General features: G+C 70.1%; 44 protein-coding genes and 7 pseudogenes. 24 read left to right on the forward strand and 27 right to left on the reverse strand.

The window, feature by feature from the left end; all coding sequences use genetic code 11:
• Positions 1-194: 194 nt before the first annotated feature.
• Both ACH4NX_RS34295 and ACH4NX_RS34300 read left to right on the forward strand, forming a co-directional pair.
• Positions 195-434 (forward strand): hypothetical protein, encoded by a 240-nt coding sequence (locus tag ACH4NX_RS34295; protein ID WP_398130000.1) that lies wholly within the window; start codon positions 195-197, stop codon positions 432-434.
• Positions 434-811, forward strand: a complete 378-nt coding sequence (locus tag ACH4NX_RS34300) for a fic family toxin-antitoxin system, toxin component (RefSeq protein ID WP_398129999.1) — start codon at positions 434-436, stop codon at positions 809-811. Before ACH4NX_RS34295 ends, ACH4NX_RS34300 begins: the two co-directional genes overlap by 1 nt.
• An 83-nt stretch (positions 812-894) precedes the next feature.
• Here the strand turns inward: ACH4NX_RS34300 and ACH4NX_RS34305 are convergent, their stop codons facing one another.
• Complete coding sequence (locus ACH4NX_RS34305; RefSeq protein ID WP_398129998.1) at positions 895-1,362, reverse strand: hypothetical protein; 468 nt, start codon at positions 1,360-1,362, stop codon at positions 895-897.
• A 133-nt stretch (positions 1,363-1,495) separates the two neighbouring features.
• Complete coding sequence (locus ACH4NX_RS34310) at positions 1,496-2,977, reverse strand: tannase/feruloyl esterase family alpha/beta hydrolase (protein WP_398129997.1); 1,482 nt, start codon at positions 2,975-2,977, stop codon at positions 1,496-1,498.
• Positions 2,978-3,404: 427 nt separating this feature from the next.
• On the opposite strand from ACH4NX_RS34310, the gene ACH4NX_RS34315 reads away from it, so the two are divergent.
• Positions 3,405-4,175: an SDR family NAD(P)-dependent oxidoreductase gene (locus ACH4NX_RS34315; protein ID WP_351400429.1), complete on the forward strand. Its 771-nt coding sequence runs from the start codon at positions 3,405-3,407 to the stop codon at positions 4,173-4,175.
• 42 nt (positions 4,176-4,217) lie between these two features.
• Positions 4,218-4,817, forward strand: coding sequence for a TetR family transcriptional regulator (locus ACH4NX_RS34320; protein ID WP_351400430.1), 600 nt, complete (start codon positions 4,218-4,220; stop codon positions 4,815-4,817).
• A 132-nt stretch (positions 4,818-4,949) separates the two neighbouring features.
• Here ACH4NX_RS34320 and ACH4NX_RS34325 read toward each other — a convergent pair whose 3' ends face one another.
• Both ACH4NX_RS34325 and ACH4NX_RS34330 read right to left on the reverse strand, forming a co-directional pair.
• Positions 4,950-5,171, reverse strand: coding sequence for a transposase (locus tag ACH4NX_RS34325; RefSeq protein WP_398129996.1), 222 nt, complete (start codon positions 5,169-5,171; stop codon positions 4,950-4,952).
• 127 nt (positions 5,172-5,298) lie between these two features.
• Positions 5,299-6,768 (reverse strand): MFS transporter, encoded by a 1,470-nt coding sequence (locus ACH4NX_RS34330; RefSeq protein ID WP_398129995.1) that lies wholly within the window; start codon positions 6,766-6,768, stop codon positions 5,299-5,301.
• A gap of 146 nt (positions 6,769-6,914) precedes the next feature.
• Here ACH4NX_RS34330 and ACH4NX_RS34335 point away from each other — a divergent pair, with 146 nt between their 5' ends.
• On the forward strand, positions 6,915-7,493 hold the full coding sequence (locus ACH4NX_RS34335; RefSeq protein ID WP_383527685.1) for a TetR/AcrR family transcriptional regulator: 579 nt from the start codon (positions 6,915-6,917) through the stop codon (positions 7,491-7,493).
• 41 nt (positions 7,494-7,534) lie between these two features.
• Here the strand turns inward: ACH4NX_RS34335 and ACH4NX_RS34340 are convergent, their stop codons facing one another.
• The 6 genes from ACH4NX_RS34340 to ACH4NX_RS34365 form a co-directional block, all read right to left on the reverse strand.
• Positions 7,535-9,562, reverse strand: a complete 2,028-nt coding sequence (locus ACH4NX_RS34340) for a HelD family protein (RefSeq protein WP_398129994.1) — start codon at positions 9,560-9,562, stop codon at positions 7,535-7,537.
• Positions 9,563-9,716: 154 nt separating this feature from the next.
• Positions 9,717-21,200, reverse strand: coding sequence for an SDR family NAD(P)-dependent oxidoreductase (locus ACH4NX_RS34345; RefSeq protein ID WP_398129993.1), 11,484 nt, complete (start codon positions 21,198-21,200; stop codon positions 9,717-9,719).
• Positions 21,201-21,202: 2 nt separating this feature from the next.
• Entirely contained in the window at positions 21,203-39,781 is an 18,579-nt protein-coding gene (locus ACH4NX_RS34350; protein ID WP_398129992.1) for an SDR family NAD(P)-dependent oxidoreductase, read from the reverse strand.
• A 100-nt stretch (positions 39,782-39,881) separates the two neighbouring features.
• Complete coding sequence (locus ACH4NX_RS34355; RefSeq protein WP_398153381.1) at positions 39,882-41,426, reverse strand: long-chain fatty acid--CoA ligase; 1,545 nt, start codon at positions 41,424-41,426, stop codon at positions 39,882-39,884.
• Positions 41,427-41,431: 5 nt separating this feature from the next.
• Positions 41,432-42,718: a 5-aminolevulinate synthase gene (gene hemA, locus ACH4NX_RS34360; protein WP_398129990.1), complete on the reverse strand. Its 1,287-nt coding sequence runs from the start codon at positions 42,716-42,718 to the stop codon at positions 41,432-41,434.
• 52 nt (positions 42,719-42,770) lie between these two features.
• Positions 42,771-44,354, reverse strand: coding sequence for a class I adenylate-forming enzyme family protein (locus tag ACH4NX_RS34365; RefSeq protein WP_398129989.1), 1,584 nt, complete (start codon positions 44,352-44,354; stop codon positions 42,771-42,773).
• A 727-nt stretch (positions 44,355-45,081) separates the two neighbouring features.
• On the opposite strand from ACH4NX_RS34365, the pseudogene ACH4NX_RS34370 reads away from it, so the two are divergent.
• A pseudogene (locus ACH4NX_RS34370) lies at positions 45,082-45,506 on the forward strand (IS982 family transposase); the annotation flags it as partial.
• A gap of 18 nt (positions 45,507-45,524) precedes the next feature.
• On the opposite strand, the gene ACH4NX_RS34375 reads toward ACH4NX_RS34370, so the two are convergent.
• Positions 45,525-46,277, reverse strand: a complete 753-nt coding sequence (locus ACH4NX_RS34375; RefSeq protein WP_398129988.1) for a DUF899 family protein — start codon at positions 46,275-46,277, stop codon at positions 45,525-45,527.
• A gap of 633 nt (positions 46,278-46,910) precedes the next feature.
• Positions 46,911-47,873 carry an SDR family NAD(P)-dependent oxidoreductase gene (locus tag ACH4NX_RS34380; protein WP_398129987.1) on the reverse strand — a complete coding sequence of 321 codons (963 nt, stop codon included), beginning with the start codon at positions 47,871-47,873 and terminating at the stop codon, positions 46,911-46,913.
• Positions 47,874-48,160: 287 nt separating this feature from the next.
• On the opposite strand from ACH4NX_RS34380, the gene ACH4NX_RS34385 reads away from it, so the two are divergent.
• The gene (locus tag ACH4NX_RS34385; RefSeq protein ID WP_351400443.1) at positions 48,161-48,643 is read left to right on the forward strand and encodes a VOC family protein; all 483 of its coding nucleotides are present in this window, start codon (positions 48,161-48,163) and stop codon (positions 48,641-48,643) included.
• A 448-nt stretch (positions 48,644-49,091) separates the two neighbouring features.
• On the opposite strand, the pseudogene ACH4NX_RS34390 reads toward ACH4NX_RS34385, so the two are convergent.
• Positions 49,092-49,752, reverse strand: a pseudogene (locus ACH4NX_RS34390) (helix-turn-helix domain-containing protein).
• Positions 49,753-49,818: 66 nt separating this feature from the next.
• Between ACH4NX_RS34390 and ACH4NX_RS34395 the strand changes: the two are divergent.
• Complete coding sequence (locus ACH4NX_RS34395; protein WP_398129986.1) at positions 49,819-51,369, forward strand: MFS transporter; 1,551 nt, start codon at positions 49,819-49,821, stop codon at positions 51,367-51,369.
• Between the two features lie 351 nt (positions 51,370-51,720).
• Positions 51,721-52,017 carry a hypothetical protein gene (locus ACH4NX_RS34400; RefSeq protein ID WP_398129985.1) on the forward strand — a complete coding sequence of 99 codons (297 nt, stop codon included), beginning with the start codon at positions 51,721-51,723 and terminating at the stop codon, positions 52,015-52,017.
• Positions 52,018-52,031: 14 nt separating this feature from the next.
• Here the strand turns inward: ACH4NX_RS34400 and ACH4NX_RS34405 are convergent, their stop codons facing one another.
• Positions 52,032-53,639 carry an alpha/beta hydrolase gene (locus ACH4NX_RS34405; RefSeq protein WP_351400446.1) on the reverse strand — a complete coding sequence of 536 codons (1,608 nt, stop codon included), beginning with the start codon at positions 53,637-53,639 and terminating at the stop codon, positions 52,032-52,034.
• Positions 53,640-54,680: 1,041 nt separating this feature from the next.
• Positions 54,681-55,169, reverse strand: coding sequence for a hypothetical protein (locus ACH4NX_RS34410; RefSeq protein WP_398153382.1), 489 nt, complete (start codon positions 55,167-55,169; stop codon positions 54,681-54,683).
• Between the two features lie 188 nt (positions 55,170-55,357).
• Between ACH4NX_RS34410 and ACH4NX_RS34415 the strand changes: the two are divergent.
• The 4 genes and pseudogenes from ACH4NX_RS34415 to ACH4NX_RS34430 all read left to right on the forward strand — a co-directional run.
• A pseudogene (locus tag ACH4NX_RS34415) lies at positions 55,358-55,558 on the forward strand (transcriptional regulator); the annotation flags it as partial.
• Between the two features lie 144 nt (positions 55,559-55,702).
• Positions 55,703-56,770, forward strand: a complete 1,068-nt coding sequence (locus ACH4NX_RS34420; protein ID WP_398129983.1) for a Kelch repeat-containing protein — start codon at positions 55,703-55,705, stop codon at positions 56,768-56,770.
• 145 nt (positions 56,771-56,915) lie between these two features.
• A pseudogene (locus tag ACH4NX_RS34425) lies at positions 56,916-57,146 on the forward strand (IS5/IS1182 family transposase); the annotation flags it as partial.
• A 105-nt stretch (positions 57,147-57,251) separates the two neighbouring features.
• Positions 57,252-57,434, forward strand: coding sequence for a hypothetical protein (locus tag ACH4NX_RS34430; RefSeq protein WP_398129982.1), 183 nt, complete (start codon positions 57,252-57,254; stop codon positions 57,432-57,434).
• A 398-nt stretch (positions 57,435-57,832) separates the two neighbouring features.
• Here the strand turns inward: ACH4NX_RS34430 and ACH4NX_RS34435 are convergent, their stop codons facing one another.
• Positions 57,833-58,600, reverse strand: coding sequence for a transposase family protein (locus tag ACH4NX_RS34435; protein WP_398129981.1), 768 nt, complete (start codon positions 58,598-58,600; stop codon positions 57,833-57,835).
• Between the two features lie 109 nt (positions 58,601-58,709).
• On the opposite strand from ACH4NX_RS34435, the gene ACH4NX_RS34440 reads away from it, so the two are divergent.
• From ACH4NX_RS34440 to ACH4NX_RS34470, 7 genes and pseudogenes are all read left to right on the forward strand, one after another.
• Positions 58,710-59,327, forward strand: coding sequence for a hypothetical protein (locus tag ACH4NX_RS34440; RefSeq protein ID WP_398129980.1), 618 nt, complete (start codon positions 58,710-58,712; stop codon positions 59,325-59,327).
• Between the two features lie 279 nt (positions 59,328-59,606).
• The gene (locus tag ACH4NX_RS34445) at positions 59,607-60,350 is read left to right on the forward strand and encodes a hypothetical protein (protein WP_398129979.1); all 744 of its coding nucleotides are present in this window, start codon (positions 59,607-59,609) and stop codon (positions 60,348-60,350) included.
• 713 nt (positions 60,351-61,063) lie between these two features.
• Positions 61,064-61,558: an RHS repeat-associated core domain-containing protein gene (locus tag ACH4NX_RS34450; protein WP_398130003.1), complete on the forward strand. Its 495-nt coding sequence runs from the start codon at positions 61,064-61,066 to the stop codon at positions 61,556-61,558.
• Complete coding sequence (locus ACH4NX_RS34455; protein ID WP_351400876.1) at positions 61,559-61,735, forward strand: hypothetical protein; 177 nt, start codon at positions 61,559-61,561, stop codon at positions 61,733-61,735.
• A 1,041-nt stretch (positions 61,736-62,776) separates the two neighbouring features.
• A pseudogene (locus tag ACH4NX_RS34460) lies at positions 62,777-66,426 on the forward strand (LamG-like jellyroll fold domain-containing protein).
• Positions 66,427-66,556: 130 nt separating this feature from the next.
• A pseudogene (locus tag ACH4NX_RS34465) lies at positions 66,557-73,526 on the forward strand (polymorphic toxin-type HINT domain-containing protein).
• On the forward strand, positions 73,495-73,983 hold the full coding sequence (locus tag ACH4NX_RS34470) for a hypothetical protein (RefSeq protein ID WP_398129978.1): 489 nt from the start codon (positions 73,495-73,497) through the stop codon (positions 73,981-73,983). Before ACH4NX_RS34465 ends, ACH4NX_RS34470 begins: the two are co-directional and overlap by 32 nt.
• An 87-nt stretch (positions 73,984-74,070) precedes the next feature.
• On the opposite strand, the gene ACH4NX_RS34475 is transcribed toward ACH4NX_RS34470, so the two are convergent.
• The 8 genes from ACH4NX_RS34475 to ACH4NX_RS34510 all read right to left on the reverse strand — a co-directional run bounded on the left by ACH4NX_RS34475 (position 74,071) and on the right by ACH4NX_RS34510 (position 79,914).
• Positions 74,071-75,378 carry a tyrosine-type recombinase/integrase gene (locus ACH4NX_RS34475; protein ID WP_398129977.1) on the reverse strand — a complete coding sequence of 436 codons (1,308 nt, stop codon included), beginning with the start codon at positions 75,376-75,378 and terminating at the stop codon, positions 74,071-74,073.
• A complete protein-coding gene (locus tag ACH4NX_RS34480; protein ID WP_398129976.1) occupies positions 75,378-75,605 on the reverse strand; it encodes a helix-turn-helix domain-containing protein in 228 nt (75 codons plus the stop codon). The genes ACH4NX_RS34475 and ACH4NX_RS34480 overlap by 1 nt, the downstream gene beginning before the upstream one ends.
• Positions 75,605-77,035 carry a replication initiator gene (locus ACH4NX_RS34485; protein ID WP_398129975.1) on the reverse strand — a complete coding sequence of 477 codons (1,431 nt, stop codon included), beginning with the start codon at positions 77,033-77,035 and terminating at the stop codon, positions 75,605-75,607. Before ACH4NX_RS34485 ends, ACH4NX_RS34480 begins: the two co-directional genes overlap by 1 nt.
• A gap of 150 nt (positions 77,036-77,185) precedes the next feature.
• A complete protein-coding gene (locus ACH4NX_RS34490; protein ID WP_398129974.1) occupies positions 77,186-77,917 on the reverse strand; it encodes a DUF2637 domain-containing protein in 732 nt (243 codons plus the stop codon).
• A 39-nt stretch (positions 77,918-77,956) separates the two neighbouring features.
• Complete coding sequence (locus tag ACH4NX_RS34495; RefSeq protein WP_398129973.1) at positions 77,957-78,853, reverse strand: FtsK/SpoIIIE domain-containing protein; 897 nt, start codon at positions 78,851-78,853, stop codon at positions 77,957-77,959.
• A complete protein-coding gene (locus ACH4NX_RS34500; RefSeq protein ID WP_398129972.1) occupies positions 78,799-79,371 on the reverse strand; it encodes a hypothetical protein in 573 nt (190 codons plus the stop codon). The genes ACH4NX_RS34495 and ACH4NX_RS34500 overlap by 55 nt, the downstream gene beginning before the upstream one ends.
• Position 79,372: 1 nt before the next feature.
• The gene (locus ACH4NX_RS34505) at positions 79,373-79,564 is read right to left on the reverse strand and encodes a hypothetical protein (RefSeq protein ID WP_398129971.1); all 192 of its coding nucleotides are present in this window, start codon (positions 79,562-79,564) and stop codon (positions 79,373-79,375) included.
• Positions 79,561-79,914, reverse strand: a complete 354-nt coding sequence (locus tag ACH4NX_RS34510; RefSeq protein ID WP_398129970.1) for a hypothetical protein — start codon at positions 79,912-79,914, stop codon at positions 79,561-79,563. Before ACH4NX_RS34510 ends, ACH4NX_RS34505 begins: the two co-directional genes overlap by 4 nt.
• Positions 79,915-80,103: 189 nt before the next feature.
• Between ACH4NX_RS34510 and ACH4NX_RS34515 the strand changes: the two genes are divergently transcribed.
• Complete coding sequence (locus tag ACH4NX_RS34515; protein ID WP_398129969.1) at positions 80,104-80,973, forward strand: GntR family transcriptional regulator; 870 nt, start codon at positions 80,104-80,106, stop codon at positions 80,971-80,973.
• A 585-nt stretch (positions 80,974-81,558) separates the two neighbouring features.
• On the opposite strand, the gene ACH4NX_RS34520 is transcribed toward ACH4NX_RS34515, so the two are convergent.
• Entirely contained in the window at positions 81,559-81,804 is a 246-nt protein-coding gene (locus tag ACH4NX_RS34520; RefSeq protein ID WP_004000830.1) for a hypothetical protein, read from the reverse strand.
• Entirely contained in the window at positions 81,792-82,043 is a 252-nt protein-coding gene (locus ACH4NX_RS34525) for a hypothetical protein (RefSeq protein WP_398130002.1), read from the reverse strand. Before ACH4NX_RS34525 ends, ACH4NX_RS34520 begins: the two co-directional genes overlap by 13 nt.
• A 273-nt stretch (positions 82,044-82,316) precedes the next feature.
• On the opposite strand from ACH4NX_RS34525, the gene ACH4NX_RS34530 reads away from it, so the two are divergent.
• From ACH4NX_RS34530 to ACH4NX_RS34540, 3 genes are all read left to right on the forward strand, one after another.
• A complete protein-coding gene (locus ACH4NX_RS34530; protein WP_398130001.1) occupies positions 82,317-83,036 on the forward strand; it encodes an XRE family transcriptional regulator in 720 nt (239 codons plus the stop codon).
• 2 nt (positions 83,037-83,038) lie between these two features.
• Positions 83,039-83,509, forward strand: a complete 471-nt coding sequence (locus ACH4NX_RS34535; protein WP_398129968.1) for an NUDIX domain-containing protein — start codon at positions 83,039-83,041, stop codon at positions 83,507-83,509.
• 522 nt (positions 83,510-84,031) lie between these two features.
• Positions 84,032-84,427 carry a DUF5958 family protein gene (locus tag ACH4NX_RS34540; RefSeq protein ID WP_398129967.1) on the forward strand — a complete coding sequence of 132 codons (396 nt, stop codon included), beginning with the start codon at positions 84,032-84,034 and terminating at the stop codon, positions 84,425-84,427.
• A gap of 136 nt (positions 84,428-84,563) precedes the next feature.
• Here the strand turns inward: ACH4NX_RS34540 and ACH4NX_RS34545 are convergent.
• Positions 84,564-85,464 (reverse strand): annotated as a pseudogene (locus ACH4NX_RS34545) (tyrosine-type recombinase/integrase); the annotation flags it as partial.
• Between the last annotated feature and the right edge of the window lie 192 nt (positions 85,465-85,656).

Raw genomic sequence — 85,656 nt, forward strand, 5'->3', positions numbered from 1 at the left:
GAAGGACGCCCTGCGCGCCCGCGCCACCGTCGGCGAGGTCTGCAACGCGCTGCGGGAGGTCTGGGGGACGTACGTCCCCACCGACGCCTTCTGAGTTCGGCCCGACGGGCAGCCGGCGGCGACCGCCGGAGGCCGCGCGACGACAGCCACGGATGGGCGGCGCGAGCATGGTAACGCCTGTTATCATGCTCGGTATGGCGAAGACACAGCTGGGCGCGCGCGTGGAAGAGGACGTTGCGGAACTGGCGAAAAAACGTGCCGCTGACCTGGGGCTGAGTATCGGGGACTACCTCGCCCGCCTCGTCCAGGACGACACCAGCGGTCTGCGCGCCCGCGCGGTGGACGCCGCCACCCGCTTCCTGGCCGAGCACCAGGCGGTCTTCGACGAAGCCGAAGACGCTCAGCACGCCTCTCGGGGAGCCCGCGCCGCCTGATGGATCTGAGCATCGACGTCCCCTGGATCCTTCAGGTCGCCGAAGCCGCCGGCGTCGACGACCCCGCCCCCGACGACTACGGCGTCCCGGTGGCGGCCGTCGCCCGCCACCGGGCCGAACTGTTCGAGCAGCCGGTCTACGACGGCCCCTACGCCAAGGCCGCCGCCCTGGTGCACACGCTGGGCCGATGCCGCTGGCTGGAACGCTCCAACCTGGCCGTTGCCGCCGCCACCGGCGTGATGTACCTCGAGGCGGCCGGAATCACGGTCAAACCCGCCCGCGAGGACGCCATCGCCCTCAAAGACCTGCTTCTGGACCCGGCCTGCACCACCGGACGGATCGCCGCCCTGCTGCGGGCCTGGCCCACCACCACCTGAACGACCCGGACGTCCGCCCCGGTTCGAGAACGACAGGTGCCCAGGCACCTGTCGACAGTCCGACGGATCAACAGTTCAACAATTCAACGGATCAGTGGCGAAGCCTGGGCTACGAACGTCTCGATCGCCTGTCTCGCCCGAGCGTCCAGTGCGTCCCGCTCGACCTGATCCCCTGCGGTCGACACGTCCCGCGTGCGCTGATAGGCCTGCTCGGCAGCGAGAATCACCCCCTGGTCATCAGTGAGCAACTTGACCCGGTAGAGCACTTGCCGGGTCGCTGTCCGGAGGCGGTGTGCTTCATCGCGTGCTGTGACGAAGGCCTCTCCGTCAGGGCCCTGCTGCTTGCGGTACCAGCGGTCCGCCTGGCCGTGGCGGTAGTCCTCCGCTGCCGCGGCGAACGAACTGTAAGTGGCTATGCGTTCCTGCCGGAGCGCTTCCGACCGCGCGAACAGCTCACTTCGTTCGGACGCGAGGCGCTGGAAGAGGTGCGTGATCACGGCACCCATGAGCGTGCCCCCGACCGCTACGACGCTTGTCCATATGGCTTCCATGGCATCAGCTGATCACAAGGGCGGCTGATGCGGTTGTCGGCAAGGAGATGGCCCCCTTGGCCCCCTTGGCCGTTTCAGCAGGGATCAGGAAACGTCACCGGCCGGGCTCAACGAGTCCGACCTGAGTGGGGTCTCACCTCGCGGCGCAGCGGAAGTTGTCCGCGTCGTCCGTGTTGCCATGGCCCTTGTAGCGTGCGGCAAGGGGGTACATGCACAGCGGCCTTGTCATGCCGGTCTCTCCGGTCGGTCCCTCGCCGACGCCGAGCAGTGTCGTGGGCTTCCTCTTCTTCTCGACCCAGTTCACGACCGCCTCCAGCGCACTGCCGGGGCTCGGAAGTCCGCCGTAGTACCCGGCGGGCATCACACCGGGATGAGGGTGCGACCTGATGAGGGTTTCGTGTCCGCCGCCGGGAGCCAGGAAGAGCCGTGCGAAGTCCTGGACCTCACGGGTGCCGCCCATTCTGTCCGCGACCTCGTTGTAGTAATCGACGGTTCCCCGCACGGGGATGGAGCTGTCGAAGGTGCCGTGCGTGATGACCATTCTGCCCCCGGCCGCGCGGAAGGCGGAAAGGTCGGGGTCCACCGCGTCGACCGTCCGCTCCCATTTCGCGACCGACCTCTCGAAGACGTCGGCGAACGTCTCGTGGGTGAGGGTGCGCCAGTCGAAGTCCGGGTCCTGGAGAACCCAGTGCGTGACCCATGTCAGGGCGTCCGCTCGCGGCTGGGGAGAGGTGGTCCCGTCCTCGTCGGTCACGGTGCCCGCCATGCGGTCGAGCGGAGTGCCGGGAGGCGGGCCGTGCCACAGGAACCCGCCGTCGGTGCCGCGCGGGCCCTCCCATATCTTGCCGACGATGTCGGCTTCCTGCGCGGTGAGTACATCGCCGATCAGGGTGCGGGCATCGAAGCCGCAGGCGCGCCAGTCGGAGACGATGCGGTCCTGGACGCCGTCACGTCCGTCACACTCGTCGATCGCCCTGTCGTTCACCGCCTCGAATGTCGATTGCGGGATGAAGTGCCCGGCCACGTTCATCACGACCTGGGGCCAGAGCGAGGCGGGAAGCAGGCGCGACATGTTCAGTGCCGGCCAGAACACGGCGAGACCGTCATAGTCGTGCGGGTAACGCTGCGCCTCCATCATGGCCTGGCGGCCACCGGCCGAGCCACCGTAGAAGTAGGAATGAGCGGGGCCCTTGCCGTAGTAGGCGTTGATCACCTTCTTGGCGCTGACAGCTGTCTGATGGATGGACAGGTGATTCCAGATATCGACCAGGGGCTTGTTGAGGGTGTTGTCGGGGTTGAGCGCGAACTCCCCCTGGTTGTTCGTCGTCGGTACTCCGGCGTCGGTGTTCGCCGTGGCGTAGCCGGCCGCCAGGGAGCACGGGTCGTACCGGCCGCACGGCTCGTCCGGCCCCCCGCCCACGAAGCCGCCGCCGCCGGTGCCGACGAACCGGCCGTTCCATGCCGCGGAGGGGAGGAACACCCCGACCCGGAACGACTCGTCCGACGCGGGGTCGGTCACCGTGAGCCGAACGTCGCAGTAGGCCGGAAGGTCTTCTGTGGCACCGACCGAAGTGGCGCTCTCGACCGTCCTGCCGGGCAGACGCACGTCGATCATGCTCTCGCACGAACGAACCGCCGTCCCGCCCGTCGGCGAAACGTCAGCCACCCGGGTACCGGCTGGTGCGGCGAACGTGGATGTGGGCGTGAACACCGCCAGGGTCCACGCGACCGCTACCGACGTGATCGGTAACAGGGCTCGACGGCTCCTGCCTCTTCGCCGGGGCCCGGGCGGGCAAGTCGCTTCGGTCATTACCGCTTCCTCCTTGGGACGACGGAGCGATGCTCCGACCGTGCGGGTACTGCGTGCCAACCTGGCACCTGGTGTCAGGGTGGCATACAGTACCGCCGAAGGTCGCGGACCTCGGGCCGCTCGGCGAGTCGCAGGAGCGTTCAGGCCGGTCCAGATCCGTTGAGGCCGGTTCAGGTCCAACCCACTTACAGGAGAAGGCGGGAAAGCTGTGAACACCTCTGGAGCGGTAGTCGTGACCGGTGCGAGCGCGGGCATCGGTGCGGAGTTCGCACGACAGCTCGCGGCGCGCGGCCATGACACCGTGCTCGTCGCCCGCCGCGCCGAGCGTCTCGAGGCGCTGGCCTCGGAGCTGTCCGGCCACGGTGCTCGCGCCACGGCCCTGCCGATGGACCTGACGGAACCGGGGGCGGGACAGGCGCTGCGTGCCGAGACCGACCGGCTGGGGATCGATGTCGCCGGAGTGGTCAACAACGCGGGTTTCGCCAACCACGGCTTCTTCCGCGGCGAGCAGCTCGATCGGCTCAAGGCCGAGATCGCGCTCGATGTCCTCGGGGTCGTGGAGATCAGTCACGCCTTCCTCCCACGCCTTCGCGAGCGGGGAGAGGGCTTCCTGATCAACATCGCGAGCATGGCCGCGTACAACGCGAGCCCCACCATGGCCGTCTACGGCGCGTCCAAGGCGTTCGTGCTCAGTTTCACCGAGGCGCTCTGGTACGAGGAGCTGGGCTCGGGGGTGAAGGTCTTCGCCGTCTCGCCGGGGGCGACGCAGACGGAGTTCTTCGACGTGGCCGGGGAGAGCGCGAGCGGCAACACCCGGCGGATGACGGCGTCGGCGGTCGTCCGGACCGCGCTGGAGGCACTCGACCGCCGCGATCCGAAGCCGAGCGTCATCGTCGGGGGTGGGAACCGGGCCGCCGCTGGTGCCTCGCGACTGCTCGGCCGCCATCGGATGACACGAACCGTCGGACGGATGATGACCCGCGCCATGGCGCAGCGCCGATGACCACTCGAAAGGGCCGTGGTAACGCGTGGCTATGCTGGTCCCATGACGGAGAGCGCAGGTTCGGTGGAGCGGTTGTGGGACCGGACCCGTCGCTCCGTCCAGGCGGAGATCATCCAGGTCGCCATGGACCTGTTCCTCCGGAAGGGGTTCGAGCAGACCACGATCGACGAGATCGTCGCGCTGGCGGGCGTGTCCCGGCGCTCGTTCTTCCGCTACTTCGGAACGAAGGAGGACATCGTCCTCGGCGGCCTCGCCGATGAAGGCGCCCGGGTGAGTGCCGAACTCGCGAAGCATCCCGATGACGAGGATCTCTGGACGGCGCTGCGCTCCGCGATCCTGGCCGTCGGAGACGCGGAGGCGGACGAGGAGCGCACGCTCGCGGTCGCACGGATGATGTACGGCAGCCCGTCCCTGCGAGCCCGCAGCATCGAGAAGCACCTGCGCTGGCAGTCCGACCTCGTCCCCGAGGTGCGCCGACGTCTTGGTCCGCCCGAGGAAACGGCCGACCTGCGTGCGGCGGCCGTCGTGGCGAGTGCGATCACGTGTCTCGACGTCGCCGGAGAAGCCTGGACCCGAGCCGGCGCGGACCGGCCGCTCGCCGTCTACTTCACCGAGGCACTCGACGCCGTACATCGTCGCTGATCCGGACGGTGCGGGTGACAGGGGTGGGTTCGACGGTCCCGCCATGCCCGGCCGCCGTCCAGGGCCGTGCCGGGCCCAGCTCGCCGATCGTGTAACCCTCCGCCAGGTCGCGCCAGAAGGGCAGCACCACGTTCAGCGCGATCGCCTCGACGAGGCCGACGCCGGGGAGACCCGGCCCTCCAGCCGCTTCGCGACGACGTCCTCCTGGGCGAGAACACGCTGGCGGACCCACAGCCGCAAGGCTTCCCAGCGGGTCCCGAGATGCCGGGCCACCTGGGCGACGGGACGGCCTGAGTTCTGTATTTCACGGACGGCTCGCCCGGAGCTCGTCGGGAAGTTCCGGGGTGCGGGCATCAGACCTGTGCTTCCCGCCTGCCGGAGCGATCGTGCCCGGCTTCAGGGCCGCTGCGAAACCCGGTTCGGCTCACATCCCGCCGGGGGCCTCTGGCGGCGCGCCTGCCGGCCATGGTCGGCGTCGCCGTCAACGGCCGGTCACGGGTGCGTCGTGCGAAGTGGTGACCGCGTCCGTATCGGTGGAACGTCGCGGCGCTGCGGAGCCTTCCGCGGGCTTGGGCTCCGCCAGCCGTAGTCCGGTGAACACGGCGGTGGCCACAGTGACGATGCCGGCAGTGAGGAAGGCGTTGTTGAGGCCGGTCTCGAAGGTGGCGCCGCTGGATTGCCGGGAGCGGACGATGGCTCCGAGTACCGCGACGCCGAAGACGGCACCGATCTGCCGGGCGGTGGTGCTGACGCCGGACGCGAGGCCGCCTTCCCGCGGGCTGACCGCTTGGATGGCGGCTCCCGTAAGTGGGGACATGGCCAGGGCGAATCCGGCGCCGGCGACTGCCAGGCGCCACCACACGTTCCCGTATCCGGTGTCGGCGTGGACGGTGCCGAGTGCCAGCAGTCCCAGGCCGGCCAGGGCGAGGCCGGTGGTGACCACGATGCGGAAGCCGTATCGGGCGGCGAGTCGTCCTGCGTACGGGCTGACGATGACCATGGCGAGGGACAGGGGCAGGGTCTGCAGGCCGGCACGCAGGATCGAGCTGCCTTGGACGTAGACGAAGAACTGGGAGAAGAAGAACGAGGAGCCCATGAGGGCGAACCCGACCACGACCATGGCGGTGTTGGACACAGTGAACAGGCGCTGCTTGAACAGCCGCAGGGGCAGCATGGGCGCGGTGCGGCGGGCTTCGACGGCGATGAAGGCGGCGAGGAGGATCACTGAGGCAGCGAAGCTGCCCAGGATCACCGGTGACGTCCAGCCGCGGGCACCGCCCTCGATCAGGCCGTAGGTCAGCACGCCCACGGTCAGGACGGACAGCGCCGTCCCGGGGATGTCGATCGCGGGGGCGTTCGGGTTGCGGGACTCGGCGAGGTGACGCATGCCGACCAGCAGAAGGATCACGCCGATGGGCAGGTTGACGAGGAAGATGGCGGGCCAGCCGAAGGCCTGGGTCAGCACGCCGCCGGCCACGGGGCCCGCGGCGAGGCCGATTCCGCTGAGTCCGGCCCACAGTCCGATCGCCTTGACGCGTTCTTGCGGTACGGGGTAGGCGGCGGCGAGGAGGGCGAGCGAGGCGGGGGCGAGTGCCGCGGCTCCGATGCCCTGCAGTACCCGGCCGGTGATCAGCCAGCCGGCCGAGGGCGCGAGGGCACAGAACAGTGACGCGGCGGTGAACACCGCCACGCCGGTCAGGTACACCCGCTTGCGGCCGAACCGGTCGGCGAATACGCCACCGGACAGGAGCAGCATGGCGACCAGGAGGACGTAGGCGTCGACGATCCATTGCAGGCCGGTCAGTTGAGTGTCGAGCCGGTGCTGCATGTCGGGCAGCGCTGCTCCGACGATCGTGTTGTCGAGCAGGACCATGAACTGGCCCAGGCAGGTCACCGCGAGCAGCACGGCCCGGTTCGGCCGGCTGCCCACTGTCGCAGGCGATGCAGCCATGGGGAATCCCTCTCCATCGTCGATCGCGCCCGGCCACGACCGGCGTGGTCAGCCTTCGGGCGCTTTAAGGCAGTCACTGGCTGCGTTAGCAGACTGTACAGAGGGTCACTTCAAAACGCAAGTCTCACCTGCGTTAAGGTGGAGGCATGAACGAACGACAGCGCGCCCGGCGGCCCGGCGGGCGCAGCGCCCGCGTCGGCGCACAGGTGCATCAGGCGGTGACCGATCTGATCAGCGAGCGGGGCTACGGCACCTTCACCGTCGGGGAGGTCGCAGCCCGCGCGGGCGTGGCCGACAGCAGCATCTACCGCCGGTGGGGCAGCCTGGAGAACCTTCTCTCCGAGGTGACGCTCACCCGCCTCAACGCGCAGTCACCCATGCCCGACACCGGAAGCCTCGCCGGCGACCTGCACGCCTACGCGGCCAACGTCGCCCGCGAGATCACCGGGCCCGACGGCCTGGCACTCGTACGCCTCGCCGTCGCCCTCACCGGCACCGGCACCGACCAGCAGGGCCAACAGGGCCAGCAGGCACGTGACGGCCTCCGCGACGAACGCACCCGGCAGATGCAGTCCATGCTCGACCGCGCCGTCGAACGCGGCGAGCGGGCTCCCGCCGCGCTCGACGTGCTGGACCACATCCTCGCCCCGATGTACATCCGCGTCCTGTTCGGCATGGAACTCACCCCGGAGTACGTCGACGGGCTCGTCGACCGGCTGCTGTGACCGCCGGATGCGCCCGGGCCGGCACCGCGGGCGCGGAATCGTCAGGCGGGCTGGACGGAGATGGTGCAAAGGCGTTTGGTGGCCCGGGTCAGGGCTACGTACAAGTCCCTTTCCCCACCGGGGCGGGCCGTGAGGATTTCCTCGGGGTTCATGACGACGACCCCGTCGAATTCCAGGCCGCGCGCTTCGGACGCCGGCACGACGCGTGCGTGGTGAGCGATGCCCTGGGCCGTCAGTTCGCTCACCCTGGTGTCCGCGCAGATCACTCCCAGAAGCTCGCCCGGGTGCGCGGTGCTCTGCGCGCGGAGTTCCTGGACGACGGCGGTGACCGCCCCGTCCGGAGGTGTGGTCACGGTGCGAGGGCTCTCACCGCTTCGCAGTGACCGTGTGGGCTTCTGGTCCGGAGCGATCCGCGTGAGCAGGTCCCCAACGCTCTCCAGGATCTCCCGCGTGGTGCGGTAGCTGACGGTCAGGTTGTGCAGTTTGAACCGCGGTCCGACGTGGGGGCTCAGCGCTTCCTTCCAGTCGCGTGCTGTCGAGACCGGGCCTGCCTGGGCGAAGTCACCCACCAGCGTCATCGCCCTCGCCGGGCAGCGGCGGACGATCATCCGCCACTGCATGGCGGTCAGTTCCTGCGCCTCGTCGACGACGACGTGCCCGTACGTCCGCTCGGGAGGACCCTCGACCAGGCTCGCCGCCTCGTCCAGCAACGGCACATCGGCATCGGTCCACGGGTCGTCCTGACCGCGCAGCAACAGGGGCCGCTCCCGCACGGTCACGCCAGGCAGGTGCTCGGCGAGAGTGCCGGCGTTCGTCAGGAGCGCGTTCACGAGGTCGCCCGGCACGAGCCGCGGCCACAGCTCCTCGACCGCCCGGTCGACGCCGGCGTCGTCGAGGAGGTCGGCCCGGATGGCGTCCAGGTCCAGCTCGTGGGCCGGATCCGGATCGGCCGCGCCTTCGGCACGGCGCTGGGCGGCTCCCGTGAACCGGTCGAGGTTCAGGCCCGTCATCTTCTCGGCGTCGGCGTCGATCTGCTCCAGGATGTCGCCCATGTCCCGTTGCATCGCGTCGGTGACGGCGTCGGCCAGCAGCTCCTTGAACACCTGGCGTGCGGGGTTGTGTCCCGGTGCGGCTGCCACGGCGGCGTCGCGTGCCGTGGCCACTTCCTTCTGGGACAGGTGGACCACTTCCTGTCCGACCCGCACGGTGAAGTCACCGGCGGGAGCTTGGTGGACGCGCAGCAGGGCGGCCAGGGCGTCGGCGAGGTCGGAGCTGCCCTTGAGACGTGCCGTGTCGAACGGGTCCGCCACGTCCGTGGGCACTCCGGCCAGTTCCTGGCAGGTCGCCAGAACGACGTCGTTCTCTCCGAGCGAGGGAAGGACCTGGGAGATGTAGTCGAGGAACCGGGCGTTCGGGCCCACCACCAGGACGCCCTCCTCCGCGGCGCGCGGGAACGCGTACAGGACATAGGCCGCCCGGTGCAGGGCGACGACCGTCTTGCCGGTGCCGGGCCCGCCCTGCACCACGGTCACCCCGCGGTGGGCGGAGCGGACGATCTCGTCCTGCTCGGCCTGCAGCGTCGCGACGGCCGCGTTCATCCTGCCCGTACGCCGTGCCGACAGAGCCTCGGTCAACGGGCCGTCCCCCACGACGTCCTCGTCGGTCGGGACGGTCCCGTCCAGCAGCTCGTCGCTCACCGAGACGACGGTGCGGTCCTCGAGGCGCAGGTGCCGGCGCCGCCGCAAATCCATCGGGTGGACCGGTGTCGCCTCGTAGAAGGGCCGCGCCGCGTTCGCGCGCCAGTCCACGAGCAGCGGCAGGTCGTCCTCCTCCGTATGCAGGCCGATCCGCCCGATGCGCAGGGCCGTGCCATCCGTCCAGTCGATGCGCCCGAAGACCAGCCCCTTTTCGGCGCCCTCCAGCCGGCCGATTTCCTTGGCAAGACGCTCGGCGGCGATTTCCCTCTCGTATGTCTCACCGGCGCTGTCCGTCGGGGCCTTCAGTACACGCGCTCGATTTACTCGCGCCTCGGCAAGCCGCTCGGTGAGCAACTTGTACAACGAGGACACATAATCCCGCTCCGACGCAACCGCACGCACGGCAGAATCATTCGTTTTCGACAACAAGAAGCTCCTTCGATTCGAGCCACACCATACGGTCAAAGCTCCCTAAAGGTAAGTCTTGACTTGCCTGTTGGGGCTATGCCTCTCTGGCTGACCATATTTACGTGTCGCGCATTCCGCTGCTCCGTATATCGGAATGCCGGACGGAATGGCCCTTGAGTGAATCGAGCCAGTGCCCAAGGCGTGCGGCGGTCTTCGCCGCCTGATCCTCGATGATGGAGAAGTGATCTGCCTCGATGTACTCGGCCGGTCCACGGTGTTGCCAGTCGGGGACGGGGTCGACGTCGCCGAAGCCGCTCAGCGTCACGGTGGCCCGCAGGTTCAGTGTCGGAGCGGCGATCCGCTCGGCCCCGCGCTCGGGGTAGATCCGCACGTAGCCGCCCATGGAGACCAGGCTGTGGTCGTCGACGGGGGTCAGTGCGTTGTCCCGGGACAGGATCTGCCCCAGCGCGTCGGTGAGGGCGCGGCGGGTCGGTTCGTGCTCGTCGGGGGAGTAGGTGTCGATCATCGCGAGGCCCGCGAGTTCGGCGCCGTCGTCTTCGATCCGCCGGGCGACCGCATGGGCGACCGCACCACCTGCCGAATAGCCGATGAGTGCCACCGGGCCTCGCTCGAGTTCCGGTGCGACGGCCGCGGCGAGGCTCTCGATCGCCGCCTCCCACGTCGCCGGCAGGTCCTCGCCTGCGCGCATCCCGGGCAGCCGCAGCGCACTGACCTGCCGCTCGCCGCCCAGCTCCCGGGCCAGGCGGGCGAACTGGTGAGGGCCCGATCCCGCCAGGAAGGACGGGACGCAGACCAGTGCCGGTGCCGCGGCGCCGCGCGCCAGGAGCTGCGCCGCGGCCGGACGCCGTCCGGCGGCCTCGCCGGCGGCGTACGTGGGCATCAGAGCCGAGCTCGCGATCAGCAGGGGCATCGCCGCCGCCAGTTCACCGCGGCGGTGTGCTGCCGACACCAGGTCGGTGAGCGTGCCGCGCACGCCGGCCGGTTCCCGCTCGACCACATCGGTGTCGGATTCCTCGATCCGCGATCGCACGAGCTTCGCCACGTCGGCGGCGGTCGGGTGGTCGAAGACCAGCGTCAACGGCAGCTCCAGACCGGTCAGTCGGCCGAGCCGGTTGCGGAATTCGACGGCGCCGAGGGAGTCGAATCCGAGCTCGGTGAACAGCGCGTGCGGGTCGATCGCCTCGCCCGACCGGTGGCCGAGGACCGCCGCCGTGACGTTGCGCACCTCCCGCAGGATCGCACCGTCGCGGTCCGCGTCGGGCAGTGCGGCCAATCGCCGCCTCAGGCCGACATCGGTACTCGCGGCGGCCGGGGGAACCCGGATCATGCCGCGCAGCGTCGCGGGCAGGGTGCCGCCGCGCGCCAGGTCGGTGAGCGCCGCCGTGTCCAGCAGTGCGGTCATCGGTGTCGCGCGGTCCATCGCGAGTGCGTTGTCGAACAGCGCCATGCCGGATTCCGGGTCGATCGGGACCAGGCCCAGCCTGGTCCGGATCCGGCGGGCGTACTGATCGCCGCCGTCCCCGCCGAGCACCCCTGCCATGCCGACGGTCCACAGTCCCCAGGCCAGTGAATGTGCGGGCAGGCCGGCACTGCGCCGCACGCGCGCCAGCGCGTCCAGCGCGCTGTTCGCGGCGGCGTAGTTGCCCTGCCCTTGTCCGCCGAGCAGCGGCGCCGCGGACGAGAACAGCACGAACGCCGACAGATCCAGGTCGCGGGTCAGCTCGTGCAGGTGCAGTGCCGCATCGACCTTCGGTGCCAGCACCCGCGTCGTCTGCGCGGTGGTGAGGGTGTCGAGCGTGCCGTCGTCCAGGACGCCCGCCGTGTGGATGACAGCGGTCAGCGGGGCGTCGGTGTCGATGTCGGCCAACAGAGCCTGGACGGCGGCACGGTCGGTGACGTCGCACCCCACGACCCGGACGTGGGCACCGAGAGCGGTCAGCTCGGCGACCAGTTCGTCGGCGCCGTCCGCGGCCGGACCGCGCCGCGACGCCAGCAGCAGGTGTCGTGCGCCGCGCTCCGCGACCAGATGCCGGGCGACGATCGCGCCGATGCCCCCGGTGCCGCCGGTGATGAGGACCGTGCCGCGGTCGAACGACGGTGGTACGCCCGGTTCGGTCGCAGGCAGCGGCTGCAGGCGCGGTGCCAGGAGCCGGCCCTCGCGAACGGCCAGGTGCGGTTCGTCCTGGGCCACGGCATCGGCGAGCGACGCGATCGGCAGGGCGTCACCGTCGTGGTCGATGAGCAGGAACCGGCCCGGGTGCTCCGACTGGGCGCTGCGCACCAGACCGGCCACGGCGGCCCCGACCAGATCGGGTTCCTCGCCGGGCAGTCCGCCGGCCCGGCGCGTCACGATCGCGAGCCGGCCGGGGTGTTCGGCGCTGGTCCAGCTCTGCAGGAGGGCGAGCGTCGTCAGCACACCGGCGTGTACGTCCGCCGCGCCGGCCGCGGTTGTGCGGGGCGCCTGCCACACCACCGTGTGGGGAACCTCCTGCAGCGCGGCGAGTTCCGCCAGGTCGGCGCAGCCGGTGGGAGGCTCGGGGGCATCGACGGTCGCGGGATCGCCGAGTACGACGATGCGCCGGGCGTCCGCCTTGGGGGCGGCGGGCACGGTGACCCATTCGAAGTCGAACAGTGGCGCCGAGCCGCGCAGTTGGGCCAGTGCCGCCCGCTCGATCGGACGGACCCGCACCGACTCCGCGCTCAGTACGAGAGCACCGGTCGCGTCGACGGCGTCCACGCGGAAGGTGTTCGGCGCGGTGCGGGCGATGCGGACGCGCAGGGCACCCGCGCCGGACTGTGCCAGCTGGACACCCTCGAAGGCGAAGGGCAGGGGCACCCGGCCGTCAGGCCCGCTTTCGGCGAGAGGGCCGACGGCTGCGTGGAACACCGCGTCCAGCAGTGCCGGGTGCAGCCCGAAGGCGGTGGCGCGCGCCGCCGTGCCGGAGTCGAGTGCCAGGTCGGCGAATACCTCGTCCCCGCGCGACCACGCGGCGCGGACCCCCTGGAAGGCCGGGCCGTACGCGAATCCGAGGTCGCCGAGCACGCGGTACACCTCTGGCCCGTCGACCGGTTCGGCCGCGACCGGAGGCCACACCCGGGGCCAGCCCGGCGCCGGGGCCGGCGTGGCGGGGGTGAGCAGGCCACGGGCCTGCGGCACCCAGGTGTCGGCGACGCGGGCGTGGACGGCCACGGTCCGGTGCCCGTCGGCGTCGGGTTCGCCCACGGCGAGCTGAAGGTCCGCGCCGCCCTCGGCCGGGAGGATCACAGGCGCCTCGAGCGCCAGTTCCGCCAGGCGCGGCACGCCGAGCCGGGCACCGGCGGCCAGTGCCAGTTCCACGAATCCGGTGCCCGGCATCACGACCGTGCCGAGGACGGTGTGGTCGGCGAGCCATGGGTGCGTGCGCTGCGAGAGCCTGCCGGTGAACAGCCACTCGTCGGTGCCGGCGAGCCGCATCCGGGCGTGCAGCAGCGGATGGTCGGCGGAGTCGGCACCGGCGAGCGGCGCAGCGGTCTCCGCGGGCTGCAACCAGAATCGTTCGTGCTGGAAGGGATAGGTGGGCAAGGCGATCCGTGCCTGCGGTCGAGCTCCGAAGTAGTCGGCCCACCGCACCGGCCGGCCCGCGCAGTGCGCTGTTGCCAGCGCGGTGACCAGCTGTTCGGGTTCGGCGACCGTGCGACGAGATCCCGCGACGACCGACGCGCGCTGTGCGGGGACAGCCGCCAACGTGGCGCGGGCCATGGTGGTCAGCACCGCGTCGGGGCCCAGCTCGACGAAGAGGCCGACGCCCGACTGGAGGAGGGACCGCACGGCCGGGGCGAAGCGCACCGCCTCGCGCACCTGCCGTACCCAGTACTCGGGTGTGCCCAGGAGTTCGTCGGCGAAGGCTCCGGAAACCGTGGAGCACACAGGAATGCGCGGCTCGTGGTACGTCAGGTCCGCAGCGATCTCCGCGAACTCGGGCAGCATGGAATCCATCAAGGCGGAGTGGAACGCGTGGCTCACCCGCAGCCGGCTGGTCCTGACGTCCTCGGCCGCCAGCATCGACTCCAGTGCCGACACCGCGTCGGTGTCTCCGGAGAAGACCACCGCTTCGGGGGAGTTGACCGCGGCCAGGGAGACCGCGGCGGCCGGACCGGTATTGACCGCTGGCAGCAGCTCCGCGGCCCGCTCCTCCGGCACCGCGGCGGCGAGCATCGCGCCGCCGGCCGGCAGTGCCCCCATCAACCGGCCGCGGGCGGTGACGAGCCGGCACGCGTCCGGCAGCGACCACACACCGGCCACGTGGGCTGCGGCCAGCTCGCCGACCGAATGCCCGGCCACCACGTCAGGGGTCACGCCGAACGACTCGAAGAGGCGGTACGTCGCCACCTCGAACGCGAACAACGCGGGCTGGGCGTACTCGGTGCGATCGAGCAGGGTCTCGCCGCTCGCGCCGAACATCACGTCCCGCAGCGCGTGCTCCAGGTGTGCGTCGAGTTCCGCGCACACCTCGTCGAGCGCGGAGGCGAAGGCCGGGAACTCCCGGTACAGTCCGGCGCCCATCCCGATCCGCTGCGCGCCCTGACCAGTGAACAGGAACGCTGTCGTACCTGTCCGGCCGGCGCCGTCGGCTGTGCCCGGTCCCGGCTCGCCGGCCGCCAGGCGCGACAGGGCCGCCAGCAGCGACTCCCGGTCCGGGCCCACGACCGCGGCGCGCTCCTCGAGTCGCGCGCGGTGCAGCGCCAACGTCGCCGCGACGTCGGTCGGATCGAGTTCGGGGCGTTCGCGCAGCGTGTCGTGCAGGCGGCGCGCCTGGGCCCGCAGGGCGGCAGGCGTCCGCGCGGACAGCAGCAGCGGCAGGGCCGCCGGGCTCGGTGCGCCGACCGGCCGCGGCGAGGCCGCGGGCGCCTCTTCGAGGATCACGTGCGCATTGGTCCCGCTGATCCCGAACGACGACACACCCGCCCGGCGCGGCCGCTCTCCGGTCGGCCACGGCTCGGCGTCGGTCAGGATCCGTACCGCGTCCGCCACCCACTCCACATGCGGCGAGGGTGCGTCGACATGCAAGGTGGCAGGCAGCACCTCGTGCCGCAGCGCCTGCACCATCTTGATCACACCGCCGACTCCGGCCGCCGCCTGCGTGTGCCCGATGTTCGACTTCAGCGAACCGATCCGCAGCGGCTCGGTGCGCTCCTGTCCGTAGGCGTTGATCAGCGCCTGCGCCTCGATCGGGTCGCCCAGTGTGGTGCCGGTGCCGTGTGCCTCGACCGCGTCCACCTCGGCCGCGGCCACACCTGCGTTGGCCAGTGCCTGGGCGATCACGCGCTCCTGGGAAGGGCCGTTGGGTGCGGTCAGGCCGTTGCTCGCACCGTCCTGGTTGATGGCGCTGCCGCGGATCACGGCCAGTACCGGGCGTCCGTTGCGCTGCGCGTCGGACAGCCGCTCGAGGGCGAGCACGCCGACGCCCTCGGCCCACGAGACACCGTCCGCACCGCTCGAGAACGCCTTGCAGCGCCCGTCCGGTGACAGCGCCCGCTGCCGGGAGAACTCCAGGAACAGCAGCGGAGTCGACATGACCGTCACTCCGCTGGCCAGGACCAGCGAGGTCTCCCCCGCGCGCAGTGCCTGCACCGCCAGGTGCAGGGCCACCAGCGACGACGAGCACGCCGTGTCCACCGTCACCGCGGGCCCTTCCAGACCGAGGGCGTAGGACACCCGGCCGGAGACGACGCTGCCGGCGGATCCGGTCGCCAGGTAGCCTTCCGCGGCGCCGTCGGCGGCCTCGCGCGCCGTGTAGCCGTAGTCCTGGTACATGACGCCCGCGTAGACCCCGGTGTCGCTGCCTCGCAGTGAGGTCGCATCGATACCGGCGTCTTCGAGCGCTTCCCAGGACGCCTCCAGAAGCAACCGCTGCTGAGGGTCCATCGCCGCCGCCTCGCGGGGGCCGATTCCGAAGAAGGCGGCGTCGAAGTCGCCCGCGGTGTGCAGGAATCCGCCTTCTCGGGTGTAGATCTTGCCTGGTTTGCCGGGGTCGGTGTCGTACAGGTGGTCGACGTCCCAGCCGCGGTCTCCCGGGATCGGGGTGATCGCGTCGACGCGCCCGTCGATCAGGTCCCAGAGCTGGTCGGGATTCTCGACGCCGCCGGGATACCGGCAGCTCATGCCGACGATCGCGATCGGCTCGTCGGCCCCGGCAGCGGCCCTGGCACGGGTCGGGGCGGGGCGCGGTCGCGCCGGCTCCGAACCGTCGACCCGGGTGAGCAGGAAGCCGGCGACCGCGGCGGCGGTCGGGTAGTCGAACACCAGCGTGGACGGGAGCTGGACACCGGTGGCGGCGGTCACCTTGTTGCGGAACTCGACTCCGCCGAGCGAGTCGAAGCCCAGTTCTGTGAACGGTGTCTCGGGGGCGACGGCGTCGGCCGACTCGTGGCCGAGGACCGCGGCGGCTATCGCGCGGACCTCGTCGCGGATCAGCGTCTCCCACTGCTCGGCGGGGGCGTCGAGCAACCGCTGACGCAACGGACTGTCGGCGATCCGGCCGCGCGACGGTACGTGGATCAGGCCGCGCAGGACCGCGGGCAGCGTGCCGTGCCGGCCCAGCGCGGTGAGGGCGGGCGTGTCGAGCAGCGCCGTCATCAGCATCGGTTCGGCGCAGGTCAACGCGCTGTCGAGCATGTGCATGCCGGTGTCCGGCTCGATCGGGGACAGACCGAGACGGGTGCGGATCTGACGCACCAGATATTCGCCACCCGCGTCGTTCAACGCCTCGGCCATGCCGCGCTTCCACAGTCCCCAGGCCAGCGAGTGCGCGGGCAGGCCGGCGCTGCGGCGCGCCTGGACGAGCGCGTCCATCGCCGCGTTGGCGGCCGCGTAGTTGCCCTGCCCCTGCCCGCCGAGCAGCGGCCCGGCGGAGGAGAACAGCACGAACGCCGACAGGTCCATGTCGCGGGTCAGCTCGTGCAGATGCCAGGCGGCGTCGATCTTCGGGGCGAGCACCCGGTCCACCTGCTCGGCGGTCAGGGTTTCGATGGTGCCGTCGTCGGACACGCCCGCGGTGTGCACGACGGCTGTCAGCCGTTCGTGCGCGGGTACGGATTCCAGCAGCGCGGCGACCTCGGCGCGTTCGCTGACGTCGCACGCGGCGACGCGTACGTCGGCGCCCAGGGCGGTCAGCTCGGTGACCAGCTCCTCGACACCCGGCGCGGCGGATCCGCGGCGCGAGGCGAGCAACAGGGTGCGCACCCCGTGCCGGGTGACCAGGTGGCGTGCGGTGACGGCGCCCAGGCCGCCCGCGCCGCCGGTGATCAGGACCGTGCCGTCACCGAAGTGTCCGCCGGCCGGTTCGCCGGTGGTCGCACGCGCCAGCCGTGGTGCCAGGGTCGCGCCGTCGCGGATCGCGAGCTGTGGTTCGTCCGCGGCGGCCGCGGCGGCGATCCGTTGACGCAGGTCCGCGACGTCGTCGGGGTCGATGCCGAGGTCGACGTTCACGATGCGCCCCGGGTGCTCCGACTGCGCACTGCGTACCAGGCCGCGGACGGCCGCTGCCGCGGGGTCCGGTGTCTCACCGGGCAGACCTGCCCCGTTGCGGGTCAGCACGACCAGTGTCGAGTCGGCGCAGTCGGGTTCGGTGAGCCAGGCGCGCAGCACCGCAAGGGCGCTGTGCACGGCCGTGCGGATGGCCGTGGGGACGTCGTCGCCGTCCGCCGGCGCCGTCTCGGGCGACCAGACGACGGCCGCGCCGGTGTGACCACCGTCCACCGCGAACGCCGCGACGTCCTCGAAGGTCTCGGCGCAGCCTGCGACGGACCGCCCCAGTGCGACCAGGTGCCGGTCCGGCGCCGCGGGCGCCGTCACCGGCGTCCAGTCGAGGGCGTAGAGCGGGCTGCGGGCACCGGCGAGCGCGCTCGCGTCCGCGGGGCGGGCGAGTACGGCGTCGATCGACAGCACCGCGGCGCCGCCGGCGTCGCAGGCGTCGACGCGCACCTTCTCGGGACCCGAGCGGATGACGCGGGCGCGGACCGCGGTGGCGCCGGTTCGGAACACGCGGACGCCGCCGAAGGAGAACGGAAGCGGCAGCCTGCCGTCGGGCAGGTCCTCGGCGAGCACGTCGATCGCGGCGTGGAAGACCGCGTCCAGGAGCGCCGGATGCACCCCGAAGCCCGCCGCCCGGCCCGCCGCCGTCTCGTCCAGGGTCACCTCGGTGAACACCTCGTCGCCACTGGTCCAGGCGGCGCGCACGCCCTGGAAGCTCGGGCCGTAGCCGAATCCCAGGTCGGCCAGCCGGTCGTACAGGCGTGCCCCGTCGACCAGCGTGCCGTCGGCGGGCGGCCAGTCGGGGTCGGTCCAGTGCGGTGTCCCGATGTCAGCGGGGGCGAGGGTGCCGGTGGCGTGGAGCGTCCACTGCGGCTCGCCCGGGTGGGACGGCGCGGTGCCTGTGACGGCACGCGAGTGGACCGACAGGCGTCGGCGGCCGGTGTGGTCGGGTTCGCTCGCCGAGAGCTGCACGTCCACGGCAGCGGTGCCGTCGAAGAGCAGTGGTGTCGCCAGGACGAGTTCGTCCAGGACGGGCAGGTCCAGCCGGCGGCCCGCGGCCAGGGCGAGGTCGACGAAACCGGTGCCGGGCAGAAGCACCGTTCCGAAGGCCGTGTGGTCGGCGATCCACGGCTGGTCGGTGGTGGAGAGCCGGCCGCTGAACAGCCATTCGTCGCGTCCGGCGAGCGGCGCGGCGACGCGCAGCATCGGGTGATCGAGCGCGTGGAGGCCGGCGCGGCTCATGTCACCGAGCGCGTCGTCGTCGGGCTGTACCCAGTAACGGCGGTGCTGAAAGGCGTAGACGGGCAGGTCGAGGTGGCCGGCCGGCCCGTCCGATGTCAGCGGCGCCCAGTCGACGCCGACGCCCGAGCAGTGCGCGTCGGCGAGCAGCCGCAGGAACTGTTCGGCCTCGTCGATGCCGCGCCGTGCCGCCGCCGTGACCAGCGAGCGGGACGCCTCCTCGTCGCCGAGTGTCTGGCGGGTCAGCGCCGCCAGCACCGCGTCCGGACCCACCTCGACGAACCGGCGCACGCCGGCGTCGGCGAGTGACCGCACCGCGGGGGCGAACCGTACGGCCTCGCGCACCTGCCGCACCCAGTACTGCGGCGTCAGCAGTTCGGGCCCGGCCGGCGCGCCGGACACCGTGGAGCACACGCCGATGCGTGGCGTCCGGTACTCCACCGATCCGGCGACCTGCGCGTACTCGGCGAGCATCGGCTCCATCAGAGCCGAGTGGAAGGCGTGACTGACCGTGAGCCGCTTGGTCTTCACCCCCTCTTCGGCCAGCCGGTCCTCCAGCGCGAGGATCGCCGCCGTCCCGCCCGAGAACACCACCGCCTCAGGCGCGTTCACGGCAGCCAGTGAAACCGTCCCGGCCGCGAGCAGTTCCCGCGTCCGCTCCTCCGGCACCGCGGCGGCGAGCATCGCGCCGCCGGCCGGCAGCGCCCCCATCAACCGGCCGCGGGCGGCGACGAGCCGGCACGCGTCCGGCAGCGACCACACACCGGCCACGTGGGCTGCGGCCAGCTCGCCGATCGAATGCCCGGCCACCACGTCAGGGGTCACGCCGAACGACTCCAGGAGGCGGTACGTCGCCACCTCGAACGCGAACAGCGCGGGCTGCGTGAATTCCGTCCGGTCCAGCAGGGCGGTGCGCTCGGTGTCGCCGCCGCCGTACCCGGCACCGCCGGTCCCGCCGGACATGACCTCGCGCAGCGATACCCCCAGCAGGGCGTCGAGTTCCGCGCACACCTCGTCGAGGGCGGCGGCGAACACGGGGAACGCCGCAGCCAGCCCCGCGCCCATACCGATACGCTGCGCGCCCTGGCCAGTGAACAGGAAGGCCGTCTCGCCGACGGTGGCGGCACCCGACACCGCGTGCGGGGACGCCGAACCCGCGGCGAGGGCCGTGAGGCCGGCGAGGAGACCCGCCCGGTCGGCCCCGAGCACCGCACCACGCCGGCCCAGCTGAGCGCGCGCGGTGATCAGGACGGCAGCGACGTCGGCGTCCTCGGCCTCGGGGTGCTCGGCGAGCCAGGCCAGCAGTCGGCTCGCCTGGGCCCGGAGCGCGGTCTCCGACTTGGCCGAGAGCAACCACGGCGCCGGCAGCGCCGGCCGGCCCTGCTCTTGCTCCTGCCCCGGCTCCTGCTCCTGCTCCTGCTCCTGTGCGACAGCATCACGGTCGCGCGGCGCCTCTTCGAGGATCACGTGCGCGTTGGTCCCGCTGATCCCGAACGAAGACACACCCGTCCGGCGCGGGCGGTCGAGATCGGGCCACGGCCGAGCCCGCGTCAGCAGTCTCACGGTGCCCGCCGACCAGTCGACCTCGGGGGTCGGCTCGTCCACGTGCAAGGTCGAGGGCATGACGCCCTCTCGCATCGCCATGACCATCTTGATCACGCCCGCGACACCCGCCGCGGCCTGCGTGTGACCGATGTTCGACTTGACCGAACCCAGCCACAGCGGGTTGTCGTCCCCACGGGCCTGGCCATAGGCGGACAGCAGCGCCTGCGCCTCGATGGGATCACCCAGACGCGTACCCGTACCGTGCGCCTCCACCGCGTCCACCTCGGACGCCGACAGCCGCGCGTCGGCGAGCGCGGCCCGGATGACCCGCTCCTGCGCGGGCCCGTTCGGCGCGGTCAGCTGGCTGCTCGCACCGTCCTGGTTCATCGCGGAACCGCGGAGCACCGCCAGCACCCGGTGCCCGTCGCGCTGTGCGTCCGACAGCCGCTCCAGCACCAGGACGCCCACGCCCTCGGCCCAGCCGGTGCCGTCCGCCGACGAGGAGAACGCCTTGCAGCGTCCGTCCGGCGACAGCCCGCGCTGCCGGGAGAACTCCACGAACGTGCCCGGTGTCGCCATCACCGTGACACCGCCGGCCAACGCCATGGAGCATTCGCCCTGGCGCAGCGACTGAGCCGCGAGATGCAGCGCGACCAGCGAGGACGAGCACGCGGTGTCGACCGTCACCGCCGGCCCCTGCAGGCCGAAGGTGTAGGACAGACGGCCCGACGCGATGCTGCCGGCGCTGCCGGTCAGCAGGTAACCCTCGAAGTCCTCGGGCGCACGCGGAGTCCGGGAGCCGTAGTCGTCGTACATGACGCCCGCGTACACCCCGGTACGGGTGCCCCGCAGCGCGGTCGGGTCGATGCCCGCGTGCTCGACGGCTTCCCACGCCGTCTCCAGGAGCAACCGCTGCTGGGGATCCATCGCCGCCGCCTCGCGAGGGCTGATGCCGAAGAACTCGGCGTCGAACCGGTCCGCCTCGTACAGGAAGCCGCCTTCGCGGGTGTACGAGGTCCCGAGGTGGTCGGGGTCGGGGTGGTACAGGTTCTCCAGGTCCCAGTCGCGGCCCTCGGGGAAGGGACCGACCGCGTCGCGTTCGGCGCGCAACAGTTCCCACAGGTCGTCCGGGGAGGCGACACCGCCCGGGAGCCGGCAGGCCATGCCCACGATGGCGATCGGCTCGTGTGCGCGCTCCTCCAGTTCCCGCACACGCTGACGGCTCTCCCGCAGGTCGACGGTCGCCCGCTTGAGGTAGTCGCGGAGTTTCTGCTCGTTGCTCATGTCTACCTGCCGAGTTCGTTGTCAAGTGCTGCGAAGAGCTGGTCGTCGCTCGCCAGATCGATGTCGGCTTCGTCGGGGCCGCCGGCCACCGTCCGGAGCAGGCCGCGCAGCCGCGCGGCGTACGTTTGTGCCGGTCCGTCGCCGTCCGACGGGCCGGCGGCCGAGAGAGCGGCCTCCAGTGCGTCCAGGGCCGCCTGGACCGGGTCCGCCGTTTCGCCGGCCAGTTCGCCTTGCAGATATGCGGCGATGGCCCGGGTGGTCGGGTGGTCGAAGACGAGCGTGCTGGGCAGCCGCAGTGCGGTGGCGGTGTTCAGCCTGTTGCGCAGTTCGACCGCGGTGAGGGAGTCGAGGCCCAGGTCCAGCAGCCCGCGCTGGACGTCGATCGTCCCGGGGGACGGGTGGGCGAGGACGATGCCGACCTGTTCCCTGACGAAGTCGAGCAGCAGCCGCTGTTGTTCTTCCCCGTTCAGGCCGGTGAGCCGCTGCGCCAGCGTGATCGGTGCCGGAGCGGAGGCGGGCCGGCCGGCCCGGCGCTCGGTGCGCACCAGGCCCCGGTACAGCTCGGGCAGTGCGTCCCCGAGGCTGCGCAGTACCGCGAGGTCGAGTGCCACCGGGGCGAGCACCGGCCGGGTCACCGCATCGTCGCCGGGTCGTGGCGCTCCGGCTCCGGCCAGGACCGTGTCGAGGGCTGCGAGGGCCTGGTCGGTCGGCATCGGCAGGATCCCGTTGCGTGCGAGCCTGGCCCGGTCGGCACGGTCGAGGTCGTTCGCCATGCCGTCCTGCCACATGCCCCAGGCGAGGGACACGGCGGGCAGGCCCTCGGCGCGCCGGTGTGCGGCGAGCGCGTCCAGGAAGGTGTTGCCGGCGGCGTAGTTGGCCTGTCCGGCGTTGCCCACCAGGCCGGCGACGGAGGAGAAGAGGACGAAGTCCGTCAGCTCCAGTCCGGCGGTCAGCTCGTGCAGGTTCCAGGCGGCTTCCACCTTCGGCCGCAGAACCCGGGAGAGGCTCTGCGGGCTCAAGGCCTCCAGCGTGGTGTCCTCGACGACTCCGGCCGCGTGCACGATCGCGGTGAGCGGGTGCGCGTCCGGGATCGAGGCGAGCAGGGCGGCCAGCGCGTCGCGGTCGGCCGCGTCACATGCCGCGACCCGTACCTCCGCACCGAGCTCCGTCAGTTCGGCGACGAGGTCCTGCGCCCCGCCCCGCCGGCTGGTGAGCAGCAGGCGTCGGGCGCCGCGGCCGGTCACCAGGTGCCGGGCGACCTGGGCTCCGAGCGCGCCGGTGCCACCGGTGATCAGCACCGTGCGCTCCGGGTCGAACGCGTCGCCGGCGTCCGGCATCCGCACCGGGTGCGGGACCTTGGCGAGCCTGGTCACGTACACCTGTCCCTGGTGCAGTTCGAGCCGCGGCCGGGGGTCGGCGAGGGCCGCGGCCAGCAGCTCGCGGCCGGCCGGCAGGCCATCCGTGATCACGTGCTGGAAACGTCCCGGGTGTTCCGACTCTGCGGTCCGCATCAGCCCGGACAGCGCGCTGTGCGCCAGGTCCCCGGTGCTCACCACGGCGAGCCGCGCTCCGGCCGGCGCGTCGGAGGCGAGCCACTGCCGCAGGACCGCCAGCACTTCCTGAGTGACCCGGCCGGTCTCGTGCACGGGGGCCGGACGTACCGGAAGGACGACCACGTCGGGTGCGACCGAGCCGCCGGCCGCCGCGGCGGCCAGCCCGGCGAGGTCGGCGTAGTGCTGGGCGGCGAGTCCGAGGTCGGCCTCGCCGAGGACCACGATGCTCGTGTCGCCGCCGGCGGAGAGTTCCGCACCGGCCCGCTCCACCGCGTACACGTGCCGGCCGGAGGGATGGGGCAGCGCGGTCCCCGCCGGCAGGGCCCGCAGGGCGAGCGAGGCGACGGTGGCCACCGGCGCGCCCGTCTCGTCGGCGATGGCGACCGCGACCGTTGCGTCCGGGCCGGCCGACAGCTTGACCCGCAGGGTGCCGGTGCCGCTCCGGGCCCCGGTCAGCTGGACGCCGCCGAAGGAGAAGGGCAGCCGGAGCTCGGCCGACTCCTCCAGGAGCAGTGCGTGCAGCGCGGCGTCGAACAGTGCCGGGTGCAGGGCGAATCCGTCGGGGTCGGCGGACGGCCGTACCTCGGCGTAGAGGTCGTCGCCCGACCGCCATGCCGCTTGGAGGCCCTGGAAGGCGGGGCCGTAGCCGTAGCCCTGGTCGGCGAGGCGGTCGTACAGGTCCTCGACCGGCTGGGGTTCGGCACCGGCCGGAGGCCAGGACGCGAGGTCGGGTTCGGGGACGGCGGGAACGGCGGCCATCACGGTTCCGGTGGCGTGCTGGTTCCAGACGCTGCCTTCCTGTCCTCCGCGGGAGTGGACGGCGATGGGCCTGCGGCCGTCCGCGTCGGGGCCGCCGACGGTGATCTGGAGCTGGAGCGCGCCCTCGTCGGGGAGGACCAGGGGTGCCTGGAGGGCGAGTTCCTCCAGGCGCTCGCAGCCGAGCGCGGCGCCCGCGTGGAGCGCGAGTTCCACCAGGGCCGTGCCAGGGACCAGCAGCGTGCCGGCGACGGCGTGGTCGGCGAACCAGGGGTGGTCGCGGGCCGAGATCCGGCCGGTGAACAGGACGCCGTCGGAGTCGGCGAGCGGCACCGCGGCCCCGAGCAGCGGGTGCCGGGCGGAGTCGAGTCCGGCCGAGGTGACGTCGCCGCCGCCGGGCCCTTCGGTGAGCCAGTAGCGTTGGCGCTGGAAGGGGTAGGTCGGCAGGTCCGCGGCGGGTCCGGCGTTCTCGCCGAACAGCGCGCGCCAGTGGACCGGCACGCCTCGTACGTGGGCGTGGGCCAGGGCGGTGACGGCGGTGTGCGGCTCGTGGCGCCCGCCGCGCAGCACCGGGACCAGGAGCGATCCCGCGTCGAGGAAGTCCTGCCCCATCGCGCTGAGCACGCCGTCGGGGCCGAGTTCCAGGAAGGTCCGTACGCCTGCGGCCTCCAGGGCGCGTGCCGCGTCCAGGAAGCGCACGGGCCGGCGGACGTGCCGGACCCAGTACTCGGGCGTGGTCAGTTCCCCGGCGCCGACCGGCTGCCCGGTCAGGGTGGAGATGATCGGGATGGTGGGCGCGGCGAACGTGAGCCCCTTGGCGACCGTTTGGAACTCGTCCAGCATCGCGTCCATGTGCGGGGAGTGGAAGGCGTGGCTGACGCGCAGCCGCTTGGTCCTGCGCCCCCGGGCCGAGAGTTCGGCGCCGACGGCCTCGACGGCTTGCGCGTCGCCCGAGAGCACCACGGAGACGGGGCCGTTGACGGCGGCGATGGCCAGCAGGTCCTCCCGTCCGTCGAGCAGCGGCAGCACCTCCTGCTCCCCGGCCTGTACGGCGAGCATCGCGCCGCCTGCGGGCATCGCCTGCATCAGCCGGCCGCGTGCCGCGACGAGCCGTGCCGCGTCCGCCGGTGAGAGGACACCGGCGACGTGCGCGGCGGCCAGCTCACCGATGGAGTGACCCGCGAGGAAGTCCGGCCGTACGCCCCAGTCCTCGAGGAGCCGGAAGAGCGCGACCTCGGTGGCGAACAGGGCGGGCTGCGCGAAGCCGGTCTGGTCCAGCGGCGCCGGGTCCTCGCCGAAGAGGATGTCGAGCAGCGGCTCCTCCAGCCATGGGTCGAGCTCCGCGCACACGGCGTCCAGGGCCTGGGCGTAGGCGGGGTAGGCGGTGTACAGCTCCCGGCCCATGCCGAGCCGCTGGCTGCCCTGGCCGGTGAACAGGAAGGCGGTACGGCCGTCCACGGGTGTTCCCCGCACGGTCGGTGCCGCGAGTGCGTCGACCGCTTCGGCGGTGGTGGCGGCCACCACCACGGCACGGTGCGGGAGGCCGGCTCGTCCGACGGCCAGGGTCCGGCCCGTCGATGCCAGGTCCCGCGGCCCGGCGTCGGCGAGCGCCGCGCCCACCTGGTCGGCCTGTGCCAGCAGGGCCGCGTCATTGTGCCCGGACAGCAGCAGCGGCACGACCGGCATCGGCTCGGCCGGCGGGACCGTCCCCTCGGCCGGCGGCTGCTCCACGATGACGTGGGCGTTGGTGCCGCTGATGCCGAAGGAGGACACGCCCGCCCGCCGAGGCCGCTCGGTCCCGGGCCACGGCACCGCCTCGGTGAGCAGTTCCACCTCGCCCGAGGACCAGTCCACGTGCGGGCTGGGCTCGTCGATGTGGAGGCTCTTGGGGAGTACTCCGTGCTCCATCGCCTTGACCATCTTGATGACGCCGGCCACACCGGCGGCGGCCTGGGAGTGTCCGATGTTGGACTTCAGGGAGCCCATCAGGAGGGGGGACGTGCGCGCCTGCCCGTAGGTGGCGAGTACGGCCCGGGCCTCGATCGGGTCGCCCAGCGTGGTGCCGGTGCCGTGGGCCTCCAGCGCGTCGACGTCCGCGGTGGTCAGGCCCGCGTTGGTCAGCGCCTGGCGGATCACCCGTTCCTGGGAGGGGCCGTTGGGGGCGGTGAGGCCGTTGCTCGCGCCGTCCTGGTTGACGGCGGTTCCGCGGATCACGCCGAGGATCCGGCGGCCGTTGCGCCGGGCGTCGGAGAGCCGCTCCAGCAGGAGGATTCCGGCGCCTTCGGCCCAGGCCGCCCCGTCCGCCTGCGCGGAGAAGGACTTGCACCGGCCGTCCGGTGCCAGGCCGCGCTGCCGGCTGAACTCGACGAACAGAGTGGGCGCGGCCAGCACGGTCACGCCGCCGGCGAGGGCCAGCCCGCATTCGCCGTTGCGCAGTGCCTGGGCGGCGAGGTGGATGGATACGAGCGAGGAGGAGCAGGCGGTGTCGACGGTGATCGCCGGGCCCTGCAGGCCGAAGGTGTAGGCGATGCGGCCGGAGGCGACACTGACCGTGCTGCCGACCGACAGGTAGCCCTCCATCCCCTCGGGGGCGTCCTTCAGGCGTGCCGCGTAGTCGTTGGCCATGACGCCGGCGAACACACCGGTCTGGGTGCCCTTGAGGGAGGTGGGGTCGATGCCCGCGCGCTCGAAGGCCTCCCAGCAGATCTCCAGCAGGAGTCGCTGCTGAGGGTCGATGGCGGTGGCCTCCCGTGCGCTGACCCCGAAGAGTTCGGGGTCGAACTGCGGAGCCTCGTAGAGGAATCCGCCGTGCCGGGTGTACGAGGTGCCCGCATGGTCGGGGTCCGTGTCGTACAGGCTCTCCAGATCCCAGCCGCGGTCGGTCGGGAACGGGCCGATGGCGTCCCGCTCGTCGGACAGCAGTGCCCACAGCTCCTCCGGGGAGCCGGCCTCGCCCGGGTAGCGGCAGGCCATCGAGACGATCGCGATCGGCTCGTCGCAGGCGCCGACAGCCGGTTCGGTCCCGGCCGGCGCGGCCTCGAGCGGTTCGGCCTCGGCCGGCGCGGCGCCCGAGCCCAGCAGTTCGGTCCGCAGGAAGCCGGCCAGCTCGCTGGTGTTCGGGTGGTCGAACGCCAGCGTCGCGGGCAGCTTCAGGCCCGCGGCCGCGTTCAGCCGGTTGCGGAGTTCCACCGCCTTGAGCGAGTCGAAGCCCAGCTTGCTGAAGGCCCGGTCGGGCGAGACCTGGTCGGCGTCGGTGTGCCCCAGTACGGAGGCCACCACGCCGCGGACCAGTTCGAGGATCGCGCGCTCCTGGTCCTGGGGGGCCAGGGGCGCCAGGCGTTCACGGAGGGTGTTTCCGCCCGGCTGTCCGCCGGCGGCGGCGCGCCGCACCAGACGCACCAGGCCGTGGAAGAGCGCGGGCAACGTGCCGTCCTCGTTCCGGGCCCGCAGTCCGGTGTGGTCGAGGAGCGCCGGGACGAGCACCGGTCGGCGGGTGGCGAGGGCCGCGTCGAACAGTGCGAGGCCCTGCTCGCTGCCGATGGGGGCGATGCCGCCCCGGGACATGCGGGCGAGGTCGGCGTCGGTCAGGTGACCGGTCATCCCGCTGCCCTCGGCCCACAGGCCCCAGGCCAGCGACGTACCGGGCAGGCCCAGGGCCTGGCGGTGTTGCGCGAGGGCGTCCAGATAGGTGTTGGCCGCGGCGTAGTTGGCCTGTCCCGCGGTGCCGACCGTACCGGCCAACGAGGAGAACAGGACGAACGCGTCCAAGTCCAGGCCGGCCGTCAGCTCGTGCAGATGCCGTGCGGCATCGACCTTGGGGCGCAGGACGGTGTCGAGCTGCTCGGCCGTGAGGGCGTGCAGGGTGCCGTCGTCGAGGACGCCGGCGGTGTGCAGGACCGCGGTGAGCGGGTGCGACGAGGGGATCGCGTCCAGCATCGCGGCGACCGACGGGCGGTCGGCCGTGTCACAGGCGACCACGGACACGTGGGCACCGTGGGCCGTGAGTTCGGCCTCCAGCTCGAGCATGCCCGCCGCGTCCCGCCCCCGGCGGCTCGCCAGCAGCAGATGCCGTACGCCGTGTCCGGCGACGAGGTGGCGGGCGAAGAGCTGCCCCAGGGTGCCGGTGGCGCCCGTGACGAGGACGGTGCCCTCGGGGTTCAGGGCGGGCACGGTGCCGTCCGCCTCGGGCGACTTGACCAGCCGCGGTACGAACAGGGCCCCGTCCCGCAGGCTCACCTGCGCCTCCGGTACGGCCAGTGCACGGCCGAGCTCGGCCTCGGAGGGGTCCCGGTCCGTCAGGTCCAGCAGGCCGAACCGGTCGGGGTGCTCGGTCATGGCGGTACGCACAAGACCCCAGACGGGGGCCGAGGCGAGTCCGGCCTCCGTGCGGGCGGTGGTCGCGTCGCGGGTCAGGAAGACCAGGCGCGAGTCGGCGAACCGATCCTCGGCGAGCCATTCCTGGGCCAGCCGCAGGGTCCGGTGTGCCACGGCGCCGGGGCCGTCCTCCCCCGAGAAGGGGACCACGACCAGCGGCGGGTTTCCGACGATGCCGGCGAGGTCCGAGTAGCTGCCCGCAGGGGCGGGCAGACCGTGGCCGCGGTCGTCGAGGACGGCCCACCCCGCGGCCGGGGCGGCCTCGGGGGCGGCCGTCCACTCCACCTGGAGCACCGGCCGGCGGGACGTGCCCGGGCCGGTCAGCTGCGCGGGGTCCACGGCCCGCAGGCTGAGCGTCCTCACCGACGCGATCGGCGCTCCGCCCGCGTCGGCGAGGGACAGGGCGGCACCCGGGCCTTCCGGGGTGATCCGTACGCGCAACACGCCGGCGTTCACCGCGTGCAGCCGAACGCCGGTCCAGGCGAACGGCAGCACCAGGCGGCCGTCCTCCGCGAGCGCCAGCGGGTGCAGGGCGGCGTCGAGGAGGGCCGGGTGGATCCCGAACTCTCCCGGGGAGACGTCCCTTGGGAGCGCGACCTCGGCGAACGTCTCCTGGCCGGTGCGCCACAGCGCCCGCAGGCCCTGGAAGGCGGGCCCGTACTGGAAGCCCCGCTCGGCGAGCGTGTCGTACGCCGCCGTCAGGTCGACCGGCTCGGCGCCGGCCGGGGGCCAGGCGGTGTCCGCCGGTACGTCGGCAGGTCCTTCCGCGTGGCCCAGTACGCCGGTGGCGTGGAGGGTCCACGGGTGGATCAGGGCGTCGTCAAAGCCGGGCTCCGGGCGGGAGTGCACCGACAGGGCGCGCCGGCCCTCCTCGTCCGGGGCGTCCACGACGACCTGCAGCTGTACCGCGCCGCGGCCGGACAGCACCAGGGGTGCCTGGAGGGTCAGTTCGTCGAGCTGGTCGAGGCCGGTGTGGTCACCCGCCCGGATGGCGAGGTCCACGAACGCGGTGCCGGGGAGCAGCACGGTGTCGGCCACGGCGTGGTCGGCCAGCCAGGGGTGCGTGGTCAGGGCGATCCTGCCGCTCAGGACCAGCTTGTCCACGTCGGCAAGCCAGAGCGCGGCGCCGACGAGCGGGTGCCGCTCTGCGGCCATGCCGAGCCCGCCCGCGTCCCCGGCCGTCGCCGGGCCCTCCAGCCAGTGGCGCCGGCGCCGGAAGGGGTAGGTCGGCAGGTCGACGACCGCGCCGGGGCCGCCGAGCACGGCAGCCCAGTCGAGCGCAGCGCCCGAGACGTGGGCCTGCGCCGCGGAGGCGAGGAAGTCGTCGAGTCCACCTTCGTCACGGTGGAGCGAGGGCACGGTGACGGCGCTGTCGTAGGACGTGTCGTCGATCGTCTCCTGGAGCGCGATGGTCAGCACCGGGTGGGCGCTGGCCTCGATGAAGACGCGGTGGCCCTGATCGAGCAGGGTCCGGGTGGCCTCCTCCAGCTGGACGGTCCTGCGCAGGTTGTGGAACCAGTAGGCGCCGTCGAGCTCCGTGCCCTCCAGCGGCTGACCGGTGACGGTGGAGAGGAAGGGCACCTCGACGGCGCGCGGAGTGAGCGAGGACAGGGCGTCGACAAGCTCGTCCCGCAGGCTTTCGACGTGCGCGGAGTGGGAGGCGTAGTCGACCGGGATGCGCTTGGCGCGCGTCCTGTTGTCCTTGCAGTGGGCGACCAACTCCTCCAGAGCGGTCACCTCTCCGGCGACCACCACGGAACGCGGGCCGTTGTGTGCGGCGATGTCGATGGCGCCGTCCCAGCGGGTGATGAGGACGCGGACGTCGTCGGCGGGCAGGGCCACCGAGACCATCCCGCCCGTACCCGCCAGCTTCACGATCGCCCGGCTGCGCAGCGCCACGACCTTCGCCGCGTCCTCCAGCGACAGCGCGCCGGACACCGCGGCCGCCGCGATCTCGCCCTGCGAGTGGCCGATCACCGCGTCCGGCTCGATGCCCACCGAACGCCACAGCGCGGCCAGGGACACCATCACGGCCCACAGCGCCGGCTGCACCACGTCCACCCGGTCGAATCCGGGCGCGCCCTCCACACCGCGCAGGACGTCCAGCAGAGACCAGTTCGTGAACGGCGCCAGCGCCCGCTCGCACTCCACGAGCCGGGCGGCGAACACCGGGGAGGAGCCGAAGAGTTCCAGGGCCATGCCCTGCCACTGCGAGCCCTGTCCCGGGAACACGAACACCGTCTTGCCCGCGTCCGTGGCCGTGCCCTGCACCAGGTTCGGCGCGGTCCCGCCCGAGGCCAGTGCGTCGAGGCCTGCCAGCAGTTCGTCCCGGTCGGCACCCGAGACCGTCGCCCGCAGGGGGAGGTGCGGGACGCGGGTGGCGAGAGCCGACGCCACCCGCGCGGGGGCGGCGCTCTCCGAGGCCAGCAGCTCATGTATCTGGCCGGCCCGGGCCGCCAGGGCCGCCTCGCTCTTCGCCGAGACCACCAGCGGAAGCCCCGCCACCGCGGGCTCACCGGCCACGACCGGCTCCGGGCCCTGTTCCAGGACCACATGCGCGTTCGTACCGCTGATGCCGAACGAGGAAACGGCCGCGCGGCGCGGACGCGCCACCTTTGGCCAGGCCCGATGCTCGGTGACCAGCTCCACCGCACCGGTCGACCAGTCGACGTGCGGCGTCGGCTCGTCCACGTGCAGCGTCGCCGGGAGCTCCGCGTGACGCATCGCCATCAGCATCTTGATGATGCCCGCGACGCCGGCGGCGGCCTGGGTGTGACCGATGTTCGACTTGATCGATCCCAGACGCAGCGGCTCGCCGCGGTCCTGGCCGTAGGTGGCCAGCAGCGCGTTGGCCTCGATCGGGTCACCGAGCCGGGTGCCGGTGCCGTGCGCCTCGATCGCGTCCACCTCGTGCGGGGCGAGGCGGGCGTTGGCGAGGGCCTGGCGGATGACGCGTTCCTGGGAGGGACCGTTGGGGGCGGTGAGGCCGTTGCTCGCACCGTCCTGGTTGACCGCGGAACCACGGATCACACCGAGGACGTGGTGCCCGAGCCGCTGGGCGTCCGACAGACGCTCCAGCACCAGCATGCCCGCGCCCTCGCCCCAGCCCGTACCGTCCGCCGAAGCGGCGAACGACTTGCAGGTCCCGTCCGGCGACAGACCGCGTTGACGAGAGAACTCGACGAAGGTCGTCGGCGTGGACATCACGGTGACACCGCCGGCGAGTGCCATCGAGCACTCGCCCTGGCGCAGCGCCTGAGCGGCCAGGTGGACCGCCACCAGCGACGAGGAGCATGCCGTGTCCAGCGTCACCGCCGGCCCCTCGAGTCCGAACGTGTAGGACACCCGGCCCGACAGGACGCTCGCGATCGTGCCCGTCAGCAGGTGCCCCTCGAAGCCCTCCGGAGCGCTCGCCAGCCGCGACCCGTAGTCGTTGTACATCACACCCGCGTAGACACCGGTCGAGGAGCCGCGCAGCGCGGTGGGGTCGATTCCCGCCCGCTCCAGCGCCTCCCACGCGACCTCGAGCAGCACACGCTGCTGCGGGTCGGTCGCGATCGCTTCGCGCGGACTCAGACCGAAGAACTCGGCGTCGAAATCCGCGGCGTCGTGGAGGAATCCGCCCTTGCGCGTGTACGACTTGCCGATCTTCTCGGGGTCCGGGTCGAAGAGGCCTTCCACGTCCCAGCCGCGGTCGGACGGGAAGTCGCCGATCGCGTCCCGGCCCTCTGCCACGAGCCGCCACAGGTCCTCCGGCGAGGAGACCCCGCCCGGGTAGCGGCAGCCCATACCGACCACGGCGATCGGCTCGTCCAGTCCCGGGGCGTGGGCGGCCACCGACGGGACGGCGGCGGTTCCGGTCGCGTCGAGCCGGTCGAGCAGGAAGTCCGCCACCGCCTGGGGCGACGGGTGGTCGAACACGAGGGTGGTGGGCAGCCGCAGCCCGGTCACCGAGCCCAGCCGGTTGCGCAGTTCGACACCCGTGAGGGAGTCGAAGCCGGTGTCCTTGAACGCCCTGGCCGGGTCTGTGCCGGCGTCGGCCCCGTGCCCGAGGACCAGCCCGACGGTCTCCCGTACGGTCTGGAGCACGGCCTGCGCCCGCTCCTCCGCGGGCAGTGCGCTCATCCGCCGGCCCCAGGACGAGTCGGCGCTGCGGGCGGTGCCTGCCGCCTGCCGGCGGCGGACGGGGACCAGGCCGGTGAACAGCTTGGGCAGCGTGTTCTCCTCGCCCAGGGCGCCCAGGGCGCGCAGGGCGCCCAGGTCGAATTCGGCGGGGACCAGCAGCGGCTCCGTCGAGGCGAGCGCCGCGTCGAACAAGTCGAGCCCCAGTTCCGGGGCCAGCGGGACGATGCCACTCCGCTTCCAGCGCGCGACGTCGGCGTCCGCGAGCGTTCCGGCCATGCCGTCGGCGCTGTCCCACAGGCTCCACGCGAGGGAGGTGGCAGGCAGGTCCCGGGCATGGCGGTGCTGGGCGAGGGCGTCGAGGAAGGTGTTCGCGGCCGCGTAGTTGGCCTGGCCGGCGTTGCCCATGAGTCCCGCGATGGACGAGAACATGATGAACGAGGTGAGGGCGAGGGACTCGGTGAGGCGGTGGAGGTTCCAGGCCGCGTCCACCTTCGGGCGCATCACCCGCCCCAGCTGACCGGCCGACAGCGAGGCGACCGTCGCGTCGTCCAGGACACCCGCCGTGTGCACCACGGCGGTCAGCGGACGCTCGGCCGCGACCTCGTCCAGCAGACCCGCCAGCGCGTCGAAGTCCGACACGTCGCACGCCGCCACCCGGGCACGCGCGCCCGACTCCGCCAGCTCCGCCACGAACTCGGCGGCGCCCGGGGTCTCGGCACCCCGACGCGACACCAGCAGCAGGTGCCGCGCACCGTGACGCGTCACCAGACGGCGCGCCACCAGGCGGCCCAACGTGCCCAGAGCGCCGGTCACCAGGACCGTGCCCTCCGGGTCCAGGCCCCTCACCGTCTTCGCCACGGCACCCGCGGCGCGCGCCAGACGCGGCACGAACAACCCGCCGCCGCGCACCGCCACCTCGGGCTCGCCGGACGCCAGCGCGGCGGGGAGCAGCTCCGCACCGTCCTCGTCCACGTGGACGAGGACCAGTCGCCCCGGCTGCTCGGACTGCGCGGTACGGATCAGGCCCACGAGCGGGGCCGTGTGCAGCGCACCGTCCGGTACGACGAGGACGAGGCGGCTGTCCGCGAACTGCGGGGCGGCCAGCCAGTCCCGGACCGCCTCGAGCCCGCGCGCCGCCGTGGCGTGGGTCAGGGCGAGCTCGTCACCGGTGGTGCTTGCGGCGAGCTGCTTCTCGCCGATCACCACGAACTCCGCCGCGGTGGCCCCTGCGTCGACCGCGGCGCCGAGCGCGGCGAGGTCGGTGCAGGGCGCCTCGCCGAGCCGGACCCACCGCTGGTCGGCGACCGGCTCGGCCGCTGGGACGGCCTCCCAGGCCATCCGGTACAGGGACTCCAGGGCCGGGCTGACGACGGCGAGCTGATCACGGGCGATCGGCCGCAGGGCGACCGACTCGATCGCCGCCACAGGGGCGCCGGTGCCGTCGGCCAGAACGAGACGGGCCGTGTCCTGGCCGGTGCGGGTCCAGCGGACGCGCAGCACCGTGGCGCCGACCGCGTGCAGCGCGAAGCCCGAGAACGAGAACGGCAGACGGATCGTGCTGTCGTCCCGCGCCGAGTCCGCGGCCTCGAGAACGAGCGGGTGCAGGACCGCGTCGAGGAGGGCGGGATGCGCGCCGAAGCGCGCGGCCTCGGTGTGGAGCTGGTCGGGCAGGACGACCTCGGCGAAGATGTCGTCGCCTGCGCGCCAGGCGGCGCGCAGGCCGTGGAAGGCCGGCCCGTAGCCGTAGCCCAGGTCGTCGAGGCGGTCGTAGACGCCGTCCACGGGGACGGGGGTGGCTTCGGCCGGCGGCCACTGGCCCAGGGAGACGCCCGGCGAGGCGACGGAGGGAGTGAGCAGGCCGGCCGCGTGACCGGTCCACGGCTCTTCGCCGGTCCGCGCGTACACGGTGAACCGACGATCGCCGCGCGCGTCGGCCCGGTCGACGGACAGCCGCAGCTGGGTGCCCGTCTTCTCCGAGAGGATCAGGGGTGCCTGGAGGGTGAGTTCCTCGACGCTGGCATGACCCAGGTGCTCGGCCGCGGTGCCCGCGAGCTCCAGGAACACCGTCCCCGGGACCAGGACCGTCCCGCCGATCGCGTGGTCGGCCAGCCACGGATGCGAGGACAACGACACCGAGGCCGAGAACTGCACCGCATCGCCATCGGGGTCCGTGATCGCCGCGGCCAGCATCGGATGGTTCACAGCCGTCAGGCCCAGGCCCGCCGCGTCACCGGAACGCGGCGCGTCCAGCCAGAAGCGCTCACGCTGAAAGGCGTACGTGGGCAGCTCCACCACACCGGAGCCCGGCAGGAACCCCTCCCAGTCCACGCCCACGCCATGCGCGTGCACAGCGCCCAGGGCGGCGAGGAGGGAACGCTTCTCGGCCCGGTCCTTGCGCAGCAGCGGGACCACGACGATGCCGTCGGCGTCGGCCAGGCACTCGCCCGTCAGACCCGCGAGTGTCCCGTCGGGGCCCAGCTCCAGGAACGCCGTCACACCAAGGTCGGCCAGCGTGGCCATGCCGTCGGCGAAACGGACCGCCGACCGGGCCTGGACCGCCCAGTACTCGGCGGTGAACTTTTCGATCACCTCACCTGTGACGTTCGAGACGACCGGGATCCGGGGAGCCGCATGGGTCAGGGTCCGGGCGACCTCGGTGAGCTCCGTCAGCATTCCGTCCAGGTGCGCGGAGTGGAAGGCGTGGCTCACCTTCAGCCGGGTCGCCTTCACGCCCTCCCCGCGCGCCAGCTCCAGGACGTCGAGCACGGCCGGCTCGTCACCCGAGATCACCGTGCTGGCGGGGCTGTTGACCCCGGCCACCTCCACACCGGAACGGCCCTGGAGCCACCCCGCAACACGCGCCTCATCCGCGTTCAGGGCGACCATCGCCCCGCCCTGAGCGACGCCGTCCATCAGACGCGCCCGCGCACACACCAGACGCGCCGCGTCCTTGAGCGACAGCACACCCGCCGCATGGGCCGCCGCCAGCTCACCCACCGAATGACCCACCAGATAGTCCGGGGTCACTCCGTGATGGGACAGCAGCCGGAACAGGGCCACCTCGATCGCGAACAACGCCGGCTGAGTGAACGCCGTCCGCCGGAGCAGCTCCGGCTCGTCCTCGATCACCCCGGCGAGCGACCGGTCCAAGTGGACGTCCAGCGCCGCGACGACCTCGTCGAACGCGGCCGCGAAGACCGGCTCCGCCGCGTACAGCTCACGGCCCATGCCCAGGCGCTGACTGCCTTGGCCCGAGAACAGGAACGCGACGGAACCCGTCGAGACGGGCTCGCCCGGCGTCAGCGCTCGCAGAGCGTCGAGGAGTTCCTCACGGGTTTCCCCCACGAGCACGGCACGGTGATCGAAACGAGCACGCGACACGGCCAGCGAACGGCCCACGCTCACGGCGTCGAGTTCCGGCCGGTCCTCCAGGAACGACACCAGCCGGTCCGCCTGCTCCGACAGCGCGGCCCCGGACCTGCCCGACACCACCCACGGCACCGGACCCGGCACCGCCGGCTCCTCCACCGGGGCTTCGGCCTGCCTGGCCTGCTCGACGATGAGGTGGGCGTTGGTCCCGCTGATACCGAAGGACGAGACGCCCGCCCGGCGCGGACGGCCGAGCTCCGGCCACTCATGCGCCTGCGTCAGCAGCTCGACCGCGCCGGCCGACCAGGCGACGTGCGAAGTCGGCTCGTCCACGTGCAGCGTGGCAGGGAGAACCCCGTTACGCATCGCCATGACCATCTTGATCACGCCCGCGACGCCCGCCGCGGCCTGCGTGTGACCGATGTTCGACTTCAGCGAGCCGAGGCGGAGCGGCACCTCGCGGTCCTGGCCGTAGGTGGCCAGCAGCGCCTGCGCCTCGATCGGGTCGCCGAGCGTGGTGCCGGTGCCGTGCGCCTCGACCGCGTCCACCTCGGACGCCGCCAGGCGGGCGTCGGCGAGCGCGGCGCGGATGACCCGCTCCTGCGAGGGCCCGTTCGGCGCCGTCAGGCCGTTGCTCGCACCGTCCTGGTTCACGGCGGAGCCACGGATCACCGCGAGCACCCGGTGCCCGTTGCGCTCCGCGTCCGACAGCCGTTCCAGCACCAGCAGCCCCACGCCCTCGGCCCACCCGGTGCCGTCCGCCGACGAGGAGAACGCCTTGCAGCGCCCGTCCGGCGACAGCCCGCGCTGCCGGGAGAACTCCACGAACATGCCGGGTGTGGCCATGACGGACACACCGCCGGCGAGGGCCACGGAGGACTCGCCCCGGCGCAGGGACTGCGCGGCGAGGTGAAGCGCGACGAGCGAGGACGAACAGGCGGTGTCGACCGTCACCGCCGGCCCCTGCAGACCGAAGGTGTAGGACAGCCGGCCCGAGGCCACACTGGCGGTGTTGCCCGTCAGCAGGTAGCCGTCGTGTCCGTCGGACGGCTCGTGCAGCCGCGGCCCGTACTCCTGCGCCGTCGCGCCCACGTACACGCCGGTACGGGTGCCGCGCAGCGCGGCGGGGTCCATGCCCGCCTGTTCGAAGGCCTCCCAGGCCGTCTCGAGGAGCAGCCGCTGCTGGGGTTCCATCGCGGCTGCCTCGCGGGGGCTGATGCCGAAGAAGGCGGCATCGAACCGGTCCGCGTCGTGCAGGAAGCCGCCCTGGGCGGCGTAGGTCTTGCCGGGGCTGTCCGGATCGGGGGTGAAGAGGGAATCGAGGTCCCAGCCGCGGTTGGTCGGGAATCCGCCGACCGCGTCGGCCTCCCTGCTGACCAGGCGCCACAGGTCCTCCGCGGAGGCGACTCCGCCCGGCAGCCGACATGCCATGCCCACGATGGCGATCGGCTCGTCAAGGGCGGTGGCCTCGTACGCGGCGTCTTCCCGGCCCTGGCTCCGGTCCGGGCCGTGGAGCCGACCGTCGAGGTGTTCGGCGAGTCTGGCCGGGGTCGGGTGGTCGAAGAGGAGGCTGGAAGGCAGCGAGAGCCCGGTGGCTGCGTTCAGCGCGTTCCGCAGTTCGACGGCCGAGAGGGAGTCGAAGCCGGCGTCCTTGAAGGTCGTGTCGACGTCCACGTCGCGCGCCGATCCGTGGCCGAGCACCGCCGCTGCGTGCGCACGCACCAGTTCCAGCGTGTCGCCTCGCGTGACCTGCTTCGAACCGCTCTGCCCTGTCGCGTCGGTACGGACCTGGACGGGGCCCTTCGCCGAACCGTCCAGCCAGAAGCGCCGGCGCTGGAAGGCATATGTCGGCAGCGCGACCAGACCGGAACCCGGCAGGATCCGCTTCCAGTCGACGTCCACACCATGTGCGTGCACCGCGCCCAGGGCAGCGAGGAGGGAACGCTTCCCGGCACGTTCCCCGCGCAGCACCGGAACCACGACCCTGCCCTCGGCATCCGCCAGGCACCCACTCGCCAGACCCGCGAGCGTCCCGCCCGGCCCCAGCTCCATGAACGCCGTCACACCAAGACCCGCCAGCGTCGCGACACCGTCGGCGAAACGCACCGCCCGACGGGCCTGAACAGCCCAGTACTCGGCCGTGAACTCCTCGACCGGCTCGCCGGTCACATTCGAGACCACCGGAATCCGCGCAGGAGAATAGGTCAGAGTCCGGGCCACCTCGGTCAGCTCCGCCAGCACCCCGTCCAGATGCGCCGAGTGGAACGCATGACTCACCTTCAAGCGAGTCGCCTTCACACCCTCCCCACGAGCCAGCTCCAAAACCTCGAGCACGGCCGCCTCGTCACCCGAGACCACCGTGTCGACAGGGCTGTTGACCCCCGCCACCTCCACACCCGAACGCCCCTCGAGCCACCCCGCGACGCGCTCCTCTCCCGCGTTCAGGGCCACCATCGCCCCACCCGCGGCGACCCCCTCCATCAGACGGGCCCGGGCACACACCAGACGCGCCGCGTCCTCGAGCGACAGCACACCCGCCACATGGGCCGCCGCCAGCTCACCCACCGAATGACCCAGCAGGTAATCCGGTGTCACCCCGTAATGCGACAGCAGCCGGAACAACGCCACCTCGATGGCGAACAACGCCGGCTGAGTGAATACCGTCCGCTCGAGCAGCCCCGGATCCCCCGCGATCACCCCGGCAAGCGAACGATCCACATACACATCAAGAGCCGCGACCACCTCGTCGAACGCGGCCGCGAACACCGGCTCCGCCGCGTACAGCTCACGCCCCATCCCCACACGCTGACTACCCTGCCCGGAGAACAGGAACGCGAGCGCGCCGTCCTGCGCCGCACGACCCGTGACGACACCGGCCGCGGGCACGCCCTCGGCCAACGCCCGGGCTCCGGCCAGCAACTCCTCGCGAGTCTGGCCCACGACCACCGCGCGGTGATCGAAACGAGAACGCGTCACGGCGAGCGAGCGGCCGACCGCCGCGACGTCCAGCTCCGGACGCTCCTCCAGGAAGGACACCAGGCGATCCGCCTGGCCCGCCACGGCCTCGGCCGACCTGCCCGACACCACCCACGGCACCACGCCCGCGCCGGACTCGGCGCCGGGCGGTTCCTCCCGCGCCGCCGGCTCGGCGCGCCAGTCCGAGAGCACGACGTGACAGTTCGTACCGCCCATGCCGAACGAGCTGACACCCGCGTAGAGCGGCTCGTCCGGCCGCGGCCACGGCTCGCGGCCGCGCTGTACGGCGAGTTTCAACTGGTCGAGTGGAATGTCCGGGTTGGGGGTTTCGAAGTTCAGGCTCGGCACGAGCTCGCGGTGCCGGATGCAGAGTGCCGCCTTCAGCAAGCCGACGATGCCGGCGGCTCCCTCAAGGTGTCCGACGTTGGTCTTCACCGATCCGACCCGCAGGTCGGCTCCGTCCACGCGGCCGTCGCCGAGCACCGCGCCCAGCGCCGACGCTTCGATCGGGTCGCCCAGCTTGGTACCCGTGCCGTGCAGCTCGACGTACTGCACCTGCTCGGCGGGCACCTCGGCACGCTCGTACGCCTGCCGCAGGACGTTCTGCTGGCCGGCCGGACTCGGTACGGTGAGACCCTCGGTCGTTCCGTCGTTGTTCATCGCGCTGCCGCGCAGCACGCAGTAGACCGGGTCGCCGTCCGCCACGGCGGCGTGCAAGGGCTTGAGCACCACGAAGGCGCCGCCCTCACCGCGTACGTATCCGTTCGCCCTCGCGTCGAAGGTGAAGCTGCGACCGTCCGGTGACAGCGCGCCGAACCGCTCCGCGCCGATGGTGCTGTCCGGCACCAGGTTGAGGTTGACACCGCCGGCGAGGGCCATGGCGGACTCGCCGCGGCGCAGGCTCTCGACCGCCTGGTGCACAGCGACCAGTGAGGAGGACTGGCCGGTGTCCACGGCCGCGCTCGGTCCGTGCAGACCCAGGGTGTAGGAGATCCGGTTGGCGATGACGCCGCGGTTGAGTCCGGTCAGGGTGTGACGGGTGATGCCTTCGATCCCGTGCTGGTGCGTGAGGGCGGCGTAGTCGTCGGCGATGACGCCGACGAAGACGCCGGTCCGGCTGTCGGCGAGATCGGACGGGCGGAGCCTGGCGTCCTCCAAGGCCTCCCAGGCGAGTTCAAGCATCAGCCGCTGCTGCGGATCCATCGACGATGCCTCACGCGGACCGATGCCGAAGAAGCCGGCGTCGAAGCCGCTGACGTCCTCGAGGTAGCCGCCCGGTCGTGAGGGCAGTTCGGGGCGCCCCGCGGGAGGCGCGCCGATGGCACTGCGGCCGTCGCTCAGCAGCCGCCACAGCTGAGCGGGGTTCTCCGCGTGTGGCAGTCGGCAGGACATACCGACGACGGCGATCGCCTCTGTCGGTATCGACATGTCCGCTTGGAATTCGGCCATGGTGGAGCTGCCCCCTGTTATGTTCGATGCTTGAACGGAGGAGTAGCACCCGCAGCCGTGTCGCGAGTGCTACACCAATTCATGCCGCTGTCTGCGGAGAATGCTTCTCGTATTTCGCCACGAGCGCTCGCTTGAGAACTTTTCCACTGGGCCCGAGCGGGAGGGCGTCGACGAATTCGACTCGACGAGGGTATTTGTATGCGGCGAGACGCTGTTTGCCCCATTCGGTGATCTCTTCGTCCGATCCGGGGGTGACGTCCGCCGGCCGGGCAGGCACGACAATCGCCCAGACCTCCTCACCGAGCACGGGGTGCGGAACACCGATGACCGCCACCTGTGCCACGGCCGGATGCCCGACGAGGATCTCCTCGATCTCGCGCGGATAGACGTTGTAGCCGCCGCGCAGAATGAGGTCCTTCTTGCGGCCCACGATCGAGAGGTAGCCGTCGGCGTCCAGCCTGCCGAGATCGCCGGTGCGGAACCAACCGTCGATCAGCACCTCGGCGGTGAGGTCCGGGCGGCCGAGATATCCGGCCATGACGTTCTGGCCTCGCACCACGATCTCGCCCACCTCGCCGACGGGCAGGAGGTCGATCCCGTCGGCGTTCGGCCGAGCTGTGCCGACGGTGATGCCGGTGATGGGAACACCGACCGTTCCGGGGCGAAACGTCAGGCCGGGGTAGTGGTACGCGACGCTGCAGGAGGTCTCGGTCATCCCGTAGCCCTCGTACACAGGGCATCCGAACGTGCTTCGGACGGCCTCGAGGGTCTTGACGGGAAGCGCCGATCCCCCGCTGTACACGCGGTCGAGCCGAGGGACCTGCTCTCCCTGAGCCACCGCTTCGAGCAACTTGGAGTACATGGTCGGCACGCCCATGAACACCGTGCACCGGTGTTTCGCCATCAGCTCGAGGGCCCGCGGGCCGGAGAACTTCGGCATCATGACGAGGGAGACGCCGGCCCGGAAGCCGGTCAGCATGCCGCAGATCTGCCCGAAGCCGTGCGCCAGCGGCAGGCACCCGAGCAGGACGTCGTCACCCCGGAACGCGTACGGAGTGGTGACCATCCTCTCGACGTTGTACAGAATGTTCCGGTGGGTGAGCATCACGCCCTTGGGCTCACCCGTCGTACCGGACGTGTAGAACACGACCGCGACATCGTCGGGTCCCGGCGCGGCGGCTTCGTCGATCGGCGCCGTGCCCTGTGCCGCGTGCTCCAGGTCGACGGTGCCCGCGGGGCCCGGGCCGACGGTGAGGAGCACCGTGCCGCGCCGCTCCGCCGCCTGCCTCGCCCGGTCGAGCAAGGAGGTGGCGCACACCAGGAAACGGGCGTCGGCATCGGTCAGTACGTGATCGGTCTCCGCCGCCGTCGCCATCACGTTCAGCGGGATAGCGACGGCACCGGCTGCCAGCACGCCGAAGTACACGACGGGAAACTGCGGGGTGTCGACCAGCAGCATGGCGACCCGGTCCCCCGGCCGTACCCCGTTGTCGCGCAGCACGGAGGCGTAGCGGCGAGCCTGATCCCACAGCCACCCGTACGTGAAGTGCTCGGACTCGTAGACCACGGCCGGGTGGTCGGGTCGCTGCGCCGCCGTGCCGGCCAGTACGCCGACAACTGACATCGTCATTACGGCAGCACTTCGGCTTTCGCGGCGCTGCGGATGCCGCCACCGCAGAGCTCGGACGTGAACCAGTCCCGGGCACTCGCGGTCGGAATGTTCAGTTCCTTCCAGATTCCCCGAAGAGCATGGGCGAAGTTCTCGACATCGTTCTGATCGTGCACGGCGGACGGAGCGATCCGCAGGATCTCCTCACCCGCGGGCACGCTGGGGGCGTTGATGGACTGGACGTAGATCCCGTGCCGCTCGAACAGCAGCCGGGACGCCCGCTTGCACAGATCGTCGTCCCCGACGAAGGCCGCAACGATGTGGGAGTCCGTCGAGACGAACGGGATGTCGGCCTCGATCAGAAGGCTGTGCAGAAGCTGCGCGCTCTCCGAGAGGAGCTTTCGCTCGGCGTCGGAGGACCGCAGATACTGAACCGACGCCAGCGCAGCGGCCGCGACCGCAGGCGGCAGCGAGGTGGTGAAGACGAACGAGCGCGCATAGGTCCGCACCGCGTCCACGAGGGCCGCCGGTCCCGCGATGTAGCCGCCGACCGTTCCGAACCCCTTGGCCAAGGTACCCATCACGACCGTGAAGCGATCGGCGATGCCTTCCCGCGCGGCGATGCCGGCGCCCTGCGGGCCGTACATGCCGACCGCGTGAACCTCGTCGATGAAGGTCGTGGCACCGTACTTGTCGGCGATGTCGGCGATCTCGGCGAGCGGCGCGACGTTGCCCGACATGGAGTAGACCGATTCCACGACGATGAGCTTCGGGCAGTCGGCGGGAGCCGCCGCGATCAGTTCTTCCAGGTGGGCGGTGTCGTTATGCCTGAAGACGTGCTTCTTCGCGCCGCTGTGCCGGAGTCCGTCGATGATCGATGCGTGGTTCTTCGTATCGGAGAATACGACGGTGTCCTTCGGCATTCCAGCCAGCACGGTGAGGGCGCCTTCGTTGGCGGTATAGCCCGAGGTGAAGAGGAGTGCGGCCTCCTTGCCGTGCAGATCCGCCAGTTCGTTCTCCAGACGGACGTGATGGTGGTTGGTTCCGCCGATGTTCCGGGACCCTCCGGAGCCTGCGCCATGGGTCTCTATCGCGGCCTTCATCGCCTCGATGACCTGTCGGTTCTGCCCCATGCCCAGATAGTCGTTGCTGCACCACACATTTACTTCTGAATTCACCCCGTCACGCCGGGCAGAGGCCATGGGGTAGTGACCGGAACGACGGCCGATCTCCAGGAACTCGCGCTTGCTTTCAGCGAGATCTCCAGCGGTTTTGCTACTCAGGTAGGACGCCAGGTGAACGTTCATTTACTCGCCTTCTCGACGTATCGATTGGACTGGCCTGCGCACGAGGTCTACGCTAGGAAAACTGTGACTTCAGGAGCACCTTGTCGGGCTTGCCGTTGCTGTTCATCGGCAGCGTGCTCAAGACGTGTATCTTCTCGGGCACGTGAATCGGGGACAGTGCCTCAGTAATTCTCGAGCGGATATCTTCCACCTCTACCACCTCGGCCGGATCGCATTCGATCGCAGCGTGGATGTGCTCGCTTCCGTCCTCGTCCCGGACGCTGTAGACGGCGGCATGCCGGACGCCCGGGTGGGAAAGGATTTCCGCCTCGAGAACGATGGGATGCACCTTGACGCCACCCACCTTGATGACATGGGCCACCCGGCCCATGAGTGTCAGATAGCCTCGCTCGTCGATAAAGCCGATGTCTCCGGTGGAGTACCAGCCGTCACGAAGAACTCGTGCCGTCAATTCCGGGTCCCCGTGATAGCCGTCCATCATCTGAGGAGATCGGACGTGAACCTCGCCGGTTTCGCCCGTCGCCAGTTGCGCACCCGTATCCGGGTCGCAGACGGCGATCTCCACATAGGGGAAGGGTCGCCCGACGGTAGCCGAAAGATCTGGGTCGCCGTGCTCCGGAGGTGTCAGGGTCGTGATTCGACCACATTCGGTCGCGGCATACCCCTGCCACAGGACAGGGCCGAAAATCCGGAAGGCCTGGGCAATTCTTGCGGGTGCCGCAGGACTGCCGCCGTAGACGATCCGCTTCAGTGAAGACAGGCCCGCGGCCTCCACCGCGTCAGTGTCGCGGATTCCCCGCTCGAGCAGGTGGTCGATGAGCTGGAACACGTGGTTCGACGCCATGAACGTCCACGAGACCTCCTTCTCCGCCGAGACGGTGTCCACGAACTTCTCGGCATCGAAACTCTCGTGGAGATACAGCGCTCCGCCCAGGGCGAGGACCGCGTCCGCCATCGGGGCGACGCCATGGCTCAGAGGGGTCGACACCAGTATCGTCGCGCAGTCGGCCTCAAGGCCGAGCTCCATCCATGCGCTCACGGTGGCTTCCCACGCTCGGCCCGACAACCGGATGCCCTTGGGCCGCCCCGTGCTGCCACTCGTGAAGCCGATGAAGGCCGGCGCGTTCGGCTCCCACGACACGGCGTCCGGGGCATCGGCACCACCGGTTCGGCCGGCCTCGTTGCGCTCCCCGTGCGGAAGCCGCGTCACCGGTATCCCACTGCCGTCAGCGAGCTCCACCGCGCGCTCGGAGCCTTCGGTGTCGGCATAGATGGTCACGGCTTCGGTCTCGCGCAGGATCTGAATCTGTTGATCCAGCGGAAGGACCGTCGTCCTGGTACCGGGATTAGTGGTTCGCAGATAGCACACGGCGCCGCCGAGCAGATGCGTCGCGTACCGCGCGGTGAGCATCTCAGGGCTGTTGGGCGCGACCAGGATCGCTACCATGTCCCCCTTACCCACTCCGCTATTGCGCAGCGCAAGGAAAGTTTCAGTCACGGACCGAATCAGATCACTGCCGGAGAAGGTCTTACCGCGCCAATGGACGACATCTCGACCCGGCGCGGCTGCGAGCAGCGCGAGAATCTCCGAGACATAACTATGACTTTTACTCCACCAATGCTCGGGCAGGCTCATGGGACCTTCCATAGTGATGTCATCCGATTGGGCAGTGCAATCTTCGACATGCAATTGGGAAGAGGTCAACCCTGTTCCGTCAGCGCTCTAGCGACCGTCATGTGTATCTTGAACGCATGACCTTCCCTGGGCGGGAAAAAGCGCCGCGCCCAAGAACCGGAGCGCGCTCCCCCTGAGCTTGGCGTTCAACATCGCAGGTCACTCGACCTGCTGAGATCCAGAATTCCGGGACGCGCGAGCCGGCCGTTCCTCACGCTTCGAGATGTAGAGTAATGAAGCACGAGAGAAAGGCCGCTGCCCGTGATTCCCTCCACCGCGGCGCCCGCAGGCCAGGCGTTGGCCCTGTTGTCCCGCTTTGAGCTCATAACACGGTCCTATTGGAATGCCCTGGTAGGCCGTGACGACCGGTGTGGTGATTCGGCCGTTCGTGAGATGTGGGTAGGCGACCGTGGATCGTGGACGATGAGTTGTGGGCTCTGGTCGAACCGTGGTGACGGCGGACTTCTTGCCCGAGGCTCGGGTGATGGGTGAGAGGGCCTTGGCCCCTGGTCTTGGACACACGAGACACTGGATCTGAGGATCTGAGGATCTGAGAACGGACATCTCGTGGTCATGAAGAACTACCCGCCGCAGTTCAAGGCGGACGCGGTCGCTGCTGTACCAGTCGCGACCCGAGGCGACGATCCGGCAGGCCGCCGCCGATCTGGGCATCAACCCGGAAACCCCGCCCATCGCCTTTGGCCTGACCGGAGCCAAGGCCGACGAACGCGAGACCCTGCTGGACCTGCTGGCGGCCGAGCCCGGCCTCCTCGCCGACCGGCCCGGGCAGACGCTGATCGGCGACAAGAACTGCTTCGGCCGCGACTTCGAACGTCAACTGGTCGAGCAGGGCATCCGGATGCTGCGACCGGCCCGCAAGGGCGAGGCCAGGAACGACCCGGTGCACCCCTGTTCAAGCCGTTGCGGCAGGTCACCGAGTCGGTGAATGAGACCATCAAAGGGCAGCTCGATCTCGAGCAGCACCGCGGCCGTACACCTGGCGGCGTCATCACCCGTGTCATGCAGCGGATCCTCGCGCTGACCGTCGCGATCCGGCACAACGACCACACCGGACAACCCGTCCTGCGCTCACTGACCGCCTACGACCACTGACCCCTTGGAATCAATCGTCTAGGTCAGCTCGTCGGAGCGGCCGGCTTCGATGCGGGACCACTGGGCGATGGGGCGCCCGTTCGTACGCCACTCCTCGGGGTTCTCGGCGGAGTACCAGGGCTGGGGCCAGCCGCGGGGGGAGTCCTCCCACGCCTCCTGGCGTCCGTAGACGGTCATGTCCAGCAGCCCGTGGGTGGGCGCCATGACTTCGACCCCGCGACCGCCGGTGTAGTACGTCTCGAACACCCGCTTCCCGTCGCGGACATAGCAGACGAGGTGGTGACGCTGCCAGTCACGGCCCTCCAGGAGTCGCGGCGCCGTCCTCTCGACCGAGTACCACGGCATGTCCAGGCCCAGGAAGTCCCGGTAGCGGACGCTCTCCTGGTACGGGCCCTTGCAGAGCGTGGCGTACGTGGCGTCGCGGGAGTGGATGTAGGACAGCTCGCGGACCTGACTGTTGAAAAAGGTGCAACCCTCGCACTGCCCGGCGGCGGGTCGTCCGGGCCACCAGGCGTGGAAGTAGGCGATGAGCTGCTTGCGGCCCTCGAAGACGTCGAGGATCGTGACCGGCCCGTCGGGGCCGATGACCTCGATGGTGGCGTCGATTTCCACCATCGGCAGCCGCCGCCGCGCCGCCGCGATCGCGTCTCCTTCACGGGTGTGCGCCTTCTCCCGTACGAGCAGAGATTCCCGGGCCTCCTGGTAGGTCTTCCTGTCCACCACAGGCGGAAGGGCCGGGCTCGGTGATCGATCGTTCACGAGCGTCTCCATTCGCATCTGGATCGAGAGGCTTCCAAGAGGACACCTGGAACCACAATGCCCACCGGACTGCGCCGCACTTCCGGGCGCCACGCAGTGACCCTTCGGCGGCTCGCTCATTCGGTCCAACAGCGCGGCCCCAACGAAGTGCACGCGATCAGGCCCCGCCACCGAGGCGGCCGCGGGGCGACCCGCCCCGGGCGTTCGGCTTCCCCGTCGGGGCTCCCGGGGTGTGAACGCCACCGGCAGGATGCGCGGCCGCCAGCGGGCCGACCGCCTCCAGGCCGACCTGCTGCCGCAGGGCGAGAGCGTACGCATCGGACCGGGATCCAGCGGTGCCGCTGTGTGAGACCCGCGGCACGACGTGGTCGTCGGCATACTCGTCACCCGCGGCAGGGGCGTCGTCCCCGACACCGCCTACCTGGTGACCATGCAGGCCATGCAGGCCATGCAGGCCATGCAGGCCGTCGGGGTGCGATGGCCTGCGTGTTCGGCCGGCCCTGAGACGGACTGCCCACCAGAATCCACCTCGCCTGCGACGGCCGTGGCCGGCCGCTCGCCACCCTGCTGACCCCCGGCCAACGGCACGGCAGCATCCGCGCGCGCCCACTCCTCGATCGCGTCCCCGTCGGTCGGCAGGTTCCTTCAGGTTGCCGCCGCGAAAACGTCGACGCCGGTGAGGTCGGCCGACAGCGCCCACAGGCGCGCGGCTTGCCCGGGGTCGGTCGCATGCGCGTGCACGCCGCCTTCCGAGCCGTCACCGGCCGGTTCGGCTATGTCGCAGTCCTCGCAGTACACGCCGCCCATGCCCGCCAGTTGGGGGGAGGTCGCCGCCCATACCTGCGTCGCCGCGCCCTGCCCGGGCGTCTTGAAGGTGGGATCGGTCAGGTCGCCGTTCTCGTCGATCCAGCCCGCGTCGACCATCTCCGCCTTGGCGAGGTGGCGCTGCAGCGGGGTGAGGATACTGCCCGGGTGCACGGCGAACGCCCTGACTCCGGCGTCGCGGCCGAGCGCGTCGAGCTGCACGGCGAACAGCACGTTCGCCGCCTTGGCCTGCCCGTAGGCCTGCCATCTGTCGTAGCCGTGCTCGAACTGCACGTCGTCCCAGCGCACGCCGGTGATGCCGTGGGCGCCGGAGGACACGGCGACCACGCGCGCGCCACCGCGGGCGATCGCCGGCCAGAGATGGTTGACCAGCGCGTAGTGACCGAGGTGGTTGGTGGCGAACTGCGCCTCCCAGCCCGGGCCGACCCGCGTCTCGGGGCAGGCCATGACCCCGGCGTTGTTGATCACGATGTCGACCGTGCGACCCGAGGCCAGGAACCGCTCGGCGAAACCGCGGACGCTTTCGAGGTCGGACAGGTCGAGGTCGTCGGTCTCGACACCGTCGATGCCCTTGACCGCCTCCTGGGCGGCCGCCCGTCGCCGGGCGGGGACCACGACGCGGGCTCCGGCGCCCGCCAGGGCGCGGGTTGTCTCCAGACCAAGTCCCGAGTAGCCACCGGTGACGATCGCCGTGCTGCCGGACAGGTCGATCCCGCTCAGGACGTCGTCCGCGGTGCTCCGGGCGCCGAAACCCGATCCGATCTTGTGCTGAGGTGTCGTCATGGCGCAGACGCTAGATGCTGGACCGCGCTCTAGGGCAAGTACTGGTGACGGCGAACGCCCCGCGCGGGTTCGCCGGGTCGATGCCGAGCCGACGCACGGTGGTTGTCGCAGAAGCAAAGCGGTTGTCACCAAGAAGGCTGAGGTACGCGCCCGCTGACGCGCAGATGCTCTCCTGCCGGGGGCGCCGCAGCGGTCACAGCACCGCTTGACCTGAACCAAGCTTGAGCTCCTAGGTTCGTTCCGGAGCCGCAGGAACCGACCAGCGGTGCCCTTCGAGGAGGTTCGCCATGACCGAGCGCACAGCCGACATCGAGATTCCCGACCGTTACCGCTATGCCGTGATCCCGCACATCATGGTCGACGACGCCGCTGCGGCGATCGATTTCTACCAGCGCGCCTTCGGTGCCCGCGAGGACTTCAGGATCGACGCTCCGGGCGGAGGGATTCTGCACGCCGAGATCACCATCGGACGGTCGGCGCTGATGTTGGGCGACGCCAGCGCGGACGAGGCTGAGGCCGCGTCCTTCGCCGCACCGGCCTCGCTCGGTGGAGGCACGTCCGTCACCCTGCACGTTTTCGTGTCGGACGTCGACAGCCTGGCGGAGCGCGCGGCGGCTGCCGGCGCAGAGATCCTCCAGCCGCCGAAGGACATGTTCCACGGTGACCGCACCGTCATCCTCAAGGACCCTTCAGGCCACATATGGGTCTTTCTGACCCATGTGGAAGATGTCACGGAAGAGGAACTCCGGCGCCGCCTGGTCGCCCAGTGACTGCTCGCGGCACACGCTGACCGGACCGATCAGCCACAACACCGCGCGGTTCCACATTGCCTCCACCGTCAACGCGGGCGTCGGCTACGGGCTCTCCTACGGCGTCGTCGCCGACACCGCCGTCGGCGCGGTACCCGCCGAGCGTGCGGAGTCGGCCGCTGCGATCGCGGAGATGAGCGAAGTGCTCGGCAGCTCTCCCGCTCGACTCGCTCGCCGCTTTCCTCTTCCGGCTCCTCGGGTACCGGCGATGAGGGCAACCTCGACACGACCCCGGGCGCCTCGGCCCTCTCCTTCGAGGACGCGGACCAGGCCAAGAACGCCTTTGTCACCGGGCTGGACGCGGCGATCGGCGTCGCTGTCGGCATGCTCCTCGCATACGACGCCCACCCTTACCTGGCGTCGTACGGCAGCGGCCGTCCGGCGCGCCGTCCGCTCGCCACGGTCCGGGTCAGTGTCGTACGACCGGCTCCCGCTCGTCGGCCCGGCCGCTCTGCTGGGCCAGAACCCGCACCGCGTCGGACGAGGTCGAGTCGTTCGCGGTGTAGAGCTCGACCCGGTGGTCTGGGCTGTCGGGCTGGAGCCACACCTGGTAGTCCACGTTCACGGTGTGCGGGTCGAGGAAGAACATCCGGGGGATCGACGGACGCCGCTCCAAGTCCCCCGCGTCCTCGTAGGAGACGTGCTCGGCGACGAGCGCGTGCCCGGTGCGGTTCCACGCGAGCACGTCCCCGCGCCTGCCGAGGACGATCGCGGGGGTGGCCTCGCCGAGCGACTCCAGGAGCCTGAGGACGCGCGGGTGCGGCTCCTCGGGCGGCGGTTCGCTCAGGCCGGGCTTCGCGGACTGCCGGGCGGGATTGTGCAGGTGGACGGTCTCCACCTGGTCCAGCCTGAGCACCCGGGCCAGCGCGTCGAGCACCTGCTCGGACGCTGTCTCGGCCTGGCCCTGCTCCAGACGCGTGCAGTACCCCGTGCTCACTCCGGCGAGCTGAGCGAGCTCTTCACGTCTGAGGCCCGGGACCCGGCGCAAGGTGCCGTGGGTGCGCAGACCGATCTCCGGCCGGAGTGACCCCCTCACGGCGGCTCTCCAGGAACGTTCCGAGGCTCTCCATGTCCTCGAGCCTAGGACGCGGGCCGGGCCCGTGGGTGTACCTGTCGGGTGTACCCACGGCACGGGGATGGCTGTCGCACCCGAGGTGCCGGACCGTCGAGGCGTGACTCAACTGCCTGCGCACACCTCACCCGGCCTGCGGGCCCGGCTCGGGCTCGCGGTGGTCCTCGGCCCGGTCCTGCTGGTCTCGATGGACGGCTCCATCCTGTTCCTGGCGATGCCGGACATCACCGAGGCCATCTCGCCCACCGCCGACCAGGCCTTGTGGATCCTGGACGTCTACGGCTTCGCCGTGGGTTCCCTGCTGGTCGCCTTCGGCAGCGTCGGCGACCGCTACGGCCCCCTGAAGCTCCTGATGACCGGCGCGACCGTGTTCGGCATCGGATCCGCCGGGGCGGCGTTCGCACCGAACCCGGAGCTTCTCATCGCCTGCCGGGCGCTCGTGGGCGTGGCCGGCGCGACCCTGCTGCCCTCCGCGCTCGCGGTGCTGAGCGAACCGTTCCCCGACCCGAAACAGCGCGCCCGGGCGATCGGGATCTTCGCCGCCGCGTTCGCGCCCGGGTTCGCCATCGGCCCGGTCGTCGGCGGGGCGCTGCTCGGGCGGTTCTGGTGGGGCTCGGTGTTCCTGGTCAACCTGCCCGTCATCGTCGTCTTCCTGGCGTTCGCGCCGGTTCTGCTGCGCGAGGTACGGGAGACCCGGACCGGCCGCATCGACCTGGTCAGCGTCGCGGCCTCCGCCGGGGGCCTGCTGCTCACGATCTACGGCATCAAGCACCTGGCCGCGGACGGCCTCTCGGTCCTGCCGGTCGTGACAGGGCTCCTCGGCCTCGTGGCCCTGACGTTCTTCGCGCTGCGCCAGCGGCACCTGGAGCACCCGCTGATCGACTTCTCCCTGTTCCGCGACCGCACCTTCACGATCGCGATCATCACCGGGCTGCTGCCGCTGGCGGCGTGGTCGGCGACGGCGTACCCGTCCGGCATCTACCTCCAGTCCGTCCTGGGCCTGAGCGTCCCGCACGCGGCACTGCTCGCGCTCCCCGGAGCGGCGGTCCTCACCATCTCCTGCATCGCCACCCCCGCCTTCGTCGAACGCATCGGCAAGAAGGCCGCGCTCATCGTCTGCCACTTCACCATTGCGGGCGGTCTGCTTCTGCTCCTGTCCACCACCGTCACCGGCGGCGTCGGCTGGTACGTCGCCTCGACCGCGATCGCCGGAGTGGGGTACGGCATCTCCTTCAGCGTCGTCGCCGACACCGCGGTCGGCGCGGTCCCCGCGGAGCGTGCGGGGTCGGCCGGCGCGATCGCGGAGACCAGCAACGGGATCGGCAACGCCCTCGGCATCGCGATCCTCGGGTCGCTCGCCGCACTGATCTTCCGCCTCCAGGGGCCGGACCCCGCTCCCACCCTGGACGAGACGCTCCACCTGCCGGACCTCGTGCCCGCGGCGCTGAAGGACGCGAGGGGCGCCTTCGTCACCGGCCTGCACGCCGTCGTCATGGTGGCCGGCCTGCTGCATGCCGCGCTCGGCGCCGCCGCCCTGCGCTGGCTCTCCGAGGCCGACGGCCGGCGAATCCGGCTCGGACATCGGCTCGGACACCACCGGCGAGCCCGCGCGTGAACACCTGGCGGGCAAGGTCTGACCGGCGGGCGCCACCCTGCCCCTGCCCCCGCTCCGCCCGTCTCGCCCCGTCCCGTCCATCTGCTCCTGTCGGGGAAACGGGCGGAGCGGCCGGCCTTGGGCGCTGACGGGACTGCTGCACGAGGGGGTGCCGGCGGGGTTGTCCAGCCAGAGCTCGGCCGGAGGGAAGGTGGTCTCGTACCCGAGGGGGTCAATCGGGCCACGCGGCCGGCTGCGCCGGGTCACGGGTGTACTGAACTTCAGCAGCGCCCGGGCCGGCACCGACACGTCACGGTCGCTTCGGTCGCTCCCGGTTTCCTCGACTTCCAACCCGCTACGGCTCTGCACGCCTTGGACGCGGCTTTGCGCCTGCTGTTCGGCGAGCTGCTCCACGACTCGGGCGTCGTGGGCCCGGAGCGCTTCCAGCAGCTTGGCCGGCCCACCGAACGCCCGGGAGGTGAGCCTGTTGTCGGCCGTCTCGCCCGGACCGAGCAGGACCGGCACGAGGAGGGGGGCGGCCTTGCCCTCGCCGGGCTGCATGCGCAGCGCACGGCCGACGGCCTGGACGAGGTCGGGCATGGAGCCGCGCAACTTCGGCGAGGTGGACGGAGTCGCAGGTTCGGCCGTCTGTCGGCAGCCCGCCAGTAGCCCCGACTACCGGGTTACTTCTGGGTGACGTCGGTGCAGTAGACGTCCTTGTCCGGCAGGTGGCCGGTGGCCAGGAAGCCGACGGTGGCCTTGTCGGCGCAGGCCGAGCCCGCGCCGTAGACGGAGTGCCCGCCGTTGTCGACACCGACGAAGGCAGAGCCGTCGCCGAGGGACTTGTGCAGCCCGACGCCGCCTTCCCACGGGGTGGCATTGTCCCGGCGGTTCTGCAGGATCAGGGTGTTGCGCGGGCCGTCCTTCACTATCTTGGCGGTCGCCTCAGCGGGCTTGTCCCAGTAGGCGCATGCCCAGATGTTGGCGGGCATGCCCGCGGTGAGCGGCCACTTCTCGCGGTCGGCGGTGGTGCGGGCGGCGTAGCCGTCGACGTCGTGCGGCCATTCGGCGTCGCCGCAGGTGAGCGCCAGGAACATGGTGGCCTGGTTGTCCGCGGGGATGCCCGGGGACGCCGGTGTCTGGGCGAACACCTCCTTGAGAACCGCGGTGTCGGCGGCCGTAGTGGTGCCGTGGGACAGGTTGTCGGCGGCCTTCCAGAACTTGGCGAGCACGGGAAGGGTGTCGTCGTGCAGAAGCAGGGCGTAGGTCATGTTCCGCAGCAGTGCCCCGTCCAGCGACACCGGTGTGCCGGGAATCGCTGCGGGCGTGCGGTCGAGCCGGTCGGCGAGGGTGAGATAGGTGCGGGTCACCTCCTCGACGTTCGTGCCCAGTTCGAGGGTGCCGGCCTGCGCCGCGGCGACGCGGGCGGCATCGGGGAACCGGTCGGCCATGCCCTTGCCCCAGGTGTCCGACACCTGGTTGGCCCATACCTTGGTGGGGTCGACGTTGCCTTCCAGGACCATCCGGTCGGTGCGGTCCTGGAAGAGGGAGCGGTAGACGGCGCCGAGGTAGGTGCCGTAGGACTGGCCCCAGTAGGAGATCTTCTTCTCACCGAGCGCCTGACGGATGCGGTCCATGTCGCGGGCGGTGTTGGCGGTGTTGTAGTGCCGCAGGTCCTCGCCCACCGTGTCGGCGCACTGCTTGGCGACGGCTTTGGCGAGGGCCACGTTCTTGGTGATCGAGCCGTCCGCGGCAGGATAGGGGAAGAGCCCGGGCACGCCGGGGTCCTGCAGACCGCAACTCTGTGGGGTGCTGTGGGCGACGCCGCGCGGGTCGAAACCGATCAGGTCGTAGCGGTCCAGCACGGACTTCGGCAGTGCGGACGCCATGGTTTCGGGCATGCCGAGACCGCCCAGGGCGGGCCCGCCGGGGTTCAGCAGCAGAACACCATGTCGCTTCCCGGGCTTCGCGGTGGACAGCCGGGAGACCGCCAGGTCGATCTTCATGCCGCCCGGGTTCTGGTAGTCGAGTGGCACCTCCAACGTTCCACAGGTCAGGTCGGGGTCACGAGTCTGTCCCTCGGCCAGGGCCGGGCACGTACCCCAATTGATCTCGGCGTCGCCCGCGGTCTCGCCGACGCTCTTGCCGGAGACCTTGGCCGGTGTCGAGTCCTTGGCGTCGGCACTACACGCGACCAGTGCGGTTCCTCCCAGCGTGGAAACCAGCAGAGCTGCGGCGATTCGGCGGCCTCTGGGGAAACCGTGCTGCGCGGAACTGCGTGTCGTGGGCATGTGTTGTCCTTGGCTACTGGGCTGATCGGCCTTGTCCGGCCGTTGTGTTGACGATTCGAGTCAACAGGAGACCACCGGTGGCGCGCGTCACCCCAGAGAGGACAAAAACACGTAGCTCGCTCGGGGGACCGGTCCTGGTGTTCGGCGTACGGACCTTCCTGGCCCTGACAAGATTTCCGTCATGCTGGGTGCGACCGTGCGCCGGTTGCGGTGCGGGTGGAGCGAGTATGGGCGGCGTGAGGCATCGTCCGCACCGAGGCCCGCACCCACGAGTTGACGGCGGCGTGTCCGGACTGCGGTCGCGGTTCCACGCGGATGCGCAGCCGCTACGGCCGCGCGCCGGCCGATGTCGCTGTGGGTGGCCGACCGGACACACCGCACTCGCCGGCGAACCATCCGCCAGCCGCGTCCCCAACCTCAACCTCACAGGGCAGAACACTCCACTGCGCCTGGAGCGTTGGGAACACGCGGGTGCCGCCCTCCACCCGCGGGTCCGTAGCCGTGATTCACTCGACCGGACAATGGGCCAGGCCGTCTGCGGCCTCAGAACACCATCGTCGCGCGGCAGTCCTGACAGGCCCAGCACCAGCAGGGCGACCACCAGTGGCTGCCGCCCCTCACCCACACCCGGCTCCGATTTGCCGCCACTCGCCGCGGACCTCCGCCGGCCCTGGGAGAAGCCCGCCACATCCGATCGGCGGACCCGGCCCGGGACCGCCGAGGACCACGAACCAGCCTGAACCACCTCTGTCATGGCTCCGTGAGTACCTGGCGCCCGGCCAGGTCGTCAGCCCGGCGGTCATCGTCGTCCCACGGCTGACAGCTCCGCCCGCCCCGACGCGACGGTGGGCGGGAGAGGGAGCGCGCGGTCTCGGCGTGGAGTTCGCCGGCACCGACCGGACCGGCTTCAGTCCTCGACTCGGGATCGGCAGCCAAGTTCCTCACGGAATAGCGTAGTTGACCGGTCCGGCATGAGGTCGACCCATGATCTGGTTCGACTTCGGTGGGTGCTTTCACCGCCACTGGCGGAGTTGTACGCCACTACGAGCACAAGACCGGCATCGCGCCGGCACAGCTTGCCGGAGCGATGAAAACGGTGGCGGACGGAACGGGGATGCCACCTCTGGCGCCCGTCGAGTCGGTCAGGATCAGCGAAGCCGAGTCGGGTCGCGCACTCGCCCGGGCGCCGGCGACCGACCACCCGGGCACCGACCTCTCCAGGGCGAGGCGGAAACCTTCGGCGAGCAATGGTTCGAGGGCGCCACGGTCGGCCGTGACCGTGACACTGTTGGTGGTGGTGTGGCGGTAGCGGGGGATGACGGCCTGGCGCAGGCGGTGATAGCGGACGATGCCGGCCCGGACGGTGATACCTCTGCGGCGCAACACCACCAGCGGACGCGGAAAGAACCAGGCAAGTCCCAGGAACGCCGAGCCGAGACGGAACCGGAGCAGGTCTCCCCCTTGGCCGCAGCGTCCACCGCGGAGCACACCCAGATTGCCAGGCACGCGTAACACCGCGGCCGCCCTCACCCGACGGAACTTTCGCGGTGACCGGCCGGAAGCTTTCCCACAGCGTACTTCCGCCCGGGCCACCGGAGCGCGGGTGCGTCCTCGACAGCTGCGGTGAACAAACGGCGGAAGGCATGCGCGGCCGCGCTGTTGCGGCTGCTCGACGTGTACGGGATGGTGCTCCTGGCCCCGTCGTCGTCTTCCCCGGTGTGGCCTTCCGGCGCGACGACCGCGAACGCCTCCGGCACCCCGCGCTCGGTGTCCTGGAGGTCACCTGCCTCGACCTGTGCAGCGAGGACGGCCGGCAGCGCCTGCTCTGGTTCACTCCCGCCGTGGGCACCGGCAGCGCCGACCGACTCGAACCGCTCGCCGTTCTCGGCACCCGGGACGTCGTCGGCTCCGCACCCTGACACCGACACGCCCTCAGCCGAGTGGTGACTACTCCCACCCACGGGATGACATCCCCTGGTTGCCCCTGCCACACACCGAAACACTGAACGGACCGAAGCCACCGGCTTCCGACCGATCTCAGGCTCTGTGACAAGGAGTTGCTCATGCAGCGGCGGACAGTCCTCCTCCTCGGAGCGGCGTTGGCGGCGTCCCCGGCCGTCAAGGCCCACGCCCATCCGGGCCACCCTGCCACACCCGGCAAGACGCCCCCCGTGACGGAGGGGCCCTACGGCGAGGGCTGGCGCAGGCTCGCGCCGATCGCGAGCGGCCCCCGGCAGGAGCACAGCGTCGCCGCGGTCGGCGACAAGGTCTACCTCATCGGTGGCATCGTCCCCGAGGCGTCCGGCGGCGTCACCACGACCGGACGGGTGGAGGTCTACGACACGCGTCGCGACACCTGGTCGGTCGCGGCACCGCTGCCCGTCGCGATGAACCACCCCAACGTGGCGGTGGTCCACGGCCGGATCTACGTCCTCGGCGGGCTGTCCGGCGGATCCGCGTGGCAGGCCCTGCGCGACAGCTTCGTCTACTCGCCGCGCGCCGGCCGATGGAGCCGGCTTTCCCCCGTGCCCGCGGGTATCGAGCGGGGGAGCGCCGCGATGGGCGTGCACGGGACCAAGATCCTCCTCGCCGGCGGTATGCGTGTCCTCGTGCCGGGTCCGGGCGGCCTTCAGGACACGGTGGACACGGTGTCCGCGTACGACGTCGTGACCGGCCGCTGGAAGAGCCTGCCGAGCCTGCCGCAGGCCCGCGACCATGTGGGCGGAGCCGTCGTCGGCGGGACGTTCTACGTCCTGGGCGGCCGGGACCGGGGGCAGGTACACGTACGGGACACCGTCTACGCCCTCGACCCGCGTGCCCGCCGCTGGTCCCAGCGGGCACCGATGCCCACCGCCCGGGGCGGCATCGCCGCCGCGGCCGTGGGGAGGAGGATCTACACCTTCGGCGGTGAGGGCCGGCACGACGGCGGCAACCCGAACACGGTCTTCGACGAGACCGAGGCGTACGACACCGTGCGCGACCGGTGGCAGCGGCTGGCGCCCATGCCGGTGCCGCGCCACGGCACGGCCGCCGTCGCCGTACGCGGCACGATCCACATCCCCGGCGGCGGCGTCCTCGCGGGCGGCGCCCCGGTGGAGGCCAACGACGCCTACCGCCCCGTCCACCGCTGAGCCGCCACTGACACGGCCGCGAGGGCTCACGCGCCGTCGCGGCCGAGTAGCCCCGTCTGTCTTCGGCTCGTCAGGGTGATCTTTCCTGAAACCCCTGCTGGGCCGGGTCTGTCGAACGAGCGGTGTGACTGGGGTTGTTGTGGGTCGGGGCGCCGGCGGCACGGTCCACATCCCGCACTGGGGGCGGTGGGAGACACTTTCCGCCGGACAGCAGGCTGTGAATCGGTCCCATGCGAAGATCCGTGCACTTGTCGAGCAGGCCATGGCCACCCTCAAGTCCCGGCGGCTCCTCCGCAAAACGCGATGCTCGACCACCCGAGTCACCGCTCTCGTCCAGTCCGTCCTTGCCCTGCATCTGGCCTGCTCAGCCGGGTGATGGAAAAGGCTCAAGGGCTACGACTCCAACCCGAACCGAGACGCGCTGCGCAAGCGCCGGATCCTGCCCGTCGTCTCCCGCAAGGGGGCACCCAACATCAAGGGCTTGGGCAAACTCCGCTATGTCGTCGAGCAGACCTTCGCCCTGCTCCACCAGTTCAAACGCCTCGCCATCCGCTGGGAACGCCGCACCGAACTCCACGACGCCTTCGTCTCCCTCGCCTGCAGCCTCATCTGCTGGCGGCGACTCAAGAAGACAACTGAGTGCGCACCACGACGGAGAGTTTGACGAAGGTCGCGCATGCCGACCTGACCTACTCAGCATCGTGCCTGCGGCTCCAGTCCCGTTCTCCCCAGCCGCCTGATCCGCCAGGCAGGCAGCGGGTGCCGGGCCTCCGTGACGATGAAGTGTGCCATGTCAACCAGCATGCGTCGAACAACTGCGATAGGGACGACCAGATCGTCCCATTGGTTATGGTGGGCGATGCGTCGCACCGTCCCCGGTCGCGTCAGCGGCGGGGATCTCCTCCAGACCGAAGACCCAGGCGCCTCCGGAGGAACTGGCAGCGCTGTTCACATGGCTCATCCGCACGACGATGCCACACCCGTCGCAGCGCGCAGCCCACGAGGATCCCGAAGTGCCCCGCTCATGATCGTGTTACGAGCTCTTAGAATGAGCCTTTTCCATCATCGGTCTGAGCTGGCCAGATGCAGGGGCAGGACGGCTTGGACCAAGCTTGTGATGCGGGTGGTCGAGCACCGCAGCTTGCGGAGGAGTCGCCAGGACTTGAGGGTGGCGACGGCTTGCTCGACGAGGGCCCTGATCTTGGCGTGGAACCGGTTGACGGCCTTCTGACCGTCGGAGAGCGTCTCCCAGCGTCCCCAGTGAAGGATGCGGACCGTGCCTCCAGGACCTCGGTATCCCTTGTCCGCCCAGCACTTGATGTTGGTGTCCGTGAGCACGCGGACGATGCCGTGTTCGCGGGCGGCCCGGACGTCGTGGACGGCGCCGGGAAGAGCCGGTGATGCCCATAGCAGCCGGCCGGACGGGTCGGTCAGGATCTGCACGTTCATCCCGTGCTTCTTGTGCTGTCCAGAGCAGAAGGGGCGGTCAGCGGCGATCCGGTCGATGGGCAGCAGCGTGCCGTCCAGCAGCACGAACGCCTTCGTGGATGCCGTACGGGCGGCCTCCTTGAGGATCGGGGCGAGTGCGGCCAGGCGGTCGACGGCTTCGGTGACGTATCGGTAGGCGGTCGCGGTGCCGACGCCGAACCCGGCCGCGAGCTGGGCGTAGGGGTGGCCGTTGCGGAGGTGGGCGAGTGTGAGCAGAGCCTGCCGGCCTGGGGTCGGGCGCCTCCACCGGCTGCCGAGCTCTCGGCGGTGTTGGCGGAGCTTGGCCGCCAGGAAGCGCAGGACAGAGTTGGACACGTCGGCGCCGGACGGGTAGACAAGCACACGAAGCCTCTGGTGGAGAAGGAATTCTTGGTCGAAAACCCATCTACCAGGGGCTTCACCTGTCTCTCGGTCCAACTGGCCGCCGGACCACACGAATGGAGAACGCCCAGTGCTCGATGCACATATGAATGGGGAAGACAGGCGTGGCAAAGGGGCCGTTCCGAACAGCATGTTCGTATCCGGGCTCACGGTACTCGTGCTCAATCTGCTGGTCTGGGGCGGAGTGAGCTGTCTCTTCGTGTTCGGGTGGGAGTTCGCAGGAGCGGCCACGAACTGCGGTCCGCGCATCGGTGTCCCGTGTCCCCCCGGTACCGGCTACGCGATTGCGGCGCCGTGGGTGGTGGGTCTCGCGACGCTGGCACTGCTCATCCATGCTTGGCAGGAGGGCGTCCGCGGGCCCCTGCCGGCCGCTGCGGCGCCCTTCGTTCTGGGTGCGGCCCTCGGAGCCCGCTTTCTCTGGTCCGCGGCGTTCGTCGCCGACACAAGCCAGAGCCGGGTGGTCATGGCCGTCATCGGCCTGCTGAGCACCCTGCTGCTCGGCGTGCTGTACGGACGATGGCTGTTCCGCAGATGGGGTGCGGCCTTGTTGCTGTGGTGCGTGCGGCTTGACCGCAGCGGCATGGTGGTGGCATCTGGACCCGAGCAGGTGCGCGCCCGTAACGTCCTTCTCGCCCTGAGCCTGACGGGCACGGTACTCGGCTGCTGTGCTGGGGCGGCCCTGCTCTGACACGCAGACCCTCTGCCTGTGTCCGACCAGCTCAGACAGAAGTGGGAAAGCGCTCATGGTCTTGGTGGCGGTGGATGTCGGGATCGCGGGGTGCAGAATGCCGTCCGGCCCGGGCGGGATGGTCAGGTGCAAGGTGATGGGGGCGGATTCGACGTTGTAGAGGGGGCATCCGTACAGGTCGGCGAGGGCGATGTGCCGGGAGTGGCGTGACGGGACCCGCTGGGCCACTCCCGTCACGCCACCTACAAGAACCACCTGACCCAGACCGCCATCGACGCGATGGGCACCGGCGCTGAGGGCACCGGCGGCAACACCACGACGTACGGCTGGGACGGCCGCAACAATGCCGTCTCCCAGAAGCTGCCCATGGGCGCCACCGCCCAGGTCTCGCAGTACCAGACCATCGCGGGCACCGACCTGCCCAGCGACATGACCGGGGCCAACGGCCGCACGGACAGCTTCAAGTACGACACCAACGGCAACACCCTGTCGGTGACCACGGCGGGCACGGCCGGTGCGACGCGTGAGTACACCTACAACAAGGACACTGCGACCTGCGGCGGTTTCGAGGGCCAGCGCTGCACCGCCGAGGACGGCAACGGCAAGGTCACCTCCTTCACCTACGACGACCAGGGCAACCTGATCAAGGTCAAGCCGCCGGCGCCGCTGGGGGAGACGACCTACACCTATGACGGACTGGGCCGGGTGGAGACGATCAAGGACGGCCGCGGCATCACCACCGTCTACGGCTACGACTCCCGCGACCGCGTCCGCGAGGTGTCCTCCACGAACTTCACGGTCACGTACTCCTACGACGGTGACGGCAACGTGAAGTCCCGCACGGACGCCTCCGGGACCACGAAATGGGACTACGACAAGCTCAACCGCGAAAGCGTCCGCACCCTGCAGAACGGCGCCCAAACCGCCCTCGCCTACACCCCGGCGGCGACGTCGACCACTACACCGACCCGACCGGAAAGACGGACTACACCTGGGACAAGGCCGACCGCCTCGACCACCTGACCGCCCCGGACGGCAAGAAGACCGACTTCGACTACAACAACAACGACAAGCGCACCAAAACCGTCTACCCCGGCGGCACCACCCAGACCGTCACCATCGACAACAACGGCCGCCCGCAGGCGATCAAGACCACCTCCGGCACCCAGACCTTCATCGACCTCGCCTACAGCTACAAGAACACCGCGGGCAAGGACACCACCAAGATCCGCACCCGCACCGACAACCTCACCAAATACACCACCACCTACGACTACGACTCCCAGGACCGCCTCCGCTACGCCCTGGAAGCCGACGCGGCAGGCGCCCGCAAGGCGTCGTGGCTGTACTGCTTCGACAAGGCCGGCAACCTCACCAGCCGGGACGGTAGCAAGAACACCTGCCCTGGCGGCACGACCTACACCTACAACGACGCGAGCGAGCTGACCGGTAAGAACGGCTCCACCACCGGCTGGTCCTACGACAAGCTCGGCAACGAAACCACAGCCGCCGGCAACATCCCCCGCACCGGCGAAACCTGGACTGACTACAGCCAGCTGGCCGGCATCACCACGGGCGGCAAAAGCTACGACCTGGTCCACGCCGGCACCAGCAACAATGAGCGCACCAAGCTCGGTTCCACCTGGTTCCACCACACCGCACTCGGCCTCGCCTCCACGACCACGAACGGCGTCGACACGGGATTCATCCGCGAGCCGGCGGGCACGCTGAACTCCATGACGACTGGGGGGAAGTCCTACTACTACCTCACCGACGCCACCGGCAACGTCCTCGGCCTCGCCGACAGCACCGGCAAGCGCACCCATACCTACGCCTACGGACCGACGGGCCTGCCGCGGACCACGCCGACTGAGTCCGTCCCTCAGCCGTACCGGTACGCGGGCGCGTACGCCGACCCGACCGGCCTGTACAAGATGGGGCACCGCTACTACGACCCCACCCTCGGCCGTTTCACCCAGCCCGACCCCAGCGGCCAGGAAACCAACCCCTACCTCTACGCCGCCGGCGACCCCATCAACAACACCGACCCCGCAGGGTTGGCCAGCGCCGGTGAGTGGACGATTGGCGTGCTTGGAGTCGTTGGAGGCGTGGCCACCGTCGCTGCCGCAGTGGCTACTGGCCCGGTTGCGCTCGTAGCTGGAGGTATCTCTCTGGCAACGGCTCCGGCGGCGACCATCGGCACCGTAGCCTGTCTTCTCAAGGAGTGCTGAATGGCGAGTAAAGCCGCTTACGTACTGCTTGCCGTCTCGGCCGTCACCGGATTCGTAACGTTGCTTCTGCAGTTCGTGGGCGAACCGAAGGCTCGTCACCGAGGGCGCCACAAGACGGTACTGGCGCTTGCTGGATGCGGCATGGTGATCGGAGCCGCAGGAGTGCTGCTGCTTTGAATGGAGCCCACCCAGCGGGGTGCCCCTTCCTGAGCGATCGGGCACCTCGCTGAGTGGGTCGCCCACGAAGCTCTGCTTGAGTCTCAGGTGGGCAGGAGTACCGCGCCAAGCGTCCCGACGGGCGCGCGTTCCTCAAGGCCGTCCCCTATTACCCTCGCCGGACAGCCCAAGGGAGGACTACCCGTTCGTCCTGAGCCACCGGGTGCACCAGCTACCACCTCACCGGCAGCCCTTCCCGTCAGAGCGGCACTGTCGAGCCCGGCACCGGTGCGAGCGAGCGATCTGTCCCGAGCCGCCGGGGTCCCGGGCTGGTCCGTGCCGCCGATCCGACCGAAGTAGCGCGTACGAGACGTGAGGAAGAAGCAGTGGCACTGCACCGGGTACGGGCGCCGGTCGGTTTGATCGACCGGCAGGACTGCTGCCGATGCTCGGCCCGGCTGAAGGGTGAAGCCGTCCGCGCGGCCTGCCTCGCCTGCGGGAGTCACCGTCCTGCAGGCCGGCACCGGAGGTGCATCACCTGCTGTCGATCGCAGGCTCGCGCCGTCGTCCGCCAGACCGCGTGTGACGGGTGGGCGGAGGTTTCGAGTGCCCTGTGCAGTGCTCCGTCCTCGTCGAAGGCCGGCCTCACCACCGCCGTTGCCTACGCGGCCGACGGGTTCGGACCGGTCCTGCTCACCGCGATCGAGCGGAGTTGGCAGGGCTGGGGACGCCAGGGCCGACCTGTCTCGCCAGGTGCTGTTGTTGATCTTGGCGTGCTGGTAAGGATGCGGGAATGTGATCTTGTGGCGTACAACCCTGGGTAAACGTCGGGTTCCTCACGTGGCCTTCCGGAACTTGACGTGTTGTTGTCCGTTTCCTGCCCGTTGACCTGGCGTTCTGTTGAGGCGTTAGTTACCCCTGGCTACTTTGTAAATCTTGTGGGTGGGGTGTGGCGGGGATGTGGACCCGGTTGCGGGACGGGCGGGGAGTGGGGCCCGGACTGAAGGGCGCGCAGGGGAACCTGGCGGAAGACACGGACGTGGCGGCCGTGCCACCGCGGGTATGACCGCGGTGGTGTGTGCGGCGGTGCTCGCGGCTCTCGTGCCCGGTCCGATGGCCTATGCGGCTGGTGACGAGCCGCCCGCCACACCGTTGTCGGAGGGGCAGAAGGCTCTCGAGCAGGCACAGGAGACCGGCCGGCGGGTGGAGGTGACGGGGGAGCGTACGGAGCGGACCACGGTGTTCGCCAACCCCGACGGCTACACGTTCACGCTGGAGGAATCGGCGATACCCGTGCGTGTACCGGCATCCGACGGCGGCTGGAAGGCCCCGGATCCGACACTCGAGCAGCGGTCGGACGGCACGGTGGGCCCGAAGGGCGCTGCGGTGCAGATGGCGTTCTCCGGCGGCGGTGACGCTGCCCCGCTGGCGCGGATCGAGGACGAGGGCCGCTCCCTGGCCCTGGACTGGCCAGGCACGCTGCCCGCCCCGCGCCTGGACGGCTCCAGCGCCGTCTACCCGGAGGTACTCCCGGACGTCGACCTGCAGGTCACCGCGACCCCGGAGAGCTTCCAGCACGTGCTGGTGGTGAAGACCCCCGAAGCGGCAGCCGGCGAGGAACTGGAGAAGCTCACCTTCGGCCTCAAGACCAGCAACCTCACCGTCCGCGAGGGCGCGGCCGGCAACCTGGCCGCTCTCGACGCAACGGCACCACCGTGTTCAAAGCGCCGCCAGCGCGGATGTGGGACTCGGCCGGCCAGGACACCGCCGGTGGCGCGCAGCCCCAGCTGCTGACCGCGACCGGCCTCAGCACCGACGACGGCGCCCAGCCGGCCGAACCCGCGGACCCGTCGGAGACGGCACCGTCCGGGTCGGGCCTGGAGCCCGGCCAGGGCGACACCGTGGCCCGGATGGACGTCGAGGTCACCACCGGCTCCCTGTCGGTCATCCCGGACACAGACATGCTGACCACCACCGAAGAATCGGCGTTCCCGCTGTTCATCGACCCCACGGTGACCTGGGGCGAGTCGGAACGCACACTGCTGCGCAGCGACGGCTACGAGTCCTACGGCTGGGGCAACGGCGACGACGGCCAGGGCAAGGGGGTGGGCAAATGCGGTTCCTGGAGCGGCTACTACTGCGGGCCGGGCTACGTGCAGCGCCTGTACTTCGAGTTCTCGCCCTCCAGCCTCAAGGGCAAGAAGGTCCTGGACGCCACCTTCCGGGTGACCGAGCCCTGGGCTTTCCAGTGCGACCCGCGCCTGGTGGATCTCGTACGCACCAACAACATCTCCTCCTCGACCACCTGGTCCTCTCGCCCGAAGGAACTGGACTGGATGGTCGACCGGTGGGTGTCCGCCGGCCGCGGCTCGGCCTGTGACCCGAACTCCCCGGACGCGCCGATCGAGTTCAACGACAACCCCGAAGAGCCGAACGAGAACCTCACCCCGACCGTGCGGGACTTCGCGGCCGGCAAGTTCTCCCGGCTGACGCTGGAGCTGCGCGCGAACAACGAGTCGGACACGGCCGCCTGGAAGCGGTTCAAGAACGACGCCGTCCTCGCGGTGAGCTTCGTGGGACTGCCGGACAAACCCACGGGTGTCGGCCTGCAGGGCGGCGGGTCCAGCACGGCCCCGGTCTGCGAGCGCAGTGAGGGCGACCCGGCGATCGTGTCCGACCCCACCCCCCTGCTGAAGGCCACCGCGCAGACGAAGTCGGGCGGGGAGAAGGACTCCCAGCTGCGGGTCTACTTCGACGTCGACGTGCAGAACCCCGACAAGACCTGGACAGACGTCAACCCGGGCAACGGCTCCCTGAGCCCCTCCACCGGCTACGTCGCCGACGGACGGGCACTGTCGCTGACCTGGTCGAAACTGGCCGACGGCAAGCTCTACCGCTACCACGCAGCGACCCGCTCCTACTACAACGGCTCCAGTTACCTGCACGGCCCGTCCTCCGGCGGCTACTGCTACTTCCGGGTGGACTCCCTGCCGCCGAAGGCCCCGCAGGTCACCATCGACGGCCCGTACACCGAGTGCACCAGCAACGCCTGCGTGGCCGGCGGCGGACCCGGGGTGACGGCGTCGTTCACGTTCAAGCCCGCCAGCGGGGATGTAAACGCCGCCTACCAGTACAAGGCATCCTCCGATGCGGCGTGGTCGGCCGAGCTGAAGGGCGCCACCGCCACAGCGAAGGTCACCCCCACCCGCGGGGGCCTGTACCGCATGTACGTGCGGGCCAAGGACAGCCTCGGCTGGGGCGAACAGTCCGTGACCGACTTCCTCGTCGACTCCGGCGAGGCACCGGTCGGCCGCTACCACTTCAACGAAACCTCCGGGGCAGCAGTCGACTCCGCCACCGTCGACGGACGCGACGACGCCACCCTGAACGGGCAAGCGGCACGGAACGACCACGGCCGCCGCGGCCTGATCACCCACGACACCCAGGACAACCCGCTCGAGACCCCGGTCACGGACCAGGGACTGACCCTGAACGGAACCACCGGCTACGCCGCCACCAGCACACCGGTGGTGGACACCCGCGCCTCCTACACGGTCTCCGCCTGGGCCATGCTCAAGCCGGGCGTGACACAGAACCAGACCGTTCTGGGCCAGGACGGCGATTTCTACAGCGGCTTCTACCTCACCTACCGGGAGGCGGAGAAGACGTGGACGCTGAGCACCTCACCCGCTGACGACACAGGCGGCAACATCACCGAGCAGAAGGTGACAGCCACGCAGCCCGCCGCACGCGGCGTGTGGACCCATCTCGCGGCGGTGTACAACGCCCCCAAGCAGCAGATCAGCCTGTATGTGAACGGCAGGCTGCAGGGCAGCGACACGGTGTCCGCGGCATGGGCGGCAGAGGGCCCGTTGCAGATCGGCCGGGTGCTGTGGCGTGATGCCTACACCGACTACTTCGCCGGCTCCATCGACGAGGTCACCGTCTGGCAGCAGGCCCTGACCCGCGACCTCATCGCCGACGACGCCCGGCTGATGAACTCGCCGAACCGCGCGGGGGTGGAACTGGTCGCCGACTGGTCGGCCGACCGAGGCAGCGGCACCACCGTCCCCGACACCACCTCCGGTTACGGCAAGTCCTTGACGCTGTCCGGCGGAGCGGTCCTGGACGGCGAGGCGATGGTCTTCGACGGCGCGGACGACGCGGCCGCCACCGCGGGACCGCTGGTCGACGACACGGGATCGTTCACCGTCACCACGCTGGCAGCCCTCGACTCGGACAAGCTCCTGGCCAAGCCGGTCGGCTACACCGGCCAGGTTCTGGGCCAGCGCGCCGCGGACGGCTCGGCCTGGGGCATCTGGTATGAGCGGACCGGCAGCACGACCGTGTTCGACGAAACAACGGGGGAACTGAAGAGTGTTCCGGAGGGCTTCTGGCGCTTCGGCCGTCTGAACGCCGACGGCAGCTTCAGCGCGGTCGCTTCCAGCGAGGCAGCGGTGCTGGACGGCATGGTCCGGCTGACTGGTGTGTTCGACGCTCATGAGGGAACGGTCAGCCTTTACCTGAGCCGCAACCTCAACGGGGAGCCGCAGGCTTTCACGGCGAAGGCCGCAGCGGGGGAGTTCACCCTCGGCAAGGGCTTCTCCAAGGACACATGGCAGCACTATCTCCCAGCCAGCGTGACGGAGACGCGGGTCTGGGCGGGTGCGTTGGCCACCGAAGAGCAGGTCGGCGAAGCCGTGGGCGACTGACGAGGCATCGGGTGAGGACCACCGCGTCGGCGGCTGTCCTCACTGGACGAAAAGCGCGGCAGGCCCGACGCCGGGCTGCGACCAGCGTGCGGGACTTCTCGAGATTCAGGAAATGGGTGGGGCGGGAACCATGGTCTTTGGCAGAGGCACCTCAAAGCGGCGTGGGGAGGGGACTCGGCGCAGAGCGGGCCGGCTGCTGGCGCAGTCGCTGGCTCTGGCACTCGTCGTGCCCACCGGCCTGGCCCAGGTGGCACAGGCCGTTGAGTCAGACGGCCTGGGACGACCCGACGTCCCCGGGACACCGGCGACCAAGGTCAAGGAATTCGACGGGCCCGGCGCCAAGAAGGCTCGTGCCAAGGTCGCCAAGGACCGCAAGGCCAACACCGCCCTGGCCAAGCAGGCGAGTGAGGAGCGGAAGGCCGACTGGCCCAAGAACGGCACCGCGTCCCTCACCCTCAAGCCCGACACGCGGCGCACCGCCGAACCGGCCGGTGTCCCCGTCACCCTGAAACCGGCAACGTCCACCAAGCAGCGCTCTTCGACGGCCTCGGCCTCGGCGGCGACCGGCACGGCGCGGATCACCGTCCTGGACCAGGAGGCAGCCCGCAAGGCAGGCGTCACCGGCGTCCTGCTGACGGCAGCGGCGCAGAGTCCGGGCTCGGCCGACCTGAGCGTCGACTACTCCGCGTTCGCCTCCGCCATCGGCGGCGGCTGGTCCCAACGCCTGCGGATCGTGCAACTGCCGTCCTGTGCACTGACGACCCCGCACAAGACGGAGTGCCGCGAGCAGACGCCGCTGCCGTCGGACAACGACCTCGACAACCAGACCGTCTCCGCGCAGGTCGCTCTCACACAGGCAGCACAGAACGGCCCGTCCACCCAGCTGCTCGGCGAGGCGAAGAGCGCCGCGTCCGGCGCGACGGTGCTGGCGGTCACCGCCGCCTCCGCAGGATCGGGCCAGTCACCCAAGGGAGCCGGCGACTACTCGGCGACGAAGCTGTCGGAGTCCTCGTCCTGGCAGTTCCGGCGGCAGTTCCGGCGCCTTCACCTGGTCCCACGACTTCACCCTGCCACCCGCCGCGGCCGGCCCCGTGCCGCCCCTGTCCCTGTCCTACGACTCCGGCAGCGTCGACGGCCGCACCGCCACCACCAACAACCAGACCACCACGATCGGCGAGGGCTTCACCCTCACCGAGTCCTACATCACCCGCACCTACGGCTCCTGCGACGACGACGGCCACGACGACGTCTACGACCAGTGCTGGAAGTACGACAACGCGAGCCTGGTCCTCAACGGCAAGTCGACCCGCCTGGTCAAGGACAACGACAGCGGCAAATGGCACCTCGCCGACGACGACGCCTCCACCGTGACCCGCTCCACCGGAGCCGACAACGGCGACGACAACGGCGAGTACTGGACCGTCACCACCGGCGACGGCACCAAGTACGTCTTCGGCAAGAACAAACTCGACGGCGCCGGCACCCAGCGCACCAACTCCACCTGGACCGTCCCCATCTTCGGCGACGACTCTGGCGAACCCGGCCACAGCGCCGGTGACTCCTTCGCCGACCGCGCCCTGACCCAGGCCTGGCGCTGGAACCTCGACTACATCGAAGACACCCGCGGCAACGCGTCCACGTACTGGTACACCAAGGAATCGAACTACTACAAGAAGAACAAGGCCACCAAGGCCGGCACCTCCTACATCCGCGGCGGCTACCTCAACCGCATCGAGTACGGCCTGCGCCAGGACGCCCTGTTCACCGACAAGCCGGACGCCAAGGTCACCTTCACCTACGCCGAGCGCTGCACCGCCTCCGACTGCGACAGCCTGACCAAGGACACCGCGGAGAACTGGCCCGACGTGCCGTTCGACGCGATCTGCTCCAAGGACGACGACGAATGCGACGCGGCCGGCCCCTCCTTCTTCACCCGTAAACGGCTGACCGGCATCGACACCTTCTCCTACGACGCCGCCGGCAGCACCTACGACCCGGTGGACTCCTGGGCGCTGACCGAGGAGTACCTGGACGGCGGTGACATCGGCGACAGCTCCGACCAGGTCCTCACCCTCAAGTCACTCAAGCGGACCGCGAAGGCCGGCGACACCAGCATCACGGTCGACCCGATCACCTTCACCTACCAGATGCGCCCGAACCGGGTCGACGCCACCGACGACATCCTGCCCCTGACCCGCCCCCGCATCTCCACCGTCACCTCCGAGACCGGCGCGATCACCGAAGTGACCCTGACGCTGCCGGAGTGCAAGCGCAGCGAGGTCCTGGGCGCGGCGCCGGACACCAACACCCGCTCCTGCTACCCGCAGTACTGGCACATCAACGGGTCTGAGGACGCGGCGATCGACTGGTTCCACAAGTACCGCGTCACCGCCGTCTCGGTACACGACGCGGCCGCTGGCAATCCCGCCGTCGAGTACGCCTACTCCTACAGCGGCGCCGCCTGGCACCACAACGACGACCCCTTCACACCGAAGGACGAGCGGACCTGGTCGGACTGGCGCGGCTACCGCCAGGTCACCGCATACACCGGCGCCGCCGGCACAACCCGCTCCAAGACCGTCTCCCTCTACCTGCAGGGCATGCACGGCGACAAGAAGAAAGACGGCACGACCAAGTCCGTCACCATCGAGCCGCTGCTCGACACGGACGTCGACTTCTCCGCCGCCACCGACAGTGACCGCTACAAGGGCGCGCTGCGCCAACAGGTCACCTACAACGGCAGCCAGCCCATCAGCAGCGTCTTCAAGAACTACACCTACAAGAACACCGCCACCCAGACGGTCCCGGACGCCACCGACCACACCGCGCTGTGGGTCCGCAACTCCTCCACCTACACCAGCACCTACCTCACCGGCTCCAAGACCTGGCGCACCCACACCACCGGCCACAAGTACGACGACCTCGGCATGGTGTACGCCGCCGACGACTGGGGCCAGGCCGGCCTGGGCGGCGACGAGACCTGCACCTACACCTGGTACGCCCGCAACCCGGAGGCGGGCATCACCAGCCTGGTCTCCCGCACCCGCACTGTCGCCAAGCAGTGCTCGGTCACCGACGCCAGCCTGAACCTGCCCGCCAACAGCAGCACCAGCGGCGACGTACTGGCCGACACGGCGGCCGTCTACGACAAGGCCGACGCCACCACCTGGCTGGCCACCCAGAAGCCCACCAAGGGCCAGATCACCTGGACCGGCCGCGCCACCGGCTACACCGCCACCGCCGGCAGTGACGGCCAGCGCCTGCCCTCCGGCTGGCAGACCACCGCCACCACCACCTACGACGCTCTCGGCCGCCCCCTGACCGTCACCGACACCGCAGGCCGCACCACCTCCACCGCATACGTCCCCGCCGACGCCGGGCCGCTGACCAGAACGGTCTCGACCGACCCCAAGGGCTACCGCTCGTACAGTTACCTCGACCCCCGCCGAGGCCTGGCCCGGCAGACCGTCGACATCAACCACAAGCTCACCGAGCAGAAGTACGACGCACTCGGCCGGCTCACCGGCGTGTGGCTGCCCAACCGCAGCGGCAGCCAGGGCCCGAGCGTCAAGTTCGCCTATCACCTCGAGAACACCAAGCCGTCCTGGGTGTCGTCCTCCACGCTGACCACCGACAGCGAGACTTACAGCACCAGCTACAGCCTTTACGACGCGCTTCTGCGGCCGCTGCAGACCCAGTCACCGGCCCCCAACGGCGGGCGGCTGCTGACCGACACCCGGTACGACACCCGCGGCCTGGCCTACGAGACCTACGCGGACATGTTTGATAGCGCCAGCACGCCCAACGGCACCTACTCGCGCGCCGAGTACGGCCGTGTACCCCAGCAGACGGAGACCGTCTTCGACGGCGCCGGCCGGCCCACCACCAACACCCTGTACGTCAAGGGCGTCAAGAAGTGGGCCACCACCACCAGCTACACCGGCGACTCCACCGCCACTACCGCCCTCGACGGCGGCTCAGCCCAGCGCACCCTCACCGACATCCGCGGCCGCACCACCGAAACCCGCTCCTACACCGGGGTCAATCCCGCTGACGCCGACTTCGGCGCCGGCCCCGGCGCCACCTACACCTCCACCAAGTTCACCTACGCCCCCGGCGGCCGGCAGCAGACCATCACAGGCCCCGACGGCGCCACCTGGTCCTACGGCTACGACCTGTTCGGCCGCCAGACCAGCGCCGACGACCCCGACAAGGGCAAAGCCACCACCCAGTACAACACCCTCGACCAGGTCATCAAGACCACCGACTCCCGCGGCAAGTCGATCCTGAGCGCCTACGACGAACTCGGCCGCCCCACCGCCACCTGGGCCGGCACCAAGACCGACGCCAACCAGCTCACCAGCTACACCTACGACACCCTCCTCAAGGGCCAGCCCACCGACTCCACCCGCTACGTCGGCGGCAAGAACGGAGACGCCTACACCCAGGCCGTCACCGCCCACGACACCATGGGCCGCGCCACCCGCACCGAACTACGCCTGCCCGACAACGACCCCTTCGTCAAGGCCGGACAACCCGCCACGCTCGAGTTCGCCACGGCCTACAACATTCCTGGTGCGGTGAAAAGCACCAGGGAACCCGCGCTCGGCGGCCTGTCCGACGAGCAAACCTCGTACACGTACGACGCCCTGGGCAACCTGACCTCGATCGGCACCTACCTCACCGACATCAAATACTCCGCCCTGTCCCAACCGCAAAGGCTGACCCTGGGCACCGGCGCCACCAGCCTCTTCATAGCCAACGAATTCGAAACCGGCACCGGCCGCCTGACCCACCGCTACGTCCAGGACGAAATCCACCCCTACCGGCCCCAGGACCTCACCTACACCTACGACCAGACCGGCAACGTCACCCAGATCCGCGACAACACCACCCTCGGCGGCACCACCAGCGCCGACACCCAGTGCTTCACCTACGACGCACACCAGCGCCTGACCGAAGCCTGGACCCCCACCTCCCAGAACTGCACCGACACCCCCAGCACCACCGCACTGTCGGGACCGGCCCCCTACTGGACCAGCTACACCTACAACACCGCAGGCCAGCGCACCACCGAAACCCAGCACACCAACACCAACAGCACCAAAACCACCTACTGCTACACCAACAAAAACCAGCCCCACACCCTCACCGGCACCACCACCAGCACCGACTGCACCACCCCCGAACGCACCTACACCTACGACACCACCGGCAACACCACCAGGCGCCCCGGCACAGCCGACAACACCACCCAGAACCTCACCTGGTCGGACGAAGGCAAACTCACCCGCCTCACCCAGGACGGCCAGTCCACCGACTACCTCTACAGCGCCGACGGCACCCTCCTCATCCGCACCACCGAAAACGGCGAACGCGTCCTCTACGCCGGCGCCACCGAACTCCACCTCCGCGCCGACGGCACCACCTGGGCCCAGCGCTACTACGCCGCAGACGGCATCACCGCCGCCATGCGCTCCAACCAAACCGGCGGCGCCCCCAAGGTCACCTACCTCGTCAGTGACCATCACGGCACCTCTCACCTGGCCATCAACCGAGACAGCACCCTCGCCTTCACCAAGCGCTACACCACCCCCTTCGGCGCCGACCGCGGCAAACCCCAGTACGGCCCCTGGCCCGACGACAAGGGATTCCTCGGCAAAACCCGCGACACCACCACCGGCCTCACCCACATCGACGCCCGCGAATACGACCCCAGCATCGGGCAGTTCATCAGCGTCGACCCACTGCTGGAAACGGACAGACCCCAGACCCTCAACGGCTACAGCTACGGGGCACAGAACCCCCTCCTCTACTCCGACCCCACCGGCATGGGCCTCGCCTGCGGCGGAGCCGGCGGAGCTTCGGAAAGCTGCCCGAAACGCCCCGACGGGTCACAAGGAGTCGGGGTGCCCAACGAAGGCACATACGGTGGTCCCCCCAAAACTCAGCATCCCTGCAACAGTCATTGCGGACCGGCTGATTGGAGGGCTGAGGGCAACGGAACGGGCACGGATGTCAACTATGATGGCTATATCCAGTTGCTTCCTACGGCGGCCATTCCTGCACATTGGAAAGACAAGAACGAGTTCGTACAGGCCTTCTACAGTCAGCTCTTCGGCCTCACCGATTACGGGCTTGACCACTATGTATTGAATGCGGATGTCCCGTACGTTCGTAGCGACATCTACTCAGCTCTGCTGGATTCCTGTCATCTCGTAAAATGCCCCTCCAAGAAGGAACTAATGTGGGCATGGGCAGGCTCTGCAGCCGCTGCTGGCTTTTCCGCAGAAGGGCCAGGGAAGGGCGTTGGGCGAGGCTTTAAGGGCGGATCCTGTAAGTGCTTCCTGGCAGGCACCGACATCTTGATGGCCGACGGAAAGATGAAGGACATCGAAGATGTCCGGCTTGGCGATGAGGTTATGGCCAAGAACCCGGAAACTGGCGAAGAAGGGCCAAGGAAGGTCACTCGCCTCATCAAGACCGAGGACGACAAGCACTTCAACGTCCTGTCGATAGCGGCCGAAGACGGCGTCGAAAAACTCACAGCCACCTACGAGCACCCGTTCTGGTCCCCGTCGGAAGAGTCCTGGGTAGAAGCCGGCGATCTCATCGCCGGTATGACACTGCTCACCGACGATGGCGGCACGGTTCTCGTCACGGAAAACAAGGCCTACACCAGTCACGCCACTACGTACAACCTGACTGTCGATGACCTTCACACGTACTATGTACTCGCTGGTCAGACACCGGTGCTCGTTCACAACAGCAACTGTGATCTTCCTGAGGGGTACACCTCCTCCCCGGCGCTCAAGGGTGATCCGTATCATCCGGACTCGGTAGCCGGGCGGAGTGCGCAGAACCGGGAGTTGTACGCCGGAACCGTACGGGATAGGGCGGGAGCCCTTGGGTATGGGCAGAGAATCCCTGCGCAAAAGGCTCCGTTCAATTCGCACGGTCAGGTGGTCTTCTCGAACGGGAAGAACTACATCACGCCGGATGTTGACGGGCATAATGTGTCGGGCGGCTGGAAGATGTTCAATCGCAAGGGCCAACGGATCGGTACTTATGACCCAGACCTCAACTACCTCAAGGAATAATCGATTCGCGATCGAAGTGGTCGGTGATCCTGCCTCGGAGGGCGGCGTCTCGTCGCCTTCCGAGGCCGCCGGTAGGGTCACAGTCGGGAATTTCTCGGAATCATTCCCGATGGATCTGAGCTTCTGGACTGTGAGTGACTACTCTCGAAGTTGGGAGAGAGCCCTGAGGGAGCTTGAGGCGAGCAAGAATTCGACCTCGTGCCTCATCTCTTCGATCACGGACCCGGAGACCGCTAACTTCATCTTCTGCTGGCCTATTTACCGGGAAGGGGAAGATGTCTACGTGCAAAACTCGATCATCTTCCTGGATGGCCTCGAAGAGCAGTTCAATCCGCAAGAGCCTTGGCGATATGTCGAGGCTCGGAGTTTGGTTGACGAGGACGGGAACCAAATTTCTGAGTGGTCGACGACCATCTCTCAGGTGCGGCGGTTCCGCGAGTCCATCGGGGGCCAGTAGCTCACGTGCACACGCGAATCTGAAGTCCCGTCAGGCGGTGCCTGGCGGGACTTCAGCGTGGCGTGACGGCAGTAGTTGACGGCAACGTCAGCGGACGGGGGCTGCGCAGAGCGGCGGTTCGTGGCCGTCGTCGGGCCGGTTGCCGGTTTCGGCGGGAGCGCGGAGGGCGTGTCCGAGGAGGTCGATGGCGTCGCGTTGGAGGCGGAGCCGGACGTGAGCATAGACGGTGGCGGTGACGCCGATGTGGGCGTGCCCCAGCAGCTCCTTGATCACGACGAGTTCCACTCCTTGTTCCAGGAGGAGGGTCGCCGCCGAGTGGCGGAGGTCGTGGAACCGGATGCGGCGGAGTCTGGCCCGGTCGAGCAGGGTGTTGAAGTGCCGGGTGAGGGTGGACCCTTCGATCGGGGCGCCGTCGGGACGGGTGAAAACGTAGCTGCTGTCCTTCCAGCCCGTCCCCGCCGCCTCGCGTTCCTGGAGTTGCCGGTTGCGTTGCTGTTCGAGTGAGCGCAAGCACGGCGTCGGCAGGGCGATGCGCCGTTCGGAGCTCTTGGTCTTGGTCGGGAGGGCGGTCAAGCCGCTGGAGCTGGTGCGCTGGAGAGTGCGGCGGATGCTGGCGGTTCCGCCGGCCAGGTCGAGGTCTTCCCAGCGCAGTCCGAGGAGTTCACCCTTGCGGAGGCCGGTATGCAGAGCGAGTTCGAACAGAGGCTGCAACCGGTGACCGCTGGTGGCAGCCAGGAAGCTGCGCGCTTCGTCGCCGGTGAGGGGTTCGAAGCGGCGGGGCCGGGGCGTGCCGGTGAGGACGTTACGGGCGACGTTGCGCGGGATTTCCTCTTCACGCACCGCGTGCTCCAAAGCGGACTTGAGCACGGAGTGCACGTAGGCCAGGGTCAGCGGTGAGAGCCGCTTGGAGCAGCAGTTTCCGGCAGCGCAGCAGCGGGGCTCGTCGCGGTCGGCGTCGAGGCGGCGGGTGCAGCACTGGCAGGTGGTGCGGAGCTGGTTGAGCCAGGTGCGGACGTCTTTGGCGGTGAGCTTGGCGAGCTTCTTCCGTCCGAGGCCGGGGATCAGGTAGAGCCGGGCGACGGCGGTGTAGCGGGTGTGGGTGTTCTCGCGGAGCTGGTGGACGGCGACAGCGTCGATCCAGTACGTCAGGTACGCGGCTACGCTGCCCTGCGCGGACGGAATGGGGAGGCCGCGGTTACTGTTGGCGATCTTCTCGGTGAGCTTGGCCAGGGCCTCCTTGCGGGTGGTGCCGTAGACGCGGATGCGCTTGCGCGTGTTGCCGGGTGCGAGGACGTATCCGGCGGCCTCCCAGCGGCTGTCCTTGCGCTGGTAGACGGTTCCGTCGCCGTTGGCGCGGACGCGGCGGGAGGCGGGGGTGTCGCGGGGTGTGGTCATCAGGCGGCGGCTTCCTGTTCGAGGCGCGTGCGGATGAAGTCGGTGAGGGCGTGGGTGGGGATGCGGCGGGCGCGGCCGAGGGTGATCGAGGCGAGTTGACCGGTGCGGAGCAGGTCGTAGACGGCAGAGCGGCCGAGCTGGAGGCGGTCCATCACCTGGGGCACCGTCAGCAGTTCCTGCGCCGGACTCAGCGCGGGGTGAAGGACTGCAGAGGGAGGCGTGGTCATCAGCTACCGCCTTCGGCCGTGATCTGCCGTGCCAGTTCCTTGCGGTGCCAAACGCCAGCGGCGAGGAGTCGCGCGCCGGGGCTGTAGCCCGAGCCGAGGTAGTCCCAGTGGCCGACGACGAGCGTGGTCGCCGGGTCGGACTCGGGCAGTCCGGCGTGGGCGCGGGCCTGTTCGGTGCGCCAGGCCCGGCGGGTCTCGCGGAGCGCGCCGAGGGTGGTGGAGTAGCTGCGGGACTTGGTGGAGAAGTGGCCACGGAAGCCGAGCATGTGCGCCCACTTCCAGAGCTTCAGGTGGGCGAACTCCGGCAGCCTGCCCAGCTCCCAGCAGGTGCGGATCATCTGCCGCATGTGCTGGGCGACGGGGAGGCGGGGCAGCGGCCGGGCCTGTCCGGTTCCGTCGCAGGCGGTGCAGGGGAGCGAGGTTCCGTGGGGCAGGAGGGTGGCTGCGCGCCCCTGGCAGGGGCGGCAGAACAAGGAGCGGTCGAGAGTGCCGGTGGCGTCGGCGGACTTGGTGGCGTACTTGGCCACGTAGGCGGCCACGGCCTGGTCGGTGAGTTCGCTGTCGGTGCCGAAGGCGGCGATCTCGCGTACGTCGAGCTGCTGGCCCCAGGTAAGTTCGCGTTCCCCGATCACGTCCGAGACGACGGAGAGGCGGGCGCGGGGTGCGGCGGCCCTGATGGCGTCGGTGAGCACGGCGCCGGTGGCGGCCGGGGGCGGGGGCTGGGTGCTGCCGTCGGGGCCGTCGAGCCGGATCACGGCGTGGAAGTGGACCAGGCCGCGCTTCTGATACTCGGCGACCTTGGCGAAGGACACCCGCAGAACCGTGCGGGCGGCCTTCTGGGTCAGGCCGAGCCGGACGGCGAGTTCGCGGCGCAGGTAGGTGGTGAAGCGCGCCCACAAGGCTCCAGCGTGGGCGTTGAAGAGAACCGCGCCCGCATAGTCGTATGTCGCCGGGTTCAGCGGCGTACCGAGTAGCGGGTCTGTGAGGTCGTGGCGGGTGCTGCAGCGACAGGGCCGGGCGTCGGGACGGTTGTGGACGGGGCCGAAGGAGGGGGCGGTGAGGGTGGCGAAGACGCGGGGGTGGGTACGGACGGTGTCGGGCACGGTCTTGCCGCCGGAGAGGCCGGCGCGGATGAGGTGGTAGGTGTCGGCGGCGTAGAGACGGGAGCAGGCCGGGCAGCGGGAGGCACGGCGGTTGCCGCACCCGGTGAGCAGGCTGCCCATGGGCTCGTCGGAGGAGGCGTAGGAGCGCAGTACCTCGCCGGTCGTGGTGTCGACGGTGGCGCTCTGGCCGGTCAGGCGAACGGGTTCGGCGCAGCCGCCGAGACGTTCGATCTGCTGCTGGGCGCGGTCGAAGTCGGGCTGGTTGATGAGGTGGAGCAGGTCCCGTACGGCGGGGCTTGCCACGTGGCGCAGGTCCAGGGTGACCATTGGGGGCGTGTCCCTTCTGTCGGGTGGGCGGCCCCGAGCAGCAACCAGCCAGGTGGAAGGGCGTGTTGATGCTGCTCGGGGCATGACGAACCGGGCCCAGGGGGCGGGCGAGGGTCAGAGAGCGGTGGTGCGGGTGGTGGGGCCGGGGGCTCAGAGTTGAGCGAGGGCAGCGGTGGCGACCGGCAGCGCGATACCCATGCGCTGGCCCAACTGGGCGGCGGTGATGGGCACGTTGTGTTCGGTGCGGTGGGTGTCCGCGATGCGCCGAGCCGCGTCCAGCAGGGCGACAGGCAGGGCCTGGCCGGAAGCGGGCCGAGCCGTCTTGGCGACGACGGGCGGAGCGGAGGTCGGAGCTGGAGCGGTCTGCGGTTCCTCGTCAGCGGAGACCGCAGTGACCGGGGTGGGCGTCGGGGGTGTGGGTGCTTCGTCGGGCACCGGTCCGGAGACGGGGGTGGTGGTTTCCTGGTTCTCGGTGGGGTGGGTGAGGGTGTGGAACTGGGTGAGGAAGGCGGGGCCGACGTGTCCCCAGCCGAGCAGCAGGAGCGGGGCGACGGTGTCCAGGCAGGCGCGTCCGTAGCGTCCTGTGAGCAGGGGTTCGGCGGTGTTGAGGGCGAGGGTGAGCAGTCCGCACAGGTGCAGCAGTCGGGTGCCGGCCTTCAGGTCGTGGCCGGGGACGCCGCGCAGGGCGAGGAACCGCAGGGCGACCAGGAGGCCGACGACGGACAGGTCCACCATGGGGGCGATCAGCGGGGCGATGGGGCGGGGGACGCCGAGCCGCAGGGCGAGCGCCCAGACGTTGCCGAAGGAGAAGACGAAGGCCAGGGCCGCGATGACCGCCATGACCACGGTCACGGTGTGCCGGGTGAACCGTTCCTCCGCCATGCGCGGGACCTCCTGTCAGGGCGTCGGGATCGGGGGCGTTCAGGACTTGCCCAGGGAGACGGACGTACCGTCCGGCCCGTCGTCGTCGGGGTTCGTGTGGCCGGTGGTGTCGAGGAGGGCGTCCAGGCACAGGGCGGGGTCGGCGGTCAGGTGGGAGGTGGCTTCCGCGATACGGGCGGCGTCTGCGTCGGAGACGTACGGGGTGCGGATGCGGGTGAAGCCGGGACGGCCCTGCATCGCCATCACCGCGACTCCGACATAGGCGGGGTCCTGCAAGGTGACCGGGCTGGCATCGGGCCAGTTGCGGATGTCGTCACCGAGTGCGGCCACCGCGGCTTCCACCGTCTTCTGCGCGAACGACAGCCCCACCGGGCACACGTCGCGGATGAACGTCGGGATGGCATCGCCCGTGGTCTTCTGGCTGATCAGGATGGTCAGGATGCCGACGCTGCGGCCCTTCTTGACTAGGTCCTCCACCAGCCGGGCGTTCTCCGCCGTCAGCGCGGCCAAACGTTTCGTCTCGGCGTCGCTGCCCTTGTACTCGCGGAAGAACGTGTGCGCCTCATCGATGAGCACCACCGTGAGCGGCCACAGCCGCGAGGGGCCGACGTGCCACATGTTCTTCACGCCCAGCACATCCCGGATCACCGACGACCGCCGCCGACGCAGCTGAACCTGGCGCTTGAACAGCGCGTTGGCCTCGTCCAGGTCGTCACCGCAGAACGCGAACATCCGCTTGACCAGGTCTGCGTAGTCGCCCTCTTCGGCCCGCGACACCTTCCCATCGAAGCCCACGATCTGCACGGCCGGTGAGGGCGCGAGGTCGCAGACGAACTTGTTGACTGTCGAGGTCTTGCCCGCGCCGGGTGTGCCGGCCACCGTCACCCTAGGCACGTTTGCCAGAGACACGCACACTGGTGCGGCGTACTCGTCCACTCCCAGTTCCCAGCGTGCGACATCCTCCGGCGGGTGGCCGGTGGCCGGTGCTTGGTCGGCGTGGTCAACGGGTCGGAGCGCACGCCACGGATCACTACCTTGCCGGGGCCGTCCGGCAGGACGGAGACCCGCGTGCACCGCCAGGCGTCCGCCAGGAAGCGTGCCGCCTTCTGGTACTCCTCCAGCCCGACCTGCGGCAGGGTCCTGGCCCGGACGATCACGCCGAACCGGTCCGGCTTGACCTTGATCCTGGGAGTCAGCACCCGGGGCGCAGGGGCGGGACTGTCCTTCTGGGCGGTGAGCTGCGCTAGCAGGCCCGGCGTCTTGTCGGTGACCGTCAGTCCGGCCATCCGCGCCAGGCGCACCCAGCCCCAGCGCACCCGCACGGCCTGCCGCATGCTGACCCGCGTGCCCCGGTCGGCGCGTGCGTAGCGCACCATGACCAGCAGCAGCGTCAGACTGACCAGCACGGCCACGACCAGCAACACCTGCGGCGAGTGATCGGTCAGGTTCTCCACGTCAGTCCCCCTCGGTCGCGCGTATCAGGTGAAGCACGTCGGCCAGGTCGAACCCGGCCGCGTCCGCCGGGGTCAGGCCGAGCCTGGCGAGCACTGCACCGGACGCGGAGAACGTGGCCTTGCCCTCGGTGCCCGGCAGGGGCCGCAGCGCATGCAGCTCCCGCTGCGGCCCCTGCCGGCCGAAGCCGGTCACTGGGCGGCCTCCGCCGTGACCAGTTCGAGGCGGGCGGCGCGGTAGGCGACGCCGTCGGAGAGCTGCCCGTTGAAGATCCGCGCCCACGGGGTGGCGAACAGCTCCACCGGCCGGACCATTACGCCCGGCTTCAGCCCGGCAGCCAGGCCCGTCTCCGGGGCGGTGATCTTCAGGACCTCGGCCCGGCCGTCCTCCATGAGCATCACAGTCACCGTGTACAGCGACGCGCCGGTCTCCCGGTCGGTGGCGACCTCCCCGGTCTGCTGGTCCTTGATCTTCAGCACCGGCTCGGTGCCCGCGATGCACACCGCCGACGGCAGCAGAGCAACCCGGATTCGAGACATGGCCATGCCATCACACCCCTTGATCGATGGAGCCGCTTGATCGGCTCGCAAGGAGCATCAAGGAGCATAAGGAGATCATCGCTCAACTTGCAAGGTCGATTAGGTCGTGAAGACGCTCAGGTTGTGAGGCGATCAGGCGGGGAACGCGTGGATGTGCCTGTAGCGCTACGGCTGGCTGGCGATACCGTGGGTGGCATGACCCTGCCCTTGGACGAGGACTCCCGGCCGCCGTATCTCCAGGCTGCCGAGGCGCTGCGGGACGCGATCTTGAACGGCGAGTTCCGCCCCGGCGAGCGCCTGCCCTCGGCCAACGTGCTGCGGGACCGCTTCGGCGTCTCCAGCTCCACCGTCCAAAACGCCCTGCGCGTGCTCAAGCAGGAAGGACTCGTCTACTCCCAGCTCGGTCGGGGCAGCTACGTCAGCGCCTCCGCAGGCCAGAGCGCCGGCCCAGCTGACGACGACCACGGCGACGCCGAGTCCGAAGGCCCGGACTGGCCGGTCGACCTCATCCGCAACGAAGACAGCCGCCCGCCGTACGTTCAGGTGGCCGACATCCTCCGCCGCGAGATCGAGGAAGGCACCTATCCGCCCGGCTCCCAGCTGCCCCCGGCCCGTGAGATCCAGGAGCGGTTCCAGGTCGCCAACTCCACCGCGCAGAACGCCTACCGGAGCCTCAAGCAGGCAGGGCTCGTGTATGCGGTCAAGGGGCGCGGCGTCTTCGTACGCCCGGCTCCGGAGCCGGGCAAGCACCACGGGCCGATCACCAACTACCTGCTACGGGAACAAGTCGACCGCGAGGCCCGCGCCTCCGCCGCCGAGTTCGCCGACCTCACCGATGACGACCTGCTGGAACGGGAAGCGGAGCTGGACCAGCGATGGGCCACGATCCGCGAGGAGCACCAGCGAGTCTTCAACGAACGCCGGAAGATCAAACGCGAGAAGAGCCGACGCGGCCTGTTCCTGCCAGCCCTCCACGACGACGATGCGGACCCGGACATGTCGCCACGCGAGAAGCTGGAGGCCGCACTGGCCGAGTCGAGGAAGCGGCGACAGCAGCGCCCTTGACGGGAAGTCCGGCAGCTCAGCCAGGGGAGTTCCATGGGACTGTACCGGGTGGGTGAGCTGTTCAGAGTTTCTTTACTTGATCAAGGGCGTCCCGCTGACGCGGGCCGCCGCGCGTCGGCGGTCGGTGACCGCCGCCCGCTCCTGTCTGCCGCCCCGCTGGCGACGGCCGCCGACCACTCGGCGCGCAGAGCCCGGGAGCGTAGGCCGGACTACCAATCGGAAGCCCCGGTCCAACCGCTCGGCAGCAGACTGGCCGGGCACCTGAGAGGCCGCCCGGCGGGCTCGCGCCGTCCCGGACGCCCATGCTTGCTGCCTGGCTGGGGGCCGTGACGATGGAGATAACTGGGCTGATGCCGGTGCGGGGTTGAGCGAGACACACGTGGCGGGTGGTCGGTCGGCGCGCCCGCCGTCGTGGCTGACTTTCTGTGGCTTACGCCAGAACCTCATGACCATGGGCACGGCAGGTACGTGAGGGCCCGTCCCTGCCGGGGCTGACGAGTGCGGGGGAGCCTCGATCGGCTGCGCCCGGCAGGGGCGGGAGTCGGGTGGGTCAGCGCGGTGCGGTGCTTGGGCGAGCGAGGTGGGTCACGTCTGGCGCCAGGTCCGCCAGGGGCGGGTGATGATCTCCCGGTAGGTGTGGTGGGACGGGTTCTGGCCGCAGTGCCGCAGTACCCAGTCCTGCGGTTCGGCGAAGTCCTCGCTTGTCGGTGAGGTCTCTCCGTCCACGGCGCACTGCATCGCGTACAGGACCGGCTCCGCGTCCGGCTCGCGGTCGGGCTGGAGCGTCCAGGTCTCGTAGCGCAGGACCGAGCGAGGGGTCACCGTCCCCACCTCCGGTTGGCCACGGCCACCTTCGCGCTCAACTCCTCCGTCGGAGTCGGCAGACGAACGTCCTCGGGCGGCACGTCCCACTCCCGGCCACCGCGCGGCGGCCGAACCTGCACGTACGGTCCCACATGCCCCATCACCACGCCCACCTTGCCGTTTCGTCGGTCGACCACCAGGGCGCCGGCATCGGGCGAGGCGGTGTGGCCGTCGGCATCAGGGGTGGGGGCCGTCATCGTGACCACCCCGGCGAGGCGGCGCGCGACCGGGCGTCCAGTCGCAGGGCGGGAACACATGGGGTGGCGCTCATTCGCACGTTGACGCTCCTCGGCGGCGTTGATGCGGGCCCCTGGGTCTGTTGGTGCCGCGGGGTCGGCACCGATCCTCACGCCGGTCACCGGGACGAGGGAACCTCCACCAAACCCCACTCCGGGACGTCCTGCACCATGTAGAACGTCCCTGGTGCCGTCCTGAGTCGAAGGGGGAGACTCGTGCCGAACGAGAGACTACGAGCCGTCATGGCGGCGGGAGGCTGGACGTACGCCGCACTCGCTCAGCAGGTCGAGGTCGACCCCAAGTCGGTCGAGCGCTGGGTGAACCTCGGGCGTATCCCACGCCGTGCCACCGCTCTCCAGGCGGCCAAGGCCCTGGGAGAAGACGTGCACGCACTCTGGCCGGCGCTCCGCCAGGCCCGCCCCGCCCGCGCCATCAGCCCTGAGTTGGTGGCGCTCTACGAGCAGCGGGCCGACCTCCCCGTCTCGGTGTTCACCGATCTGATGGCCCAGGCCCGGGAGCGGATCGACATCCTCGTGTACGCGGCCGTCTTCCTCCACGAGGCGTACCCGCGGCTGAACGAACTCCTCACCGAACGCGCCGCCGAAGGCTGCACCGTCCGCATCGCGATCGGGGACGCCGACAGCGACAACGTCCAAGCCCGCGGCCAGGAGGAGCGGTTCGGCCACGGCATCGAATCCCGCTGCCGCCTCGCCCTCATGCACTACAGGCCGCTCGCCGGCACCCCCGGCATCGAAGTCCGCTCCCACGGCACCACGCTCTACAACTCCCTCTACCGCGCCGACGGCCAGCAACTCGTCAATGCCCATGTCTGGGGCGTCAACGCGTACGCCGCCCCCGTCTGGCATCTTCGCCGACACGAGACAGGCGGCATGTTCGACACCTACGCCGAGAGCTTCGACGCGGTGTGGACGACCGCGACCCCCGTACGAGAGGAAGGCTGACCGTGGCCCGCACCGAGTACTACGACGACCCCAGCGCGCCCGAGCCGAACAGTATGGTCGTCGCCGCGTCCGCCGTCGTCACCGACGAGCACGGGCGCATCCTCCTCCAGCGCCGCCGCGACAACGACCTGTGGGCCCTGCCCGGCGGCGGCATGGACCTCACCGATTCCCTGCCAGGCACGGCCGTCCGCGAGGTAAAGGAAGAGACCGGCCTCGACGTCGAGATCACCGGCCTGGTCGGCACCTACACCGACCCGAAACACATCATCGCCTACACCGACGGCGAGGTCCGCCGCCAGTTCAACGTCTGCTTCACCGCCCGTATCACCGGCGGCCAACTAGCAATCTCCGACGAGTCCACCGAACTCCGGTTCGTGCCGCCCGAAGAGATCGAGCAGTTGCCGATGCACCACACCCAACGACTCAGGCTCCAGCACTTCCTGGAACAGCGCGAGAAGCCGTACCTGGGCTGAATCGTCTGACGGCAGTAGCGACGGCAACAACCCCGCACAACCACGGACACCCATGCACTTCACCGGACCAGCAAACTGCGCTTGACCTGCGAAAAAGCAGGTAGAGGGGTCCGCGCAGCACACGTACTATGTGCTGGCGGGGCAGACTCCGGTCCTAGTCCATAACTCCAATGGGTGGTGCGGACCCGGTTTTCGATCACCGTCAGATGCGGGTATTAGACCTAATGATGCGAAGCGCATACAGAATGCGGCCGACAAGACAGACCAGACGATCATCGTGGTCGGGAGTCGAGCGGGCAACGGGAATCTCAACCCGACTTCTGACTGGGATTACATACTCACTGGACCGTCCCGGTCTCGTAGCAGTGTCAAGAACTCCCTGCCTCAAGGGATGGGGGATGGTGAGGGTGGAAGTGGACGAGGCCGAGACTTCTACCAGAGCTACAACCCAAATGCCAAACAGTACACGGAATTGGACAGGAATAGGCCATATGTGGTCTTCGCACCCAGAGGGAGGTAGGCGTGAATGAATTGCGAGCCTCGGAGCGCGTGATAAATGAAGTCGCCCAGGAGGTGCGCACCCTCGAAGAGGGCGTGGAGTGGTTCTCCGGGTTGGTTTCAGAGGAGCAGCAGTCCGTTCTGCATGAGATCGCTCTCTATCTGATGCAGGCGCACGTTACTGTGAATGACGGGCGTAAGGGTCTCGAGAAATCAGGAGTTAAGGCGACCATGACCCCTGCGGTTCTAATTGTTCGGGAGCCGATCCTCGAACAAGTAGGGAAGATCGAAAGACTGCCTCAGCATGAATACCTGAAGGCGTTCCGAGTCCTGATTTCTACGTTTGCGGTGGCCGACACGCGTCGGCGGGAGACGCAGTGCCAGGGATCATGCAGCCACGCTTGGCACAACCTGTCGTAGGCGCCAACGTTCCCGGTGCCTCGTAAAGGGAGTATCCGGGGATTTCTGAGTTCGCTTGGATGCAGATTGGGAGCCCCTACCGAGTCGGTACTCGGTGGGGGCTCCTGGGCATTTGACGGCAATGCTGACGGCAACGTCAGCGGACGACGGCTGCGGCGGGCGGGTCATCCGGGGCGTCGGTCGGGCCGAGGATGCTGCCGAGGGTGTCGATGGCTTGCCGTTGGAGGCGGAGGCGTACGTGGGCGTAGACGCCGGCGGTGACGCCGATGTGGGCGTGGCCGAGGAGTTCCTTGATGACGACGAGGTCGACGCCTTGTTCCCAGGAGCAGGATGGCGGTCGAGTGCCTGAGGTCGTGGAAGCGGATCGTCCGGAGGCCTGCGCCCTGGAGGAGGCGGCGGAAGCGGCCGGTGAGGTTACCGGGGTCGAGGGGTCCGCTTTTCACGGTCGTGAAGACGAGCCTGTTGTCCGTCCAGCCCGTTCCGGCCACCTGGCGCTCTTCCTGCTGCCGTTCCTGGCGGATCTTGAGGGAGGTGATGCATTCGGTGGGGAGGGTGATGCGGCGCTCGGAGGCCAGGGTCTTGGTGTTCAGGACGGTCAGGCCCTGGCTGCGGGTCCGCTGGAGGAAACGGTGGATGGTCGCGGTGCCGCCGTCGAGGTCGAGGTCTTCCCAGTGAAGGCCGAGAAGTTCGCCCTTGCGGAGCCCGGTGCGCAGAACGAGTTCGTACAGGGCGTGAAGCCGGTCACCGTTGGCCGCATGGAGAAGCTGCCGGGCTTCGGCGGCGGTGAGGGGCTGGAAGCGCCTGGGCCGGGGCGCGGTCGTCTTGACGTTCCGGGCGACGTTGCGCGGCAGTTCGTCCTCGCGGACGGCGTGTTCCAGCGCGGACTTGAGGACCGCATGGACGTACGTCACGGTCAGCGGCGAAAGCCGCTTTCCGCAGCACTGGCCGATGGCGCAGCAAGACCGCCGAACGGAGTCCCGTTTCTGGGCGCAACACTGACAGGTGGCGCGGAGTCCGTCGAGGAAGGTGCGGACGTTGCTGTTTGAAGGCCGCTCCTGGTGATCGGCCTCCCGTTGTGGTCGAGGCGCCACCTCATGTTGTTGTCTGTCAAGCTCCGGGTTTTGTGAAACTCCCTTAGCTTCGAAGTTTCGTGATGGGCCGCCGACGGAGTCGGTGGCCCGTTTTCGTGCCGTGAGCTGAGGGTGGGCAGGCCGAGGGCCCGAGCGTCG

This window comes from Streptomyces sp. NPDC017225, from assembly GCF_044331465.1.
Classification (GTDB): Bacteria; Actinomycetota; Actinomycetes; order Streptomycetales; family Streptomycetaceae; genus Streptomyces.

Coding starts and splice junctions, on each gene's coding strand:
- ACH4NX_RS34320 (WP_351400430.1), top strand. CDS start 4,218: ATGACGGAGAGCGCAGGTTCGGTGGAGCGGTTGTGGGACCGGACCCGT.
- ACH4NX_RS34510 (WP_398129970.1), bottom strand. CDS start 79,914: ATGGCCATGTCTCGAATCCGGGTTGCTCTGCTGCCGTCGGCGGTGTGC.
- ACH4NX_RS34450 (WP_398130003.1), top strand. CDS start 61,064: ATGACGACTGGGGGGAAGTCCTACTACTACCTCACCGACGCCACCGGC.
- ACH4NX_RS34380 (WP_398129987.1), bottom strand. CDS start 47,873: ATGACGACACCTCAGCACAAGATCGGATCGGGTTTCGGCGCCCGGAGC.
- ACH4NX_RS34480 (WP_398129976.1), bottom strand. CDS start 75,605: ATGACCACGCCTCCCTCTGCAGTCCTTCACCCCGCGCTGAGTCCGGCG.
- ACH4NX_RS34475 (WP_398129977.1), bottom strand. CDS start 75,378: ATGACCACACCCCGCGACACCCCCGCCTCCCGCCGCGTCCGCGCCAAC.
- ACH4NX_RS34375 (WP_398129988.1), bottom strand. CDS start 46,277: ATGGAGACGCTCGTGAACGATCGATCACCGAGCCCGGCCCTTCCGCCT.
- ACH4NX_RS34305 (WP_398129998.1), bottom strand. CDS start 1,362: ATGGAAGCCATATGGACAAGCGTCGTAGCGGTCGGGGGCACGCTCATG.
- ACH4NX_RS34350 (WP_398129992.1), bottom strand. CDS start 39,781: ATGTCGATACCGACAGAGGCGATCGCCGTCGTCGGTATGTCCTGCCGA.
- ACH4NX_RS34485 (WP_398129975.1), bottom strand. CDS start 77,035: ATGGTCACCCTGGACCTGCGCCACGTGGCAAGCCCCGCCGTACGGGAC.
- ACH4NX_RS34405 (WP_351400446.1), bottom strand. CDS start 53,639: ATGCCCACGACACGCAGTTCCGCGCAGCACGGTTTCCCCAGAGGCCGC.
- ACH4NX_RS34330 (WP_398129995.1), bottom strand. CDS start 6,768: ATGGCTGCATCGCCTGCGACAGTGGGCAGCCGGCCGAACCGGGCCGTG.
- ACH4NX_RS34395 (WP_398129986.1), top strand. CDS start 49,819: ATGGCTGTCGCACCCGAGGTGCCGGACCGTCGAGGCGTGACTCAACTG.
- ACH4NX_RS34515 (WP_398129969.1), top strand. CDS start 80,104: ATGACCCTGCCCTTGGACGAGGACTCCCGGCCGCCGTATCTCCAGGCT.
- ACH4NX_RS34335 (WP_383527685.1), top strand. CDS start 6,915: ATGAACGAACGACAGCGCGCCCGGCGGCCCGGCGGGCGCAGCGCCCGC.
- ACH4NX_RS34345 (WP_398129993.1), bottom strand. CDS start 21,200: ATGAGCAACGAGCAGAAACTCCGCGACTACCTCAAGCGGGCGACCGTC.
- ACH4NX_RS34530 (WP_398130001.1), top strand. CDS start 82,317: ATGGCGGCGGGAGGCTGGACGTACGCCGCACTCGCTCAGCAGGTCGAG.
- ACH4NX_RS34470 (WP_398129978.1), top strand. CDS start 73,495: ATGACCCAGACCTCAACTACCTCAAGGAATAATCGATTCGCGATCGAA.
- ACH4NX_RS34300 (WP_398129999.1), top strand. CDS start 434: ATGGATCTGAGCATCGACGTCCCCTGGATCCTTCAGGTCGCCGAAGCC.
- hemA (WP_398129990.1), bottom strand. CDS start 42,718: ATGAACGTTCACCTGGCGTCCTACCTGAGTAGCAAAACCGCTGGAGAT.
- ACH4NX_RS34310 (WP_398129997.1), bottom strand. CDS start 2,977: ATGATCGACGTGCGTCTGCCCGGCAGGACGGTCGAGAGCGCCACTTCG.
- ACH4NX_RS34385 (WP_351400443.1), top strand. CDS start 48,161: ATGACCGAGCGCACAGCCGACATCGAGATTCCCGACCGTTACCGCTAT.
- ACH4NX_RS34295 (WP_398130000.1), top strand. CDS start 195: ATGGCGAAGACACAGCTGGGCGCGCGCGTGGAAGAGGACGTTGCGGAA.
- ACH4NX_RS34365 (WP_398129989.1), bottom strand. CDS start 44,354: ATGAGCCTGCCCGAGCATTGGTGGAGTAAAAGTCATAGTTATGTCTCG.
- ACH4NX_RS34490 (WP_398129974.1), bottom strand. CDS start 77,917: ATGGCGGAGGAACGGTTCACCCGGCACACCGTGACCGTGGTCATGGCG.
- ACH4NX_RS34325 (WP_398129996.1), bottom strand. CDS start 5,171: ATGCCCGCACCCCGGAACTTCCCGACGAGCTCCGGGCGAGCCGTCCGT.
- ACH4NX_RS34420 (WP_398129983.1), top strand. CDS start 55,703: ATGCAGCGGCGGACAGTCCTCCTCCTCGGAGCGGCGTTGGCGGCGTCC.
- ACH4NX_RS34355 (WP_398153381.1), bottom strand. CDS start 41,426: ATGTCAGTTGTCGGCGTACTGGCCGGCACGGCGGCGCAGCGACCCGAC.
- ACH4NX_RS34455 (WP_351400876.1), top strand. CDS start 61,559: ATGGCGAGTAAAGCCGCTTACGTACTGCTTGCCGTCTCGGCCGTCACC.
- ACH4NX_RS34445 (WP_398129979.1), top strand. CDS start 59,607: ATGGGCACCGGCGCTGAGGGCACCGGCGGCAACACCACGACGTACGGC.